Source organism: Trichocoleus sp. DQ-A2 (assembly GCF_039961915.1).
Lineage (GTDB): Bacteria > Cyanobacteriota > Cyanobacteriia > Cyanobacteriales > FACHB-T130 > FACHB-T130.
In genome coordinates this window covers 1-115,343 of sequence record NZ_JAMPKD010000007.1, presented here as the reverse complement: position 1 = coordinate 115,343, position 115,343 = coordinate 1, and the positions used below count along the sequence as shown (strand labels likewise).

Annotated in this window: 104 protein-coding genes, 2 tRNA genes and 2 pseudogenes (1 of these 108 running past the window's edge); 58 read left to right on the top strand and 50 right to left on the bottom strand. The window is 48.5% G+C overall.

Going from position 1 to position 115,343, the window contains the following annotated elements; genetic code table 11:
- Both NC997_RS08730 and NC997_RS08725 read right to left on the bottom strand, forming a co-directional pair.
- Positions 1 to 47: the 5' end (the start) of a two-component system response regulator gene (locus NC997_RS08730; RefSeq protein ID WP_190414701.1), read on the bottom strand. The gene continues 997 nt to the left of window position 1, outside the view; only the first 47 of its 1,044 coding nucleotides appear in the window; it begins with the start codon at positions 45 to 47; its stop codon lies beyond the left edge, outside the window.
- A 364-nt stretch (positions 48 to 411) separates the two neighbouring features.
- A complete protein-coding gene (locus tag NC997_RS08725) occupies positions 412 to 1,299 on the bottom strand; it encodes an MnmC family methyltransferase (RefSeq protein ID WP_190426987.1) in 888 nt (295 codons plus the stop codon).
- Positions 1,300 to 1,895: 596 nt separating this feature from the next.
- On the opposite strand from NC997_RS08725, the gene NC997_RS08720 reads away from it, so the two are divergent.
- The 4 genes from NC997_RS08720 to NC997_RS08705 all read left to right on the top strand — a co-directional run bounded on the left by NC997_RS08720 (position 1,896) and on the right by NC997_RS08705 (position 6,172).
- Positions 1,896 to 2,738 (top strand): sulfurtransferase, encoded by an 843-nt coding sequence (locus tag NC997_RS08720; protein WP_190527393.1) that lies wholly within the window; start codon positions 1,896 to 1,898, stop codon positions 2,736 to 2,738.
- 318 nt (positions 2,739 to 3,056) lie between these two features.
- Entirely contained in the window at positions 3,057 to 3,578 is a 522-nt protein-coding gene (locus NC997_RS08715; protein WP_190414139.1) for an NYN domain-containing protein, read from the top strand.
- 96 nt (positions 3,579 to 3,674) lie between these two features.
- Entirely contained in the window at positions 3,675 to 5,285 is a 1,611-nt protein-coding gene (locus tag NC997_RS08710) for a 2-isopropylmalate synthase (RefSeq protein WP_190426993.1), read from the top strand.
- Between the two features lie 92 nt (positions 5,286 to 5,377).
- A complete protein-coding gene (locus NC997_RS08705) occupies positions 5,378 to 6,172 on the top strand; it encodes a class I SAM-dependent methyltransferase (protein ID WP_190527390.1) in 795 nt (264 codons plus the stop codon).
- Positions 6,173 to 6,382: 210 nt separating this feature from the next.
- Here NC997_RS08705 and obgE read toward each other — a convergent pair whose 3' ends face one another.
- Together obgE and NC997_RS08695 are read right to left on the bottom strand one after the other, a co-directional pair.
- On the bottom strand, positions 6,383 to 7,402 hold the full coding sequence (obgE, locus tag NC997_RS08700) for a GTPase ObgE (RefSeq protein WP_190527387.1): 1,020 nt from the start codon (positions 7,400 to 7,402) through the stop codon (positions 6,383 to 6,385).
- Between the two features lie 107 nt (positions 7,403 to 7,509).
- On the bottom strand, positions 7,510 to 8,196 hold the full coding sequence (locus NC997_RS08695) for a Mo-dependent nitrogenase C-terminal domain-containing protein (protein ID WP_190426999.1): 687 nt from the start codon (positions 8,194 to 8,196) through the stop codon (positions 7,510 to 7,512).
- 116 nt (positions 8,197 to 8,312) lie between these two features.
- On the opposite strand from NC997_RS08695, the gene NC997_RS08690 reads away from it, so the two are divergent.
- Complete coding sequence (locus tag NC997_RS08690) at positions 8,313 to 8,681, top strand: EamA family transporter (RefSeq protein ID WP_190414128.1); 369 nt, start codon at positions 8,313 to 8,315, stop codon at positions 8,679 to 8,681.
- 107 nt (positions 8,682 to 8,788) lie between these two features.
- Here NC997_RS08690 and NC997_RS08685 read toward each other — a convergent pair whose 3' ends face one another.
- Positions 8,789 to 9,475, bottom strand: coding sequence for a ComF family protein (locus NC997_RS08685; protein WP_190527565.1), 687 nt, complete (start codon positions 9,473 to 9,475; stop codon positions 8,789 to 8,791).
- A gap of 178 nt (positions 9,476 to 9,653) precedes the next feature.
- Between NC997_RS08685 and NC997_RS08680 the strand changes: the two genes are divergently transcribed.
- From NC997_RS08680 to NC997_RS08665, 4 genes are all read left to right on the top strand, one after another.
- Positions 9,654 to 13,523: a PAS domain-containing protein gene (locus NC997_RS08680; RefSeq protein WP_190527385.1), complete on the top strand. Its 3,870-nt coding sequence runs from the start codon at positions 9,654 to 9,656 to the stop codon at positions 13,521 to 13,523.
- Between the two features lie 9 nt (positions 13,524 to 13,532).
- Entirely contained in the window at positions 13,533 to 18,929 is a 5,397-nt protein-coding gene (locus tag NC997_RS08675; protein WP_348257779.1) for a PAS domain S-box protein, read from the top strand.
- A 46-nt stretch (positions 18,930 to 18,975) separates the two neighbouring features.
- Positions 18,976 to 21,747, top strand: a complete 2,772-nt coding sequence (locus NC997_RS08670) for a putative PEP-binding protein (protein WP_190527384.1) — start codon at positions 18,976 to 18,978, stop codon at positions 21,745 to 21,747.
- 270 nt (positions 21,748 to 22,017) lie between these two features.
- A complete protein-coding gene (locus NC997_RS08665) occupies positions 22,018 to 22,275 on the top strand; it encodes a hypothetical protein (RefSeq protein WP_190414119.1) in 258 nt (85 codons plus the stop codon).
- On the opposite strand, the gene NC997_RS08660 is transcribed toward NC997_RS08665, so the two are convergent.
- Complete coding sequence (locus NC997_RS08660; RefSeq protein ID WP_190527382.1) at positions 22,272 to 23,444, bottom strand: hypothetical protein; 1,173 nt, start codon at positions 23,442 to 23,444, stop codon at positions 22,272 to 22,274. The genes NC997_RS08665 and NC997_RS08660 overlap by 4 nt on opposite strands.
- Before the next feature lie 351 nt (positions 23,445 to 23,795).
- Between NC997_RS08660 and NC997_RS08655 the strand changes: the two genes are divergently transcribed.
- Positions 23,796 to 24,602 (top strand): sugar phosphate nucleotidyltransferase, encoded by an 807-nt coding sequence (locus NC997_RS08655; protein WP_190527563.1) that lies wholly within the window; start codon positions 23,796 to 23,798, stop codon positions 24,600 to 24,602.
- A gap of 34 nt (positions 24,603 to 24,636) precedes the next feature.
- On the opposite strand, the gene NC997_RS08650 is transcribed toward NC997_RS08655, so the two are convergent.
- Together NC997_RS08650 and NC997_RS08645 are read right to left on the bottom strand one after the other, a co-directional pair.
- Complete coding sequence (locus NC997_RS08650; protein ID WP_190527380.1) at positions 24,637 to 25,308, bottom strand: DUF1361 domain-containing protein; 672 nt, start codon at positions 25,306 to 25,308, stop codon at positions 24,637 to 24,639.
- A gap of 30 nt (positions 25,309 to 25,338) precedes the next feature.
- Positions 25,339 to 27,660: an MASE1 domain-containing protein gene (locus NC997_RS08645; protein ID WP_190527378.1), complete on the bottom strand. Its 2,322-nt coding sequence runs from the start codon at positions 27,658 to 27,660 to the stop codon at positions 25,339 to 25,341.
- Between the two features lie 256 nt (positions 27,661 to 27,916).
- Here NC997_RS08645 and NC997_RS08640 point away from each other — a divergent pair, with 256 nt between their 5' ends.
- The gene (locus NC997_RS08640) at positions 27,917 to 29,284 is read left to right on the top strand and encodes a TldD/PmbA family protein (protein ID WP_190527376.1); all 1,368 of its coding nucleotides are present in this window, start codon (positions 27,917 to 27,919) and stop codon (positions 29,282 to 29,284) included.
- A 298-nt stretch (positions 29,285 to 29,582) separates the two neighbouring features.
- On the opposite strand, the gene NC997_RS08635 is transcribed toward NC997_RS08640, so the two are convergent.
- Positions 29,583 to 29,747, bottom strand: a complete 165-nt coding sequence (locus NC997_RS08635; protein ID WP_190427042.1) for a hypothetical protein — start codon at positions 29,745 to 29,747, stop codon at positions 29,583 to 29,585.
- Between the two features lie 270 nt (positions 29,748 to 30,017).
- On the opposite strand from NC997_RS08635, the gene NC997_RS08630 reads away from it, so the two are divergent.
- From NC997_RS08630 to dprA, 3 genes are all read left to right on the top strand, one after another.
- On the top strand, positions 30,018 to 30,821 hold the full coding sequence (locus tag NC997_RS08630; RefSeq protein WP_190527374.1) for an SAM-dependent chlorinase/fluorinase: 804 nt from the start codon (positions 30,018 to 30,020) through the stop codon (positions 30,819 to 30,821).
- A gap of 68 nt (positions 30,822 to 30,889) precedes the next feature.
- Complete coding sequence (locus tag NC997_RS08625) at positions 30,890 to 31,540, top strand: DUF2301 domain-containing membrane protein (RefSeq protein ID WP_190527371.1); 651 nt, start codon at positions 30,890 to 30,892, stop codon at positions 31,538 to 31,540.
- A 27-nt stretch (positions 31,541 to 31,567) separates the two neighbouring features.
- Positions 31,568 to 32,680, top strand: a complete 1,113-nt coding sequence (gene dprA, locus NC997_RS08620; RefSeq protein ID WP_190527369.1) for a DNA-processing protein DprA — start codon at positions 31,568 to 31,570, stop codon at positions 32,678 to 32,680.
- A 46-nt stretch (positions 32,681 to 32,726) separates the two neighbouring features.
- On the opposite strand, the gene NC997_RS08615 is transcribed toward dprA, so the two are convergent.
- Positions 32,727 to 34,748 (bottom strand): serine/threonine-protein kinase, encoded by a 2,022-nt coding sequence (locus NC997_RS08615; protein WP_190527367.1) that lies wholly within the window; start codon positions 34,746 to 34,748, stop codon positions 32,727 to 32,729.
- 71 nt (positions 34,749 to 34,819) lie between these two features.
- Here NC997_RS08615 and NC997_RS08610 point away from each other — a divergent pair, with 71 nt between their 5' ends.
- The 3 genes and pseudogenes from NC997_RS08610 to NC997_RS08600 all read left to right on the top strand — a co-directional run bounded on the left by NC997_RS08610 (position 34,820) and on the right by NC997_RS08600 (position 36,356).
- A complete protein-coding gene (locus NC997_RS08610; RefSeq protein WP_190527365.1) occupies positions 34,820 to 34,990 on the top strand; it encodes a hypothetical protein in 171 nt (56 codons plus the stop codon).
- A gap of 21 nt (positions 34,991 to 35,011) precedes the next feature.
- Positions 35,012 to 35,149, top strand: a pseudogene (locus NC997_RS08605) (endo-1,4-beta-xylanase); the annotation flags it as partial.
- Positions 35,150 to 35,183: 34 nt separating this feature from the next.
- Positions 35,184 to 36,356 carry a GNAT family N-acetyltransferase gene (locus tag NC997_RS08600; protein WP_190527361.1) on the top strand — a complete coding sequence of 391 codons (1,173 nt, stop codon included), beginning with the start codon at positions 35,184 to 35,186 and terminating at the stop codon, positions 36,354 to 36,356.
- Positions 36,357 to 36,404: 48 nt separating this feature from the next.
- Here the strand turns inward: NC997_RS08600 and NC997_RS08595 are convergent, their stop codons facing one another.
- The 7 genes from NC997_RS08595 to NC997_RS08565 all read right to left on the bottom strand — a co-directional run bounded on the left by NC997_RS08595 (position 36,405) and on the right by NC997_RS08565 (position 43,678).
- A complete protein-coding gene (locus tag NC997_RS08595) occupies positions 36,405 to 37,613 on the bottom strand; it encodes a tetratricopeptide repeat protein (protein ID WP_190527359.1) in 1,209 nt (402 codons plus the stop codon).
- A 266-nt stretch (positions 37,614 to 37,879) separates the two neighbouring features.
- Complete coding sequence (locus NC997_RS08590; protein WP_190527357.1) at positions 37,880 to 39,016, bottom strand: Gfo/Idh/MocA family oxidoreductase; 1,137 nt, start codon at positions 39,014 to 39,016, stop codon at positions 37,880 to 37,882.
- Positions 39,013 to 39,990: a glutathione synthase gene (gene gshB / locus NC997_RS08585; protein WP_190527560.1), complete on the bottom strand. Its 978-nt coding sequence runs from the start codon at positions 39,988 to 39,990 to the stop codon at positions 39,013 to 39,015. Before gshB ends, NC997_RS08590 begins: the two co-directional genes overlap by 4 nt.
- Positions 39,991 to 40,086: 96 nt before the next feature.
- Positions 40,087 to 40,350: a glutaredoxin 3 gene (grxC, locus tag NC997_RS08580; protein WP_190414096.1), complete on the bottom strand. Its 264-nt coding sequence runs from the start codon at positions 40,348 to 40,350 to the stop codon at positions 40,087 to 40,089.
- Positions 40,351 to 40,627: 277 nt separating this feature from the next.
- Positions 40,628 to 41,497, bottom strand: a complete 870-nt coding sequence (locus tag NC997_RS08575; RefSeq protein ID WP_190414094.1) for a 2OG-Fe(II) oxygenase — start codon at positions 41,495 to 41,497, stop codon at positions 40,628 to 40,630.
- 157 nt (positions 41,498 to 41,654) lie between these two features.
- The gene (locus NC997_RS08570) at positions 41,655 to 42,767 is read right to left on the bottom strand and encodes a PEP-CTERM sorting domain-containing protein (protein WP_190527354.1); all 1,113 of its coding nucleotides are present in this window, start codon (positions 42,765 to 42,767) and stop codon (positions 41,655 to 41,657) included.
- A 554-nt stretch (positions 42,768 to 43,321) separates the two neighbouring features.
- Positions 43,322 to 43,678 (bottom strand): hypothetical protein, encoded by a 357-nt coding sequence (locus tag NC997_RS08565; RefSeq protein WP_348257778.1) that lies wholly within the window; start codon positions 43,676 to 43,678, stop codon positions 43,322 to 43,324.
- Positions 43,679 to 43,990: 312 nt separating this feature from the next.
- Between NC997_RS08565 and NC997_RS08560 the strand changes: the two genes are divergently transcribed.
- From NC997_RS08560 to secA, 6 genes are all read left to right on the top strand, one after another.
- On the top strand, positions 43,991 to 44,155 hold the full coding sequence (locus tag NC997_RS08560) for a hypothetical protein (protein WP_348257777.1): 165 nt from the start codon (positions 43,991 to 43,993) through the stop codon (positions 44,153 to 44,155).
- A 616-nt stretch (positions 44,156 to 44,771) separates the two neighbouring features.
- A complete protein-coding gene (locus NC997_RS08555) occupies positions 44,772 to 45,674 on the top strand; it encodes an MBL fold metallo-hydrolase (protein WP_190414088.1) in 903 nt (300 codons plus the stop codon).
- A 64-nt stretch (positions 45,675 to 45,738) separates the two neighbouring features.
- A complete protein-coding gene (locus tag NC997_RS08550; protein WP_190527352.1) occupies positions 45,739 to 46,854 on the top strand; it encodes a bifunctional riboflavin kinase/FAD synthetase in 1,116 nt (371 codons plus the stop codon).
- A gap of 286 nt (positions 46,855 to 47,140) precedes the next feature.
- Positions 47,141 to 48,049, top strand: coding sequence for a MoxR family ATPase (locus NC997_RS08545; protein ID WP_190414084.1), 909 nt, complete (start codon positions 47,141 to 47,143; stop codon positions 48,047 to 48,049).
- 111 nt (positions 48,050 to 48,160) lie between these two features.
- Positions 48,161 to 48,781, top strand: coding sequence for a diheme cytochrome C (locus tag NC997_RS08540; RefSeq protein WP_190414083.1), 621 nt, complete (start codon positions 48,161 to 48,163; stop codon positions 48,779 to 48,781).
- A 246-nt stretch (positions 48,782 to 49,027) separates the two neighbouring features.
- A complete protein-coding gene (gene secA, locus NC997_RS08535) occupies positions 49,028 to 51,844 on the top strand; it encodes a preprotein translocase subunit SecA (RefSeq protein WP_190527350.1) in 2,817 nt (938 codons plus the stop codon).
- A gap of 45 nt (positions 51,845 to 51,889) precedes the next feature.
- Here the strand turns inward: secA and NC997_RS08530 are convergent, their stop codons facing one another.
- Together NC997_RS08530 and NC997_RS08525 are read right to left on the bottom strand one after the other, a co-directional pair.
- Positions 51,890 to 54,874: a GAF domain-containing protein gene (locus NC997_RS08530; protein ID WP_190527348.1), complete on the bottom strand. Its 2,985-nt coding sequence runs from the start codon at positions 54,872 to 54,874 to the stop codon at positions 51,890 to 51,892.
- 88 nt (positions 54,875 to 54,962) lie between these two features.
- Positions 54,963 to 55,094 carry a hypothetical protein gene (locus NC997_RS08525; protein WP_348257776.1) on the bottom strand — a complete coding sequence of 44 codons (132 nt, stop codon included), beginning with the start codon at positions 55,092 to 55,094 and terminating at the stop codon, positions 54,963 to 54,965.
- Between the two features lie 150 nt (positions 55,095 to 55,244).
- On the opposite strand from NC997_RS08525, the gene NC997_RS08520 reads away from it, so the two are divergent.
- Positions 55,245 to 56,414, top strand: a complete 1,170-nt coding sequence (locus tag NC997_RS08520; protein ID WP_190527346.1) for a quinone-dependent dihydroorotate dehydrogenase — start codon at positions 55,245 to 55,247, stop codon at positions 56,412 to 56,414.
- Between the two features lie 66 nt (positions 56,415 to 56,480).
- On the opposite strand, the gene NC997_RS08515 is transcribed toward NC997_RS08520, so the two are convergent.
- On the bottom strand, positions 56,481 to 57,668 hold the full coding sequence (locus tag NC997_RS08515) for a PAS domain S-box protein (protein WP_199292331.1): 1,188 nt from the start codon (positions 57,666 to 57,668) through the stop codon (positions 56,481 to 56,483).
- A gap of 1,225 nt (positions 57,669 to 58,893) precedes the next feature.
- Here NC997_RS08515 and NC997_RS08510 point away from each other — a divergent pair.
- The 5 genes from NC997_RS08510 (at position 58,894) to NC997_RS08490 (ending at position 61,689) form a co-directional block, all read left to right on the top strand.
- On the top strand, positions 58,894 to 59,091 hold the full coding sequence (locus NC997_RS08510) for a hypothetical protein (RefSeq protein WP_190527344.1): 198 nt from the start codon (positions 58,894 to 58,896) through the stop codon (positions 59,089 to 59,091).
- Between the two features lie 214 nt (positions 59,092 to 59,305).
- Complete coding sequence (locus NC997_RS08505) at positions 59,306 to 59,563, top strand: hypothetical protein (RefSeq protein WP_190527342.1); 258 nt, start codon at positions 59,306 to 59,308, stop codon at positions 59,561 to 59,563.
- Positions 59,564 to 59,915: 352 nt separating this feature from the next.
- The gene (locus tag NC997_RS08500; protein WP_190414070.1) at positions 59,916 to 60,173 is read left to right on the top strand and encodes a DUF1816 domain-containing protein; all 258 of its coding nucleotides are present in this window, start codon (positions 59,916 to 59,918) and stop codon (positions 60,171 to 60,173) included.
- Positions 60,174 to 60,611: 438 nt separating this feature from the next.
- Complete coding sequence (locus NC997_RS08495) at positions 60,612 to 60,830, top strand: hypothetical protein (protein ID WP_190430515.1); 219 nt, start codon at positions 60,612 to 60,614, stop codon at positions 60,828 to 60,830.
- 187 nt (positions 60,831 to 61,017) lie between these two features.
- Entirely contained in the window at positions 61,018 to 61,689 is a 672-nt protein-coding gene (locus tag NC997_RS08490; RefSeq protein ID WP_190430516.1) for an alternative oxidase, read from the top strand.
- Positions 61,690 to 61,716: 27 nt separating this feature from the next.
- Here NC997_RS08490 and NC997_RS08485 read toward each other — a convergent pair whose 3' ends face one another.
- Positions 61,717 to 62,718: a DNA polymerase III subunit delta' gene (locus tag NC997_RS08485; protein ID WP_190527340.1), complete on the bottom strand. Its 1,002-nt coding sequence runs from the start codon at positions 62,716 to 62,718 to the stop codon at positions 61,717 to 61,719.
- Positions 62,719 to 62,857: 139 nt separating this feature from the next.
- The gene (gene tmk / locus NC997_RS08480; RefSeq protein ID WP_190527338.1) at positions 62,858 to 63,520 is read right to left on the bottom strand and encodes a dTMP kinase; all 663 of its coding nucleotides are present in this window, start codon (positions 63,518 to 63,520) and stop codon (positions 62,858 to 62,860) included.
- Between the two features lie 66 nt (positions 63,521 to 63,586).
- On the opposite strand from tmk, the gene NC997_RS08475 reads away from it, so the two are divergent.
- The gene (locus NC997_RS08475) at positions 63,587 to 63,754 is read left to right on the top strand and encodes a hypothetical protein (protein ID WP_190527336.1); all 168 of its coding nucleotides are present in this window, start codon (positions 63,587 to 63,589) and stop codon (positions 63,752 to 63,754) included.
- Positions 63,755 to 63,813: 59 nt separating this feature from the next.
- Positions 63,814 to 64,161 (top strand): hypothetical protein, encoded by a 348-nt coding sequence (locus NC997_RS08470; RefSeq protein WP_190414060.1) that lies wholly within the window; start codon positions 63,814 to 63,816, stop codon positions 64,159 to 64,161.
- Positions 64,162 to 64,209: 48 nt separating this feature from the next.
- Here NC997_RS08470 and NC997_RS08465 read toward each other — a convergent pair whose 3' ends face one another.
- From NC997_RS08465 to NC997_RS08445, 5 genes are all read right to left on the bottom strand, one after another.
- Positions 64,210 to 64,632 (bottom strand): FHA domain-containing protein, encoded by a 423-nt coding sequence (locus tag NC997_RS08465; RefSeq protein ID WP_190414059.1) that lies wholly within the window; start codon positions 64,630 to 64,632, stop codon positions 64,210 to 64,212.
- A 385-nt stretch (positions 64,633 to 65,017) separates the two neighbouring features.
- Complete coding sequence (locus NC997_RS08460) at positions 65,018 to 67,468, bottom strand: heavy metal translocating P-type ATPase (RefSeq protein WP_190527334.1); 2,451 nt, start codon at positions 67,466 to 67,468, stop codon at positions 65,018 to 65,020.
- 473 nt (positions 67,469 to 67,941) lie between these two features.
- The gene (locus NC997_RS08455) at positions 67,942 to 68,418 is read right to left on the bottom strand and encodes a DUF2752 domain-containing protein (RefSeq protein WP_199292049.1); all 477 of its coding nucleotides are present in this window, start codon (positions 68,416 to 68,418) and stop codon (positions 67,942 to 67,944) included.
- A gap of 48 nt (positions 68,419 to 68,466) precedes the next feature.
- Positions 68,467 to 68,730, bottom strand: coding sequence for a TM2 domain-containing protein (locus NC997_RS08450; RefSeq protein ID WP_190527332.1), 264 nt, complete (start codon positions 68,728 to 68,730; stop codon positions 68,467 to 68,469).
- Between the two features lie 117 nt (positions 68,731 to 68,847).
- Complete coding sequence (locus tag NC997_RS08445) at positions 68,848 to 70,392, bottom strand: CPBP family glutamic-type intramembrane protease (protein ID WP_190527330.1); 1,545 nt, start codon at positions 70,390 to 70,392, stop codon at positions 68,848 to 68,850.
- 252 nt (positions 70,393 to 70,644) lie between these two features.
- Here NC997_RS08445 and NC997_RS08440 point away from each other — a divergent pair, with 252 nt between their 5' ends.
- Positions 70,645 to 71,988, top strand: coding sequence for a histidine phosphatase family protein (locus NC997_RS08440; RefSeq protein ID WP_190527558.1), 1,344 nt, complete (start codon positions 70,645 to 70,647; stop codon positions 71,986 to 71,988).
- A gap of 76 nt (positions 71,989 to 72,064) precedes the next feature.
- Complete coding sequence (locus NC997_RS08435) at positions 72,065 to 73,330, top strand: dihydroorotase (protein WP_190527556.1); 1,266 nt, start codon at positions 72,065 to 72,067, stop codon at positions 73,328 to 73,330.
- 96 nt (positions 73,331 to 73,426) lie between these two features.
- Here the strand turns inward: NC997_RS08435 and lepB are convergent, their stop codons facing one another.
- Entirely contained in the window at positions 73,427 to 74,020 is a 594-nt protein-coding gene (lepB, locus tag NC997_RS08430; protein ID WP_190414052.1) for a signal peptidase I, read from the bottom strand.
- Between the two features lie 258 nt (positions 74,021 to 74,278).
- Here lepB and NC997_RS08425 point away from each other — a divergent pair.
- A pseudogene (locus NC997_RS08425) lies at positions 74,279 to 75,516 on the top strand (amidohydrolase family protein).
- A gap of 91 nt (positions 75,517 to 75,607) precedes the next feature.
- Here NC997_RS08425 and tsaE read toward each other — a convergent pair.
- Together tsaE and NC997_RS08415 are read right to left on the bottom strand one after the other, a co-directional pair.
- Entirely contained in the window at positions 75,608 to 76,060 is a 453-nt protein-coding gene (gene tsaE / locus NC997_RS08420) for a tRNA (adenosine(37)-N6)-threonylcarbamoyltransferase complex ATPase subunit type 1 TsaE (RefSeq protein ID WP_190527554.1), read from the bottom strand.
- 153 nt (positions 76,061 to 76,213) lie between these two features.
- A complete protein-coding gene (locus NC997_RS08415) occupies positions 76,214 to 77,605 on the bottom strand; it encodes a gluconeogenesis factor YvcK family protein (protein WP_190527328.1) in 1,392 nt (463 codons plus the stop codon).
- Positions 77,606 to 77,982: 377 nt separating this feature from the next.
- Between NC997_RS08415 and ruvC the strand changes: the two genes are divergently transcribed.
- Both ruvC and NC997_RS08405 read left to right on the top strand, forming a co-directional pair.
- Complete coding sequence (gene ruvC / locus NC997_RS08410; protein ID WP_190527326.1) at positions 77,983 to 78,513, top strand: crossover junction endodeoxyribonuclease RuvC; 531 nt, start codon at positions 77,983 to 77,985, stop codon at positions 78,511 to 78,513.
- 291 nt (positions 78,514 to 78,804) lie between these two features.
- Positions 78,805 to 79,509 carry an SH3 domain-containing protein gene (locus tag NC997_RS08405; RefSeq protein WP_190527323.1) on the top strand — a complete coding sequence of 235 codons (705 nt, stop codon included), beginning with the start codon at positions 78,805 to 78,807 and terminating at the stop codon, positions 79,507 to 79,509.
- 216 nt (positions 79,510 to 79,725) lie between these two features.
- Here NC997_RS08405 and NC997_RS08400 read toward each other — a convergent pair whose 3' ends face one another.
- The 4 genes from NC997_RS08400 to mgtE form a co-directional block, all read right to left on the bottom strand.
- Positions 79,726 to 80,040 (bottom strand): hypothetical protein, encoded by a 315-nt coding sequence (locus tag NC997_RS08400; protein ID WP_190414044.1) that lies wholly within the window; start codon positions 80,038 to 80,040, stop codon positions 79,726 to 79,728.
- 167 nt (positions 80,041 to 80,207) lie between these two features.
- Entirely contained in the window at positions 80,208 to 80,702 is a 495-nt protein-coding gene (locus NC997_RS08395; protein ID WP_190414042.1) for a molybdenum cofactor biosynthesis protein MoaE, read from the bottom strand.
- A gap of 150 nt (positions 80,703 to 80,852) precedes the next feature.
- Complete coding sequence (locus NC997_RS08390) at positions 80,853 to 81,899, bottom strand: aspartate carbamoyltransferase catalytic subunit (protein ID WP_190414040.1); 1,047 nt, start codon at positions 81,897 to 81,899, stop codon at positions 80,853 to 80,855.
- Between the two features lie 48 nt (positions 81,900 to 81,947).
- Positions 81,948 to 83,297, bottom strand: a complete 1,350-nt coding sequence (mgtE, locus tag NC997_RS08385) for a magnesium transporter (protein WP_190414038.1) — start codon at positions 83,295 to 83,297, stop codon at positions 81,948 to 81,950.
- Positions 83,298 to 83,514: 217 nt separating this feature from the next.
- Between mgtE and NC997_RS08380 the strand changes: the two genes are divergently transcribed.
- Positions 83,515 to 84,087 carry a sporulation/spore germination protein gene (locus NC997_RS08380; protein WP_190414036.1) on the top strand — a complete coding sequence of 191 codons (573 nt, stop codon included), beginning with the start codon at positions 83,515 to 83,517 and terminating at the stop codon, positions 84,085 to 84,087.
- Positions 84,088 to 84,095: 8 nt separating this feature from the next.
- On the opposite strand, the gene NC997_RS08375 is transcribed toward NC997_RS08380, so the two are convergent.
- Positions 84,096 to 84,692, bottom strand: coding sequence for a DNA-3-methyladenine glycosylase (locus NC997_RS08375; RefSeq protein ID WP_190527321.1), 597 nt, complete (start codon positions 84,690 to 84,692; stop codon positions 84,096 to 84,098).
- A 289-nt stretch (positions 84,693 to 84,981) separates the two neighbouring features.
- On the opposite strand from NC997_RS08375, the gene NC997_RS08370 reads away from it, so the two are divergent.
- Complete coding sequence (locus NC997_RS08370; protein WP_347276102.1) at positions 84,982 to 86,643, top strand: MBL fold metallo-hydrolase; 1,662 nt, start codon at positions 84,982 to 84,984, stop codon at positions 86,641 to 86,643.
- A gap of 78 nt (positions 86,644 to 86,721) precedes the next feature.
- On the opposite strand, the gene NC997_RS08365 is transcribed toward NC997_RS08370, so the two are convergent.
- Together NC997_RS08365 and NC997_RS08360 are read right to left on the bottom strand one after the other, a co-directional pair.
- Complete coding sequence (locus tag NC997_RS08365) at positions 86,722 to 87,033, bottom strand: DUF6679 family protein (RefSeq protein ID WP_190414032.1); 312 nt, start codon at positions 87,031 to 87,033, stop codon at positions 86,722 to 86,724.
- Between the two features lie 727 nt (positions 87,034 to 87,760).
- Complete coding sequence (locus NC997_RS08360; RefSeq protein WP_190414030.1) at positions 87,761 to 88,003, bottom strand: hypothetical protein; 243 nt, start codon at positions 88,001 to 88,003, stop codon at positions 87,761 to 87,763.
- A gap of 350 nt (positions 88,004 to 88,353) precedes the next feature.
- Between NC997_RS08360 and NC997_RS08355 the strand changes: the two genes are divergently transcribed.
- The 4 genes from NC997_RS08355 to NC997_RS08340 all read left to right on the top strand — a co-directional run bounded on the left by NC997_RS08355 (position 88,354) and on the right by NC997_RS08340 (position 91,122).
- A complete protein-coding gene (locus NC997_RS08355; RefSeq protein WP_190438050.1) occupies positions 88,354 to 89,223 on the top strand; it encodes an aldose epimerase in 870 nt (289 codons plus the stop codon).
- Between the two features lie 83 nt (positions 89,224 to 89,306).
- Positions 89,307 to 89,378, top strand: a tRNA-Lys gene (locus NC997_RS08350).
- A gap of 360 nt (positions 89,379 to 89,738) precedes the next feature.
- On the top strand, positions 89,739 to 90,818 hold the full coding sequence (gene fba / locus NC997_RS08345; RefSeq protein ID WP_190414027.1) for a class II fructose-bisphosphate aldolase: 1,080 nt from the start codon (positions 89,739 to 89,741) through the stop codon (positions 90,816 to 90,818).
- Positions 90,819 to 90,996: 178 nt separating this feature from the next.
- A complete protein-coding gene (locus NC997_RS08340; RefSeq protein WP_277878300.1) occupies positions 90,997 to 91,122 on the top strand; it encodes a hypothetical protein in 126 nt (41 codons plus the stop codon).
- A gap of 211 nt (positions 91,123 to 91,333) precedes the next feature.
- On the opposite strand, the gene NC997_RS08335 is transcribed toward NC997_RS08340, so the two are convergent.
- Positions 91,334 to 92,146: a carbon-nitrogen hydrolase family protein gene (locus NC997_RS08335; protein WP_190414025.1), complete on the bottom strand. Its 813-nt coding sequence runs from the start codon at positions 92,144 to 92,146 to the stop codon at positions 91,334 to 91,336.
- A gap of 259 nt (positions 92,147 to 92,405) precedes the next feature.
- Between NC997_RS08335 and NC997_RS08330 the strand changes: the two genes are divergently transcribed.
- Together NC997_RS08330 and NC997_RS08325 are read left to right on the top strand one after the other, a co-directional pair.
- Positions 92,406 to 92,618: a hypothetical protein gene (locus NC997_RS08330; RefSeq protein ID WP_190527550.1), complete on the top strand. Its 213-nt coding sequence runs from the start codon at positions 92,406 to 92,408 to the stop codon at positions 92,616 to 92,618.
- Positions 92,619 to 92,979: 361 nt separating this feature from the next.
- Complete coding sequence (locus tag NC997_RS08325) at positions 92,980 to 93,573, top strand: MarC family protein (protein ID WP_190414150.1); 594 nt, start codon at positions 92,980 to 92,982, stop codon at positions 93,571 to 93,573.
- Between the two features lie 139 nt (positions 93,574 to 93,712).
- Here the strand turns inward: NC997_RS08325 and NC997_RS08320 are convergent, their stop codons facing one another.
- Together NC997_RS08320 and NC997_RS08315 are read right to left on the bottom strand one after the other, a co-directional pair.
- The gene (locus NC997_RS08320; RefSeq protein ID WP_190527548.1) at positions 93,713 to 96,532 is read right to left on the bottom strand and encodes a pentapeptide repeat-containing protein; all 2,820 of its coding nucleotides are present in this window, start codon (positions 96,530 to 96,532) and stop codon (positions 93,713 to 93,715) included.
- 7 nt (positions 96,533 to 96,539) lie between these two features.
- The gene (locus NC997_RS08315) at positions 96,540 to 96,731 is read right to left on the bottom strand and encodes a hypothetical protein (RefSeq protein WP_348257775.1); all 192 of its coding nucleotides are present in this window, start codon (positions 96,729 to 96,731) and stop codon (positions 96,540 to 96,542) included.
- Positions 96,732 to 96,851: 120 nt separating this feature from the next.
- On the opposite strand from NC997_RS08315, the gene rplU reads away from it, so the two are divergent.
- The 4 genes from rplU (at position 96,852) to NC997_RS08295 (ending at position 99,597) form a co-directional block, all read left to right on the top strand.
- Positions 96,852 to 97,295 (top strand): 50S ribosomal protein L21, encoded by a 444-nt coding sequence (gene rplU / locus NC997_RS08310; protein ID WP_190527319.1) that lies wholly within the window; start codon positions 96,852 to 96,854, stop codon positions 97,293 to 97,295.
- 51 nt (positions 97,296 to 97,346) lie between these two features.
- Complete coding sequence (gene rpmA, locus NC997_RS08305) at positions 97,347 to 97,652, top strand: 50S ribosomal protein L27 (protein WP_190527317.1); 306 nt, start codon at positions 97,347 to 97,349, stop codon at positions 97,650 to 97,652.
- Positions 97,653 to 97,888: 236 nt separating this feature from the next.
- A complete protein-coding gene (gene hemB / locus NC997_RS08300) occupies positions 97,889 to 98,866 on the top strand; it encodes a porphobilinogen synthase (RefSeq protein ID WP_190527315.1) in 978 nt (325 codons plus the stop codon).
- Positions 98,867 to 99,135: 269 nt separating this feature from the next.
- The gene (locus tag NC997_RS08295) at positions 99,136 to 99,597 is read left to right on the top strand and encodes a GNAT family N-acetyltransferase (protein WP_190527546.1); all 462 of its coding nucleotides are present in this window, start codon (positions 99,136 to 99,138) and stop codon (positions 99,595 to 99,597) included.
- On the opposite strand, the gene NC997_RS08290 is transcribed toward NC997_RS08295, so the two are convergent.
- The 4 genes from NC997_RS08290 to NC997_RS08275 form a co-directional block, all read right to left on the bottom strand.
- Positions 99,581 to 100,429 (bottom strand): sensor histidine kinase, encoded by an 849-nt coding sequence (locus NC997_RS08290; RefSeq protein ID WP_190527313.1) that lies wholly within the window; start codon positions 100,427 to 100,429, stop codon positions 99,581 to 99,583. The two genes, NC997_RS08295 and NC997_RS08290, sit on opposite strands and share 17 nt — an antisense overlap.
- 37 nt (positions 100,430 to 100,466) lie before the next feature.
- On the bottom strand, positions 100,467 to 101,054 hold the full coding sequence (locus tag NC997_RS08285) for an L-threonylcarbamoyladenylate synthase (RefSeq protein ID WP_190527311.1): 588 nt from the start codon (positions 101,052 to 101,054) through the stop codon (positions 100,467 to 100,469).
- A 42-nt stretch (positions 101,055 to 101,096) separates the two neighbouring features.
- Complete coding sequence (prmC, locus tag NC997_RS08280) at positions 101,097 to 101,999, bottom strand: peptide chain release factor N(5)-glutamine methyltransferase (protein WP_190527308.1); 903 nt, start codon at positions 101,997 to 101,999, stop codon at positions 101,097 to 101,099.
- Positions 102,000 to 102,105: 106 nt separating this feature from the next.
- Positions 102,106 to 102,879 carry a Tic22 family protein gene (locus NC997_RS08275; protein ID WP_190527306.1) on the bottom strand — a complete coding sequence of 258 codons (774 nt, stop codon included), beginning with the start codon at positions 102,877 to 102,879 and terminating at the stop codon, positions 102,106 to 102,108.
- A gap of 330 nt (positions 102,880 to 103,209) precedes the next feature.
- On the opposite strand from NC997_RS08275, the gene NC997_RS08270 reads away from it, so the two are divergent.
- On the top strand, positions 103,210 to 103,338 hold the full coding sequence (locus NC997_RS08270; protein WP_277878449.1) for a hypothetical protein: 129 nt from the start codon (positions 103,210 to 103,212) through the stop codon (positions 103,336 to 103,338).
- A 52-nt stretch (positions 103,339 to 103,390) separates the two neighbouring features.
- On the opposite strand, the gene NC997_RS08265 is transcribed toward NC997_RS08270, so the two are convergent.
- From NC997_RS08265 to NC997_RS08255, 3 genes are all read right to left on the bottom strand, one after another.
- Positions 103,391 to 103,464 (bottom strand) — tRNA-Pro (locus NC997_RS08265).
- 126 nt (positions 103,465 to 103,590) lie between these two features.
- Entirely contained in the window at positions 103,591 to 104,118 is a 528-nt protein-coding gene (locus NC997_RS08260; RefSeq protein WP_190414148.1) for a GNAT family N-acetyltransferase, read from the bottom strand.
- A 460-nt stretch (positions 104,119 to 104,578) separates the two neighbouring features.
- Positions 104,579 to 104,794 carry a hypothetical protein gene (locus NC997_RS08255; protein WP_190414002.1) on the bottom strand — a complete coding sequence of 72 codons (216 nt, stop codon included), beginning with the start codon at positions 104,792 to 104,794 and terminating at the stop codon, positions 104,579 to 104,581.
- A gap of 255 nt (positions 104,795 to 105,049) precedes the next feature.
- Here NC997_RS08255 and NC997_RS08250 point away from each other — a divergent pair, with 255 nt between their 5' ends.
- Complete coding sequence (locus tag NC997_RS08250) at positions 105,050 to 105,775, top strand: hypothetical protein (protein ID WP_190414000.1); 726 nt, start codon at positions 105,050 to 105,052, stop codon at positions 105,773 to 105,775.
- Here NC997_RS08250 and NC997_RS08245 read toward each other — a convergent pair.
- Positions 105,772 to 105,936, bottom strand: a complete 165-nt coding sequence (locus NC997_RS08245; RefSeq protein ID WP_190527304.1) for a hypothetical protein — start codon at positions 105,934 to 105,936, stop codon at positions 105,772 to 105,774. The two genes, NC997_RS08250 and NC997_RS08245, sit on opposite strands and share 4 nt — an antisense overlap.
- On the opposite strand from NC997_RS08245, the gene NC997_RS08240 reads away from it, so the two are divergent.
- Positions 105,930 to 106,898, top strand: coding sequence for an alpha/beta hydrolase (locus tag NC997_RS08240; RefSeq protein ID WP_190527302.1), 969 nt, complete (start codon positions 105,930 to 105,932; stop codon positions 106,896 to 106,898). The two genes, NC997_RS08245 and NC997_RS08240, sit on opposite strands and share 7 nt — an antisense overlap.
- A gap of 202 nt (positions 106,899 to 107,100) precedes the next feature.
- The gene (locus NC997_RS08235; protein ID WP_190413995.1) at positions 107,101 to 107,472 is read left to right on the top strand and encodes a hypothetical protein; all 372 of its coding nucleotides are present in this window, start codon (positions 107,101 to 107,103) and stop codon (positions 107,470 to 107,472) included.
- A 98-nt stretch (positions 107,473 to 107,570) separates the two neighbouring features.
- On the opposite strand, the gene tsaD is transcribed toward NC997_RS08235, so the two are convergent.
- Positions 107,571 to 108,623 carry a tRNA (adenosine(37)-N6)-threonylcarbamoyltransferase complex transferase subunit TsaD gene (gene tsaD, locus NC997_RS08230; protein WP_190527300.1) on the bottom strand — a complete coding sequence of 351 codons (1,053 nt, stop codon included), beginning with the start codon at positions 108,621 to 108,623 and terminating at the stop codon, positions 107,571 to 107,573.
- A gap of 102 nt (positions 108,624 to 108,725) precedes the next feature.
- Between tsaD and NC997_RS08225 the strand changes: the two genes are divergently transcribed.
- The 5 genes from NC997_RS08225 (at position 108,726) to NC997_RS08205 (ending at position 112,652) form a co-directional block, all read left to right on the top strand.
- Positions 108,726 to 109,223 (top strand): Photosystem I reaction center subunit III, encoded by a 498-nt coding sequence (locus NC997_RS08225; protein WP_190413990.1) that lies wholly within the window; start codon positions 108,726 to 108,728, stop codon positions 109,221 to 109,223.
- A gap of 36 nt (positions 109,224 to 109,259) precedes the next feature.
- The gene (locus tag NC997_RS08220) at positions 109,260 to 109,388 is read left to right on the top strand and encodes a photosystem I reaction center subunit IX (protein ID WP_190413988.1); all 129 of its coding nucleotides are present in this window, start codon (positions 109,260 to 109,262) and stop codon (positions 109,386 to 109,388) included.
- A gap of 114 nt (positions 109,389 to 109,502) precedes the next feature.
- On the top strand, positions 109,503 to 110,027 hold the full coding sequence (locus tag NC997_RS08215) for a photosystem I reaction center subunit XI (protein WP_190413986.1): 525 nt from the start codon (positions 109,503 to 109,505) through the stop codon (positions 110,025 to 110,027).
- 298 nt (positions 110,028 to 110,325) lie between these two features.
- Entirely contained in the window at positions 110,326 to 111,885 is a 1,560-nt protein-coding gene (gene purH / locus NC997_RS08210; RefSeq protein WP_190527298.1) for a bifunctional phosphoribosylaminoimidazolecarboxamide formyltransferase/IMP cyclohydrolase, read from the top strand.
- 62 nt (positions 111,886 to 111,947) lie between these two features.
- Positions 111,948 to 112,652: a hypothetical protein gene (locus NC997_RS08205; RefSeq protein WP_190676877.1), complete on the top strand. Its 705-nt coding sequence runs from the start codon at positions 111,948 to 111,950 to the stop codon at positions 112,650 to 112,652.
- A 57-nt stretch (positions 112,653 to 112,709) separates the two neighbouring features.
- Here the strand turns inward: NC997_RS08205 and NC997_RS08200 are convergent, their stop codons facing one another.
- Positions 112,710 to 114,638: a sugar phosphate nucleotidyltransferase gene (locus NC997_RS08200; RefSeq protein ID WP_190527295.1), complete on the bottom strand. Its 1,929-nt coding sequence runs from the start codon at positions 114,636 to 114,638 to the stop codon at positions 112,710 to 112,712.
- A 242-nt stretch (positions 114,639 to 114,880) separates the two neighbouring features.
- On the opposite strand from NC997_RS08200, the gene NC997_RS08195 reads away from it, so the two are divergent.
- Entirely contained in the window at positions 114,881 to 115,261 is a 381-nt protein-coding gene (locus tag NC997_RS08195; protein ID WP_190527293.1) for a hypothetical protein, read from the top strand.
- Positions 115,262 to 115,343 lie beyond the last annotated feature (82 nt).

Genomic DNA, 115,343 nt, shown 5'->3' with positions numbered 1-115,343 from the left:
GAAGACAACCTTGTTTGAGAAGAAGCAGCCGTTGATAAATTGAGCATGATTTATAACATAAATTTGTTTTTAGTATGAGCGAATAGCTTAACCGTGGAATCGGGTTTTTCACGGATATTAACAGCACTTAGCAGACATCTTGATTGCAGCTTCCGTCTTCAGGCATCAAGGCATCGATTTAATCTTCTGATAACCTACAAAATTCGGAGATTCTTTATCTGTCCGGGTTCGGTCAGGCAGTTCTTAAAAGTTAATAATCTTTCACTTGAGCGATTGCAAAGAATGCTACGATTATACACCGCCGTTTGAGACCTAGACCATTGCGGCGATCCCATTCAATCCCGATCGCGGACTGTAATAACCCGCACTGTTTGCAAGCAGAGGTTTGTTCTAAAGCACTTGCTTGTAGAGCTATTGAATTCTGAGCTGAGATTGAAATAACCAACGCTTTTTCCAATGAGAGGTTGGCTCTAAAGCACTGGCTTGTTGATCGATTTGACGACGCTGCAAAATCGCATCAGCAGGTTCGCACAGATGAGGGTCGCGGTAGGGAATGGCAGCTTTGGTGTGCAAATGCTCTTGTTCTTGTACTGAAAGCGCCGCTATATCTAGGTTTGTAAAACTAGCGACCGTTCCAGGCGATCGCCTTCCCACAGGGAATGTCGCACCAATTTGTAACCCAGCGGCGATTAAAGCAGCCCGCACCGCCGCCGCACAAGAATAAGTGGCAAGTCTCCCATCGGGTTTTAAGCACTTGGCAACCCAGCTTAAGAATTCCACCGTCCACAATTGCGGACATCGGGGGGGTGAAAAAGGATCGAGAAAAATCGCATCTGCCCGGAAGTTTGAGTGGTATATCTGCTGAATTGTGGCTCTGGCATCTCCCACGATTAGCTGAGCATTGAGGCGTTCGGTCTGAACTTTGCCAGAAGTGGCTAGCTGGTGGAAAATTTGAGCGTTTTCTGGATTCCAGTGGTTCAAAAGATGATGCGCGATCGCTGCTTTTGGTACCGATGCATCTAGTTCCAGCCCCACCCACTCCACTCGGCAATTTGGATTCACTTCCCAAATCGTTTCCAAAGCCGCCGCGGTGTTGTAGCCCAGACCATAACAAATATCCAACAAATGTAATGTTGGTTGCTGTGCTTTCTGCCTGAGTTGAGTGGGTTCGACAAACTTAAGTTCGGCTTCCTTCTTCGCACCCTGCTGACTATGAAAAGTTTCGCCAAACTCTTCTGAAAAGAAGGTGAATGAGCCATCAGCGGTGAGTTGAGGTGTGAAGATGCCCATGTCTTGCATTTTTTAGAGAGGAAGGCAGGTTAATAAAGCACTGCAAAAACTGCTTAAGCTCAGTTGAAACTAAATTTAATTTTTCCAGATGACGAGTGACTCTTAGGCAAACTGCACGACTTCGGCTACGCTTGCCCACTCCTGAACCCACTTTTTACATAATGCATCAATCACTTCAGCCTCTTTAATACGAGATAACATGAAGCCCTGATTACCAAGATGTTGCTCTATGGAAGCTCTAAAGTGAGAAACTTTCGGTCATTTATTCTTGAAAACCGCTCGTGAAATCTTTCTAATAAGCAAATCAAAAGTTTATCATACCGCTGATTAAATGCATTACCAACGGGTTGCAGTTTATTGGGTGAAACTGGTTTAGTTTTGGTCAAAATGTAACCTTTCCAGCTTAGCGATAATTTCGTGTCTTGCTATCTATTTTATTGGTTCTAATACTCAGCTAACTCTATAAATTGTAAGTGAGTCGCATGGATACTTGGAGTTGAATTCTAAACAGAAACGCGATAGCTTCTCCACTATTGCCGTGGCAACACAGATGCGATCGCTCCCTGAAGACTTGTACACTGTTTTGATTGCAAAGAGTCAAGTCAATGACCGATACCCCTTTTGTCGTTTCCGCCCAGTGGCTTTTTGAACACCTGAACCTTAGCGCAGCGGCTCCGGAGCTTTCGCAAGTTATCGTCGTGGACTGTCGCTTTTCCCTTGCCAATCCGGAATTGGGACACCAGCAGTATCTCACCAGTCACATTCCCGGTGCCTACTATCTGGATCTCAACAAAGACCTTTCTGCACCCGTCGGACAGCACGGGGGAAGGCATCCATTGCCCAATCCCGATGAATTAGCCAAGAAGTTAGCAGCCATTGGAGTAAATTTTCAGGAAACCTTGGTTGTTGCCTATGATGATTCCCGATTTGCCTTTGCTGCACGTCTCTGGTGGCTGTTGCGCTACCTAGGGCACGATCGCGTGGCTTTGTTAGATGGCGGCTTTTCGGGATGGCAGGCAGAGGAATATCCGGTTACAGACGTTCTTCCAACGCCACACAGAGGCAAGTTTGTGCCTCAGGTGCGACAAGACTGGGTAGTAGATATTGAAACCGTCAAAGCTAGAAAAGACTTGCCAGGAGTGGTATTGGTAGATTCGCGGGAAGGCGATCGCTTTTCTGGCGAACAAGAACCCATTGACCCAATTGCCGGTCATATCCCCGGAGCCGTAAACTATCCTTGGCAGGAAGTATCGAGTAGTCAATCTTACCTACGACCGATGACGGAACAACGCGCACGATGGGTAGGCTTAGAGCAAGCTGAGGAGGTTTTAGTCTACTGTGGTTCTGGCGTTACCGCCTGCGTAAATCTGTTGTCTTTAGAAATAGCGGGAGTTCATACGGGCAAGCTATATGCTGGTAGTTGGAGTGATTGGTGTTCTTACCTGTAAATACTATAAAGGCAGTGCTTAACTACTTGCCCTAACTATACGATAGTGTCCACTAGGACAGTAATAGAGTCCTCAACTAAGGTAGAGTTTAAAGAAGAAGTTATGTTTGACTTTATCGGTGCTGTTCCCCTTTTTCGACTTTAATCGCCGATTTTGCCCGAAAAACCTCCTGAATGCCAGCAGGTTTTGGGGAGATCCGGAAAGATAAAAAAGAATAGGGATTGCACTAAAGTACTTATGAATAAATATTCGTAACAAATTGCTAGAATAAATCATTCCACTAAAATTCTTTTCTACAAATTTTAGGTTTTAGTTTCTATGGCTTTCTTAATGAACCGTCTTTCTATTTTTGTAGACGGGAACAATATGTTCTACGCTCAACAAAAAAATGGTTGGTTTTTCGATCCTAGGCGAGTATTGGAATACTTTAGAAAGGAACAGCCCGATACAAATCTCATCAACGCCTTCTGGTACACCGGGCTAAAAGATCCACAGGATCAGCGAGGATTTCGAGACGCACTAATTAGTTTGGGATACACCGTCCGTACAAAAATTCTTAAAGAATATTACGATGATACTTCCGGTCGCTATTCGCAAAAGGCGAACTTAGATATTGAAATTGTTGTAGATATGTTTAATACAGTAGAACAGTACGATCGAGTAGTTTTATTCAGTGGAGATGGCGATTTTGAAAGAGCCATCGAACTGTTACGTTCTAAAAATACGCATATTACAGTAGTTTCCACAGAAGGAATGATAGCGAGAGAGCTAAGAAACGCTACAGATCGCTACATAGACCTGAATGAAATTCGGGAATTTATTGAAAAAACTGAATATTAGTCTTCAAACCTTAGTTTTTTTGGCTATAACTAATTAGCAAGAACTAATGACTAACGGCGAATGAATCAAAGTTGAAGGATGTGTTTTTTTTGACCTATGAACGTTGAACCTAGCCAAGACCGGATTATTATTTTCGATACGACCCTTCGAGATGGGGAACAGTGCCCCGGCGCAACTCTGAATGTAGACGAAAAGCTGAGTATCGCGCGACAATTGGCTCGTTTGGGCGTGGATGTGATTGAAGCGGGTTTCGCTTATGCTAGCCCAGGAGATTTCGAGGCAGTTCAGAAAATTGCCAAGACAGTCGGGACAGAAGATGGCCCAGTTATCTGTAGTTTGGCAAGAGCGATCAAAGCAGATATTGAAGCCGCGGCAGAAGCGCTAAAACCGGCGGTAAAAGGTAGGATTCACACCTTTATTTCAACATCTGATATTCACTTAGAATATCAGCTAAGAAAGACAAGGGCTGAAGTGTTAGCGATCGCAGAAGAAATGGTCGCCTACGCTAAATCCTTCATGGACGATGTAGAATTCTCCCCAATGGATGCCGCTCGCTCCGATCCAGAGTTCCTCTACCAAGTGCTAGAGCGGACAATTGCGGCGGGTGCCAAAACTGTCAATATTCCCGATACCGTTGGTTACATGACTCCCAGCGAGTTTGGTGACTTAATTAAGGGAATTAAAGAGAATGTGCCGAATATTGACCAAGCAATCATTTCCGTACACGGTCATAATGACTTAGGCTTGGCGGTGGCGAACTTCTTGGAAGCCGTGAAAAATGGCGCACGACAGCTAGAATGCACCATTAACGGCATTGGCGAAAGAGCCGGGAATGCTTCACTCGAAGAATTGGTGATGGCACTCCATGTCCGGCGTCAGTATTACAATCCATTTTTAGGACGCCCAGAGGAGTCAGAAGAACCCCTCACGAATATTGACACAAAGCAGATTTACAAAACATCTCGGTTAGTTTCTAACTTAACAGGGATGTTGGTGCAGCCGAATAAAGCAATTGTGGGCGCAAATGCTTTTGCACACGAGTCTGGCATTCACCAAGATGGGGTGCTGAAAAACAAGCTCACCTACGAAATTATGGATGCCCAATCTATCGGTTTAACCGATAATCAGATTGTACTGGGCAAACATTCCGGTCGCCATGCCTTCAGCGCTCGACTGAAAGAATTGGGATTTGAACTATCAGAAAGTGAGTTAAATAAAGCCTTTCTGAAGTTTAAAGACTTAGCGGATAAAAAGAAAGAAATCACCGATTGGGATTTGGAAGCGATCGCTAACGATGAAATCCAACAAGCCCCAGAACTTTTCCGCTTAGAATTGGTGCAAGTCTCTTGCGGCAGCAACTCTCAGCCCACCGCAACCGTTACACTTCGCACTCCCGCAGGCGAAGAACTCACCGACGCCGCCATCGGTACGGGACCCGTAGATGCCGTTTATAAAGCAATCAACCGCGTCGTCAACGTCCCCAACCAACTGATTGAATTTTCCGTTCAATCGGTAACGGCTGGAATTGACGCCATCGGAGAAGTTACGATTCGCCTACGGCACCAAGATCGAGTATTCTCCGGTCATGCTGCCAACACCGATATCATCGTCGCCTCCGCCCAAGCCTATGTCAACGCCCTGAATCGCTTGTATGTTGCCTTGGAAAAAGAAGAGACGCGATCGGCAGTAATCTCCCAAAAAGTATAAACCGCAAACAGCCATAGAGGTACGCAAAGTGAGAAAATCCTTTGCGTACCTTTGCGTTTACCTTTGCGAACCTTTGCGTTTAATTCTTAATTATGGATATTTTTGACAAAGAGAAAAAATTCCACGATCAATGGGCATCCACCATTGATGTAGATGGAATCAAAGTTAAAGATTATTTTGAAGCTTGTACTTCCCCTGAAAATCGTTTCATCCTCGGACGACTGGGAGATATCAGAGGCAAAAAGCTTCTCGATTTAGGGTGTGGTGCTGGGGAAAATAGCGTTTACTTTGCCAAAAAAGGGGCGCTGTGCGTGGCATCTGACTACTCTCCCGGCATGGTGGAAGTCGCCCTACAACTGGCAGAGAAAAACGGCGTCGAGATTGAGGGGCGAACCATGAATGCGATCGCGCTCGATTGCCCCGATAATAGTTTTGATATTGTCTACGCCTCGAATTTGTTGCACCATTTACCCAATCCGAAACTCGCCATTCGGGAAATGCACCGGGTGCTTAAACCGGGTGGAAAAGCTTGTTTTTGGGACCCTCTGAAACACAATCCAGTCATTAATGTGTACCGCCGGATTGCGACGAAAGTGCGGACTGAAGATGAAACGCCGCTGGATATTAATATTGTCAATTTTGTCAAATCCCAGTTTTCAGAAACGTCTTACGATACGTTTTGGTTGGCAACGCTGTGGATTTTTCTACGCTTCTATTTAATTGAAAAAATCGATCCGAATAAGGAACGTTACTGGAAGAAAATTATTATTGAACATGAAAGATTGGCACCCAATTATCAACGGTTAGAGAAGATGGATGGCGTTATGAAAAAGATTCCTTTAATGAAGCGTTTTGCCTGGAATCTTGCTGTAGTCGCAACGAAATAATTTGTATTTCTCAAGTAAGCGGAGGATGAGATTAATTACTGAAAATTGTTAGCTTGTTTTGAGAAAAAACTCACACTGGTTAGGTTTCTAACCTCAAACGAATCTAAGAATTCAGTAATTTGTAAGCGTTATTAGGACTAATCCCCAGCAAAAGTCACAAGTAAAAATTAAAAATGAAAGATAAATTCTTGCATTTTTAATTTTTAGTTATTAATGATTAATGGTGGCTAGTTCATCCAGTTGAGCGAGGGTCTGCCAAACTTCGTGCAACATTTGATCTAGTCCAATGCCAGCAACCCCTGAAATCAGGAATACGGGTGCATGACTTAACTGACGAAGCTGTTGCGCGATCGCTTCCACATCACGATCGGGATCGATCGCATCCACCTTGTTCAGCGCCACAATCTGCGGACGATTTGCTAGCCCCCGACCGTAAGAGTGCAGCTCCTGCTGTATCGTTTGATACGCAACAACGGGATCTTCGCTAGTCCCATCAATCAAGTGCAGCAGTAATCGGGTACGCTCGATATGACGCAAAAAGTCGTGTCCCAACCCGGCACCCATATGGGCACCCTCAATTAAACCTGGAATATCAGCAAATACGGTGCCGTCACCGCTGGGTTTGCGTACCACCCCCAGATTCGGCACCAACGTTGTAAAAGGATAATCTGCTACCTTCGGTCGTGCCGCTGAAATCGCCGAAATCAGCGTAGACTTACCGGCATTGGGTAAACCAATAATCCCCACCTCAGCTAAGAGCTTCAGTTCTAAACGCAGCTGCCGTTTTTCACCTGGCAATCCGTCTAAAGCATAATCCGGCGCTCGATTGCGGTTGCTCAAAAAGTGCTGATTTCCCAAACCCCCCTTGCCACCCTTCGCCACACAGAAAGTTTGCCCTGTCTCAACCAAATCGCTCAGCAACTCATCCGTTTCGGCATCATAAACCATCGTGCCACGGGGAACATGAATCACGCGATCGCGTCCCGCGGCACCCGTGCGATTATTGGGACCTCCGCGCGAACCGTCTTCAGCCTTGAAACGATGGGTATACTTGAAGTCCAGCAAGGTTTGCAAATTCTCAACCACCTCTAGAATCAGCGAACCACCGCGACCGCCATTCCCCCCGGATGGACCCCCAGCTGGCACATATTTTTCCCGTCGGAAAGCGACAATTCCATCGCCCCCTTTCCCCGCCTCCACTTCAACTTCTACCTGATCGATAAATTGCATAAATTTCCTTTGCTAATTGCTAATTGTTACTGATTGATCGTTTGCTCCGGGATGCCATGAACCATGAACCATGAATCATGAACCATTAGCCATTAGCCAGTCTTCCATTAACAATACGGTGACACATCTTCACCACAATCATCCGCCAAATAGGATAAAGCGCGAAAGCGCAAACCTACTAACTGTTCGTAGATGGGATTGAGCTTACACAGCGGTGGAATGTGGACAATTTTGTGACCAAATAGCTTGACATCGCGCTCAAACGGGCATTGGGCAGGAATCATTTTGCACAAGAATCTCGCCAATCGCGGATCGTGAATTTCTAACCCATCAAGCCATACCCGTACTGGGCGCAGCACATCCCGCTGCCGAATCCGAGCCGCTGCTCCTTTGTCCGAGTCAGCGGAAATCTCGCTTTCTGAGGTAGGAATCAGCGTTTGCCGCAGCAATGAAAGCGCTTTCGGCTGCTGTCCTAATGCCTCACAAAACTGGAATAGCAATTCATCCTCGCTGGAGGAATAAACGCCATCTGCGACTGCCACCATCACAGCGGTACGCAGGAAATCTTCTGCGCTTCTGGCATCTTGCTTAAAAGCCGCTGCTAATTCATCGGCAGTAATCGGTTCGAGCGATCCCAAATCCATTGTGGGCGCTACTTGGTTCTGAGTCAGCGATGAAATTAATTTCTGTTCTTCGGCGTCAAAATTGCCGTCTGCCCAAGCAACCATTAGCAAGCCGCGTATCCAAACCGCCATTTGCTCGCTGGTATAGGGAGACTGAAGTACGCTCGTCATAACACTCTGATTTGCTTGAATTTACGTTGCGATCCCTTTGAGTCGATTCTAGCTCTGGCTCAGCCTCGGATGGCTGTAAACTTAGAGACGGATCTCCTCACTTTATTGATATTTCTGTGAATTCACCAGAATTTGGGTTATTCCTGATTTCGATCCTAGCGAGCGTTGCAGGGCAATTTTTGCTCAAAGCTGGAGCTTTGAAGTTAGGCAGAGTCAATGCAGCTAATTGGATCGGTCATCTTTTCAGCATTCTCGGTACACCAGAACTTCTAGCGGGTCTGGCTTGCTATGGTTTAGGGGCTTTTGTTTATATTTTGCTACTGACGCGGGTGAATCTCAGCATCGCTGGCCCTGCGGTAAGTCTGACTTATGTATTCTCTGTGCTGCTGGGTTATTTTATTTTCCGAGAAGCGATTCCTTTGAGCCGCGTGGTGGGTTTGGGTCTGATTATCAGCGGCGTGGTGTTGGTGATTTGGAAAAATTAAATTTCGTGCATTACGCCCTGCGCCACTTTTTCTTAACCCCTATTGATTGGGCGAAAATACAGAAAGTTGCACACCGGGTGTCATTAGTAATTGCTAATTGGTTCGTATCAACCATCATCCTTCACCCTTTTAGGAGTAGCGACTGCAACCAAACCATAGACTTGAATTCCATGTTGTGCGAGCGTTTGAGCCGCAGATTGAGCGGTTGCTCCCGTGGTGTAAATGTCATCTAATAACAGGACTGGCGTAGATGGACGGCTACGAAGAAATTCTTTTCCAAGTGAGAAAGCGCCAGCTAAGTTTTTTTCTCGCTCGGTGCCAGATAAGCTAAACTGAGCCTCTGTCGCCCGTACCCGTTCCAAACCCAGAGATCGCATGGGGTAGCCGGTATAATCGCAAAAGCTTTGAGCCAGTAAATCTGCCTGATTGTAGCCTCGCTGACTCACTTTGGAGGGGTGCATGGGGATGGGCACTACGGTTAATTTGAGCTGAGCGGATACCGGAGAATTCAGCCATGCTTGAGCAAGCCAATGACCCAACGGACGAGCCAGTTGGGGATGGTTTTCATATTTTAGGGCAGCGATCGCTCTCTTCATTGCCCCTCCATATCCGCCCCAAGCAAACACGGGTAGTTGGCCTTGCCAAAATTGGTTAGGATTGGACATCTGACAGCGTTGCAGTTGCCGCTGACAGTCTTCGCAAAATTCTTGAGAAGTCGGGCGCTGGCAGAGTGGGCAGTTGGACTTCAGAAATAGATTTAGCAAACCTTTTACAGTCTGGCTCCACGCCCCCATCGTCAATACCTCATCCTTGGGGAAGATTTCTTTAAAATACAAATAGGTTTGTAAGCGATCGCGCAAGTAACGTCTAGCTTAATTTTTTACAAAATTAATGAATTTAACTTTAAGAATCAGAGTTTTTTTAAACTTTCACACCGAATTACACCAAAAAATTAGCTGAAGTTCCAGAATAATGCCTGACTCTAATCATGTCAGAAAAAAGTCGTCGAACACGAGCTTCGGGTCGCAGGTCATTGGCCCCATCCTAACAGTGGTGACGCTTGTCGCCATTGAGGTGCTGTCTCAGACAAAATTTGCCATCCCCAACCCAGGCCCGATTTCCCTCACCACGGTTGTTTATGCTACCTTCAGCGGCAGTTTTTGGGCTGGGTTGATTAGCGCAGCGATTTCGCTGGTGTATGCCCTTGGCTTCTTTTCCAACCCCGGACATTTGTTTGAGTACACAGACGAAAATGCCCGTCACTTGCTCGTACTAGCCTTCACCACACCAGCTCTGGTGTTGATGGTCGGGTTTCTAAAGCGCCGCGCAGAACAAGCTTTGAGGCTAGAGGCGACTAACGACATTCTGAATCAGCAACTGGGCGAACGCAAACAGGTCGAGGAAAAGCTGAGGAGGGCAAACGAGCGCTTTGAGCTGGCGGCTGCGGCAATTAATGGGATTATCTACGAATTGGATCTGACTCAGAACACGATAGAAAGGACACAGGGGCTGAGTGAGGTTCTAGGCTATCAAATTGAAGAAGCCCAAACAACTGTTCAGTGGTGGATGGAGCGGATTCATCCGGATGACCGACAGCGGGTACACGAGGAAATAAACAGCAAGATCGCCGCCAGTAGTAGTTTTACCGTCGAATATCGGATTCGCCACAAAAACGATCGGTATCTATATGTTTGGGATAGAGGGCTTATCGTGCGAGATGCTGATGGGCGTGCAGTGCGCGTAGTTGGCTGTACTTTAGACATCAGCGAAAGCCGAATTGCTCAAGACGAATGCGATCGCGCTCATTCGCAATTGGAAACCGAACGCGCCCTCCTAGAAGCGGTGCTGCGGCAGCTACCAGTCGGCGCGATTGTTGCGGAAGCTCCCTCCGGGAAGCTGATCCTCGGCAACGAGCAGGTGGATCGGATTTGGCGTCATCCTTTTCGGCAATCTAGGGATATTGAGGAGTACCGCGAGTACCAAGGCTTCCACGCCGACGGGCGACCTTATCAGCCGCAGGAATGGCCTTTGGCACGTTCCATCAGCACCGGCGAAGTCGTCATTGATGAAGAAATTCAATTTTTGCGGGGGGATGATACGCGGGGCACAATGCACGTCAGCTCCTCTCCGGTATGCGATCGCGCGGGCAAACTCGTCGCTGCTGTTGTCACCTTTTTCGACATCACCCAGCGCTCTTCAAACCAAGCTTTGTTAGCGACGCAAAACACGGTCTTGGAAATGATTGCCAAAGGTGCCGCCCTCCCCTCCGTACTGGATGTTCTCGCCCGGTTGATCGAACAACAGTCGGATGGCGCTCTGTGTTCCATTCTGCTGATGAACAAAGAAAAGCAAAAACTCTATCGCGGTGCAGCACCCAGCATTCCAAACAGCTACTTTCAAGCAGTCCCTGACGGGATTCCCATCGGTGCTGTAGCTTGCAGTTGCGGTACGGCGGTTTATCGGCGCGAACCAGTAGTTGTGTCGGATATTGCCAACGATTTCCTGTGGGCAGAATACAAAGATTTGCCCTTGTCTCATGGATTCCAAGCGTGTTGGTCAGTCCCGATTTTTGCCACGAATGGAGATATCTTAGGCACTTTTGCGATGTATTACCGCAAGCCGCAACAGCCTAGTTTGCACGACCAGAAACTGGTTGAGATATCGACCAATCTGGCAGGCATCGCCATTGAGCGTCACTGCACCGAAGAGGCAAAGCGGCAAAGCGAAGCCCGATTTCGGCGTCTGGTGGAATCCAATATCATCGGGGTCGTCTTCGCCGACTTTAACGGCAATGTCACCGATACCAACGACGCCTTTTTGAATCTGCTTGGCTACACCCGCCAAGAGCTGCAAACGGGCAAAGTGCGTTGGGATATCATGACCCCGGAGGAATTCGACGATTTGGATCGGCACAAAAACCAAGAAATGCTGAACTCCGGCACGTGTACGCCTTGGGAAAAAGAATACGTTCGTAAAGATGGCAGCCGCGTTCCAGTTCTCGTCGGGTTGGCTCGGTTGGAAGAATCTCCCGATAGTTGCGTTGCTTTTGTCCTCGACCGCACCCAACGCAAGCGTGCAGAGGAAGCACTCAAAGAAAGTGAAAAGCGGTTCCGTCAGCTGGCAGAAAACATCGATGAAGTGTTCTGGATTCGTTCGGACGCTCCGAAACAGTTACTCTATGTCAGTCCCGCCTATGAAAAAATCTGGGGTCGCACGACCGTAAGCCTTTACGAAGACCCTTCATCCTGGGTGAATTCCATCCATCCAGAAGATCGAGAGCGGGTAATCGCTGCGGCGAAAAAGCAGAGCTACGAAAAGTACGATCAAGAGTATCGGATTGCCCGACCCGACGGCGAGGAGCGCTGGATACGCGATCGCGCTTTTCCGATCCAAAACGACCGGGGAGAAGTTTACCGCATTGTCGGCATTGCCGAGGACATCACTCGTGCCAAGAAGTTAGAGGCGACCCTGCGGCAACAGGCAGAAGAATTAGAGAAAGCTAGCCGGATCAAAGACGAATTTTTGGCAATCGTCTCCCACGAACTGCGGACGCCCTTAAACGCGATGCTGGGTTGGGCGACGATGCTCCGGACGCGGAAACTCAATGAAACCACCACCGCGCGGGCGCTAGAGACGATTGAGCGCAACGCCAAATCACAGGTAAAACTGATTGAGGATTTATTAGATGTCTCGCGCCTAATTCGCGGGCAAATCCGCCTGAATATTCGTCCAGTTGACCTGATATCGGTAATTGAGTCATCCATCAATACCGTCTTACCTTCCTGCGAAGCCAAAGCGATCGCTCTAGAATCAATGCTCGCTCCTGATATTGGCGTTGTGATGGGTGATGCAGAACGCTTGCAGCAAATCGTCTGGAATCTGCTTTCCAATGCCATTAAGTTCACACCGGAAGGCGGACGAGTCACGGTAAAGTTGTCAACGGTCAAGGGGAATGAGTCATCGGGAATCGGGAATGGCAACCCATCGAACCCATTCCCCATTCCCAACCACGCCCAAATTGAAATCAGCGACACCGGATTGGGCATCAGTCCTGACTTTCTGCCCTACGTCTTCGAGCGCTTTCGGCAAGCGGATAGTACAACGACGCGATCGCAAGCGGGTTTGGGGCTAGGGTTAGCCATCGTCCGCCAACTGGTGGAACTGCATGGCGGCACCGTTGAGGTGACGAGTCCAGGAGAAGGACTCGGAGCGACCTTTACAGTGCGGTTGCCCCTCTTAGAAAGGACACAGGTAGGACTAAAAACTTCAGGACTGTTAGCGCAGCGGCAGGAAGTGCAGATTGACCTAGAACAAGCAAATGAGAAAACCCAAAATTACTCTTACTCCTCAACCCTCAACCCTCAGCCCTCAGCCCTCAGCCCTCTTCCCTCCTCTTCTCTCAGTCCTCAGTCCTCAGCCCTCAGTCCTCTTCCCTCCTCTTCCCTCACTCCTCCTGTCCTGAACATTCTGAGTGGAGTGCGGATACTGGTCGTAGATGATGAAGCAGACGCACGAGAATTTCTTTCCACAGCCTTGGAACAGTATGGAGGAAAGATACTTGCTGTGGCATCCGTTCTCGATGCCTTAGAAGCACTCGAACAGTTTCAGCCGGATGTCCTTGTCAGCGACATCGGAATGCCCTTGGAGGATGGCTATTCGCTAATTGCCAAAGTCAGGAACCATTCGGCAGAACGAGTGAGGCGGCTGCCAGCACTCACACTCACCGCCTATGCCAGTAAGGCAGATACCGAGCGAGCGAGCGCTGCGGGTTTCGATGGACACATCGCTAAGCCAGTTGAGCCATCCCTGTTAGCAGAAGCGATCGCTAAGCTTATTCGCTAGACGCACTGCTTGCTCAATTGGCTGAAAGAACGAGAGCGGCGCGATCCCCAAAGTCGGGATTTAACCCTCAAAATAGTATCAGGAGGGGAAAAGCAATCTATGCATATCATACCTTGGGCCGCTCTCGGCTACGGGCTAGTAGTATCTATTTGTACTTTGCTGGGTCTGTGGCTAGGGCCGGAATTATTAAACAATCTTTTTGCAGCGAATGGTTTTATCCCACATGGACATTGCTATTTGTGGAAACCAGGGTTGGTGTCACTTCATGTTGCCACCGATACGTTAATCGGACTAGCGTATGTTTCGATTTCAGTGACGCTAGTTTATTTAGTCCACAAAGCGCGTCGAGATATTCCTTTTCATTCAGTATTTATCGCCTTTGGATTTTTCATTATTGCCTGCGGTGCCACGCATTTTATAGAAGTGTGGACACTATGGATGCCCGTTTATTGGCTATCCGGAACGATTAAATTAATTACAGCGATCGCTTCAGTGACGACAGCCTTGGTAATCCCGCCATTAGTTCCTCAAGTCCTGACGCTGATTGCCTCTGCAAAAACCTCTGAAGATCGTAAACTCCAACTAGAAACGGCAAACGTTGAGTTAGAGACGCTTTACCAAAAACTTAAGGAACTCGACCAATTAAAAACCCAATTTTTTGCCAACGTTAGCCACGACTTGCGGACACCACTTGCCTTGATCTTGGGGCCAACGGAGAAACTGCTCTCCGAGCCGAATCTGACCAACCCAGAACAACGTCACGACCTAGAATTGGTGGATCGTAACGCCCGTACCCTGCTCAAACGAGTCAACGATTTGCTGGATGTCTCCAAGCTGGAGGCAGGCAAAATGGAAGTGAACTACGCACTCAGCGACGTGGCTGAGCTGGTGCGGCTGATTGCTGCCAACTTTGAAACCATTGCAGAAGACCGTCAGATATCCTTCGTTGTCGAAACTCCTTCATCTCTTAGGGCGAGTGTCGATCCAGATAAGTGGCAGCGCATCTGCTTCAATCTACTTTCCAACGCCTTCAAATTCACCCCGATGGGGGGTAGTATCCGCTGCATCCTTGCGGAAGTCAGTCCTCAGGAGCAGGGGCACAGAGGCACAGAGGAGCAAGTCTTCGCCCTGGACTCCCTGTCGTCTTCATCCTTCACCCTCACCATTGAAGATACTGGCCCAGGCGTGCCACCAGAACTCCGGGAAGCCATTTTTGAGCCGTATCGCCAAGAGGAATTCGTTACTCAGCAAGGATTTGGCGGTACTGGTCTGGGGCTAGCCATTGTCAAGGAGTTCGTTGAATTGCACGGCGGCTCCATAGAAGTTAACCAGGCTCCAAAAGGCGGGGCAGTTTTCACGACCTGGATGCCGCAAGCAGCACCCTCAGACGTTCTAAGTACCAATACAGAAGGGTTGCTAGTACCCGATGGGAATCGCGATTTTCATCTGGATGGGGAGACGATTGCGATCGCGCAACCAGCTGCTACAGACTCCGACAAGCTGACTTCGACAAATCTTCAAATCGATTCGACGCGATCGCCCCAGGCGAAAACATCCACAAATTACAAGGAAATTGCCCTTTCTGTAATGGCAGAACTGGGGCATCAACCCAACGATTTGGAATCGGCATTAAATTACCAGTCATCAGAAATTTTCCCATCAGAACAGTCCGCGCAAAATCCTCAAGGTGAAATTTCTAATTCTCAATCCCCACTCGTGCTGGTAGTTGAAGACAATCCGGAAATGAATCGCTTCATCGTCGAGAGTTTAGCGCCAGAGAATCGGGTCGTAAGTGCCCGGAATGGGCAGGAAGGATTGGACAAAGCGATCGCCCTGCATCCTGACTTAATCCTCACCGATATGATGATGCCTCAAATGAACGGCGACCAGCTAGTGCGGGAAGTCAGAGCCATCAAGGAACTCGATACGATCCCGATTGTTCTGCTGACGGCGAAAGCAGACGACGAGCTACGGGTGCAGATGTTACGAGAAGGGGTACAAGATTACCTGATGAAGCCCTTTCATATCGAGGAACTCCGAGCGCGGGTGGGCAATGCGATCGCTATGAAACGCACCCGTGAGATTCTTCAGCAGGAGTTACAAACTCTGGATATAGACCTCGCCACCTTAGCCAAAGAACTCACCTCCCGCCAGCGCGAATTGCAGGCTTCCCATCAAAATTTAGAAATTCGGGTTCGGGAAAGAACTGCCGAACTCGCAACAGCGAATGAATTACTTCAAGAACAAATCGCCCTGGCTCAACAAGCCGAACAAGAGCTGCGGAAGAGCGAACAACGCTTCCGCAGCTACTTTGAACTTCCTTTAGTCGGGATCGCCATTAGTTCGCCAGACAAAGGTTGGCTAGACGCCAACGATAAATTGTGCGACATCTTTGGCTATTCCCGGCAAGAACTCACGCAAATGACTTGGGATCAATTAACTCATCCCGATGATTTGCCAGCCGATGTAGAGCAATTCCAGCGGATTTTAGCAGGCGAAATTGAAGCCTACTCAATGGACAAGCGGTTTATCCGCAAAGATGGTCAAACGATCCACGCCAGCATCTCGACTCGCTGCGTGCGCCGTACTGACGGCTCAATTGATTACTTCGTGGCTCTCGTTCAGGACATCACCGAACGGTACCAAGCACTTCAAGCACTCAAATGGGAAAGATCCATCCTTCGCAGCTTCTTCGATAGCGCTTCTTTGATGATGGGAATTGTCGAATTGGTGGAAGATGACATCCGGCATATTTCTGATAACTCCACCTCAGCAAAGTTCTTTGGGCTAACTCCCGAAGCGATGCAAAATCGACTGAGTAGCAGTTTGGGAGTCCCGCCGCAATACCTGCGATTGTGGATTCATCAATATCGGTTGGCTCAACGCACCCAGACAACCATCCGCTTTGAATACCCTCACGAGACTGACTTAGGTAAGAAGTGGCTGTCTGCTAGCGTCTGTCCCATCGAGGGAGCTTCCAGTTTGCATCCGAAATTTGCGTATGTGATTGAAGACATCACCAACCGCAAGAAATCTGAGAAAGAACGGCTCCAGCTCGTCCGCGAACAGGAAGCGCGTGCCCAAGCTGAAGAGGCACAACAGCGTTATCTCTCCCTAGCAGAGGCGATTCCACAGATGGTGTGGACGGCACAGCCAGATGGGTCAGTGGATTACTACAACCAACGCTGGTTTGACTACACGGGAACAACGCTGGAGCAAGCCCAAGGCTGGGGATGGCAGCCTATACTCCATCCAGACGATTTGCAGGCATCGGTAGACGGCTGGAACAATGCCATTGATACGGGTGAGACTTACGAAGCGGAATGCCGCTTTAAGAGAGCGTCGGACGGAGTTTACCGCTGGCATCTGGTTCGGGCGTTGCCGCTACGCGATCGCCATCAATGGGTCGTCAAGTGGTTCGGGACTTGCACCGACATTGACGATCGCAAGCGCGCGGAACAGTCACGGCAATTCCTCTCCGAAGCTGGCGTCGTGCTGGCTGACTCGCTGGATTATCAAGCTACGTTAGAACGCCTCGTACATCTGGCGGTGCCGCACCTTGCCGACTGGTGCGCCGTCCATACAGTTGAGCCGGATGGCACGATTCGCCAACGAGCGGTTGCCCATGCAGACGCCTCAAAGGTTGAGCTGGCATGGGAGGTAGAGCGTCGTTATCCCTTCGATCCCAAGGTGCCCCGTGGTTTGGCGAAAGTGTTGCATACAGGTGAGGCAAAACTCGCTCCAGAGGTTTCCGATGAATTGCTCGTCGCGATCGCCCGCGATCCGGAACACTTGGAAATCCTCCGCAAGGCAGATTTCAAATCTTATATGTGCCTACCATTAATTGCCCGTGGAAGAATCTTGGGAGCGATCGCCTTTATTACTGCCGAATCGGGTCGTCACTACAATCAGGCGGATCTCTCCTTGGCTTCTGAACTAGCTCACCGCGCTGCCTTGGCGGTAGACAATGCGCGACTTTACCACGAAGCTCAAGAAGCCAATCGCATGAAAGACCAGTTCCTGGCGATTGTCTCCCACGAACTGCGAACTCCGATCAACGCCGTCCTGGGTTGGGCACAGCTGCTCCGCAGCCGCAAGTTTGATGAAAACCGGACGGCGCAGGCGTTGGAAACTATCGAGCGCAATGCCAAGGCACAGACGCAGCTGATTGAGTCGCTTTTGGATGTCTCGCGCATGATCCGGGGGAACTTGCCCCTCAGTCTCCTCCCAGTTGACCTAGTGCCGGTGATTCAAACTTCCATTAATTCTGTACTGGCAACAGCTCAGACACGGGAAATTCAAGTAGAGACAGTGCTAGACCCTTCTTGCGGACGTGTCCAAGGCGATCCCGTCCGATTGCAGCAGGTGATGTCAAATCTACTCTCGAATGCCCTCAAGTTCACACCGAACGGCGGACAAGTGACGGTGCGAATGTCAATCGTTATTGGGAATAGGTCATCGGTAATGGCTAATGCGGAAGAATCTCACCAATTACCAGTTACCAATTACCAATTACCAATTACTCACTATGCCCAAATCCAAATCAGCGACACCGGAGTGGGTATTACTCCTGACTTTTTGCCCCATGTCTTTGACTTGTTCCGTCAGGCTGATAGTACAACCACGCGATCGCATGGAGGTCTAGGGCTAGGACTCGCGATTGTCCGCTATCTTGTAGAAATGCATGGCGGCACTGTCAGCGCCCACAGTCCAGGCGAAGGACTCGGAGCCACTTTTACAGTGCGCCTACCTCTTTTAGAGAGTACGCAAGTAGGGCTGAAAACTTCAGGACTGTTAGCGCACCAGCACGAAGTGCCGACTGAGGTAGAAAACACAAATCAAGAAAGAAAAAATTCCTCTTCCCCTTCCCCTTCCCTCAATCCTCAATCCTCAATCCTCAATCCTCAATCCTCATCCCCTTCCCCTTCCCTCAATCCTCAGTCCTCAGTCCTCAGCCCTCAGTCCTCTTCCTCTTCCTCTTCCTCTTCCCTCAATCCTCATGCTCTCAGCGGATTGCGCCTTCTGTTAGTGGAAGATGATGCCGATATCCGCGAAGTCGTTGTCACCACTCTAGAGGAGGCAGGAGCAAGTGTGAGAGCCGTGGCATCAGTGCCAGAAGCCATAAAGGCACTGGATCGAGAGTTGCCAGACCTGGTGATTAGCGATATCGGAATGCCGTTAGAGGACGGCTATGGGCTGATTCGCCAACTGCGGAATCGAGAAGCCGAACGCGGAGGCAAAATTCCCGCGATCGCGCTGACCGCCTACACCACTGAGGAAGATCGGCTGCAAACTCTTGCCGCTGGCTATCAGCGCCATCTTTCTAAGCCGGTGGAAACCGCCCAGTTGGTAGCAGTCGTGGCGAATCTTTGGAAATCTGCGGGTCAAATTCAGAATGATGAATAAATAATTAAGTTATGATGCATTGTTCCCTATTTACCCTTTCACCTGAGTGGAAAAACTCCACTGGCTCGACCAAATTCAACCCTTCGACCGCACCCTGGTAGGCGACAAAGCTTTTTACTTGAGCCGACTCATACAGCGTGGCTATCCGGTCGTGCCCGGTTTTGTCGTTCCGGCAACCGCAGCCCGTCAATTTCTCGAAAGCATTCAATGGTCGGCACCGCTTGGCTTAGACCTGCCCTATTCTTCGCTACATCTGGATGTAGATAATCCCCGCCAACTACAGAGCGTTGCTCAAACGATTCGGCAGGAAATTACAGCCGCTACGCTACCGTCGTCTTGGATGTCGGAGATAGAATCGGCACAAGCGCATTGGCAAACGAAGGTGCTGATTTTGCGCCCCTCTTTGGCTTTAGATCCGGCGTCTAAAGTTCAGGCAACCGGGGTGCTTTTACCAGAGTCTGGGCTTTTAGAATCCCACGTTTGTCTGGCGACGCCAGAGAGCTTGGCGATGGGTTTGAAGCTGGCTTGGGCAGAGCTGTTTCGTGCCAGAAGTTTGTTTTATTGGCACTGTTGGGGTATTCAGACTGCTCAGCTGAACTTGGCGATTTTAGTGCAACCCGTCTTAGATGCGATCGCTTCCGGGACTCTTCAAGCAACTCCAGAGTGCTGGGAAATTCAGTCAACTTGGGGGCTAGGCAAGGCGCTAGTCTTGGGAGAAGTGATTCCAGATTTCTACCAGGTGCAACCAGAAACGGGGGAAGTGCAAACTCGATATCTGGGCAGTAAAACCCGTGCTTATCGTCTTGAGAACTTTAGGGACGCCCAAACCGACACAAACAGCACGGAGAATTTCGCAAGCGCCCACCCTTCTCGATTAAGGGTAGATAATTGTCTAGAAGCGTATCTGCTCAACGAAGAGCAACAAAAATATTACGCCCTGGAAGAAAAACACTTAGATGTTCTCATTCAACTGGCGAAGCAACTGAGGACTGAACTCGGACCAACTTTTACTTTGGAGTGGACGCTCTCTCCAGGAAAAGAAAATGAAGGCAACCAGTTGTCTCTCACACAAGTCATCGTTGGGCACTCAGCAATGAGCTTGAAGGAGTCCAAAATTAAAGTAGGAGCGGTTAAGGAATCCTTACAGCACTCAATAGAGATCGGTCATTCCTCCTTGATGCTCGCTCCTTTATCCTTCTTTTCACCCCAGACTCAGCACCGCCTACAGGAAGGGAAAGTGCCTACAGTGCCAGAACCAGACCTAAAGCCTTTGATCGAAGGGCTGGGAGCGTCAGCAGGACGAACCATTGCGATCGCTCATGTATTAACCGATTCCAATCATCTCCACTTCCCGGATACCGATGGCGATGAAAACTCCCCTGTTAATGGGAAAATTTTAGTCGTCAAAAGCATTACTCCCGATCGGCTGGTACTGCTAAAACAGGCTGTCGCTGTGGTTGCCGAACAGGGTGCGATGACTTGTCACGCTGCCATTATTGCCAGGGAATTAGGCATCCCAGCGGTTGTGGGTGCTGTCGGTGCCACCCGGCTGATTCAAACCGGCGACGCCGTGCTAGTAGATGGTGACAAGGGAGCAGTTTATCGCGTTGAGGCTCAAGCAGGCGATCGGGAGAAAATTCTTCCGCACTCCTCTCTCTCCACCCCACACTCTGCACCCTTCACCCCGCACTCTGGACTCCCCACTCCACACGCTGCACTTTCCACCCCGCACTCTGGACTCCCCACTCCACACGCTGCACTTTCCACTCCTCGTCCCTCAGCCCTCAGCCCTCAGCCCTCAGCCCTCAGCCCTCAGCCCTCAGTCCTCAGCCCTCAGTCCTCAGCCCCCAGTCCTCAGCCCTCAGCCCTCAGTCCTCAGTCCTCAGTCCTGAGTCCTCAGCCCTCAGTCCTCGCCACTCAACTGCTGGTCAACCTCAGCCAACCCAGCAGTATCAAACGCGCGGCTCAGATGCCGGTGGATGGAGTAGGATTATTGCGCTCTGAGCTGATGCTGCTGGAAGTTTTGCAGGGACAACATCCTCAACGATGGCTCCAGCAGCAGCGTGAAGACGAGTTGAGGGAAATTCTTGCCCAACAACTGTGCCAGTTTGCCGAGGCATTTGCGCCTCGCCCGGTATTTTATCGCTCTCTAGATTTGCGATCGCATGAATTTCAATACTTAGTTGGTGGTTCTTTGGGGCACCCGGAAGCCAATCCGATGCTAGGGATGAGGGGAACATTCAGCTATGTTTCCAATCCCGCCTTATTCGATGTAGAACTGGCAGCTTTAGTACGGGTGCAGCAATTGGGATATACCAATGTCCGCTTGCTGTTGCCTTTTGTCCGCACGGTGGAAGAGTTTTCCTTCTGTCGCCGCCGCGTTGAACAAGCCGGACTCAGCCAATCGCCTCAATTCCAACTCTGGATCGTCGCTGAAGTGCCGTCGGTTCTATTTTTGCTACCTGATTACGTGAAAGCGGGCGTCCAGGGAATCTCGATTGGCACTAACGATCTCACCCAGCTGCTGCTGGGAGTTGACCGAGACCAAGCGCAGATGGCGGCGGCGTTTGATGAGCGTCATCCAGCAGTCACGCAAGCGATCGCGCAACTCATCCAAATGGCAAAACAGGCAGGAATTCCCTGCTGCATCTGCGGTCAAGCACCGGCTCAATATCCAGAGTTGATCGATCGGCTTGTGCAGTGGGGCATTCCCTCAATTTCTGTGGAACTAGATGCCGTTGAGCGAACCTATAACGCGATCGCTCGTGCCGAACAACGCCTTCTCTTAGCAGCCGCCCGTCGTCAGTTGAATCAATAAGTAGCGATCGGCAAAAATCTGGTAGAGACGGTTTCAAATCCACACCCACTTTTTGCCCTTTGTCTTAAGTCATCCTATTTTCAAGGGTTGTCTTTCAAGGGGTGTCTGCCAACCGATTTTTCTAATAATTCCCTTCCGAGAAAGTTTAATAGATACTACTTAAGGCTGTTGCGCTTTTGCTTCTAATCGTGAACAACTAAAGAGTATACCTATCATAGAATTCGTGTGGTTTCACCTTGGCGAAATCCACTCCTGCTGGAAGAGTACACAATGAGCCGCGTCGTTGTCTGTTTTTACAGTGGCAGATGGATTCCAATTATGTTTTGTCCCTTGGTAGAAGCGATCGCGTTTCACCAGAATGCACTAAAAGAGGGAAAGGAAATTTTTATTTTTCCCCCTAATTGCGATCCAAACGATTTCTTGAGTGACCTAACTTATATTCAACCCCCCGTCCTTGGGGAAGCGGGGGGGTTGACAAACTTAGCAATTTTGAAACCCTACGATCGCTCGCAGTCAATCGCTGATTAATAGCGGAAAATTGCTGCTACCGGAGCCTCATCCGGTACTTTTTCCGGCTCCACTGCATAGACTTTACCACCGTTCAAAATTGTATGAGTAGCGGCAAAATCCAACATATCTTCGTCGTCCGCTTGTGGTTCAGGGTGTAAATCTACGGTCATGGTTTCAGGGTCAAAGTGACCCCAGCGCTGCTCGCCGACCGCCACAAACAAAGAATCAACCCGGTGATAATAAGCAGATTGGATGATTTCTTTGATATCGTGGGATACTTTACTCGTATCGTTTCCAGCCAGTTCTTTGTATACCTCTACAACCCCCTCAATATTCTCTTGTAACAGAGGCTCCACAATCGGTAAAGCGAGTTCGTGCAATTCTTCTGGCTTGAATATTTCAGGATTTCCAGTAATCCCTTGCTCTACCAAATGTTGATAAGTATTCGCCTCTTTGTAAATCGGGAAAAGATACTCAACTCCCGCTAACACTAAAGGCCCTTTCTTATTCCGGAAGAAGTCGTGCAATGCACCATCAATCTGATGGAAAAATTGCAGGAGATCCTTCTTGATATCATCCTGATCCGGGCTTCCCTGCCCGTGGAAACTACCGGGTTGCTGAAAAGTATTGTTGGTTCCCCCTTTTGATGTGGCAATCCGGATCTGACCGTCCTTGGAAGTCGCGTCATATTGGAGAGCTTCATCCTTGCTTTTCGGCAAGTTTTCAATATGCACCTCTTTGACCGTAGTGCGCGTTGCCTGAAGCAGCCGGACATCCTTTTGGCTAAGGGCTAGGATGTAGAACCGTCCATCGTTGTTGACGATAGGCAACAGCGGCTTAATATGAAAGCGATCGCTAACGATTACCAATTCTTCAACATCAACGGGAAGCTGGTAGTAACGAAAGACTTCGGGAGAGATAAAAATTGCCACCCCCTCGCCTTGGTTTTCTTCCCAAAACTCAAGGCTATCAATCGCATTCGCTTGCTCAAGCCATGTCATCGCCTCATTGTGGTCAATCCCCATTTCCTCCAAGCGTTGCTCAGCCTCACGCATGAGATTCTTGAAGCGAATCGGATTTTGTCGAATCTCTGGCCCTGCCTTTTCCATCGGCATATAAATCGAGATACAGGGACTAGCGGAATTTTCTATCAAACTTTTTAATTCATCAGTAGACAATAACGGCATCTGATTGGACTCCTTTCAAAAATATTCAGAAAGGACGACAAAAATTGGCAATCTCTAAAGAAAGATATGGCGGAAAAGGCCATACAGGAAATCCGCCCTTCTAGGGAAATAATTATGGTTGCGGCTGCGGGAAATTCTTAAATGCAAAACCCAACCTAAATTCATTTCAGACTAAGACAGGTGCGATGCCATCTTTCTTTTGATAGGAACTTTGGCTCACACCTGACCAAAATCCCAGCAAAATCCCAGCAAGTCTTTATCTGTCAAAAAGATTCAGGGAGAATAATAAGATTGAGGGTTTCCCTGTTCCATTCCACCGCAATCGGCATTTTTATGATTGATAGCGATCGCATTCACCAGCGGGAAGTCATTGGACTGCTACCAGCAGGAGGGCAAGCAACGCGAATCGCCCCCTTACCGATGAGCAAAGAGCTGTACCCGATTGGATTTCGTCCGGTAGATAGCGGCAGTGGCACCTTACGCCCCAAAGTCGTGAGTCATTACCTACTGGAGAAGATGCGATTAGCTGGGATTAAGAAGGCATACGCCGTGCTACGCCCAGGAAAATGGGATATTCCGGCTTATTTTGGGGACGGCACCCTGCTAGACATGAACCTCGGCTATCTGATGCTGGGGTTGCCTTATGGCGTTCCTTATACCTTGGATCAAGCCTATCCCTTCGTGCAAGACGCGGTGGTAGCACTGGGCTTTCCCGACATCCTTTTTCAGCCTGAAGACGCCTTTGTGCGGTTGCTGGCACGGCTTGCGGCTGGGAATGCCGATGCAGTTTTGGGATTATTTCCGAACGATCAACCTCATAAAGCCGGGATGGTTGATTTTGATGCCCAAGGACGAGTCCACTTCGTGGTCGAAAAACCACCGATTAGCGATTTAAAGTATATGTGGGCGATCGCGGTTTGGACGCCAGCTTTTACCCAGTTTATGCACGAGTATCTCGCTGCAATCCAAGCTGGGCAAGTGCCACAGGCGAAAGAGTTACCGATTAGCGATGTGGTTCAGGCGGCGATTGACAGCGGCTTGCGGGTGGAAGCCGAAACGTTTCCGGATGGAACCTACCTGGATATCGGCACCCCTGCGGATCTTGTGAAAGCAGTTCGTCAATTTGCGGCTGATGAGATTGATATCCAAATTGATTGATTCTCTCTCGGCTTAGCTTGAAAGAAGCAAAGGCTTAAGCTGTCGGGGAGTCCGTATGATTTTGATTGGATGGCGGCTGGATACCTTTTAACCGCCTTCGCAAAATTATCCCCAAAGTCACCTGCTTCATCAGCCAGTACAAGCCAGAAATGATGACAAAGGTGACAACCATAACCACCACAGGCCATTTGCCCACTAAGTCATCCAGTACGCTAGTAAATACGGCATCCGGTTGAGTAACAAAATCCCAACTGTTGAAGCGTAGGAATCGCCCTAAATAAATGCCAATGGCGCTAAGACCATGCAAAGTTAGCTCCATCCAAAGAATGTATTTACTACGTTCGTGGCGATGTAAATAGTAACCTAGATTAATTAAAGATATAACGTAAGCTTCAAAGCCAGCCAGGATAACTAACAAATACTGGGGGATGAGAACTAGCGTAATCATCCACACCGAGTAGTTGGCGCGAATATCATGAATCAAGTGAATGATATCTGTCAACAAATAGGGCGCATTCGGCAAAAACGCGATAAAAACTAAGACTCCCGCCCACCAGATCGGCGAGCGCTTTTGCCTGCTGCGAAATAGCCAAATACTCAAAAGCAGAGGTACAAACGCCAAAAACAGATTCCACGTCATCCAGTCCAGATTGCGGGACAAAATCCGCAATATATTGGAAGTCCAGCGAACCAGCTCAAATTTCATACGCGCTGTCTGATTGTTGAATCAGCAGTTTTAGTTCACATTTTCATTGAAGCTACCAGTATAACCACTGGTTTCGCGATGACCACTCTGCCGCAGGGGGATGACGATCTGGAATGTTGCCCCTAATCCTGGCTGCGATAGACAGATGAGCTGTCCCCGATGATTTTCTACCACAATTTGATAGCAAGTCGATAAACCTAAGCCGGTGCCTTTGCCGACTTGTTTGGTGGTAAAAAATGGTTCAAAAATATGGTTTTTGACTTCCGGAGTCATGCCGATGCCATTGTCGGAAATTTCAATCTGCACCTGAGTGGGTGACAAAATTTGGGTGGTGAGGGCGATCGCAAACGGCTGAGGTGAAAATCCTGAAAGGGTAATTTCATCCTTGACCTTTTCTTCCTCTTTCATTCTTTCTTCTAAGGCATCAATGGCATTACTAAGCAGGTTGAGAAACACCTGATTGAGTTGTTTCGGATAGCACTCCACGAGGGGTAAGTCACCGTAATTTTTAACCACTTCGATGCCTGGATGTCCCGGACGCGCTTTCAGGCGACGCTGTAAAATCAGCAACGTACTATCGATGCCTTCATGAATATCCACCGGCTTCATATCGGCTTCATCCAGACGGGAGAAGCTGCGTAAGGATATCACAATCTGACGGATACGTTCTGCACCCGTTTTCATGGACTCTAGAAGATTCGGTAAATCCTCAATCACAAAGTCCAGTTCAACCGTTTCGCTATACGCTTGAATCGCCGGGGGTAGGGTGGGATAATTTTGCTGGTAAAGGTTCAGGATGTCGAGGAGGTCTTGAATATAAGCAGTAATATGGCTAATATTGCCAGTAATAAAGTTAATGGGGTTATTAATTTCATGAGCAATTCCTGCTACTAATTGCCCCAAGCTCGACATTTTTTCAGCTTGAATTAATTGTTGTTGGGCTAGTTTGAGCGAGGTGAGCGATCGCGCGAGTTCATTATTCTTTTCTTCTAACTCCAGAGTTCTTTCGGTTACTTTCCGATCGAGATTGTGGGCAAGTTCGAGTAATTGAGCTTCCGATTGCAGCAGTGCTTGCTCGATTCTTTTTTGTTCTGTAACGTCTTGAATCGTGCCGATGAGTCGAGCGGCTTTCCCTCCTTGCTCCTGAATAATTTTGCCAGTGCCGTGGACAATGCGCTCAGAACGATCGGATAAAACAACTCCAAAGTCAGTGCTGAAGGCTTGCTTGAAATACGATGCGGCGTCTATCAATTCTCTGACCCGTTCTCGGTCATCTGGGTGAACGGATGTCAGGAATCGTTCCATACTTGGCTCAAATTCTGCTGGTGAAAAACCCAAGATGCGATAAAGTTCATCCGACCATCGCAGTTGTTGTTTAACCAAGTCTAAATCCCAGTTACCGAGATGGGCGATCCGTTGGGCGTTGGCGAGACTGGCTTCGCTAGCGCGTAGTGACGCTTCAGCTGAGGCGCGTTCCGCAACCGCCGCCCCCAAAACCAAAGCAGTGACTGCGATAACGCCCATGAAGGCTTGTAAAAATTGCAAAGCTTGGTCGGTATTAATGGCAACTGCCGCAAACGGCCCATCCCCCAAGGCGGTGCCCCAGATAGCAATGCAGGAGACAAGTAGAGTTGCCAGTACAGCGCCTTGCTGATTAAATCGGAGGGCTGCCCAAGCGACCAAAGGGAAGGGCAAGTAGGCAAGGGGATAGTGAGCGATCGCTGTAGCAGTTTTGGCGAAGAAAACTGACTGGGTGACGGTTGCAAGCAAAGTCAGCAAAAGCATCGCCTCGATGATTCGCTCTCGTCTTGTGTCTAAGCGAGGAAGGACACTCCAAGTCAAGATCGCCGGGACTAACACTAAAACTGCCATGCCATCTCCTAACCACCACGTCCACCACGTCGTCGCATAGTCGCTCCAAGGGATAAGATTTGCCCAGCAAAGAGTCGTCAAACCCAGAGTGGAAGCGACTAGAGTAGACAGCATCACAGACAAGCCGAGAAAACCGAAAACATCTCGCAGGCGATCCAGAGAGGGGCGCAAACGAATCGAACGAAGCAACGTGACCCCGACTAGAGCCTGCAAGGTGGTAGCCAAGCTGCCAGCAATGGCAACAGATAGGGGTACGTGCAGAACTACTTTGGCAAATAAAAATTCACCTAGCACGACTCCAGGCCAAAGCTTTCGCCCCCCGATAAACAGCACGCCTTGGGTAATCCCCGCCGGAGGCCAAACCGGCGTTACGTACTTATTCAACACCGGAAGCGCCAGTGATAGTTTTGCTGCACCAATGTAGATGGCAGTCAGTATGGCGACGCTGGCTAAGTATCGCCAAAGCCGAGTTTGGGACATAATACGGCGGTTTAGGGGTTCAAAATGCGAGATGTTTTCTCCTTGCAACCATAATCCGCTGAGCTAGATGTTGCAAAGGTAAATATAGACAAATTTTTAACTGAAGGGAGAAATCCGATAATTAATCTGATTTCACCTTCGGTTTAGTACAAATTAAGCAATAATCCAGTGCCAATCGATTTAAGCAGCCTGCCCTAACAATCGCCTAGAATCCCTATCAGGGGCTAAATAAAAGGATTAAAAAGTGGAAACTTCTATGCAAGATCGGTTGCAGGCAGAGATCGCTCCTTATCGCACAGCGGTAGATTATCTAGAAATTCGCTTAGAACAAAGTGAGTCTACCTCTATCTCCTTTCGCGGTCATCAGCTGGATGCCGTAGATCGTAACTTTACCCTGGCTGGGGGCATTCGCGCTTGCCACAAGGGCGGCTGGAGTTTTGTCACTTTCAATGGTTTAGCCGAGTTGAAAGACCGGATTGAAGAAGCGGTTGCTCAAGCGCATCTGGTCGGAAAAGAAACGACGATGCTAGCGCCAGTGGAACCCATTCAAGATTATGTGGCGGTGGAAATCGGGCGCGATCCACGTGGGGTTTCTCTGGCAGAAAAGCGGCGGTTATTGGAGGGATATAACCAACTGCTGCTAGATTTTGACCCCCGAATTCAAACGACAATGGTGAATTTGCGCGATCGCTTCGGCATCACCTATTTTGCCAATTCTCTCGGCACCTGTATTGCCCAAGAACGGTTGGATGTGTCGGGTCGGTTTGGGGCGATCGCTCGTGATGAAGGTTCTGCCCCTCGCCAAGGCTTTGAATCTGTGCATTCCCGCACCGACTATAACATTCTCGAAGGAATTGAAGACCAGGTACTGGGAGCCGCCAAACGTGCTGTCGGTCAGTTGGAAGCAAAATCAGTGAAAGGAGGACAATATACGGTCGTTCTCGACCCATACCTTGCGGGTGTCTTCATTCACGAAGCCTTCGGACATCTTTCAGAAGCAGATTTTGTCTACGAAAACCCCCGGATGCAGGAATTGCTAACTCTAGGCAAACCCTTAGCCATCAAGCAACTGAATGTGGTTGATGATGCCACGATGCCCGATTTACCTGGTTCTCTCAAGTATGACGATGAAGGCGTCCCGGCCCAGCGCAAATATTTAATTAAAGACGGCATCCTCACCCAGCGCTTGCATAACCGCGAAACTGCTGGCAAGCTGCACGAAGCTCCCACCGGCAACGCTAGGGCACTCAACGCGACTTATCCTCCGTTGGTGCGGATGACCAATACCGGCATTGAAGCAGGGGAACACTCCTTCGATGACATGATTGGGGATATCGAGGAAGGCGTCTATGCGGTGCGGATGCTTGGCGGACAAACCAACGGCGAGATGTTTACCTTTGCCGCTGCTGAAGGCTATATGATTCGCAATGGCAAGATAGCTGAAAGAGTGACTGATGTCAGTCTGACTGGCAATGTCTTCCAAACGCTTAAAGATATTGAGGCGATTGGGAACGACTCCATCTATATTAATGGCGGGTGCGGGAAAGGCGGACAAATGCCGCTACCCGTGAGTGTGGGGGGTCCCCATCTGCGAATTAAAAATGTCGTGGTGGGCGGTCGCTAGGAGGAACCGGGAAGCTATGAAGAATTCTCTCCCTTTCTCCAATGACCCATTACCGTATAGCAATTCTAAATGATTCGTGAACGCGAGATCCCCGACTTCTTAGGGAAGTCGGGGATCTGAATCGATAGACGCTCTAATCAAAAAGGGGATGCCGTTTACTAGCGGCATCCCCTTTTGTTTTATTTAATTAACGTGCATAGCATGGCATTTGTGGCGGTTTTGCCCCAGTATACTTGCACGGAAACAGCAGACTCCGAAGGCTCGGTATTTGAGACTGAGAGTATTGCTTAATTCAGGTTTAGTGGAAGTAGTTGGCTTCCGCTTCCAACTGGCGAATCAAAGCTTCGTCACCTTTGGCTCTGGCAATTTCTAGACGATGCTGCAAGCTTTTTTGAATATTTTCGCGGTGAGCCGCAGCCGCATTTTTCTGGTTATCTTGGCGTCTTCCGTTCATAATGGACATTTTTTTTAAGCGACTTGAGGTATCTGCTACTTATCTAATATAACCTAAATACCCAAAAAATGGTAGTTTTTGTTACAGAATATTCATAGTTTGTTAGCTAGCGTTAAGGGTTGAGGCTGTGGAACGAATTAGGGTCTGGGAGCGATCGCCCTTGCTGAAGGTAAGCTAGACTCTGAAAACGTTCAAAAAAGACGTTCAAACCATCGCGCGTTCTGGCCGCATCAACAGCATCGCACCCGCGCTTGGCACAAAGAATCCTTCTTAACAAAGATGTATGACAACCGGATCGTTACTCTGACGAGCGATTTTGGCTTAAGTGATGTTTATGTAGGGGTGATGAAAGGCGCGATCGCCCAAATCAACCCGACGCTGACGGTGGTGGATCTCACTCATGAGATTCCCCCTCAGAATCTTACAGCCGCAAGATTTTGTTTAATGAATGCCTACCCTTATTTCCCAAAAGGGACAGTGCATATTGCTGTTGTCGATCCGGGAGTGGGGAGTAGCCGCAGAGCGATCGCAGTTAAACTTGCAGATGGTTTCCTGGTGGGACCCGATAACGGGCTATTTAGTGGCATTCTGAGTAATAGTGGGGTTTTTCCGTCCTTACCAGAAATTGCCGCCGTCGAACTCACGAACCCCGACTATTGGCGCGCAAGCGAAGCCAGTTCAACGTTTCACGGTCGAGATATCTTTGCCCCCGTAGGTGCCCATCTTGCCAGCGGCGTCCCTCTAGAACAACTGGGAGACGCTATCGATTTAGCCAGCTTAGTTCAACTGCCCATCCCTGAATGCACCCAGACAGAGGCGGGTATCACGGGTTGCATTCAGTATATCGATCGCTTTGGCAACTTAATTACAAATATTCCAGGTACCTTCGTCCAAGGAAAAATTTGGTCTGTGGTTGTGGGATTTAGGCTACCCAGTTGCCAGACTTATAGCGACAGTCCAACCGGAGAAGCGATCGCTTTAATTGGCAGTCACGGTTGGGTCGAAATTGCCGTCAATGGAGGCAATGCTCAGTCGCAACTGCAACTAGACTGGGGAGATGAGGTGCTTCTTCATCTGGATTAATTCAATTCCTAATCGGGATTTATACATCCGCATCGCTGATATTGTATAGCAATTTTCGGATAGGTTTTATGACTCAGTTAAATGCGTCAGATTCGGCAGTTTATCAAGGTCAGTTTGGAGAATTTACGATAACCGAGAGCGATCGCACTGGAGTGATCGTTTACCGTAGCGGCTTAATGGTAGCGGCTTTAAGCTTTGCTTTAGGTAGCTTTCTGGTGCTAAAGACAAACATGGGATTGTCACTCCTGACCCCACTGTACGCTTGTTTTTGTTTGGCATTGGGCGTCAGTTTATTTACAATCCATATTTACCTAGAACCGCTACACAGGCTCCTTCAAGCTTTTTGGGCAATTGGTGTTTTATCAGCGACAGTGTTGGCGCTGCAAAGTAGCGAACCTCTTGCCCTATATGTCTACAATCACCCAATAACCCTTTTTGGAGTCGGCTTCACCTTTGCAGCATTAACGGGGATTTACTTCAAAGAAGCCTTTTGCTTCAACCGTCTGGAAACTAAAGTTCTCACGCCTTTGCTGCCAATGTTACTGTTGGGACACCTGACGGGTGTATTGCCAGTGTCAGTAGAACGGGGATTATTGGCAGTTTGGGCAATTCTATTTGTCATCTTTGCCTTGCGTAAGGTTGTCCAAGAAATTCCACCGGATATTGGTGATAAGTCAGTGTTTGTCTATCTCAAACAACAGCATTCGGCGAAGGCTTGAGGAAAGCGATTAAACGCCCTATATCTTATGGAAGAACGTGCCTTCTGGCTAGCATGGTCGCAAATCCCTGGAATTGGCCCTATTTTGCTCAGGCGCTTGCACCAGCATTTTGGCACGCTCAGTGAAGCCTGGAAAGCCAATCCAGCCGCCTTGAGGGAGGTGGAGGGGTTTGGGCGTCAAACGGTTGAGGGGGTGATAGAGAAGCGATCGCGCCTGCATCCCCAACAATTTTTAGAAGAACACTTGGTAAAAAATCCCTGTTTCTGGACGCCAGCAGATGCTGATTATCCCCGCTTACTTCTAGAGACGCCTACCCCACCGCCAGTGCTGTATTATCGCGGCAAAGTGCAACTCAAAGAAAATCATGGCATTACGCCAACGATTGGCATTGTCGGTACTCGCCAACCCTCTGAATATGGCAGACGCTGGACTGGCAAAATCACTGCTGCATTGACGAAAAGCGGCTTCACGGTTGTTTCCGGCATGGCAGATGGCATTGATACGGAAGCGCATCGCGTTTGTATAGAAGCTGGGGGACGGACGCTGGCAGTTTTTGGTACTGGCGTGGATGTTGTCTATCCTTGGCGCAACAAGTCCCTATACGAACAAATATGCGATCGCGGGTTAGCGCTGAGTGAGTATCCGGCTGGCACCCAACCGAAGCGCGAACACTTTCCCCCCCGCAATCGGATTATCGCCGGGTTGAGTCGTGCGGTGCTGGTAATGGAAGCGCCTACGAGATCCGGTTCATTAATTACTGCTGATTATGCCAATGAATTCTGTCGAGATGTCTATGCTTTGCCTGCAAGGTTGGACGATCGGCAGTCGCTGGGGTGCTTAAAATTAATTAGTAAGGGAGCGACACCTTTTCTGGATGAAAATCATTTATTAGAGATGCTGGGAGCGATTCCAAAACTCGATCCAGTGCAACAGCTAGACTTATTTAATCAGCCTCCCATACCAGACTTAGAACCAGAACTCAAACAAATTTGGCAAGCCATTTCTTCAGAACCGACGGCTTTTGATTTAATTGTGCAGCAAACGGGTAAGCCAGCTAACTCAGTCTCCAGTGCGCTGTTGCAGTTAGAACTTATGGGGTTAGTGTCGCAATTGCCGGGGATGAGGTATCAGCAATCTTAAGCGCGATCGCTACCCTTACCATTCCCAAATCGAATGTCTTAAATTGCTACTGCACTCGCCAAATTTTGATACTAAAGTCCTGACTTCCACTCGCCAGCGTCCGTCCATCGCGGCTGAAAGCCAGGGAAACAACGTTGTTAAAATGTCCTTTAAGAGTGTAGAGTTCCCTGCCAGTGTTTGGATTCCACAATTTAATCGTATCGTCCATACCACCACTGGCAAGGGTTTGCATATCTGGGCTGAATCTGACAGCATAAACCGCTTTTAAATGTCCATGCAACGTGCGAATTTCCTGCCCATTATTCAAATTCCACAATTTAACCGTATTATCCCAACTGCCACTCGCTAGCATCTGTCCATCTGGGCTAAAGGCAACCGAATTAACATAGTTGGAATGCCCATGCAACGTGCGAATTTCCTGCCCATTATTCAAATTCCACAATTTAACCGTATTATCCCAACTGCCACTCGCTAGCATCTGTCCATCTGGGCTAAAAGCAATAGAAACAACCCAGTTAGAATGCCCACTTAAATTGTGAATTTCCTGACCTGTTTTTAAATCCCATAATTTAATCGTATTATCTAAACTGCTACTCGCTAAAATCTCTCCATTGGGACTGAATACGACAGAAACAACCTGGCTCGAATGCCCGATTAACGTGCGAACTTTATCTGCTTTTTTAAGGTTCCACAATCTAATCGTGTTGTCCCAACTGCCACTAGCCAGAATTTGTCCATCTGGACTGATGGCAACAGCACCCACTGACTTTGAATGCCCCTTCAAAGTGTAAATTTCCTGGCCCGTGTTCAGATTCCACAATTTAATCGTGTTGTCTAAACTCCCACTAGCCAGCATCTCTCCATTTGGACTGATGGTGACAGAAGCAACCGACTTTGAATGTCCCTTTAAAGTGTTCGCTAAAGCAAATTTTTTTCTAAAAATTGGTTGATTCGGACTTAACGTTAGATTACTAATTGAAAAATTATTTAGATTGGCGTGTTTAAAATAACTATATCCAAATAACAATAATATTAATGTGGTACTACCTGCTAAAACTTGATTTAAAAATTTGTTTCTAACCAGTGTAACCGCTGAAGACGTAATTTTAAAAGGGTTATTACTTCTAGGCGGCGCTACAGATATTTTAGGCGTTAAATTTTGCGGACTCCGCATCAAATCATGAATAACCTCGTCTACCGAATGGTAGCGGCAATCAACATTTTTTTGCAATAGCTTATCTAATATATTAACCAAATTACTACTAATTGAATATTTTATGTATTTCCGCCACTGACAAACCCAATCGTAGCCATAATCAAGAAATAATAAGTGGGGATTGACATTACTTAGCAAATGAAAACAAGTTACACCTAGACTAAATAAATCGCTAGCTGGATAAACTTCACCCCCTTGCATTTGTTCGTAGGAAGTATATCCGAAAGAACCAATTTTTGTACCTCGTTGAGTTGCCTTTATTGCTGTTAACTGCTTAGCTGCACCAAAATCAATCAGTACTAGCTCCCGCTTTCCTCCCCTTGTTAAGCGGCAACGCATAATATTTTCGGGTTTGATATCTCTGTGAATTACATTTTTGTCATGAACGAATTTGAGAACAGGTAAAATATCCAGTAACATCTCTCGAATTTGTTTTTCACTGAAAGCACCTTGTTGTTCCAACTCCTGCAATAAATCCTGCCCATCGATAAACTGCTGCACTAAATATAAATAATTTCCTTCTTCAAAATAGCCATAGAGCGTAGGAATCTGCGGATGATGTCCCATCTCTTGCAGACGCTTTGCCTCTTGTTTAAACAGTTGAATAGACTTGTTGAGTGCCGCAGTTCCCTGCACTTGGGGTCTAAATTGCTTGACAACGCAGGGTTCATTCATCCTATCTATGTCTTCTGCCAGATAAGTTCTACCAAATCCTCCCTCATTGGAAATAAGCTGGATAATGCGATAGTGTCCTCTCAGCAACGGCATGAGTTTTGCCCCGCAACTTCGGCAAAACTTTGTCGTATCAGGATTTAGAGGATTCTGACAATCAGGGTTGAGGCAACAGCTCATAGGTAGAAGATGCAACATCTGGTTGAGTCTATGATAAATGTGCCCCTCAATTTTCTCTGTAGAATTCAAGCATGAAACGCCAATTTTTATTAGCTTTAATGCTTGTGACGGCTACAGTTTTGATGCTTTTTCTTGGGCACGGTGCGATTACGAAACCAGCAAACACGGCGACTATTTCACTGCGATCGCTAGCAGGCACACGAGAAATAGGCATTGGTATGGCGGTGGCGATGCAACCCTGATGTCACGATTCTACCTATCGGGAGGTGGTGGCGCGTGAGTTCAATCCCATCGTGGCAGAGAATAGGATGAAGTTTCAGGCAGTTCATCCAGAACGCGATGTCCTCCAAGGACGACCTTCGGTTCGCTTCGATTTCACAGACGCAGATGACTATGGCTGATCGTAAAAAATTAATCAGCAATTAGCAGCCTAATATGACAACTAACTTTGAATTCGGCACGATTTCTAACCCTGAAGAAGCTAAACAGCTTGGGCAAATATTAACCCAGTGTTTCAATTCACCGCCAGATAGCTGGCAGATGTATTTGAATCGGATTGGTTTGGAGAACTTCCGCGTCATCCGCCAAGGAGGGCAGGCGGCTGGGGGCTTAGGCATTTTCAACATGGGTCAGTGGTTCGGAGGTTCTCGCGTACCTATCGCCGGAATTGCCGCCGTGGGCATTGCGCCAGAGCATCGAGGCACAGGGGTAGCAGCGGCGCTGATGACTAATATTGTTAAGGAGTGTCACGCCAAGGGAATTCCCCTATCGACGCTCTACGCCTCTACCAGCGCCCTTTATCGGAAAGTGGGTTACGAACAAGCTGGGAACTATTGTCGTTTGACGGTGCCGACAGATACGATTTTGCTAAAAGATCGCACATTGCCGATGCAGCGCGTGGAAGCGACTCACCACGAATTTCACGAACTCTACCGTCAACGAGCGATCGCTTCCAGTGGCAACTTGGATCGCCACCAAGCCATTTGGCAAGGCATTGTCGAGTCCCCAGAAGACGTGATTTACGCCTACCGGATTGGCTTTGAAGACAAAGCAGAAGGTTACATCATTTTCAGCCAAAAGAGGGGCGACACAAGCTATCACCTTGAAGTCAGAGACATGGTGGCATTAACACCAGCAGCAGCACGTCGTTTGTGGACTTTCTTTGCCGATCACCGTTCTCTTGCAGACAAGGTGATTTGGCAAGGTCAGGCAGGAGACCCGCTTTTGTCTTTACTCACAGAACAAACTTACAAAATTGCCCATTTAGAACGATGGTTGGTGCGAGTCGTTGATGTGCCAAAAGCACTATCAATGCGCGGCTATCCGATTGGGTTAGAAGCCGAATTGCATCTTGAAATTCAAGATAATGTATTGCCCGATAACAATGGAAAATTTGTTTTGGCAGTTTCCGGCGGACGCGGTGAAGTGACAAGAGGCGGACGCGGTGAATTACGGTTAGATGTGCGAGGCTTATCACCTTTATTCACAGGGTTACTGACAGCTCATCAGTTACAAACGATTGGAAAAATTGAAGGGGATGCCGATTCTTTATTGACCGCCATGCTGCTCTTTGCCAGTCCCGAACCGTGGATGCCAGATCATTTTTAGCGGCTCATTAGTTAGCAGCAAGGTAGGCAATGGCTATTATCCTACTAGCTACAATTCACCAATCATTTTTTTGAACCGCTCATGTTGCCAAATTCGATAAAAACTTGATTCATTTTTGGCATAGGTTTTAAATGTATTGGGATCGAGATTAATTGCCTGTTCTAGAGCATCAAGCGCTAAAGAAGCTTTGCCTTGTAGGGCACAGAAGCAAGCTTTGTTATACCAAGCATAAGGGTAGTGAGGATTGATTTCGATGGCTCTGTCACAACAGGCGATCGCTTCTTCGTATCGTTGCAATGCAGCGAGTGCCCCACTCCAGTCAGTCCAGATAGCGGGGTTATCTGGTTTGAGGACAATTGCTTGCTCGTAGGAAGCGATCGCTTCTTTATACCGTTGTAGGCTTCCTAACGCCCAGGCTCGGTGATGCCACGCTTCCCAAAAATCGTGTTTTAGTTTAATGGCTTTGTCATAGGAAGCGATCGCTTCTTCGTACTGTTGAGATTTAAGTAGCTGATTGCCTTTTTCGTAACAAGCATGATGCGGACTCATTACTCTGCGAATTAGTAAAAAAACACCAATTGCTGCTACTAATAAAATGCCAGAATCTGCGTTGAAAGATGCGTATCCCTTCCATACCAATTCCATTGGAACACCAAGCAGTGCCCCAATTGTAAAAGCTGATTTCCAAAAAAGCAGATTTAACGGTTTTACGAATGAGAGCAGAATGAAGAGGGCAATAATTCCATATTTGCTCAGCTTTCTCAGTTTAATTTGAGTTTGATTCGGCAACCACGGCTCGATAATGCCATAACCATCCAGCGGCGGAATTGGCAGAAAGTTGAACTGAATAACGGAAATTTGTAGAATAATTAGGAATGCTAAAGCTGGTCCAATCCAGTGTTCGCTGAATGGCGTCACCCAACCCAGCCAAAAGGGAATCGTGAGCAATAAAGTCACGATTACACTAGCGATGGGACCCGCTGCGGAGACAGCACTTTTCCACCAACGATTGCGTAATTGGCTTTGATTGATGTAAACTGCGGCACCCGGTAAGGCAATCCCACCGATGAGAAGAAAGACGACGGGCAGAACCAAACTCAAAGTTGGATCGGTATATTTGAGGGGATTCAGGGTCAAATACCCCTTATCTTTAACTGAGGTATCCCCGCCCCAATAAGCAACTACCGCATGACCAAACTCGTGTATACAAACAGACACGATCCAGCCAAGACAGACGAAAACTGCGACAGGTAACATTGCTGCCCACCCTGAGGAAAAGCGGTTGAAAAGATGTTTTAATCTAACTCAGTCGCGAGGCAAATGGCAAAGTTGCAACGCGATCCGGTTCGGGTTAAATACGTTTAGATAAATCAGTATTTGAAAGAAGATCCCCCAACCCGCTGATAAATTGGGGGCGATGAGAAAAAAATCTCCTTTTTCAGGAGGCGAAGGGGGTGCAAATAGGTTGCCTCAAAACGTTAACTTAACTGTATTTGAAGCTTAATCTCCTACGTTGACTGTCGCTATGAGCGACTGGCCAGGAAAGTGTCCAAACTTGGCACATCCACCCAGCAACCCGTCTGATGGGATTCATGGGCTAAATCCATTAACAGCTGGGAATAAACTCCCTCTCGCAGCGATGGCGCGATCGCTTTCCCGGCGTCAATTGCTTGCACCCAGTTGTCTACAACTCGGATAAAGGGTGCCAGACGCCCATCCGTATAGGTTTGGGGAAACGCCAGCCGATGCGGAATTTCTACTTCAGCGAGCGGTTTACCCGCAGGTGCCGCCCAGAGGCGAAAACCATGTACGTAATCTTTCTGATTTTCACTGCCTAAGACTAACGTACCGCGATCGCCATAGACTTCGATCCCGTGCGTCCGGGATGCATAAACCACCGAACTGATACACAGTTGGCAAGGCGTCCCATCCGCCAGTTCCAGCATCAGCATACACGTATCATCCGCATCCACCGGCTTCATTTCACCCGTGTTCGAGTCTGGACGAACAGAGATTCCTGTAATCAGCTGGGCACACAGTCGCCGCACGGGTGCAAACAACCAGCGAATGTAATCAAAAGCGTGAGAACCGACGGCTCCCAATGCTCCTCCTCCCTGGTCTTTCCGAGAATACCAGTTCCACGGGCGCGTGGCATCGGCACGACTCGACACCAGCCAATCAATCTTGATCAGGCGCTGTTGCCCCACATACCCTTCTGCTAAAAGTTCCGCAAATCGCTGCCATGCGGGGACAAAGCGAAATTCAAAATCGAGGGTAGCGATCGCGCCCTTTTCTCTCGCCCACTGATACAACTGACGTGCCTCAGTCGCTGACAGGGCTGTGGGTTTTTCTAATAATAGATGCTTCCCAGCTTGCAACACCGTCTTCGCCATTTCATAGTGCAAAAAGGGCGGCGTTGAAATACTGACAGCGGCGACATCTGGCAAAGCGACGATTTTTTCTAGGGTGTCGCAAGCATGGGGGATATTCTGGGCAGAAGCGATCGCTCTCGCTTTATCCAAATCCCGGTTGTAAACGGCAACCACCTGAGTACGCGGATGTGCCTTGAATCCTGGGATGTGGATTTTCTGACCAAATCCAGTCCCTACCACTGCCACGCCAATCGGATTCGATGCTTGGGCTGAATTGCTGAATGTCATGCAGGGTTTTCCGAGCTAAACTTTTCCACCCATTCAATCACTTGATAGCCGAGACGGGTGCCATCAAGTCGATCAATTTCCCGGATGCCAGTAGGACTGGTGACATTCACTTCCGTGAGGTAGCCGCCAATCACATCAATCCCAACAAAAATTAAACCATCCCGTTGCAGTGTAGGAGCCAGTTGGGCGCAGATTTCGCGCTCTCGTTGGGTAATTTCCGTCTGAGCGACTCTACCCCCGACTGCCATATTGCCGCGAAATTCCTTCCCTGTAGGAATGCGATTCACGGCTCCAATCGGTTCGCCATTGAGCAGGATAATTCGCTTGTCTCCCTCCTTAGCGGCAGGTAAGTAAGTTTGCACCATCACCGGAACTCGTGCCTGAAGGGTACTGAGTTCTATCAGGGAATTAAAGTTGCGATCGCTCGGATCTAAAAATAAAATCCCTTCCCCTGCCTTATTTCCTAACGGCTTCAGGATTGCTGCCCCTTTGGCCTCTAAAAACTGCCGGATCACCTGCTTATCCGCACTGACAATCGTTTCCGGAATCGCCTCCTTAAACTGGAGTGCGTACATCTTCTCATTTGCCGCCCGCAACCCATTGGGGGCGTTGATGACCAAGGTTTTCGCTGGATCGATATAGTCCAGAATGTAGGTGGCGTAGAGGTAAGGAACGGTCACTGGCGGATCTGTTCGCATGAAAACCGCGTCCATTGCCTCCAGCGGTTGCAAGACGCGATCGCCTACAGAAAACCACCGCGACTCCGCCACCCAGCGTCCTTCCACCAGCTGCACCGGCGTCAGTTGCACCGGCTCCAGCAACGCCCAAGCCTTGCCATCCCCCACACTCAATAAATTCGCCTGAGTAATCCAAACTTCGTGTCCCAGTGCTTGTGCTGCTTCCATCAGCGCCACACTGGTATCGTGACCGGGATCTAGGCGTTCGATGGGGTCAATAATAAAAGCAAGTTTCATGTTAGCTATCAGCTTTTTGTCTTTTGTCCATTGTCCGCTGTTCGCTGCCCGTTGTTCGCTGTCCGTTGTCCGCAAACAGCCACTCAGGACAAATGACTATGCTGATTGCAGGAGTGGATCGAGCTTACCTTGAGCTTCTAGCGCATAGGTATCATCGCACCCCCCAATATGCCGATCGTTGATAAAAACTTGAGGTACGGAACGCCGCCCACTTGAACGTTTTGCCATCTCCGCCCGTGCCGCCTCATCCCCATCAATGCAGTATTCGATATAATCAACCCCTTTTTTATCGAGCAAAGCCTTGGCACGGATGCAGAAGGGGCAGCTGCTCCAGGTATAAATTTCCACTTTAGGAGCCATCTTGTCCTCAAATATTAAGTAATTTTTCTTGATCTTAGTCTAGTCAAACCCATCTATATTTTGTTTTCCGAGTAAAGTTTACTGAAAATCTTGGCTTGCTTAGTTAGCACGTCCCGTACCGGAAGTCCCGCTCCATCCTAAAAAGCTCCCCGCTTAATCAAAGCGGAGAGCTTCTTGTGGAAGTTTCCCAAAAATCAATCCTTAAGGGAAAATAGCCATTGAATATTGCTTAGCGCTGAAGCTAGAGAAAGAAAATCTAGCTGAAGGCGCAAAAATATCAACGTCGAACCCATCCGTTAATCGTAAAGCGACTATCTGCGAAGGCTTTTGAGGGACATTGCACAGGTAATACTTCATGCATATAACGACTGAGAAAAAGCACAATGCTATTATTACGAGGCTCAACTGTTTTAAAGGAATCAGCCTTCACGTAAAAGTTATTTTCAATCTTGCTGTCATAAATTAGTAGCTCTCCACCAGAGAAAGCTTTGGGTTCTCGGTAAAAGTAGTAAACATAGGTTAATTCTCTGGTAGCAGTATCAGGACTACCATTATCATTGTGAACTTTGTAGTAATTTCCATCATTGTGAGAGGTTAATTGTGACTCAATTTGAGATACAGGAAATGATGGAATCCCTAATTTACTAAATATATCCGGTAAAATTGCTCGCAGGCGATTGACTATCCGTTCTGAAAACTCAGGGAAAGAGTAGAGAGCCATAGACCGACGATAATCAGTCGCATCGGTTGAAATGCTGGTAGGTACAAAGGCTGGCTCTTTTTTAAACACATAGTCGAGTAGTTGTTTGTGTTCCTCTTGAGTCAGAAAATTGTCAATTTGCACGTAGGGAGAAGCTAAAACATCCGTTGGTTGAGGTTTAAGTTCCTCTTGCATCACAAAAACAGAGGGTTCAGTAACTACACCAACCAGATGTTCGCTTGGAAAACACAGAGAAGCGCGACCCTCATCAATCGGAATCTGGAACAACCCATAAAAACCATCTTCTTGCTTATAAGAGCGAGCCACAACAGTTTTTAACAGATTTTCTAGCATAGGGGCGTCTGACTTTAGAAAGACAGTGTATTGATGTCCCCCTGCCAAGAGAAGTTTGACTTTTATCTCTTTGACTTCAACAGATGTTTCCATAAGTTTTCCTACTTTCACATACCTATCGCATTGAGATTTTTGGCTTGAAGTAAATTCACCCTGAGCAAAAGCTTCTCACCGTATCGTAAGTGAGAAGCTCTTTTTGAAATATGTATCTCTACAGAAGGTAAAACAGTCGCTTAACTAGCTCTTAACGCTACTGTGCGTTTGTCTTCCGTCTTTTGCCAAACCGCATGGCTGCAAAACTTGTCAGCATGAGTGCGCCCACTGTACTGGGTTCGGGTACTGGTCTAGGGTTACTCTTAGTGCCGCCGCCGGTGCCGTTAGAGCCGGAACCGTAGTCAATCCCCGTACCGCCATTGCTGTAATCGACGCCAGTGGTGCCACCTGGTGTTGGTGCTGGGGCTGGAGCTGGAGCTGGGGCCGGAGCTGGAGCAGGTGCCGGAGCTGGAGCTGGGGCCGGAGCTGGAGCAGGTGCTGGAGCTGGTGCCGGAGCTGGGGCCGGAGCTGGAGCAGGTGCTGGGGCCGGAGCTGGAGCAGGTGCTGGGGCTGGTGCCGGAGCTGGGGCCGGAGCTGGAGCAGGTGCCGGGGCTGGTGCCGGAGCTGGCGCGGGTGCTGGCGCGGGTGCTGGCGCGGGTGCTGGCGCGGGTGCTGGCGCGGGTGCTGGCGCGGGTGCTGGCGCGGGTGCTGGTGCTGGCGCGGGTGCTGGGGGAGCGGTTGCGATTAGTTTGCTGCTTCCCTCACGACTATTTCCGGTGCCTACGCTCATCACGCGCACTCCGAAGTCCTGACCATAAAACTGAGCAAGGGTTAAAGCTGTTGTGGCATGGGACAGGGTAAAAACGGCCGTTTGAAAGTCGTCCTTACCGCCCTTCAAACCTGTGTCACCAATTTCTATACCAAATTCAAATGAGTGATTGCCTCCATCGCCATTCAAATTAGCTTGACCAACAGTGCTAAGGTTGCCGCTGGTGTTATAGGCAGTCGTGGTTATTAATTCGTTTTTACCTGTTTGGTTCTGACCAACTACGCTCAGACCGCTTAGGAGCGAGTTATCAAGAATGTTGAAGAAGACTCCACGTAGGTCGGCAAACGATACCTTCGTGTCAACACCAATTGTAAACTGAACTTTGCCTGCGCCTGCTGCGGTGTCATCCAAAGTAAAGTTGACCTTCGCCGCAGAACCTGTGAAGGGAGAGGCGCTAAAAGTCATAGAGGCAGCATGGGCTGGGGAAAATGCAGAAGATGCGATCGCAACACCAGCAGCCACGAAGGAATAACTAAATAGAGTTGGGATTGTCCTTTTCATTGTAATTAAAACCTTTACCAATTTAAGAGTGAACTGAAGTTGCGTTATGGAATCTGCGATCTTTGCACTACAGTGCAAGGTTGTATATCACAGGATGTTTAAACATCAATGAAATGCCTTGAACCTGTAGATTTCCCCTGATTTTTCTGAAAACTAATTATGTTTCCTTTGCTGTTACATCTACTGTAGAGAGTATTTTTTTGCTTGTCTATCGATTTTTTAAAACTTCTTCGTATCTTTATTTAAACTCAATCTTTGAGTAAATTTTTGCTGAAGCCGGAGCATTTCGCTAGGCACTTACCTATAAGAGGTACTACGCTTTAAACTGATAACCTTAACCTGAAACCTTTGCCGGCCAATCATTTTAGCCTGTAATTGCAGAATTCAAGGTTTTGCAATTACCGCAAAAAATCGAGCTTCAATATTAAGTGTTCCACATTTATAGGGGTAACGTCTTCAGCAGAACTACGCACTTATTTAGGTAATACAAATCCTAAAAAAGCCTTTATAAGTATTTACCGAATTAAAATACGAGGTTGAATATTTTAGGCAGGTTACTTTATCGCCAAAATTATAAGTAAATGCTTTTTGGCACTGATATCAATACGGATTGATTTAGCTAGTCGCGAAATCAATCCTGCTTGCTTTGAGTATTTACCGAAGGTAAGCAGCCTTCTCAAGGGTAAGTATGCGAAGCCCTGAAGTGGTATTACTGCTATACAGAGATTCGGTTTAGCTAAAATAAACAACGCTTCAAGCAAGTTCTGAGACCACTTCACCTGAATGTCGCCACAGGTAAATTGCTGAAAGCCCTTGCTGACAAGACTTGTGCTATCCAAAACCTGAAATCCAAAATCTAAAGTGGGATGAGACAGCGCAGTTATAGCGGTTCTCGCTGGTATTCCCTGCAAGGCTGATGTTCGGACAAATATATTGTTCGCCTCTCCAGCGTGTACTCAACGGAGAAGGGCTATTGTCTTGCTATCGACTTGAGCAATCTTGTTAAAGGCAATCGTAGTAGCAAGCTAGGTGCCCCTCGGACTAGGCAAGCAATAAATACAATGATTCAGAGCTTACAAGACCTGGCAGAGGCTGGTAGCGGGTAGATATCTTTCCTTGCCGAATGCGGATGCGTATACCAGGCTCACGAAGGCTGTTGAGGAACCAGACCTTCTAGGCGCACGCTAGATAATCAGTGACACCAGAAGTGGAAGAGGTGACTGATGAAAGCACCTGAGTACCAGAGTGCCCTTTACAAAAAGCGCTTTTTTGATGGCTTTATATTTTGCTCTGATTCTGATTCTGATATAGATGAGCTGCATTCCCAAAGAACGCCCTCAATCGCCCTCAATCCATATGTCGGCAACGAGTTCAGGAGAGCGTTGTGATTCTCAATCAACTCTTACTAAAAAAGTTTCACTCAACTAAGCGGCAGGCAATCTAGACTCAGACTTGGTAAGATCGATATAGAGAGGGAGAGATAATCTGCTCCTCTTAGGAAATTTTGCTCTCCAGGTGTGCAACTTCATCTGTCTACACAAGGCAAGTTTTATCCTCTAGCGACTTGTTTATATTTTGAAGGTGAGCTAGATCACAGATTACTGTTGCACAAGTGCCAGACGTTTTTACGACTAAACTGCTAAGCTTTTTAAATTAATCCAAAAGCTAGCGTCCTCCTAGTTTGGATGCGTGTCCTACCAGAGGCAATAGCGTAACTTAAAAAGTTTCCGTAAAAAACGCTTGCAAAAGCGGCATCTGTAATTATGCCAGGGAGCAGTTTTGAGTCATACTCAAATAGAAGAATAGGGTCTTCTGCCGGATCACTCTCTACGTCAGCCGCTGAATTGTTGAGCCTGGTTGAGCAACCAAGGCTTTTTGAGATTGGCTGGACTTTCCTCAAGCAAGCACGGTCCCAATCTCGTGCAGGCTTCTGGCATCAAACTATATGAACAATCAGTAAAACCTTTTTGATGACCCGCGATCGGAATCCTACAGGCAACACCCATGTCTAGCATGCAAAACCTATTCACAATTCACTTTTGGGGAGTAAGAGGAAGTATCGCCTGTCCGGGGCCGGAGACAGTCCGGTATGGCGGCAATACGCCTTGTGTTGAGATGAGAGTGGGTGGTGAACGCCTGATTTTCGATGGCGGCACTGGCCTACGAGTATTAGGGCAATCCCTGCTATCTCAAATGCCGGTGGAAGCTTATATGTTCTTCACCCACTCCCACTGGGACCACATTCAAGGGTTTCCTTTCTTTGTTCCTGCTTTTATTAAGGGGAATCGGTTTCATATTCATGGAACGGTTGCTCCGAACGGTTCGACGATTGAGCAGCGCCTGCGCGACCAAATGCTCCACCCAAATTTTCCCGTGCCTTTACAAATCATGGGAGCCGATTTGAAATTCTACGATTTGCCAATCGGGCAAAAGGTACAAATTGGAGAAATTACAGTCGAAAATGCCCTGTTAAACCATCCTGGGGAAGCTGTGGGATACCGCGTCAACTGGCGGGGTTGCGCTGCCGCCTACGTGACCGATACAGAACACTCCCCGACTCGCATGGATGAAAAAGTTTTGTGGCTGGCTCGGAATGCAGATGTCCTGATTTATGATGCTACCTACACGGATGAGGAATACGACTCACCCAAATCTTCTAAAGTAGGTTGGGGACATTCGACCTGGCAGGAAGCCGTGAAAGTAGCTCGTGCCGCGAATGTGAAAAAACTGGTAATTTTCCACCACGATCCGCTGCACAATGATGATTTTCTCGATCGGGTTGGCGAACAGGTGGCGCAAGAGTTTCCCGAAGCGATAATGGCGCGGGAAGGCTTGTCAATTCAGCTAGTGCCACAGAATCATCTGCCAAATGCGATCGCTGTCCAAGAAGCGGGCGTTTCTGCCTAAATTGGTCATTGGCTAATCCTTAATGACTAATGACGAACGACTAAATTATGTAAAAATGTAAAGCGTGTGGGTAACTTCTTCTCCTGACACTGCTCTAAAACCAACCGCTGTTGCCTTGGGAAACTTTGACGGTGTGCATCGCGGGCATCAACAGGTCGTCAAACCAATTTTGAAGGCTTCTGACGTTCCAGGTGTACCAACGCTTCCTCCATCGTCCCTGCATCGGCGGTTAGAATACCATTGGCAAAGCCAAAGTGAGGACACGGGACGGTCGCCTGAGACGAAAATTCTCAGTTCCAACGAACATCCCATCGCTACAGTGGTGACGTTTAATCCGCATCCGCGAGAGTTTTTTACAGGTCAACGCCGAGGACTGCTAACACCCCGACCCGAAAAAGTCCGACAACTAGAGGCATTGGGTGTGGAACAGCTGGTGCTGTTGCCTTTTGACAGGGAACTGGCTGCTTTGAGTCCGCAGCAGTTTGTAGAAAAGATTTTGGTGGGACAACTCAGAGCGCAAAGTGTGAGTGTCGGAGAGGATTTTCGCTTTGGGTGCCAAAGAGCGGGTACGGGGGCGGACTTAAAAGCGATCGCGCACTCTTATGGCATCAATGTTATCTTAGTGCCGTTGCAAACCTGTGAGGGCGAACGGATTAGCAGTTCAGTCATCCGTCAGGCGCTCCAAGAAGGAGACTTAGAGCAGGCAAACCGGCTACTAGGGCGTCCTTACACTCTCACTGGATTAGTCGTGAAAGGACAACAACTAGGCAGAACCATCGGATTTCCTACCGCCAACCTACAACTTCCTTCAGAAAAGTTTTTACCCCGACAGGGCGTTTATTGTGTCAGAGTTTATAGCGAAACCGAGGATGGTTCGGAAGCCACCGGGCAAACAGAAACAGGGAATGGGGAAGCCAAAGTAGCGGCGGATGGTTGTTCCTTGCCAATAGAGGGCATCGGCGTGATGAATATTGGCAATCGCCCCACGGTAGACGGTACCACCTCCACCGTAGAAGTTCACCTGTTAGATTGGGTCGGAGATTTATATGGAAAGACCTTAACTGTGAGCTTGGAACAGTTTTTGCGCCCCGAACAAAAATTTGCTTCCCTGGACGCGCTTAAGACGCAAATACAGGTAGACTGCGAGGCAGCAAGAGCCTTATTTAGGACTGAGGACTGAGGACTGAGGACTGAGGACTGAGGACTGAGGACTGAGGACTGAGGAGTCGAAGAGTGAGGAGCCAAAGAGTGAGGGTTGAGGACTGAGGACTGCAATAGAGTGAGGTGAGATACAAATACAGGCAGACTGCGAGGCAGCAAGAGCCTTTTTAAGCGTGAATGGCTAAGCGGTCTCATTCGTCCATACTCAATCGTCATCAGTCATTGTCACTGTTGGCAGACAACAGACAACAGACGACGGACAATGGACGAATTCACTACTGACGAATGACGAAAAAATAACGACTATGAGACAACGTATTGAGCAGCTGACGCAAAATCTGGGTCGCACAGTTGTCGGCAAAGCAGATGCCATTCGCTTAGTGCTAGTAGCCCTCCTTTCCGGTGGTCACGCCCTGTTGGAAGATGTCCCTGGCGTTGGTAAAACCCTGTTGGCTAAATCGCTGGCACGCTCGATTGACGGAAAGTTTCAACGCATTCAATGTACTCCGGATCTTTTGCCCACTGATATCACCGGCACGAATATCTGGAATCCCGCCGGACGCGAGTTTGAATTTCTGCCGGGACCCGTGTTTGCCAACGTGCTGCTGGCAGACGAAATTAACCGTGCCACCCCCCGCACCCAATCTGCTTTATTAGAAGTGATGGAAGAGCGACAAGTCACCGTTGATGGGGTTTCTCGCACCGTACCCAATCCGTTTTTTGCGATCGCAACTCAGAATCCAATTGAGTATCAGGGGACGTTTCCCTTGCCAGAAGCCCAAATGGATCGCTTCACGGTTTCCTTAACTTTGGGCTATCCCAGCGAGCAAGAAGAACTCCAAATGCTGCAACGGCTCGCTGAAGGCGTTAGGGTAGAAGATTTACAGCCCTGTATTTCCCTGGAAGACGTGCTGGAGTTAAGGCGTCTGTGTGGCGGCGTGAAGGTAGAGGCGTCTTTGCAACAGTACATTCTCGACTTGGTGCGGGCGACGAGGGAAGATGAAGAAATTACGCTCGGTGCCAGTCCTCGCGGTACCGTTGCCTTGCAGCGAAGTACCCAAGCACTGGCTTTTTTGGAAGGGCGGGATTATGCTATTCCCGATGATGTGAAGTTCCTGGCACCTCACGTCCTTTCCCATCGTCTCATTCCATCGGGCGGTCGCCGTGCTAAGACGATTGTGGAGCGTCTGCTGCGCTCGATTCCGATTCCATAGACTTTTGTCCCTTGTCAGTTGTCTTTTGGTAGTAGGTAGTAGGTAGCAGGTAGTCGGTGTAACTCACAAACCACAACCCACGACCCATTACCCATTACCCAAGCATCCGTTATGCCAAAGCTTGTCCGGTCAAAAACCCGCTCCCGCTCTTTCCCTGGGCGAGAAGCCGCGCCTAAGGGCATCCGCAAGCGATCGCTTTTTACTTTGTTTTTGCTGCTCTTAGTCTGGAGCATCATCCTGGGATGGGGAATGGCAATGGCGATGGACGTTCAGAGCAAAGTCCCCATTGCCCAAATGTCCCCAACCACTGCCAACACAGCGACAGAAATAATGGGTACCGTCGATCCGGTTATCAGTCGCCTCGAATTGGGACAGCAACTTTACGTGGATAACTGTTCCACCTGTCACATTGCCGTCCCCCCAGCCGTTCTGCCGATGGAAACCTGGAAAAATCTGCTGCAAGAAACGCACCAACATTACGGGACGCAGTTGCCGCGCATCATCACTCCCTCACTTTTACTGATTTGGGATTACGTGAGGACTTACTCTCGTCCCCAACTAGAAAAAGAAACCGTGCCCTATCGGGTTACAGAATCTCGCTATTTAAAAGCACTTCATCCTCGCGTCGAACTGCCCCAGCCCGTAAAACTCTCTAGTTGCGTCACCTGTCACCCTGGCGCTAATCAATACAACTTCCGGGATCTGACTGCTGAATGGGAAAATTCACCCTAAAGTTAGACGGGATGCCCGTACCATCTCAGCCTAAGTGGAAATGATACGATGATTGATAAATGCCGAAGGTCCTTGGAGGCATAAAACCGCTAGGCAGAAAGATGAATCAAGTAGGACTTCTCCGCTGACTTCTGACTTCTGACTCCTAAGTTCATCCTTCATCCTTCATCCTGCGAAGAAAGCACCGCTATACGCGACAGCGAATCGCTAACATCCTTCATCCTTCTAAAGTTTCCTTTTGCTGCTATGTTTAAAAAATTACTGGGCGATCCTAACGCACGCAAGCTCAAAAAATACCAACCTTATGTTGTAGATATCAACCTCTTGGAAGAAGACATCCAAGCGCTGTCCGACGAACAACTGACGGGCAAAACCGCAGAATTTAAACAGCGACTGGAGAAAACTAAGACAGCGCGGGAACGCCAAGAACTGTTGGATGAGTTGCTCCCAGAAGCTTTTGCAGTCGTGCGGGAAGCAGGGCGGAGAGTTTTGGGAATGCGCCACTTTGACGTGCAGATGCTCGGTGGGATTGTTCTGCACAAAGGTCAAATCGCCGAAATGAAAACTGGGGAAGGAAAAACCCTGGTATCAACCCTACCGGCTTACCTCAACGCCCTGACTGGCAAGGGAGTCCACGTAGTCACGGTCAACGACTACCTAGCGAGGCGCGATGCCGAGTGGATGGGTCAGGTGCATCGGTTCTTGGGCTTGAGCGTAGGGCTGATTCAATCGGGAATGGGGCCAAGCGAACGCCAGAAAAATTACGCCTGCGATATTACTTACGCCACGAACAGCGAACTGGGTTTTGATTACCTGCGCGACAACATGGCAACTTCGATGGCGGATGTGGTACAGCGTCCACCGAACTATTGCATCATCGACGAAGTTGACTCGGTGTTGATTGACGAGGCGCGGACGCCGTTGATTATTTCCGGGCAAGTCGAGCGTCCAACTGAGAAGTACATGAAGGCGGCAGCGATCGCTTCGGCGCTGGAAAAGGAAGTTGAGAGCGACGGGAATAAGCAAGGGCATTACGAGGTAGATGAAAAAGCTCGTAACGTTCTGATGACGGATGAAGGGTTTGCCAGAGCAGAACAGTTGCTGGAAGTCAAGGATTTGTATGACCCCAACGATCCTTGGGCGCACTATATCTTTAATGCGATTAAGGCAAAAGAGCTGTTTAAAAAAGATGTGAACTATATCGTCCGCGACGGGGAAGTCGTGATTGTGGATGAGTTTACGGGGCGGGTACTCCCCGGTCGTCGCTGGAGTGACGGACTCCACCAAGCAATTGAGGCGAAAGAGCGGGTAGAAATTCAGAATGAAACGCAAACGCTCGCGACGATTACCTATCAAAATTTCTTCTTGCTGTATGAAAAGCTCGGCGGGATGACCGGAACGGCAAAGACAGAAGAAGCCGAATTTGAAAAAATCTACAAACTGGAAGTTACGCAAATTCCCACTAATAGACCGAGCGGGCGGGGAGATATGCCCGATGTGGTCTACAAGGTAGAGGCAGGGAAGTGGCGGGCGATCGCTGAAGAGTGTGCGGAAATGCACAAAGTTGGGCGACCCGTCCTTGTGGGAACAACCAGCGTAGAAAAATCAGAACTCCTATCAACTCTGTTGAGCGAGCGAGAAGTGCCGCACAACCTGCTGAATGCCAAACCGGAAAATGTAGAGCGAGAGTCGGAAATTGTCGCTCAAGCCGGTCGCAAAGGGAAAGTGACGATTGCGACGAACATGGCGGGTCGCGGAACCGACATCATTTTGGGCGGGAATGCGGACTATATGGCACGCCTGAAGCTGCGAGAATACTTGATGCCCAAGATTGTGCAGCCGGAAGAAGAAGATAGTTTTGCCTTAAGCCAGGTTGCGGGAGCGCCAGGACGTGCCCCCGCGCAGGGGTTTACTCCCGGTAAGAAGGTGAAAAGCTGGAAGGTTAGCCCACAAATTTTCCCGACTCAGTTATCCAAGGATACGGAACAAAAGCTGAAAAGTGCGGTAGATTTTGCCGTACAGCAATATGGAGAGCGGAGCCTGCCAGAGTTGGAGGCAGAGGATAAGCTAGCCGTTGCCTCAGAAAAAGCACCGACGGATGACGCGGTCATCCAAAGGCTGCGGGAGGTTTACAACTTAATTCACAAAGAGTACGAACAATTTACCAGCGCCGAACACGAAGAAGTGATCCAGTTGGGCGGTTTGCACGTTATCGGCACAGAACGCCACGAGTCGCGCCGGATTGATAACCAGTTGCGGGGTCGCGCCGGACGGCAAGGAGACCCAGGCTCGACGAAGTTTTTCTTGAGTTTGGAAGACAACCTGTTGCGGATTTTTGGTGGCGATCGCGTGGCAGGATTGATGGATCGATTGCGGGTAGAGGAGGATATGCCCATTGAATCCGGGATGCTAACCCGGAGTCTGGAAGGGGCGCAGAAAAAAGTCGAAACCTACTACTACGACATCCGGAAGCAGGTATTTGAGTACGACGAGGTGATGAACAACCAGCGTCGCGCTATCTATGCCGAACGCCGCCGCGTCTTGGAAGGGCTGGATTTGAAAGAACAGGTGATTCAGTATGCCGAGCGGACAATGGATGACATTGTGGAGGCTTACGTCAATCCAGAATTACCTTCGGAAGAATGGGATTTAAACAGCCTTGTCGCCAAGGTGAAGGAATTTGTCAATCTGTTGGCAGATTTGGAGCCGTCCCATCTAGAAGACATGAGCGTTGGGGAAATCAAAACTTTCTTGCAAGAAGAAGTGCGAAAAGCCTACGACCTCAAAGAATCGACTGTCGATCAAATTCAGCCTGGTTTGATGCGCCAAGCCGAGCGCTTTTTTATCTTGCAGCAAATTGATACCCTTTGGCGGGAACACCTACAAGCAATGGACGCCTTGCGCGAGTCGGTAGGTTTGCGCGGCTACGGTCAAAAAGACCCGCTGATTGAGTACAAGCAGGAAGGATATGAGATGTTTCTGGACATGATGACGGATATCCGCCGGAATGTGGTTTATTCGTTGTTCCAGTTCCAGCCGCAGGTTCAGCCGCAAGCGGTGTAAAAGAATTAAAAATTAAAAATTGGGCATTCAATTTTTAATTTTTAATTAGACCATTGGTAGTAACAACCGAGTTAAGTAGCGGTGTCCTTCCATCTGGTAAAACTGGAGATCGCCGCCAAAAGAGCGCACGAAGCGTTGGCAAATCTTCAAGGTTGGTTCGAGATGGAAACCCGCTCCTACGGGTGTTGTCAAATCAAAACTTTCCGAATCGGTCATTAACAATTCCACGAGGGAAGCGCTGTCCTCTTGGGGAATTTTGACTTCAGCCTTGAGATGAATCCGGCTGTTTGCGGTTGCCTTACGAGCTGCGATCGCTAACAGTTCGGAGAGGACGCATTCCAGCTTAAGCAGGTCGCTATATACGTGAAGGTTGCTACCCACTCCTCCGATGGATACTTGAATCTGGCGCTGATGGTAGAGAGGTTGAACGAACCAGAGCGATCGCTTCAACACATTCACTAACGGCACCTTTGTCAGTCGGCGCTTCAGCTGCCACTGCTCCTCCTCCACGAGCGGGGCGAACTCCCCAAGGATATTCCCTAGTTCGCGGATGAGTTGTGAGGAATGCATACGCGCTAAAGATTTATCTGGAGGATGCCCTTTAGAAGGTACAGAACTGTCTGCACGATTGGTTTGTTCTCCCAGCGGGATGTCTGATAATCCCCCCCCTACAAGTTGATTCAGGCGGTTAAGGCGATCGGCGGCAGAGGAATGCAAGCTTGCCATACAACGATGTTTATACCAGTTCAGCTGTTCTAGGTTTCTGACTTGCCCATAGAGAGCGGCGTTTTCCAAGGTGTACTGGCGAATCCGAGCGAACTGTCCTATCAAGGTTTCCACAACCGGAAGTAAGTGTTCGGGCCACTGACGCTGGGGGCTGTCTGCCAGCACAACCAGACCACCGGAAGGATGAAGGGGAGTTGTTTCCTCCTTCGTCCTTCCGCCTTCATCCTGGGGGAGAGCCATGACCAGCAAGCAGCCGATACTGGCGCTGCTCAGCCATTGCCGGGATCTACCGGGGATTTGCGTGCCCCGCTTTTCTAGAAGACCCTCAGTCGTTAGAGCTTCCTGAATCAATGCATCGTTGAGTGGAACCGAAAGGTCGGGGGGAAGGGCAAACCGCGAGTTTGCCATCACCGCCGCCGCTACCTTGGCGTTTTCAATCCGAGAATCTTTCCGAGTGCCTCCCCAAGTAAGCAAGAGCGCTAGAGGAGATTGCAGCATCTCAGAGAGGAATTCCACCCAAGCCCGATCGAACCCGGCTGGGTCTGGCGGTGCCGATAAGAGAATCTTCAAGCCAGCCTGGAAGAAGGATTGGGCTGACTCTGAGAGTTGGGTGGAGGTTCTCATCTCCAAGGTGCGGACTGCCAAACTTAATTGTTGGCTGACGATGCCTAGTAATTGGCGCTCGGTTTGGTTCCAAGTTCGGGGAGTGTTATGACCAATGACAACAAGGGGTAAGTTCTCTTTCGGGTCTGGGTCAAGCTCAGAGGTGTCGCGACTGGACATCCGGCAGACTAAAAGCGATCGCACGCCTAAACCCGCCAAGCTTTCCCGCCAGCGACCCAGTCGCGGGTCTTGTTCCCAATCTTCAATCGCCACGGCTTCAGGACTTTCCTCGATTAGCTGCCGGTCAGCACCTGTAACAGCGCTGAGGGAAGTTGTTAGGGGTCTTCTATTCAGTGGCTGGCGCTGGTAAACAACCGAATAATTTTCAGCTTTCTGTTTTGAGTTTTCAGTTGAACCTGGAGTAATCGGGAATGAGTCTTGTTCCCCATTCCCGAACCATGACCCATGACCACTTCTGGGTTGTTGCAGTACCAAAAAACGTTCTGCCCCCAGCCGCTTCAAGAGCAGCTGGGCACACTCATCTAAGGCTTTCTCAGCGTTTGTGTTGTCGGCGAGAATACGGGCACACTCTGCCACCAGTTGGGCATCCTGTTGGGTACGCTCAAGCGTTCCTTCTATCTCCTCACTTCCTGCCCCTAGGGAAATCAACTGAGCAGCCGCACGAATGTAGTTTTTTTCCGCTTCTTCCCAAATGCGAGCTTCATTGCCTTCCACTGCCAGAAAGCCCACCAGTTCCTGCTTTACCCGAATCGGTGCAGCCAAAAGGGAGCGTGCCCGCAACCTGGAGAGCAAGCGCCCGGTTACTTCGGCTTTTAGGGGGCTTCTACCCGCGCCAATGGCAATCAGCCGATTTTCATTCAGAGCTAGATAAAATTCGCTGACTTCTTGGACGGTAAGACCAGCAGCAGCACTGGCGGCTGAGGAAGCGAGTCCCTTAGATGTCTGGCGGTTGCCAACTCGGTGCCAAAAGTAGCGTCGCTCCGGGGAATACCAGTAGACGCTGGTGCGAGTTGGTCCAATAAATTGCTGCGTCATGGCTACCACAGCCTCTAGGCGTTGATCCATCGCAGGCATCCGCGCCATCTGGTCTAGCACCTGAAATAGCGGCTGGTCGGGGCGCTTGGTCGAGGAGTGCTGCCAGTCAAGTTCAATCTGGTACAGGGCAGCAGCTAATCCCCCAAACAGCATTGACATCTGGGCTTTTTCTCCCGGTCGAGGAGTGGCACCCCACAAGGACGATCCTAGTAGCACGACACCAAAACAACGGTCTTTGCAGCGCAAAGGATAAAAAAACGCACCCTGAATTCCAAATTGTTGAGCTGCTCGACGCCATTCTCCAGCCCGCACTTCTTCGCTGAGATTTGGGACGCCTAAGGAGCGCTGCTGGATGACTACCTGCTCCAGAAGGTCGCCGGGACTTAGAGTAAACTTACTTTTAAGAAATTTTGTGTCGCCGGTGGGAGTGACGCCGCCTTTGCCAAATAAACGGTGATCTAAGCGATCGTAGAGGCCAATCCAAATCAGGCGATAGTCAAACTCGGAGGCGAGATAATTCAGGGTGGTTTCGATGAGAACGTCAACATTCTCCTCTTCCCGCATGGTCTGAAGGACGCGCCCCAAGGCAACAAGTTGGTTTTCGTAGTCCGCTGGACTTTGGTCTGGAGTGTGGTGTTGATCCATGTTATTCAACCGCGACCCGACTCATTGCGATCGCTTGTCGCTTGTCAGATTTCTCACTTGAAAGTAGGACTGTTAGCGTAGCGGCGCTCTACTCGCGGATTGCCCGAACAAACCAGAGCGTCTCAAAAGGAAATATTTTCAGCTTATTCGTTGTGAAACTTTGCTCATCGGTGAGTGTCTTAAAACTCGGAAGTCGGGCGTGCGGGAAAGAGACTTTCATGTTTTTGGTATGAACTTTGTTCGTGGGTGTCTCTTGCAAAGCTTGTAATATCTAGAATGCCCTTACTTGAGGATAGTCGGTTGTCAATTATTAGTTATTTTTGTTTTCTTTTTTACCAATGACTAATGATTAACGACGAATGATTAAATTATGGATATCTATCAACTCGCAATTCGTCCGGCATTATTTTCCGGATTGAAAGCCGATCCAGAATGGCTGCATCAACAAACGCTCCATCTGTTCAGCGCTCTTGCCGGTTCGCCTTCTCATCCCCCCAAAAGCTGGATTGTTGCACAATTACAGCAATCTTACGCCAAGAGAGATGTTCGCTTAGAACAAACTTTGTGGAAGCTAAAGTTCCCCAATCCAGTGGGTCTAGCCGCTGGATTTGATAAGGATGGCGTCGCGGCTGGGATTTGGCCCAGTCTCGGCTTCGGCTTTGCGGAACTCGGCACCGTAACCTTACACGCGCAACCGGGAAATCCCCGTCCTCGCTTGTTTCGCTTGCCGATGGACAAAGCCGCCCTCAACCGGATGGGATTTAATAACCAAGGGGCCGCGGCAATGGCGCAAAGGTTGGAAAGCTGGAGTGGAAAGTTAAAAGCTGAAAATTCCAACCTTCAACCTTCAACCTTCAACATTCCCCTAGGAATTAATCTAGGTAAATCTAAGATAACGCCACTAGAGGCTGCGGCTGCTGACTATCTGGGTAGTTTTCGCCTTTTGAAGGATTTGGGAGATTACTTTGTCGTTAACGTTAGCTCACCCAATACACCAGGATTGCGAAGTCTCCAGTCCTCGGATCAGCTGAGTCTGATTCTAGATGCCCTGCAACAGGAAAATCAAGGACAAAAACCTCTACTGGTAAAGATTGCCCCAGATTTGGAGTGGGAAGCGATCGCTTCTGTGATTGAACTTGCTAAAAATTACCAACTGGCTGGGATCATCGCCACTAACACCACTATCCGGCGCGATCATCTAAAAACCCAGATACTTTCCCCAACTGGTAAACCCGTGAGTGAAGAAGCCGGTGGCATCAGCGGTGCCCCTTTAAGAGAACGTTCTACCGAAGTCATTCGCTTTATCTTCACGCAAACGCAAGGTCAACTGCCCATTATCGGCGTCGGCGGCATCTTCACTGCCCAAGATGCCTGGGAGAAAATCGCGGCGGGTGCTAGCCTGATCCAGGTTTACACTGGCTGGATTTATGAAGGTCCTTGGATGGTACGCCGCATTCTGGAGGGTCTGTTGCAAAAATTGCAGGAACACAGCTTAGCGTCCCTCTCTGACGCCGTTGGCATAGACAGTCTTCAGACTTGATTTCAAGCTACCCACTGTCACTTGTTAATCAACCAACAACTGATAACTCACCCCTAACCGCTTACTCTAGAAGCTCCCTTCTTTGAGGATAATGTGGTACTTGGAGTCAAAGGAAATCTTTCCTTCTTGCTGTAACTTCCCTAACAAACGGGTAATTGTCACTCTGGTGACGCAGCAGGCATTGGCAAGGTCTTGATGGGTGAGACGAACGCTCAAACGAGTTCCCTGCGGCACAGGTTCGCCAACTTCCTGTTTCAGCAGCAACAATAGATTCTGCAAGCGGTCTTGCAATCGTCGCTGACCAGAAATCGCCAAAAGCGATTCTGTCTGCCGCAACCGCAAATTAATTTTCGGTAAAATAGTCTGGGCAAGATGAGGGGAGGCTGTTATCTCTGAGAGGGAAATGTTAACTATCTGCACGTCCGAGACGGCAGTTGCTTGATAGGTTGACAGGGCGGTTAAACAAGAGCCAAAAGGCATCGAAGGACCGACTAACCCTACCAGCACCTCTTCACAATTGTCACTCATCGTACTCAGCTTCACCAAACCCCGACACACTAACCACAGGTTTTGAGGGTCGAGGGGAATGATTTCTCCTTTGGAGTAAGCCTGTACAGGGCGATCTTGCTTGAGGTCGTAGTTATTTTTTTCTAGCGCCTTCTCTACCCGCTTGCGCTCAGTGATATCGCGAATCAGCCAACGCAATGTGACGGCTTTGCCTTCCCCATTATTATGAGTAGTGGCGACTGTTATCCCCGCGTCAAAAATCTCACCTTTACGGGGCTGTAGGCGTACTGTCCACTCATATACTCGTTGCTGCTCATGCAGCCGAGTCAGTTCGTTACGAAAGATTCGACGTTCTTCTTGAGGAATGAAGATGACAAACGGTTTGCCCACTAAAAACTCTGGCGACACGTTGAGCAGTTTAGCAGCAGCGCGGTTGGCTTCTCGGATTGTCCCTTCTGCATCCGTCACCAGGTAGCCTTGCGGTGCTAACTCGAACAGATCCTGGTAGCGGTGGCGTTCGGCTTCCAACGCCTGTCGTGCGGCTACAAGTTCCTCATTCTGCTGGCGTAGTTCCTCTAGCGCCACTTGTAGCGTTTCCGAGGCGATGCCCAACTCCTTGAAGGCGACTGGCAGTAGCTCTGGCTCTTTAGGCGGAGCGATGGTTGCCCCTTTGTACAGCTCAGCTAATCGCCAGTTAATTTGCTGAATTTGTTGGGCAAATAAGTTCACATTTATTTCATTTTTCATAGTTTTACCTTCACTAAGGGCATGATTGAGAACTTCTTACCCTCTATCAAGTTCACTGCTTTTTTCCTTTTAACATTCCTTTCTCTAATTGCGCCCTTCCAAAAGAGGCAATCCTTGCTCCCCCTATTTATCTATTTATTAAATGAATAAATTAAATATGCAAATAGCGGCAAAAAGTAAATTTTATTTAACTAATGTATATTCAAGCTTATTTTTTGAGATTATGGAAATAATTAGGGTTTTCTAACTAAATATTTAGCGATTGGAAAATCTTTGATGTACAACACCCTGTAGTGCGGAACCGAGCGCAATGTGAGTAAAGCACAAGGGAGATTCTATCACTCTCTGCATACGCTTTGCGATCGCTTCACAAAGTTGCTTTGCACTAAGCACCGCTTCGTTAACGAACGCAATCAAGAGTTCAGTTACGCGGGGTATGAAAAGACAAGTTTTGAAAGAACCTAATTAAAATTGCTTGTGATTTTTAATACAATTATTCACTGAGTTTACATCAATCTATTTCTTCAGATAGATGCAGGCGAAGAGGACAAAAGTTAAGCCTTAGATAATCGTTATCCTGCCGCAAGAAGCTGCAACGGGATATACTGACAGACAACACCAAGCCCCTAGAAAGCAACTGATAGGGGCTTTTTATATTCAGAATTGCAAATAGATTTAAGGTTCGCTGATCCCTCTAGTGTAAGCGAAAAATCAGGTTGAATGAGAATAATTTCGTTTATTTATTAGCGATACAATTTTAGCTAAACAGTTACAAACTCTGCTAGAAATACTGAAACCGTTATGTATGCGATCGCGTAGCAGCGTCTTCTGGAAGTTCTCTGAGCTGTAATCTGTCGCAAACACAAATAAAAACCTCCTGAGAAACTGCAATAGAAGGTTTTTTTGGATGCGCGATCGCCTAATAATTTCCCAGTCGGTTCATTCTATCTTAGAAGTGCAAGGCAATTCTCGCGATCGCCGTTTAAAACTCTTATATTTTATAAAACAGATGTCTCAAAGCTGTAGCTCTTACGCTTGTTTTGACAACTTTACTGTTCTATCCACGATACCGCTATCTTTCCTAAACATAGGTTTTGTGCTTCCAATCACAGGTAAATTTAACATTCAACCCAGCCCTGTGGTAGAAGTTTGGTAAAACAGTAACGGGTAAAGTTCCAAAGGTGCATTCTTACGGAGTTGGGCAAACTGCCCTAGCAGTTTTTGTATGCAAAAACAAGAAGTTTCCCTATCTGTGTCATCGCCCCATTGCGTTTTGAAAAACTTCCAGGCTTCCTCATCATTAGCCACAGAGGAAGATACCAATCAACGCCAGCGATTAACCTTCCCCACCCAGATTACAGTTCGCTTTGTGTTTGGCAGCTTCCCACCTTACCTCGCCACTGTCGCGTTCGCGAAATATTAGTATTTCCTAGACTACTAAAACTAGGGGTATAAATAACAGTAGACTTTATAAAGCTAAAATCTTAAAGAATGCTCTAAAAAGCAAGATTTTTTGTAGATGATGGGAATAAGTAATGGTTTTTTATTACCGATTTATAAATAATTGAGTGCAGGCAAGTAATCTTTAATTAGCCTACCTGTTGATTAACTATAAAATTAATTCAGAGCGTTGTACCATGCCAGAGAATCTCAATAAATTAAGCTTTCTCAACCCCCAGAGTCGTTATTGGGGTCGTTTCACTCCAGAGGAGCTAGCTTTTAATGCGAATTTACAGGAATTTGCACAAAAAATTTCTTATATATCTGCGTTGCAAACCGGAGGTAAGATTTCTTCCGAACAGGCATACAAGGATATTAAGTCTCTGTGGAAGCAGTTAAAGACAAGTAAAAAAGAACTAGGCGTGGGAGCAAATATCCCAAAAACAGAAAGCTAGTGATGGTCAACAGTTACGCTGCTAATGTCAGGGTTTATTGATTATTCAGCAATATCTTGAACTTTAAGGTTGTATTGCATACACTTGTGCCAAGTTGCATCCGTTAAACTAGAATTCAAGAACAAATTTTGTGTTTGATATTCTTTGAGGTTTTCTAAAAGATATAAAATATCAATTTGGCGATCGCATCTGAGTACAGTAACGCAGTTGTATGAAAGCAGAATCGTACAACTATGAGCCGACTGCCAGGTTATCCTATCGAGCTGGGCAGAACTGTCATTCAGTTCAAACGAGAATTTCAATGCCTCTGTCTAGTTTGTCTAATCCCTAATTCTCTTAGTTATCACTTCCTATGGCACTGCTCAAAACAATCAAAGAGGTCTTGACAGGATTTGCACAAGGTCTCCGGATGTCTTGGTGGGTGGAAATTGCCACTACTGAGCCTCGCTGTATCTACTATTTTGGTCCCTTTCACAACTCCGCTGAAGCAGCAACTGCGTGCCCTGGCTATATTGAAGATATCCAAAGTGAAAAAGCTGGCGGGATCGAAGTCACCATCAAACGCTGCAAGCCAAGCGTGTTGACGATGTGTGAGGAAGAAGTCAACTAAGAAAACTGTCCGAAATCTACCATTCAGTGGTTGGTATATAAGATCACCAAGAGATTTAACGTAATGCCCACTCCTCCGGTAGAAGTTCAGGGAAGGGGTAGGCATTAACTTGGTTAATAAGGACAACAAATGAATGGCAATCTCCCTCTGGGAGTTTCTACACGGTACTACACGGTCAGGGAAACAGCGATTATCCTCCGGAAACGCTAAGTCGGATGGCGAACTGACAAGTCAGCGCTAGGCTAACGCCTCGCTTCGCTAACGCTATCGCGCTTTTGTTAACCCTTCCTTGTCGAACCCTCTGCTTAGTAAACTCCCAGCTTCCCTTTTAAGGGACTGTTTGTAAATTACACTTGGTGGCGCTATTGCCTGAGCTTTTGTAACTTAGCGTCCCTATTAGTTTATATTTATAAACACTATTGAGGAGACAAAAAGATTATGACTCAACCTCAGTTCCATGATGAATTGACCCTTTCGGAAACAGCAGAACAATTTGGAAAAAAAGCTCTAAAGTTAGGTCTTATCCCTAGTTTTGTCGTCCGCTACTTTCCAGATAGCAGCCAATTCTATATTCCTAACGAAACCGAATCTGAACCGCTCACCCCAGAAGAGGCATATCTGCGTCTGAGAAAATTAGTGGAACAATCTGGTCAATAAGTGTTGTCCGCACAGTAGATGTCCGGCAGTCTCAGTAGGTGAGTATTAGGTAAGTATAAAAATTCAATATCAGCTAGCCCCCTGAACTACATCAATAGGGTTACTTGGTTTGTCAATTATTTTACATTTATTTATACTTAATCCATGAGTTTATAATTATTAGTCGTTTTAAAAGCAGACTAGGAGAATGATTCGTTTACTCGTTAGTTTCTTAGAATTTATTTTAAAAACTTTTTACCAAGAGCGATGGTATGCAAGATTTTATGTCTTGGAAACGATCGCTCGCGTTCCTTGTTTTGCTTATTTATCGGTTCTTCATCTCTATGAAAGTCTCGGCGCGTGGCCTTATGCTGATTGGATCAAGGTTCACTTTGCTGAGTCCTGGAATGAGTTGCATCATCTCCGCATCATCGAAGCATTGGGTGGGGGGAAATCGTGGAGCGATCGCATGATTGCTCGGATTGGCGTCCTGGCTTACTACTGGATTCTAGTCTTTGTATACATGATTGCTCCCAGATCGGCTTACTACTTTAATCAGTTAGTCGAAGAAGGTGCTTACCACACCTACGATAAATTTCTAACAGATCATGAGGCTGAACTCAAAACTCAGCCAGCTCCACAGATAGCAATTGATTACTACCACGAGGGCGATCTTTACATGTTTGATGATTTTCAAATCTCTCATACACCAAGGGAGCGTCGCCCAAAAATTGAGAATCTTTACGATGTGTTCGTTGCCATCCGCAATGACGAAAAAGAACACATCACAACCATGATTGCCTGCCAGCAACCAGACGCAAAAGAAAAAATTAAAAGCCCCCATTCCCCTGAATTTAAGCCCTCATCTGAAGAGAGTTAAGGCAATTTTTTCCTCTCAAATGGTGGCTTAAATCATTTCTAATAGCGTTACTTCCCAGACAAGTCGCGGTTGAGCATAACTCAGGAGAGATTGGCGGGCTTTTTCGAGTTGCTGGAGGGGCAATTTATGAATTACACCGTTCAAGAATTGCTGCCAGTAAGTGTGCTGTAGATAATCAACTAACCACAGTTGGGCTTCTGTATCGAGAGTTTTATCAATCCGTTTGGCGAGTTCAAGGGCGTCACGAAACGATTTTGGCAGATGGATAACGTCCTGAAGTAAGTCTTGGGGAATCGTTTGGAGTTGCTCCCAGGAAGCGATCGCATTTCCCGGACTGCCTTGCGCGATCGCTAACACCGTCGGATGCTCCAAAATCTCTTCGTGACCCGTCTTCCGCAACACCTGCTCCATTGCCGCCGAGTCTAAACCATAGAAAGGAATGTGCTGACAGCGCGATACCAGCGTCGGTAACAACGACGACGGCGTTGGTGCGATTAAAACCAGCGTTGCTCGTCCCGGTTCTTCCAGGGTTTTGAGTAAGGCATTTGCAGCCGCTTCTGCCATTGTTTCTGCTTGTTCCAGCACAACGAGCGATCGCGGTGCCTCCAGCGCCGAACGTCCCAGAAATTGGGTAATTTCCCGAATTTGCTCCAGCCGGATTTGCGGCGGAGCCTTGCGCTTGACACCCGCTTCGGCGGCTTCGGCGGCAGATAATCGTTGACCCTGATGCAGATAGGTCGGTTGCACCCAAAATAAGTCTGGATGATTGCCCTGACGCAAGCGGTTTTTGATAGACGCAATACTCCCCTTGCTTCCTTCCTTAATCACAGGAGATTCGGAGGCATCTGGCTCAGTTGCGGGTAGGTTGGCACAGAACAAAAGGTCTACAAAGCACTGAGCCGCCATGCTGCGTCCGATGCCTTCGGGACCCGCAAATAGATAGGCAGGAGCAATCCGATTTTGAGCCACTGCCTGAGTTAGTAACTCAACCGCTCGGTTTTGTCCGACAAGTTCCGCAAAAAAATCCATTTAACCGCAAAGAAAGGCAAAACTCAAAAAATTTGCAAGCAGTACCATTTACCCTGGAGACGCGATATATGGCGTCTGGAACCAACCCTCAAAAATTGTCTTGATAGTTTAATCCCCACTGCCAGGGAATTATAGATTTTTAATTTTCTAGAGACCATTCCCGAAACCGTTGAGTCAAGATAGCCTGAATTTTCCCTTGGACTTCTGCCTCAGTGCCACTGCCATCCACCCGCACAATCCGCTGGGGATGGGCTGCTGCTAAGGCTCTAAACCCCTGCTGTACCCGTTGGTGGAACGCCAATTCTGCTTGCTCCATTCGGTCGGCGGCTCCCCTGGCTTTAGCGCGTGCTAGACCTATTTCAACGTCAACATCTAGCCACAGGGTGAGGTCGCTTTCCAGTCCGTCTGTCGCCATTTGGCATATCTTCTTGATTAAAGATAGGCTAAGACCTCGACCATAGCCTTGATAGGCGATAGTTGAATCGGTGTAGCGATCGCACAAAATAATTCCTCCCGCCGCCAGGGTTGGTTTTAGCACTTCTTCAACGTGCTGCGAGCGGTCTGCTGCATACAACAATAGTTCTGTCCGGTCTTGAATGGGGTGATTCAGAGTCCCTTCGAGCAACAAGCGGCGCAAAGCTTTACCCAATTCTGTACCCCCTGGCTCTCTGGTGATCGCCACCTGCGAGAAAATCGGAGATTCTGCCTTCATCCTTTCCAGAAGCCAATCGCGCGATCGCTGCATCTGAGTTGTTTTACCGCTTCCTTCCACTCCCTCAAACACAATCAGCTTGCCCTGCATTCCCCAATCCTTATCATCACAGCCCTTTTTTCTTGCTCAAGATCGGGATGTGGCTCACCAGAACCGATGAATCCACTACCCACTCATCCTTCATTCTTCCAAAGTATCAGTCAACCCCACCCCGTGCTTTTGGTAACTTCCCTACTTAGTTCTTCCGGAGGAGCGACTGGTATGCTGGAAGCTGATAAAGGCTGGGTGATGGCTCTAGCCTTAGAAGCAAGCATTCCTTTCTGACCCGAAACGAAGGTTCGGTATGATAAGAGGGTCGAGGGATATGACGTCGGGGATTTTTTATGGCTCGTTATACTTGTTCATTTATCGTTGCAGTTCCCCTTGAGCGTCTCCAGCAGGTGCTCATAGAAGTTTTGGAGTCCTGTAATTTCGATATTATCTACAACACTGGAGACTACTTGATGGCTCGCGAGATACCGGGTCACGTCTCTTTTGCCAAGCTGGTGACGGTGGAAGTGCTCATCGATAAATCGACCGCTACCGACCGAGAAGTGCGGATGAATTTTGTAGTGAAAAACGAAGAGTTGCCCCTGCAAGTGGACAACCACTGCCACCAGATGTTCTATCAGGTGCATCAGGCGATCGCGGAAAATCGCCATTGGCAACTAGTTGAAAGCGTCGCCGGATAGACAAGCTCCCCCCTGGGAAGTTCTCAGGCGAGATTTTCATGCAGAAAATTAAGGTTCTTCCCCATCGCCAACCATATTGGGACTAATCAGGGTAATGTCCCACTCATCTGGAGGTCCCGTGGGAATGGATTCTCGCTTCAGGTGGAAGTAGCGTGCCCGCACTTGCGGCCCAAACACAATCTCATCTTCATCTTCGAGATCGTGAGCTTGGAGTTTTCGACCATTGATCAACAGACCATTGGCGCTGGGCTTGCCTTTGTCGCCATCGACAATTCGATAATAGTAAGAGCCATCCGCACGCAATTTTTGCACTAAAGTTGCGTGCCGACGCGATACAAATTGGGAGTACAACCGAATATCACACTTCTGGTCTCTGCCAATGCAATATTCGGGCTTTTCTAAGGGGAACTCCTTACGTCCCTGATCATCTTCAATAATCAATATATGGTTCAGATGCAGTTTTACAGCCATTGAAAAATTATTTAGAGAGAGGGCGGTTGGTTTGTGAAAAACAGTTACTTAGACTAACAGTGGCACCATTCTCAACCGGCGGGATAAGCGCCTGTGCCTGCACCCTGAATATCAACACTCGACCGAGCATTATCTTGAGGAAAACAAGAGGCGCTTTGGCGGAGGTTGGCAGGACTCCAGCGTAACACCCTCGCCTTCCCTGAAGCCAGTGTCGTCAGCTTGGAGCAGGCTTGATGTGTTTGGAGGGTTATAATCTATAATCTCCTCTATCATATTGTGGCACACCGGGTTAGCGGTCAATTGTTCGTTGGCAGTTGTGGAAAAGCGGGTTTAATTAAGATATTTGAAAGACACCAACCCGACTGATAAACCCACCTGGACTCAATTAGTTGTCAGTAGAGAGAGATTTACGGAGTAAAAGCGAGTTCGTAACAACACTGACAGAACTAAAAGCCATTAATGCTCCAGCAGCGGATGGGCTGAGAACCAGCCCAAAAGTGGGTAGCAGCACACCCGCAGCGACGGGCAAGGAGATGGTGTTGTAGGCAAACGCCCAAAAAAGATTTTGGCGGATTTTGTTGAAAGTCGCACGAGAAAGCTGGATTGACTTGACAACATCCAGAAGGCGATCGCGCATCAGAACAATTTGAGCAGTTTCGATGGCGACATCGGTTCCCCCTTGGAGGGAAATGCCAACATCTGCTTGTGCCAAAGCGGGGGCATCGTTAATGCCATCGCCAACCATTGCGACGTGCTGACCCTGAGTTTGTAGCTGGGCAATCGCGGCGGCTTTGGCGTCTGGACGGACATCTGCTAAGACATCCGAGTCTGGATTAAGTTCCAACTGAGACGCGATCGCTCTAGCCGCTTCCAGCCGATCTCCAGTCAGCAGCATCACCCGCAATCCCATTTGTCGCAAGCGAGACACCGTTGCTTTCGCATCTGGTCGGAGGGTATCGGTGACGCCAATTAACCCCGCTACTTGACCGTCAGCGGCGACATAAACCACTGTTTTACCCGCCGATGCCAGTTGTTGAGCCTGGTTTTGTTCGGAATTGTTGAGGGAAATTCCTTGCTGAGTCAACCAGTCTGCATTCCCTAGTAAAACCCGCACGCCTTCGACCAAAGCCGATACCCCTAGTCCCGGTTCCGTATAAAACTCATGGGCGAGAGGGAGGCTTAACTCTTGGCGGTGCGCTTCTTCCCCGATTGCTTCTGCGAGGGGATGGGTTGTGCCACTTTCTGCCGCCGCCGCCAGTTGGAGGAGGCTTTCTGGGAGGAAGTTCCCCACCGGCAAGTAATCAGTAACGACGGGATGACCCGTGGTAAGAGTGCCTGTCTTATCAAATACCACGATATCCAGGTGGTGTACCCGTTCCAGCACGTCGCCGCCTTTGATCAACAGCCCTCTTTCTGCCCCCAGACCCGTTCCCACCAAAATTGCCGTGGGGGTCGCTAAGCCTAAAGCACAGGGGCAAGCGATGACAGAGACAGAAATTGCAAGCTTTAAACTAAGTAACAAAGCTGAGTGCTGTAGAGGTGGGGGTTCCCTGTCTATGCCGCTGGCATGGTGCATGACTGAGTGCATCGCTGAGTGGCTCTCTATCCCTACTGCGCTCAACATCGTGACATCAGGCCAAAGTTGAGAGCCGATGAAGTACCAAAATAAAAACGTGAAGGTTGCTGCTGCCAGAACGCCGTAGGTGAAGTACCCCGCCACCGTATCCGCCAATAGCTGCACGGGAGCTTTCCGGATTTGGGCTTCTTCGACCAGGGCGACAATTTGTGCCAGAGTCGTATCCTTGCCGGTGCGAGTTGCCTTGATCGCGATCGCTCCCGACTGATTCAGCGTCCCAGCTGCCACCGAGTCTCCCGCTTGCTTCATGACCGGAACTGGCTCGCCAGTCAGCATTGACTCATTCACCGTTGTCTGACCCGCCACCACTTCTGCATCGACCGGGATTTGTTCTCCCGGCAAAACCCGCAACCATTCACCTACTCGGACTTGTTCAACGGGGATTTCAATGCCCCCGAAGTCGTTCCCCTTGGCTCTGGGCGTAGCGCCAGCATCTGTGGGATTAGCAATTAAACGAGCGACTTTTGGCTGGAGCGCCAGCAATGCCTGAAAGGCTGCGGCGGCACGACCTCTTGCCCGTTGCTCCAAGGTACGCCCAAGCAGGATAAAGCCTAACAGCATGACCGGCTCATCAAAAAAACATTCCCAACCCAGCTGAGGGAATAGCAACGCCACGCAGCTAGCCGTGTAAGCTGTAAGCGTTCCTAGCGCCACCAGGGTGTTCATATTAGGGGCATTTCGCCGCAAGCCCCGCCACCCATCGACTAATATCTGGCGTCCGGGAAAGAGTAACGCTGCCGTCGCCAAGCCCCAATGAAACCAAATGTTGGTCAGGGGTGAAAAATAAGCGGGAAAAGAGATGAAGTGTTGATTGAGATGACCAATTCCGGACAGCAAAATCAGAACGCCCGCAATGACTAGTTGCCTTAACTGCTGGCGATTTTCCAAGGCGTGCCGTTCTGCTGGACTCAGAGCCTCTTTTGCTTTTTCGCCTGCGTTGGTGGCGAGGCGAGGCTGGGTCGGAAATCCAGCTTCTGTCACCTGTTCGGCTAACGCAACTGGGTCAATCGCACCCGCTTCGCACTCTACGACAGCGACTTCTGTCACCAGATTAACGCGGGCAGAAACGACGCCTGGATGCTGGGTTAGCTGTTTTTCTACCGCTTTCACGCAGCCTGCACATTTCATGCCTGTGACATCCAGGGCGATCGTCTCTAGCGGCGATGCAGGGGTAGCGGCTACGGTTTGGGGGGATTGCATAGAGAATCTTGGGACTTTCCACGACACCTCAACGCCAGACTGTTCTAGCGTCTCTATTTTGAGGTTAGGCGAAAGTCCGGGCGATCGCGCAAAAATTCTTAATCTTTTTTAAGTTAGTTACCCGCGAACGGTCAACGGCTACTCCAGCGAAGATACATCACGTAGACCAGTGCTAGAGCCTGCATTGGCATGAGCGCGGCATAGCCCCTAAAGAAGAAGTTAATCTCTAAGCTAGACATTACACTGAAATATCCCATACCTAACAAAGCTAGGAACATGGGTAAAATCAGTTTTTTGGGTTTGCGTATTAGCATATTAAGTCAGGAGAAAGATTTACAGAAGAACTTAATTTAAACATGAATAAAATATCGCTCTATCTGTTAAATTTATCGTTGCAAAAACGACAAAATACAAACAAGCGATCGCAAATAATTTGACCTAAAAACCAAAATTTTTACACAAGCATGAATTCCTCAAAAAAATAGCTGACCCAAGGGTGAATGAACCAAGGCAAGATATAGTTCTCCAGACTTTGATAAATAATACAAGCGCAACGCATGGTAGCTTAAAATTAGAAGTAGGCTCAGCACCTGTAGCTTTCGGGTCCTAAGCATTTGAACATACAAGACGGCGATTTTACGTCCCGCGATTAGTTCAAGTGTAATATGAACTGTTGCAATCAAAAAGGCAGCGAATAAAACCGGGCCAAACAGGTGTTCTGCTAAGGCGCAGCTCCAATCTCCTCGCACAATTGCCATGAAAGACCGAGTCATCCCACAGGTAGGACAAGGAATCCCCGTAAAGTGGCGAATTGGGCAAACTAGGAACGTTACTTTATATCCTTGGTTATAAAAGTAGGTTCCCACTAGAGGTGCTGAACATATTCCTAATATCAACCAGCGAATCCGTCGAGCATTGCTAGACAGATTAGAGCGAGATAATTTAGACATGGCTCAAGTTAAGCTAGCGTCTACCCAAGCGCTCTCGCAGGGGTCGATCTAAAACCAACCTTTCTTGCTAACAAGGTAAGTGCTGACGAATTCTTCGTCAGATTTTGTCAAATAAGTTATTCCCTCGATCGAACCAATAATTCCCATAATTGGCGAACCGATTCCACAGGTAAGCAGGCTAACCAGCAACATGATGATGCCTTCTGTGTTATAGCCAAGAACAAACTTATGGATACCTAAAGCCCCGATAAGAATCCCGCAGACTCCAGCGGCGATTTTTTTGCTGGCATCAGTAGAGTTTCCATCCCTCATTTGTTTGTGCGAACCCTTGAAAAATTTGCTTTCCGCTTTTAGTGTTCCCAGTTGGGTAACACATCTATCACAAGACGGAAAGCATTGATTCTTCTTAACAATGACTGGAAGGAAACATCACGCAGATCCACTACCCAAGAGGAAAAGACTCAGCAAAGTGCCACCATTCCAGAGAGAGTGGAGGAGTATCGGTGCAAGGAGGTTGCGCGATCGCGTATACACCACTCCCAAAACCATCCCCAAAGTCGCCAGGGGCAAGATTTCTGAGAGATTCAGGTGAACAATCGCAAAAAACAAGCTACTGAGCGCGATCGCTCCCCAAACAGGCATATAACGGGTGAGAGATGGCAATAGAAAACCGCGAAACAAGAACTCCTCAAACAACGGTGCCGCCACCGCCGCCGTCAAGAAAAAGATCGCCAGCGCCACACTATCTTGCCCCTCTAGAGCAATCGGTAAAATCGGATTGCTGCCCCCTTGTCCCTGCCACAGCTTTTGGTTAATCAGCGACACCACAATCACTAGAGGCAGCGCGACTAAATATCCGCCCAATCCCCAAAGAATCCAGTTTCCCCGCCAATTGAATCGAAACCAACCTTCTGGCAACGGTAAAAAAGAGCGGATAGATAAATACAGAACCAGCAGACACTCAAACGCCAATGTTGCGTAACTCACCAGAACAAAAGCAGCTTGTGTCCGAGTATCAAAGCTGGCTCGGTTTAGGGGCAGTAAGCTAAAAAAGAGCGGCAGCAGAAATTGACCGATAAAGAAAAAGCCTACGACGAACACCTGCCAAATAATTTCGGCATTCCAAGGAGTTGTCCAGGGGACATCGGCATTTTGAGCGAGGATGGCTTCTTTTCCCTTAATTACCACTCCCGCTAGCAGAACAATCAGCAATCCTAATCCCACCAATACTCCCACTAGCGGGATTGCTCCGACAATCGCTAATTTGACAATTGCAGCTTCAGCGCGCTCCTGTTCTTGTGCCTGGAGTGCCGCCAGTTCCTCCTGACGTTCCTGTACTTGGTAGAGTTTCGTCAAAGCGCGATCGCGGAACCAGCCGTCTAAATGCTCTTGAATTTGCGGCTGGGCATCCAACATCAGGCTGGGTGGCTCGCTCCAAAGTCCCACCAAAATCGCCGCTGGCTTAGTCTGTAACTCGCTCGCCGCTTCCTGTTTAGACCGATTAATTAATTCCGTCCAAGTTTTAATCGCCGCGTCTGTTTGTCCTTGTTGAGCTTGTAAAATTCCCAACCGCAAGTCAAGCTCAGCAATCAGCTTTTTTACCTTGTTGATTGACGCTGGTAATTGCGGCTGCGATCTGGCTGCATCGGGATTCAAATCAGCTTCCGATTTGAGCTTTTCGAGCTGTCCTTGCAGCTTTTCCAGAGTGGCTCGATCCTCCGAACGCGCCTCCTCATACTGCTTTTGGGCAGTTCTTAAAGGGTCTTCACCTAAAAGAGCGTTCCGGGCGTTTGTCAAATTGGCATCACCAGCTTTGTCGCCCTGCCACTCACTCGCTTGGAGTAACAAATTCGTTTGGTACAGTTCCAGGCGACCTTGAATCTGAGGCTGATTCCAGCTATCCAGTAATGAGTGGGTAATCAGAAACAAAGCCAAAATTGTCAGCAATCCCAAAAGCAACCGCTTAATTGTCATGAAAACTCCTGTAGGCTCTTAGTGTCACGGCACCTATGAGGAATATCTTAGATGCGTGTCCGGGACAGGTTAAAATTCTCCTGAACCTTTTTGCTCTTGATGATGGGCGTAGATTTCCCGCCTAGAGCATTAGGGGAACTTTACCTTACCAAACTGAGGCAGAGCCGACCTAATTCTTCTCTAGCTGAGCCAGCGAATAAGAATATGTAGGCTGCTGTCTTTGCAGTGCTAGTTTCCACGGAGGATATCACCCTGAATACTCGAGTCATTCTCGTGCGTCATGGTCAGAGCAGCTATAACAGTGAGCGTAGAATTCAGGGCCGCTGTGATGAATCAATTTTGACGGAAAAAGGTCGCGCGACTGCCCGTCAACTTGGCGCTACTCTGAGTAACTTGAAAATTGATGCGATTTACAGTAGCCCCCTGCAACGGGCGAAAGCAACCGCAGAGATCGTTCAATCCAGTTTGGCGACGCCGGCCCCCTTAACAGCGTCAGATAACTTGATGGAAATCGATTTACCCCTTTGGCAGAAAATGCTTTCCGTGGAAGTGCAGGAGAAATTTCCTGAAGATTACCAATGTTGGCATGAGCGTCCCCAGGAATTTCGGATGAGCGTCCCGACGCCAGAGGGACTAAAAGAACACTTCCCAGTCTTAGCCATCTACGAGCAAGCGCGGCAATTCTGGCAGGAAACTTTATCCCGCCATGCGGGAGAGACGATTCTCATTGTGGGGCATAACGGCATCAACCGGGCTTTGCTCAGTACGGCAATTGGAATATCGCCACAGCGCTACCATTCGATTCAACAGTCGAATTGCGGCATCAGCGTGCTAAATTTTGCCGCTGGTTGGGGCAAACCGGCGCAATTAGAGTCGATGAATCTCACTGCCCATGTGGGAGAAGTGCTGCCAAAGCCGCGTCCGGGTCATCGCGGACTCCGTTTGTTGCTGGTACGCCACGGGGAAACCGACTGGAATCGCCAGAAACGCTTTCAAGGGCAAATTGATGTGCCCCTCAACGATAACGGTCGAGAACAAGCCCGGAAGGCGGCGGAGTTTCTCAAAGATGTGCCGATTGACTTTGCCGTAACTAGCCCGATGCTGCGTCCCAAGGAAACAGCCGAGATTATTCTGAAATATCACCCCAACGTCCAGATTGAACTACAGGCACCTTTGGCAGAAATTGGTCACGGGCTGTGGGAAGGGAAATTTGAAGAAGAAATCGAGCTGTCGTATCCGGGGATGCTGCAACAGTGGCGAGAGTTTCCGCAGACAGTGCAGATGCCAGAAGGAGAAAACTTGCAACAAGTTTGGGATAGAGCGATCGCAGCTTGGCAAGACATGGTCGCGTCTTACTCTGGAGATCGACCGAAAACAGGTTTGGTGGTCGCTCACGACGCCACGAACAAAGTCTTACTCTGCTACCTTTTGGGTTTAAATCCAGAAAATTTCTGGAGCATTAAGCAGGGGAACGGGGCAGTGACGGTTATCGACTATCTTCAAGGGCCAGAAAGTACGCCGGTGCTGCAAGCGATGAATGTCACAACTCACTTAGGTGGGGGCGTTCTCGATCAAACGGCTGCCGGTGCATTGTAGAGTGATGAGTTATGAATTTTGAGTTTTGAATGAAGAAGCTTTTTATCTCAAAACTCAAAACTCAAAACTCGAAACGATTATGAATGAACTGCTCCAACAAGTACGGGTCATCGACCCAGTTTCTGGAACCGACCAGATTGCCGATATTCTGATTGCTGACGGTTATATCCAAGCAGTCGAAACTGAAATTTCTGACTTGTCCGCTGACACAACCGTGCGGGATTGTCGTGGATTCGTCGTAGGGCCAGGGTTAGTAGATTTATACAGCCACTCTGGTGAGCCTGGGTTTGAAGAGCGGGAATCCTTAGCCTCGCTCGTTGATGCGGCATCTGCCGGGGGCTTTACCCGGCTGGCAATCTTGCCAGATACCCTACCCGTTCTCGACAATCTAGGGGGTTTAGCCTACCTTCAACAAGCCAAAATCCAACATCCAAAATCCAAAATTGAATTTTGGGGGGCGCTGACGCTCGGTATCCAAGGGCAGCAGATGACATCTCTGGCTGAACTGGCGGCGGCTGGGGTGGTAGGCTTTGCAGACGGTCAGCCAGTGCAGAATCTAGCGCTGCTGCGACGCCTGTTGGAATATCTCCAGCCGTTAGGAAAACCTGTGGCGTTGTGGCCTTGCGATCGCGCTTTGAGCGGCAATGGGGTAATGAGAGAAGGCTCGGCGTCGATTCGCTTTGGGTTGCCAGGAAACCCAGCGATCGCAGAAACATCGGCGCTGGCTGCTTTGCTGGAAGTGGTGGAAGCTACTCGCACCCCTGTCCATATCATGCGCGTTTCCACTGCTCGCAGCGTTGAGCTAATTGCGAATGCCAAGGCGCGGAATTTACCAATCGCCGCGAGTACTACCTGGATGCATTTATTGCACAATACGGAGGCGGTAAGCAGTTACGACTCGAACTTGCGACTAGAACCCCCTCTCGGCAATTCTTCAGACCAAGCGGCGCTGATTCAGGGGATACAGAGTGGGGTGTTAGACGCGATCGCGATTGACCATACTCCCTACACCTACGAAGAGAAAACGGTCGCCTTTTCCGAAGCACCCGCGGGCGCAATTGGTCTAGAGTTGGCTTTATCGCTTCTGTGGCACACCTTTGTTGCGACTGGCGACTGGTCAGCTTTAGAACTGTGGCGGGTTTTAAGTACCCATCCGGCGGAGTGTTTGCAGCAAAAACCGCCAGCGATCGCGCCCGGTCAACCGGCTGAACTGGTCTTATTTGATCCCCAGTTAAGCTGGACAGCGGACAGACAAACCCTAAAATCCCGCTCAGAGAATACCCCTTGGCTAGGGCGATCGCTGACGGGTCGGGTTTTACAAACTTGGGTAATGGGTAATTAGTCAGTCAAACCGAAGAAATATCTAACTGTAGGGGCAGGTTGAACCAGGGGTTTAGTGACGCACAAATATCTTGGTGAAACTCGCCCCTACTCCCTACTATTCCTTGGTATAAGCTGGAGCGCTATCCACTTCTCCGGCACGTTGCAGGGGCCAAAAGCGCACCACAGCACGACCAATAATTTTTTCGCGGGGGACAAAACCCCAATAGTGGCTGTCGTAACTGTTGTTGCGATTATCACCCAGTACCAGGTAGGAGTTTTCTGGTACCGTCACCGGCCCATAGGTATACTGTGGCTGTTCTTCAATATATTTTTCTGACAGGGGTTTCCCGTTGACATACACCCGTCCCCCTTTCACCTCTATCTTTTCCCCAGGTAAACCAATCACGCGCTTAATAAAAGCATCGTGAAAGTTTTGCTTTTCTAGCGCTTCGGTCGGCGCAAACACCACAATATCGCCCCGCTGCGGAGATCGGAAGTTGTAACTAACCTTGTCTATAATCAGACGGTCATTGATTTGTAGTGTAGGCAGCATTGAACCCGAAGGAATGTAGCGTGCTTCCGCCACAAAAGAGCGAATTCCAAAGGCCAGAATGGCACTCAAGCCAATCGTTTTTATTCCCTCTATGAAAGGATTTTCGGCTTTTGGTTGGGGGTTGAGGTCAGGTTGTTGATTCTGCACGTCAGTCATAAACGGTTAATCACTCAAGCAAATGAATGAAATTGATTCCCTAGGTAATTATTTATTTTAAGGAAGACGGATGATTAGCTATACATATTGTGTACAAATTTTGTCTAAATATATCCGGCTAATATTACAGATATTTAGCTTCTGTCGTTTACCCGGTTGCTGGATGGTCAGTTTAGAAAAGTGCCATCTTACGACAAAGCGCGATCGCACCATACAATTGTCGCTCACACTTAACTACTGCATCAACAACTGATTACCATGTTTTCTGTCCCCTCTCTGTTGATTCGCAATGCTCGAATTCTCCCGCCTACGGGTGAATTTTTGGTTGGGGAGGTGCAAACCTTGGGTCGGGAAATTGTCCGGGTTGCACTAAAATCCTAGCATCTGGAAATCCTAGCATCTGATAGTCTACTAGTGGATAAAGAGATAGACGTTCAAGGTCTGACTTTGTTGCCGGGAGTCATCGATCCGCAGGTACACTTCCGAGAACCGGGACTCGAACACAAAAAAATTTGTTCGCGGCGAGTTGTGCTTGTGCTAAAGGCGGGGTAACGTCATTTCTGGAAATGCCCAATACTCGCCCTCTGACAACTACCCAGGCGGCTCTCGATGATAAGTTGCGACGAGGTGCCCAGAAGTGCTTAGTGCTTAGTTAATTATGGCTTTTTTATTGGGGCAACCGGAGAAAATCTGCCGGATCTTCTAGAGGCGCATCCACCTGTGGAATCAAAATTTTTATGGGGTCGATGCACGGTCAATTACTGGTGGATCGAGATACGGTATTGGAGTCTATTTTTGCAAAAGGAAATCGCTTAATTGCCGTTCACGCAGAAGACCAAGCTCGGATAAACCAGCGACGACAAGAATTTGCTGGAATTCACGATCCAGCCATTCACTCTCAAATTCAGGATAATCAAGCCGCTCTTTGAGCTACCGAATTGGCGCTCTATTTATCTAAAAAGTATCAGCGACGCTTGCATATTTTACATCTGTCCACAGCCCAAGAAGCCGATTTATTACGTCAAGATAAACCGAGCTGAGTGAAAGCAGAAGTGACGCCGCAACACTTGCTGCTGAACACCAGTGCTTATGAGAAAATTGGCACTCTGGCGCAGATGAATCCGCCATTGCGATCGCCCCACGACAACGAAGTTCTTTGGCAAGCGCTACTCGATGCTGACTTCAGCCATGCAGGGACGCTGTAGTGTTTCCCAAGTTGCCAACTGGATGTCTGCGGCTGTCGCTAAGGCGTATCAGATTCCCAAAAAAGGTGCGATCGCTCCCGGTTATGATGCCGATTTAGTTCTGGTAGATTTGGACAATTATCGTCCAGTATTGCGCGAAGAATTGCTAACCAAATGCGGCTGGAGTCCCTTTGAAGGCTGGATTTTGACGGGATAGCCTATTCATTCACCATTGCTGGCGGTCAGGTTGTTTATGAGCGCGGGAAGCTAAATCTAGAAGTGCGGGGCGAAGCCTTGACATTTAACGAATAATTAAACGCTCTCGGTACGCCAAGGTAAGCGCAAAGGTACGCAAAGGAAAGACGCGATAAATCAGTGTCTAAACGAGAGCGAACCTTTGTGTTTAAAATTTTATTGACTTAAAATCAAACCCATCCGCTGGAATTAGGTTGGCTTGGCGACCATTATTCGCACAGTAGGTTAGATGGACGCTTAAAAAGCTGGGCGGCTGATATGGCAACCGTTCTGCCCACTCTATCGCCACAATTCCCAGGGGCACCTCGAATCCTTCCCAGTAGGTTTCTAAATTCAACGCTTCGACTTCTTCTGGCTGCAAGCGGTATAAATCCAGGTGATACAGGGGGAGGCGTCCTTGTGCGTACTCGTTAATCAGAGTGAAGGTGGGACTCACAATCGCCTCGGTAATGCCCAAACCCTCGCCAATGCCTTGCACCAGCGTGGTTTTGCCAGCGCCCAAGTCGCCTTCTAATAAAAGTACACTACCGGCGGAGAGGGATTGACCGAGTGCAATCCCAAGCGATCGCGTCGCCGCCGCATCGGCAAGAGAAATGACAATTGACTCCAAATTACTCAAAACTCAAAATTTAAAACGCTTAAAAGTACACTACCAGCGGGGAGGGATTGACTGAGAGCAATCCTAAGCGATCGCGTCGCCCCGGCATCGGCAAGAGAAATGACAATTGACTCCAAATTACTCAAAACTCAAAACTCAAAACTCTACTGCCTGGGCGCGACTATACCACCTCAGCAACACCCGTGCCAGCCGCTCAGGATTGTGGCGTACATAACCCGTCTCTGGGTCTTCATCCATTACGTTGGTTAAAACGATGCGACGCCCCAGCAGCCCGATGGCTTCTCGATCTAGAAAAACCGGATGGGAGCTGTCTTGAGCATAGCGAATCAGGGCATTCGCACTGGGAACTTTCCGCTGCACCAAGACGGCGTTAAATAGCGGTCGTCCGCAGGCGGCGTCAATGGCGCGAATGTGGTCTGCAACCGTGTAACCTTGGGTTTCTCCCGGTTGGGTCATGATGTTACAGACGTAGATGCGGGGAACCTGCTTTTGGGCGATCGCTTCGGCAATCTCTGGCACCAATAAATTGGGAATCACGCTTGTATAAAGGCTTCCAGGGCCGATGATAATGTAATCGGCTTCCTCAATTGCCTGTAAAGCTTTAGGCAAAGCGGGGGGGTTGCTAGGAATGCAACCAATTTTCTTAATCTGACCATTGGCTTCTGTAATGCTCGATTCCCCCTCAATGGTGCGTCCATCCTCTAACTCAGCCCAGAGACGAACATCGCACAACGTTGCCGGTAGCACCCGCCCTCGCACAGCTAAAACTTGAGAACTGGCAGCGATCGCTTGCTCCAAATCTCCGGTAATATCGCTCATTGCCGTCAGGAATAGGTTGCCAAAACTATGACCGTTCAGACCATCCCCAGCCTTAAAGCGATATTGAAACAATTCGGTCAATAACTTTTCTTGGTCTGCCAATGCCGCGATACAGTTGCGAATGTCTCCCGGCGGTAGGACGCCAATTTCTCGCCGCAGACGACCAGAGGAGCCGCCATCATCTGCAACCGTTACAATCGCCGTAATGTGGGCGCTGTATTCCTTCAATCCTCTGAGCAAAGTAGAAAGCCCAGTGCCACCGCCGATTGCCACGATTTTTGGTCCCCGGTTGAGTTTGCGATGCGCCAACAGCACATCAATCAGTTCTTCATCCTGGGAAGGCTTCAGTACCTCGGTAATCGCTCCCATCGAGCGGGTTTGTCCTAAAAAAATAAAAAATAAACCCAAGCCAATCGCGATTGGACCGGAAACATAATTGGGAATAATCGTGGTAATCGCTTCCAGAATGTTCCCAATGAACTGAATCAATAAGAAAATTGGGGTCAGTTTCACCCAAATCGCCAAACCTAGGCTGGTTAGCAGCACGCCTCCCACACTGATCAGCAACCAGCGTTTTACTAATAATCCGGGCGCTAACCACTTAAACCAGCTATTGACTCGTTGGGGCGTCCTAGGCTTAAAACTCCAGACCATATGCGAATCTTGTTTGAGCGTGCGTAAGGCTTGTTTGAAAATAACGTTTGACATTGCGGATTCCTAGGGGACACAAAGGCAAGACTCGACTTTAACGTTGCTTGGCGAATCCACTCAAGTAGGCGCGATTGATGAATCGTCTCTACGGATTGATTGGACTGGCACGGGGAAGGCAGAAGTTGCTACCCACTGAGCAACACTAAGGCTGTGCCCATCAGAATACATTTTCACTAAGCCACTCAGATGTGACATACGAAACTAAGAAACAGAAGAGGGGATTTTTCAACTCAGCTTATGATAGGTTGCGATGGTTTGCTGCTTGGATCAGGAATCAAGATGTTACGACTCAGTGATTAGACCCGCTTGTTGCTTCTAAGCGTTCAATTAACCGATTGCAGTTCCCCTTGAGTGAATCCCCAAAGCTAGGCTAGATGGAAAAGCGTATTTTAGGATTAGACCCCGGACTTGCCAGATTAGGATTTGGGACAATTGTCTGCCAAAAGGTAGATTATGCCGCAGCGGCAGGTGGAGATCGCGCGAAGCGCCAAATAGAAACTGCGTCTGAGGTGGTAAGTTTACTAGATTTTGGCGTGATTCAGACCTCGGCAAAGACGGAGATGGGGGAGCGACTCCGCACGATTTACGACGATTTGCACACGCTGATGGAGCAGTGTCAACCCCATCTGGTGGCAATCGAGAAATTGTTTTTTTATCGGATGGGAAACACGATTGTGGTGGCTCAAGCACGGGGGGTGCTGATGTTGGTGTTGGCACAGCACGGGGTTCCGTTTGTTGAGTTTACGCCTGCCCAAATTAAACAAGCGCTGACTGGCATGGGAAATGCGGATAAGTCCGAAGTGCAGCAAGCCGTGGCGCGGGAGTTAAATTTGGGCTACATTCCCAAGCCGGATGATGCCGCCGATGCCCTTGCTGTAGCGTTAACGGCGTGGTTTCAGGAGTAAAGGCGATCGCTTTCTAGAGACTGAGTGCGGTGAAGCCCAAAGAGCGATCGCTCTTACTCTTGACATTTCTGCCTTCTTTCCGATGATTTGGATTAATCTTTACTTGTATGCTATTTGACGAGGAGACTTCTAAAAGATTAACGATTCTGATGTTCGGTAGCGTCAAAGCTGAATAAAGATGCTGGGCAACTGAAGCCGAGCCATCTTCAAAAACTTGGTTCTACCGTCAATCGGTTTTTCTTTGCTGAAGTCTCTAACAAAAACTTTTTGGTGAGATGAGGAGTTGACCGTATGAAAAAGATGAGTCGCTGGGGCAAGCCTATCGCTCTCTTTAGTTTAGGCTTGAGCGTCGTGGGAACTCTGAATTTTCCCACTCCTGCCATTAGCACAACCACAACTGCTAACACGATTGCACAATCAGAACAGAACTCAGTTCAACCTGGGGGCAGCTTTGAAATAGCGCAAAGTCTGGTAGGACAATGCCGCGCTACGAAAGCGCGGATTTTTGTCTATACGCAGCGATCGCTCTCCAGCCAAACGATTAGAACGCTCGCTGCTGGCGAACAAGTTACCCTTGCAGACAATGGCAGCGCTGGTTTTATCGCCATCAGTGCCCCTGTAACTGGGTATGTCCAAGCAAGAGACCTCACAACCTGCTCTGGAGTTAACCCTACCCCTAGACCGACTCCTAGCCCTACCCCAACTCCAAACCCAACTCCCAGCCCGAATCCCACCCCGACGCCCACAACCAGCCTGTGCCGCGTCATTACCTACAAGGGCGCTGAAGGGATGGCTGTCCGTACTGCACCCGGAAAAAACGGTACTAGAGTTGGCGGAGTTAAGTTGGGAGATAGAGTCACCCTCAGAACCAGTCCTCCACCGTTCACCTTCGACGCCGAACGCCGTGCTTGGGTTCAGATTACAGCCCCTGTTGCCGGATGGATTTCTTACGGGTTTCCCAGTTCAAACTCGACCAATCTCGGCACTTGTCGCTAGGCTTCATCGTCTATTAAGCTAAAGCCATAAAAGCAAAATCACCCCATTTGAATTGCCAAAATTCGGAAATGGGGTGATTTTCTATTAAGCGTGAATTCAATTTTACGATTCAGTTTTAATGAGGGAATCAACCTCGATTAATTGAGCATTAAACAATTAGCTATTGGCTCACAGGGAAGTCTGATAGTAATTTTAGGGATTCAGACAAAATTTATACTACTCTACTTGCCGAACTGACATCCGGTGCAGCGGCAGAGTCAGGACAGAAGTAAAGGTCAACAAGTAAGAAAAAGCAGCCGTTAACTTCAAACTCATCAACAAAATCTCCCACTCAGGGTGGCTAAACTTCAGGATACCTACAACAACGCAGTAAACTATCCAGTAAGTAAAGCTCATTGTCAATAGCATTTCCTCCGTTTCTTCAAGCTCATCCACCTGAGTTTGTTTGTCAACGGATAGTAAGAAAAGTCCAGCAATACTACCCACAAAAGAAACAAAAAGTAAATATTCGTGCCAGTTCAGATTTGGCATTAGCCTATCCCCTTTATCCCCAAATTATGAATTGGGGATCAGTCTAAAGGATAATTTTCCTGGGATAAAGCAATAGTTACAAACTGCAATCTAAAGCCCTTGAAAGTTTAAAGTTTTGTAAAAAGTATCGGTCAAGGGCATTCTTTTCTGAACCAGCAGAAGGCGACTTAACACCCCTCTGGCTGGGTTTCACAGGCACCGATACTCACCCAACTGCTAGAACCATCTGCCCAATGTTCCTTTTTCCAGATGGGGGCATTGTGCTTTAGGGTATCAATTGCATATTGGCAGGCTTCAAAAGCTTCTGAGCGGTGAGGACACCCAACCGCAACCAACACGCTGATTTCGCCAATCTGCAAGCGTCCGATGCGATGGTGAATCACTACTCGATTGACATCCTGCCAGGTTTGGCGGATATTGGCAGCAATTTGACTAAATATGTGCAAAGCCATCGGTTCGTAGGCTTGATACTCCAAAGCAACCACCGGCTTCCCATCAGTTTGATTGCGTACCATTCCACTCATGACTACCACGGCTCCGTTGGCAGGATCGTCCGCTAGTGAGTAGACTTCCTCCATTGATAAGGGAGCGAAGCTAATCGTAAAACTATCTTTCGCGGAGGGTTGATTGGGAAGGTTTAGGAGAGTGGTGACGCCATTCATCACGTTGAAATCCTGAGAAAGGAACTGGATCTATTTTGATCGATCCAGCACCCGCATTACCCTAAGCGATCGCTCCTTGCACTTGTTGTTCCAGATTGTGTTGTTCCAGATTGTGTCGATCTACCCCAAGATTTTGCAGAACCCTGGCTGCTAAACCTTGCCACCGCCCATCAGATATAAGAGCGCCATACGGACAGCCACGCCGCTAGTCACTTGCTGAGAGATTAAGCTGAACTGGGGGTCGTCCATCAAGTCAGAGCTAATTTCTACGCCTCGGTTGACGGGTCCTGGATGCAGTACCTTAACGTCAGCTTTGCAGAGTTTCAGGCGATCGCGTGTTATCCCATACCGCTGATGGTACTCTCGCAAACTGGGCAGCAAATGCTGCGTCATCCGTTCCTTTTGCAGCCGCAACGTCATCACAAAATCAGCATCTTGTAAAGCGGGTTCCAAATCCCAGTGGAGAAAAAGCTTGCGGTTGGGAATGGGGGATTGGTCGTGGGTGCTTGGTAACGGGCGATCGGCTCCCTGGCTCCCCTCCTCAGTGCCATAGGCGGCAAACAACTGAGGGAGAAGCGTGGGGGGTCCTGCTAAGTGAACCTCCGCACCCGTTGCCGTTAAACTCCAGATATTCGACCGGGCAACCCGCGAGTGGAGAATGTCGCCGACAATGGCAATTTTTTTATCTTTGAGCAGTTCAAGTCGCGGGTGATCTGGGTCTAACAGGGTACAGATGGTGAAAAGATCCAGCAATGCTTGGGATGGGTGTTCGTGCTGACCATCCCCGGCATTGAGGACGCCCACCTTTGAACCTAAGCGATCCATCTCGGCAGCGATCGCTTGCGGCACCCCCGCCTCCCGATGACGAACCACCATCATGTCCGCACCCATCGCTAAATAGGTTTTCGCCGTATCTAAAATGGTCTCTCCTTTCGTTAGAGAAGACGTTGCCGCGGCAAAGTTCAGCGTATCGGCAGAGAGACGCTTTGCTGCTAGTTCAAAACTGCTGCGGGTGCGGGTAGAGGATTCAAAAAATAGATTGGCTACCACCTGACCTTGTAACGTAGGCACTTTCTTCGTGCGTCGCGACAGTACCTCTCGGAAACTGGCGGCAGTTTGCAACACAGTATCGTATTCAATTGGGGTGAAATCAGCTAAGGAAAGAACGTGGTGACGAGTCCAGGTAGTGGTAGCCATTAGGTGTGGTCAGTAGCAACGAACAACGAACAGAAGACAACTGACTGCTCATCTAGATACTACATTCAAAGCCGCTGAGATTAGCGTCAGGAAAGTCAAGAACCCCAATGCATCTAGCGTCGTAGTCAGCAGCGGACCGCTAATGAGTGCTGGATCTAAGTTCAACCGTTTAATACCCATTGGCAGCAAAGTCCCTAGGGTGGCAGCCATCAAGACATTGATAGCCATCACCAGTCCTGCAACCAACCCCACCCATCGCTCATTGACAGGAGACCAAATCAAAGAAAGGGCACCCAAGGCAAAACCCAGTGACAAGGCTGTACCCAAGCCAGCGAGAATTTCCTTACGGAGAAGTTTCAGCGTATCCTGTGGTGTTATTTCACCTACACCTAGTCCGCGTACAGTCACCGATAAGACCTGAAAGCCGACATTGCCACTACTATTGGCTAAAATTGGCATGATGATTGCCAAAACGGGCACTGATGAAATCGTTCCCTGAAAAGGCGCGATCGCATTGGCGGCTCCGACATAGAGAATAATATTCCCTAACAGCCAAGGCAGACGCTTACGAAGCGTCACCAAAGGAGGCGACAAGGCGGCTTCATCACCGCCACTGACTCCCGCCAGTTTCTGAATGTCTTGTGTGGCTTCCTCTTCTAGAATGTCTACCACGTCATCAATGGTGACAATCCCCACTAACCTATCTTCGCGGTCAACGACTGGCACGGCGATCAAGTCATAGCGCTTCATTAGTTGCGCGACTTCTTCTTGGGGCGTTTCTGTGTAAGTTTTGACAACGCGATCGCTCGCAATATCCCCAATCAGGGCATTGGGAAGCGAAAACAACAGTTGCCGCAACGATACAACCCGAACGAGCTTGCGGTTGTCGTCGGTGACGTAGGCGTAGTAAATTGTTTCCTTATCTTCGTCACTGACACGGATTTTGCTCAAGGCTTCTCCGACCGTTAAGCCTTCGCGCAGCCGTACATATTCCGTCGTCATTACCCGACCCGCCGTGCCTTCGGGATAGCCCAAAATCCTGGCAGTTGCCTGCCGTTCTTCAAGGCTGAGTTGCTGCAACAGCCGCTTCACAATGCCTGCGGGTAGCTCGTCAAACAGTTCTGCCCGGTCATCCGGTCGCATTGCCTCTACAATCTGACACACCTGGTTATCGTGCAGCGAACCAATTAGTTCTTCTTGCACTTCCGGAGGCAGATATTCAAAGACATCAATGGCTTGAGCTTTATTAAGCAAGCGAAACGCGATCGCTCGCTTGGATGGGGGCAGTTCGACAATGTAATCCCCTACATCAACCGCCGGTAAGCGATTTAGCTCAGACTTAAGCTGATTTAAGTCAGCAATATCCGACAGTGCAACACGTCCTTCCTGAGTGAGCATAGAAACCTCCTAGTCTCCCCCCGCGCTGGGAGAGACTGACCCGCCCAGGCGCTAGAGGAGCTTACTACTGTCACCTAATGGACTTCGGTCCATAAATTCCGCAGAAATCTACACTGATATTGCTCAGCAGTATCAGTAAAACTATGCTATCCCCTCAAGGTGCCATTTACCATTGGGGGCTATCAAAAAACCTATCTAAAGACAGATTTCAAAAGCGATGAGGCGTACAAAAAATTATTGGGTTCCTCTATTAACTGGAGCGATTGTCGCCAGTCTGAGTAGTTGCGCTTCTTTACCGACAAACAGCGAAAGAGACAAAGCTGGCTTACCTCCCGCTCATGCTATTGAAGCCAGCAAAACTACGACGAAAGCGTCAGATGCCAGCCAATTGTTGACGGGTGCGATTAGCCAAGCAACAACAACCGCTCCCTCAAAAAACAATGTCACCGTCACCATCTATCAACCCGATACTCAGTGTGAAGCGCTAGTACCGGAAAAAGTAGACGTTTCAGCGGTTGAAAGCGTCCAAGCAGCGGTAGGCAAAGTTCTGGAGGAGCGGGACACCGCCGACTTTAATTTAGCTGGGTATCGTGTCATCGTAAATCCCAGCAATCGAGTTGCTACGGTTGATTTGCGAATTGCACCCGGTTCCCAGCGGAAATTTGTCTCCCTTTCGAGCTGCGAACAATTTGCTTTGTTCGGTAGCCTCAGAAAAACCCTCACTGCGAATTCTCAATGGAAGATCAAAGATGTCCGCTTCACAGAGCAGGGCGAAGACATCTCCCTTTAAAGTTTCGATTAAAGTTTGGAGACAGCAGCACAACCGCGTAGATACCACCGCCACGGCAAATCGATTCCCTGTGATAAACCAATCCGAGTTGTTTGGACAAGTTCCGGCATAAATTGTGACTGACGATGCTCTAGCCACAGGGGTTGACCGGGTTGTAAAACTTGTGCATTTAATATGCTGTCAATTTGTAAGGCGCGGCAGAGTTTACCTGGCCCAGCGGCGATTCGATGGGGTTTCGAGCGATCGCTCTCTTTGATCCAGGGCGGTATAGACTCTAGTTGCAAAGCCCGAATCAAAACAGCACTGGGAATGCTGTCCTGGTCTGTGACCACGTTCAGGCAGTAGTAAATTCCGTAAATTAAATAAACATAAGTTCTCCCGGCTGGCCCGAACATTACCCAGTTGCGCTCGGTTCGTCGCCGATAGGCATGGCAAGCCGGATCTTCAGGGCCATAGGCTTCCGTTTCCACGATTAGCCCTCGGATGATTTCTCCATCAGGCATCTGTCGCACCAACGTGCAGCCCACCAAATCAGGTGCAACTTCAGTGGATGGGCGATCTAGCCAACAAACTTCTACAATTTGGGTATTTTTAATCAGATTCATCGTTAAATATACTTAAGATATACCAAACCACCCCGTTCAACTCATAAAAACTCATGGATGTCAAGCTAGTTTTAGCAGCCTTAACACTTGTTTTTACCGTATCGTGCCTATTTTTTGGCACTAAAAATGGATTTTACGATTCAGACAACTATCACGGAAACGGTTCTGCTCATTAAGATCGCTGTTAGCCAGTCAATTTTGGATTTTAGAGTTTGCGGAGGTCGGAGTTTCTAAGCCTCCGATGATTTTGGATTGAATCTAAAATCCAAAATCTAAAATTGAAAATCGAATGATGAGTCAACCCCCCCCGGTATCCTCTCACGGCTATGACGAACTAGCCTATTTTCCCTATGGCGTCGGTCATGGCGACGAAGGCATCTGCTTGCTGGTACGGATGGGGCCACACCGCATTCTCCTAGACTGTGGTTTGGCGGACATTTCCTCGCTCAAAGGTGAGGGAATTCCTCCAGCAGATTTAGTGCTGTGCAGCCACGCCCATCCGGATCACGCTAGGGGATTGCTGGCGCTGCATGAAAGCTTCCCTCAGTTGCCAGTCTATGCAAGTGAATTGACAACCCAGCTGCTGCCACTGAATTGGCCTGAGATAGATCCGCAGAATCTCCCGCAATTGTGTCAGGCATTGCCGATGCGATCGCCTGTCGAATTCAAAGAGGGATTGAGTGCGGAATTATTCCCAGCCGGACATTTACCAGGCGCATCTGCAATCTTGCTGACCTACACGAGTCGCCACCGCTCTTACACCCTACTTTACACAGGTGACTTTTTCCTTTCAAACTCGCGGCTGGTGGAGGGGTTGCCGCTAGAAGCATTGCGAGGCTTAGAGCCAGATGTGCTAATTGTGGAAGGCAGTTACGGCACAGCGCGTCATCCCCACCGGCGGAACCAAGAAAATCAGCTGGCAGAGCGAATTAATCAAGAGATCGCTCAAGCGAATTCTGTGTTGATGCCCGTGCCCACTTTGGGACTGGGGCAAGAACTCTTGATGCTCTTGCGGAGTCACCACTTATTCACGGGTCGCAACCTCGATATCTGGGTAGATGGTAACGTGGCAGCTGGCTGCGATGCCTATTTGGATATTCTCACCAACCTCCCAGCCTCTGTGCAAAATTTTGCCCGTCATCAATCCCTATTTTGGGATGAACGGGTGCGTCCCAGAGTGCGTCGGTTGCTTCCAGAACAACGTCCCTCTGTCGGTCAGTCTCCATGCATTATCCTGACTGAGGAAAACCACGATCTTAGAGAATACTGTCAACCAGGCACCGGGCCGTGGGTGTTATTACTGCCCCAGCAACCCAGGTTCTCCCAAGAGCCTAGTTACTCATCGTTGACGATACAAAACTATTTGCTTGCCCAGCATTCTGATGGGCTGGGAACCACCCAACTGATTCACAATATCCGTCCTCAGCACGTAATTTTTGTTCATGCCTCTCCCACCTACCTGGCTGATTTGACCGGGTTGGAGGAGTTGCACAACCGTTACCACTTGCATTCTCCACCGGCTGGGACGCTGGTAGAACTCCCGATTGGCGAGACGTTTGTGCAACCGGCAGCACCCGAAACCAGTTACGAAGGGGAGCTGACGGAACTGGGAACGGTCGTTACCATCACCCTACCGGAGGCGATCGCTGCCGATCCCCGTTGGCAACACTTTGCTGATACTGGTTTAGTGGAAGCCCGATGGCAGGGTGAGGAACTGGTATTGCGCGGATTATCCCAACGAGAACTTTTAAGCCAAAGCAGCGACGCCAGAGTCCCCATGAATGTTGAGTGCTGCGGCAACTGCCTACACCAACGGGGGCAGCGCTGTTGGAATCAGGACTCGCCCCTGTATGGATTTAAGGTGACACCTGAAGGATACTGTCCAGTTTTTGAACCGGCGCATCCGCCTCCAACCCCTTCAGATGACGACCTAGAAAGCCTCGAAGATTGAAAAAGATAAGAAATCAAATCAAAAATTAAAAATGAAGCATCCCCCATTTCTAATTTTTGATTTTGCATTTTTAATTCCTCAGTCTGGATTCGAGTCGGGGAAACGCGGACGAATTTGTTCGGCTTCCGGACAATCGTCAGAGACAAGTGGTTCAGCATTGCCTCTGGGCACTGAAGCCAGCTTTTGTGTCACAGCACCAATGCTTTCGAGGCGAACCATTTCTTCCCAAGAACAAGCTTCATCTTCTTCTTCGGTTTCATAGCGGAGCGTGACTAAATCTCCTTCAATGTCAACGATGCGAGCGCGTTCGATCCAGCGTTGTTGGTCCCGCAAGAAAATACAGACCTCACGACCATCGCAACAGAGTTGATAAATCTTGCGGTGTAGCATGGGTTGCTTCTCCTGAGCAGATAAGTTGTGCAATTCTTCATGGAGCCTGCATACCTTTTTTTAGGTATCCAGCCTCTCTCAAACGTAATCGGGGTTGAATCCTGCCATTCTCCCAGGCTCCTGTCCTTATCTTTACCTATTTTTCCCAAAAGCCTGGAATGTGGGATTTGGGTTGGGTTTCTTAGGGGCGCAAGGCTTTGCATCCCTAAAGCCTGGGAATGCCGATTTTGGATAGGCAAGGAAGCCTCTTGGTCAGCCCCATGCCAATTTTTGGAAAGATGTGGAAATCGAGGGTAGGGACAAGGGTTCAAAGTGAGCGTTCTAGATGATATTGCCGATTTAATTTCAAAGTTTAGCTTGAATCCTGCGGCATTTAAGATAGGGATTGTAGGATACTCCCTCTGGTAGAATGCGCGCACTCCAATCCTCATTCAGGGTTTTTACCACTAAGGGAAACTTGAATCAAGGCAGCTACGAGTATCAATGAGTCTTTTGAGATGAGTAATGGGAAGGCAACTGGTGACAAAAAGCCTTGACTGGCAACCAGTCCAACCTTGTAGCAGTCAATTCAGTCATCCTAACTCTCGCTTTGTTTAGGAAGCGCACCTAGCTGAGATTGGTAGTTCTTATTAATCATTCTAATAATTCTTGGCCCAGGTCGGCAGCGAATAAATAAAAATTCTACTGATATCAAAGTTTTTCTATCGTTTTGGCAGCCGTGCCGCGATCACGATGCCTTGTAGTTATCAAAGAACGGTTTCAGGGCTTGTATCCGAGGCGATATCAGCGCTACGCTCTGCCGTGCTTCTCTTTGAATCTTACCGGCATTCAATGCCTGGTGTAAGGTGTCAAGAGCTTCTAAATCCGCCGATTGGTAGCCTTTCATCACTAACACTTGGCGAATCAGACCTTCAGAAGCGACGCTGAGGCAACCTGTTTGGAAAGCTGACTTTACAAGTGTGCGAATCATGGCGACCTGTTTATCCTTGATTTGCTGAGATATCTATCTTTGAGTATGAAATACTTTCCAAGATTAGGAATTGATGGTAATCCGCCATTTTTTGTGATTTTAGACCGTATTTTTAGGTGATCGAGGTCACAAATGGCAAAACCAAGCGGATGCTTGACAAAAGAAGAGTTTACTGCGGTTGCTTCTCTACTGAGCAAGCTGTCGATTTAATCCTATAGATAGATTGACCGTATAAAACAGCTTAGTGCAGCGACTGTTAAGGATGTGTAAAGTAGATATGGGAATTTCAAGAAATGTTTGTTAAAGTTTGAGACAATCAGCAAATCCTCCATAGAAACGGAAAAAGACGGGTGTACGCGATCGCCACTAAGCAGCAGCTCTACAAAACCTACATCCTCTCAGACCAAGCCGCTCAGTCCCATCTAGAGGTCGTTCCAGAGCGAGGCGGTATCGTTACTAGCCTACGCATCCAAGGACAAGAAATCCTCTACCTAGATGCAGAGCGGTTTGCCAATCCAGACTTGAGCGTTAGAGGTGGGATTCCGATTCTGTTTCCCATCTGCGGCAACTTACCCGAAAGTCAATACACCTATCAAGGTCAGCCCTACACCCTCAAGCAACACGGCTTTGCCCGCGATATGCCTTGGGAAGTCACCGACCAAGTGACTCAAGACCTAGTGAGCCTTACCCTTGTCCTTAACAGCAACGACCAGACACGTGCCGTTTACCCGTTTGACTTTCAACTCGCCTTCACTTACCGTCTGTTGGGTAACACGTTAGAGATTCGGCAGCGCTACACCAATCACTCAGCCGAGCCGATGCCCTTCTCCACGGGTCTGCATCCTTACTTCTGGACACCCGAAAAAACCGGAATCAAGTTTGGAATTCCCGCCGCCGAATACCAAGATCAGCGCACCCGCCAAACCCATCCCTTCACGGGTGCCTTTGACTTTAACCAAGATGAAATTGATGTCGCCTTTAAGCAGTTGAGCGGTCAAGAAGCCACTGCCTCCGACGCCAGCCGACAGTTGCAGCTCACCCTTAGTTGGGACAACCCTTATTCCACCTTTGTCTTCTGGACGGTCAAAGGCAAAGACTTTTACTGCATGGAGCCTTGGAGTGCCCCTCGCAATGCTCTGAATACCGGAGAGCAGCTACTGCGTCTAGAACCGGGAGGCAGTTTGGAGACATCAGTTCGTTTGACCGTAACTTTTTTATAAAAAAGTTTTTTTTCAAAACCCCTTTCCTAATTCCAGTAATCTGTGTTACCGTTGTAAACGTTGTCTAAACAACTGAAGTTTTCGGGTCGCTAACTCAACGGTAGAGTACTCGGCTTTTAACCGAATAGTTCCGGGTTCGAATCCCGGGCGACCCATAAAAAAATACTCAAAAAAATACCTAAAGAAAATTAAGGCGAGAAGCGCTCTGGCAAACGATTAGTTTTCTCATTTCCTAGCTGGAACCAGGAGAATCTACGTTATTGAGAGTACAGCCTTCTAGAGAAAGCATTCCCAGACATAAATTGGAAACGAGAGCAAAACCAAAACCCTGTTAGAAAGCCTAATGCTCTTGCTAAACCTCCACCATCAGGCAATCTTATAAATGCAGTATTGGCTGCTTATCTCGGAATTATCAAGATAATTCCCTAGAGACTGGTAAACTATCTTAAGATTATTGTAATAATTTCGCTGTCCAGAACAAAGTAACTGACGACGAGTCAATAGGAGGACTATTTATGGCGCTCGTACCCATGCGGCTGATGTTGGATCACGCAGCTGAGAATGATTATGGAATCCCAGCTTATAACGTTAACAACATGGAGCAGATCCAGGCCATCATGCAGGCTGCTCATGAGGCAAATAGCCCCGTGATTCTGCAAGCTTCTCGTGGCGCTCGGAACTATGCAGGAGAATATTTCCTACGCCATCTGATTCTGGCGGCAGTTGAAACTTACCCTCATCTCCCAATTGCCATGCACCAGGATCATGGTAATGCCCCAAGCACTTGCTACTCTGCCATGCGCCACGGTTTCACCAGCGTCATGATGGATGGCTCGTTAGAGGCAGATGCTAAGACTCCAGCCAGCTTCGAGTACAACGTGGAAGTCACCCGCAAGGTGGTGGAAGTCGCTCACTCAATTGGCGTCAGCGTAGAAGGCGAACTGGGTTGCTTGGGTTCTCTAGAAACAGGCATGGGTGATAAGGAAGACGGTCACGGTGCCGAAGGAGTTCTCTCTCACGACCAGCTGTTGACCGACCCAGACGAAGCCGTTGCCTTCGTAGAACAAACCGGCGTGGATGCTTTGGCAGTTGCGATTGGCACCAGCCACGGCGCTTACAAGTTTACCCGCAAGCCGACTGGCGAAATTCTGGCTATCAGCCGGATTGAAGAAATTCACAGCCGTCTGCCGAACACCCACCTCGTGATGCACGGTTCCTCCTCTGTGCCCGAAGATTTACTTGCCCTGATTAACCAATACGGCGGTACAATCCCGGAAACCTACGGCGTACCCGTTGAAGAAATTCAAAAAGGCATTAAGAGCGGTGTCCGTAAGGTGAATATTGACACGGATAACCGTCTGGCGATTACCGCTGCGGTGCGCGAAGCCTTGGCTAGCAATACTAAGGAATTTGACCCCCGCCACTTCCTCAAGCCTTCCATCAAGTATATGCAGAAGGTTTGTAGCGATCGCTATCATCAGTTCGGTGCTGCTGGTCAAGGTACCAAGATTAAGCAGATGACTTTGGATGAGTTTGCTGCTAAGTATGCCAAAGGCGAGTTGAATGCTGTTACCAAGAAGACTGTAACTGTCTAAGAAAAGTTTAGGTTTTGGATAAATCTAGTATCTAAAATTTGAAATTTTTCTTGTCGGGTGGCTTCCAAGCCACCCGTTTTTTTGTGTGTAAGAAGAGTTTTTTGGCAAACTTTCAGGAACAGGGAATAGCTGCTTTGTATAAATGCATAGCGTTGCTTTTTAAGAGTTTGTCAATCTTATGGCTAACAATAAATTTAAGCCTTCTCCCGATTTAGGTAAGCCCGCCAGACGGGATGGTAGTGCCCCTAAAGTCACTGGCAATCCAAAGAGTACTCCTCCCAAGCGCAAGAATACTGGTAAGTAAGGTGCCCGATGCGGCTTGTTTGCCGTTCGGTAATACCAGCGGTTGGCGCAATGTCTAACAAGAGGGCTTCTTTTATACATTTCTGGATTTTAGATTTGGGATTTTTGATTAGAAAACCAAAGCTAAAACAAGATTGAAAGATTTAGAATCTTTCAATCTGAAAAATGGTATTAGTTTGCGCCATTGCCGGTCTATTTTTTTCCCAAAAGGCTCAGATAAAAACCCGATGTTGCAGGGAGGGCATTTGGCGGCGGATTTGTTCTAGGCGAGAGGGGTTAATTTCTGCGATCGCGACTCCCGGCGTATCTCCGGCATCCGCTAAAATAACGCCCCAAGGGTCAATAATCATCGCGTGTCCGTGAGTGTGACGCAGGGCGTAATGCTGCCCAGTCTGAGCCGGTGCTATCACATAGCAGGTGTTTTCGATAGCTCTGGCTTGTAGTAAGATTTGCCAGTGATCTTTGCCAGTGTAGGCGGTGAAGGCAGCGGGAACAAATAGAATGTCGGCTCCCATCTGCGCCAAGTGCCGATACAGTTCCGGGAATCGGACATCGTAGCACACCGAAAGTCCCAAGGAACCCAAATGCTTGGAGGGATAAACGGGTGGTAGGCGCATCCCAGCCATGACGGTGCTAGATTCTCGATAGGTATTGCCGTCGGGCAAATTGACATCAAATAAATGTACTTTTTGGTAGCAGGCGAGTTCTTCCCCTGAAGGATCGATGAGCAAAGCGGTGTTGTAGACTTTGTTGGTGTCAACGGGAACGGGAAACCCGCCACCCAAGATGGTGACTTGGAAGCGCTGAGCCATTGTTCGGAGGAATTTTTCGCTCTGGGTAGCGATCGCCTCCGATTGGGCTATCTTCTGCTTTTCTTCTCCTAAAAATGAGAAGTTTTCTGGCAAGCCTACTAACTCAGCACCCTGACGCACAGCAAGCTCGATGAGTTCTTCTGCCTGAACCAGATTTTTTTCCACATCTGGCAGGCTTGTCATTTGTATGGCGGCGGCGAGATAGGGCTTCATTATCACTCTCGTAATTTCATCTAAATCAGTCTAAATGCTGGTGAAGCTGAGAACATCAGAATATATATTATTCCTTTGTTGTGTGTCTAGGCATTGATGAAGGGTTGGTTCGAGCAATCCTGTGGATTATACCGAAGGTACTTATTTAGAGAGATATTTACTCAGCTAAGTAGGAATGCGGACACAAATCATCCGGATGCGCGTCTTCAGTGACAAAGATGCTGTTTTGAAATCATCGTGTGTTCTGGTAGCAATGGCAATGAGTCGGATTAATAAAATTGTGCAACAAGCTTTGGTAACGGGCTATCTAACGGTTGAAGCCGAAGAGCAGCTACGTCAGCTTTTAAAAACCAAGTATGACTTTGATGACTTTATGGCTTTCATTACCTTACAAAAAGAGGCGATGGAAGGTCGGGTTCGTCAAGAGTCTCGTGAATTGCTGCATTCTCGGCGTGTTTCTGCCTTAGTTTAAACGGGGGCGCTCACTTATTTTGCATTAGCACAGCGCCACGCGGACGCGCTATCGCAACACTTGCGCGTTTGTCACCGCAGCTTAAAGAAAGTATTCACTGGATCTAGGCACTTTAGGAAGAGGGAAAAACCGGGCGCTCGCTTTCTCAGATGAGGTTAAGCGATCGCTCTCTCACTGTATTGAGGTTTAAATTATAACAATGAATATTATTGGTTGACACTACGACAACTCTATGAATGAGTTGGAGTCCTCGGCTGGGACGAGGCATCTGACTCGTTTGAGATCAACCTTCGGAATGGCGAAACAGCAAGGCATCCACGTTACGGTTAGAGGAAATATTTTCTAAGGGTCAACTGTGGAGCTGGATATCTCTGTTCTGGTTAAAACTTTTGTAGCTGTGTTTGTCTTGGCAGATGCGTTGGGCAATGCACCGATCTTTTTAGTCCTGACGAAGGGCATGGAACCGGAGCAAAGAGACAATGTGGTGAATCGGGCAAGTATTGTAGCGACAGGGGTGCTGCTGATATTCGCTTTTGGGGGTAAAGCAGTTCTAAATTACTTAGAAATCAGTATGGGGTCTTTGCGGGTTGCTGGGGGACTGCTTTTACTCTTAGTTGCCCTACAAATGCTACGTGGAGAACTAGATACACCGATTGTCGAGCAGCAGCGCGATATCGCGATTACTCCGATGGCATTGCCTCTGTTAGCTGGGCCAGGAACGCTAACGACGGTGATGCTGTTGATGTCTGAATCTCCAAATGCTCATCTCAGCGTGGTGGTCGGGATTGTCTCTGCGATGCTGGTGACATGGTTGATTGTGCGTCTGGCAAACCGGATTGACCACTTGCTCGGTGCCGAAGGTGCAGTGATTATTACTCAACTTTTAGGCTTTCTGTTAGCAGCGCTGGCAATCGAAATCGGCAGTGCTGGAATTCGGGAACTGTTTCTAACTTAAGATGCGATCGCGTTTTTTACGAACCGCGAAGACGCAAAGAACGCGAAGGAAGAGGGGAAGAGAGGGCGATCGCGTTCGGTGAGATGAGATAGGCGATCGCATCGCTTTTCCACCATGAAAAATAAGGGTGATGATAACTTTACTCCAACCCTAGCCGTTGCTTTAAAGCTTCTGGCACATTCTCGGCTGTTTCCAAATTCTGAACATTCTCCCATTTTGTATATTTATCCCAAGAAATATCGTCGAGGTCTGCGCCGATGAGGTCTGCACGGCTGAGGTTTGTGCCGTTGAGGTCTGCTTCGTTGAGGTGTGCGTCGCCGAGGTTTGCACCGCTGAGGTTTGCACCGCTAAGGTATGCGCCGTTGAGGTATGCGCCGCTGAGGTCTGCGCCGCTGAGGTCTGCGCCGCTGAGGTCTGCGTCGATGAGGTCTGCGCCGTTGAGGTTTGCGCGGCTGAGGTTTGCACCGCTGAGGTCTGCGCCATTGAGGTTTGCGTCGCGGAGATATGCGCCGTTGAGGTTTGCGCGGCTGAGGAATTTACTAACTGTCCCTAAAAATCCTCCAATACCAATACATTGGCTGTAACCAATAATGCGAAGCAGTCGATATACATCAAAACCATCAGTATCTTTTTCGCCGCAAGGGTAGAAAGTAATTTTGTCTTTTAAGTCGTCTTTTAACTGAGCATAACGGTTCAGCTCTAGCAGCAAAATCATTACATTCAGTCCTGCATAAATATCCACCTGTCGCAGTCCCAGCCGCTCATTTTCTGGCGCTTGCTCCCTCATTTGCAACATCTTCTTCTGCGGCAGATTTTCTGGAGTGGCATCAAGAAATTCGCCATCGCACCAGCGCAGATAAAAATTCTCCAATCGTTTAAATAATTTTACGGGCTGAAACTCCGTACTGGCAGCTAATAAAGCCATCAAGTATTCCACAATTTCTGGTGTCAGTTCGCCGTAGCCAAATAAATCGTAGATATCTCGATCCATTTGATCGGTGGAGATATAAAACTCCTGCCGTTTAATTCCCGGTCGCGTCAAGTCTTCTATACTTTCTTTGAGTCGTTCCGCACACAAAAATTCCCCAAAACTTTTGTGGGCAAACTCCACATAACCGTCTTTGTCACCCGCCGCCGCCTGTAGATAAAAAGCCGCCAACGCATTTTTTAGCGCATCCTCGCCGTGTCTTTCTCTGGCTTGTTGAATCAACTCAATCGCGCTCTCATCGTCCTTCAACCGTGACTCGATTGTTTTTACTGCGGCACATTCCCCGCCCGACTGCACGACGCACAACCCCGCCTCTGCCAAAATGCGTCGCAGTCCTGCCGTTTCCTGTCCGGTTAGCTTTCGATTCAGCCATTCTTTACGTTGTTCCGTCAGTACCCACTCCAAAGATTGCTCGTAAATCAGAATTTTTGCCCCGACACCGCTGGCACCCTCAAACATCTCTACCGTCAACTTGCCATCCCGGTGCATCGCAGCCAATAGATAAAGCAATAGCGGCTCTTTTGCTAATTCCCGCACTCTATCTGGACAGCGTGCATCTTGCAAAAACTCCTGAAATGCTGAGCTTTTATTTTTACCAACTTGAGTTTCCCATTTAGTAAACCACTGCTGCTGGAGTTCGTCATCCATTGGCAGCAGCTCCACTCGTTCCAGGTTGGGAGGCATTCTTCCTTCAATACCTTGTAGTGCCAAAGGCCTGCCTGTAATCAGAACCCGATGTCCTTTTTCAGAATTTCGCTTGCAGCTACCTTGAAAATCCTCTACTTGCCAGAGAAAATCCTTTAATTCCTGGCTGGTTCCTCTCTCCATCACTAATTCATCAAATCCATCCAGCAGAAACAAAAATCGGGTATCTCTATCGGTTAACCAACCATCATCGGTTGCGGCGAAATTACAACCGACTGCTGCTTGCAAAGTTTTTTCAAAACTCTTTTCAAATGTCCTAATATCCCGCAACCGAATCAAAATTGGTGTCCAAACTGGATGCAAATGCTGCCACACCCAGTCGGCAAACATCCGACAAAAAACACTTTTTCCTCTTCCCGGCCCCCCTTGGATAAACATCACCTTGTCTTGTTTCTGGACATCTGCTAGCATTGCCTTTGCCCAGCTTTCGATCTCAATTGGTTCTGCATCCTGATCAATCTCTCCCTTCTTCGGATTCACTGGTTGTACCTTCAACGGCACGTAAATATCCTTGAAAGTGAAGATCTCACGAAATACTGGATCTAGGGGCTTAGTAGCAATTTGCTCTTCCAAATAAGTATTGAGACTGTAGTATTTGTCCGACTCTTGCCGCTTTCCAGATAAATACAATTCTGCCCGTTGTCTGACAGAATCCTCAGCATCTTCTAAGGCTTTTTTCAGGTGTTGATGAGTCTTCCAAGCTACCCAACTTGTTAAAATCTCAGCTTCCTGCTTATTTATTCCTCCTTGTTGCAGTTGGTTCGACAATACCTGATTTAAAACTTGGGCTAATTCCGATTCGTGGAAGCAGGTGAGAACATTTCTAGCGAGATGCTCATCTAATTGAAATTCTTCCAGTTTTGCGCTTTGCTGTTGGGCGATATTTGTGGGAGGCGTTGCACTTGCTGGCTGTAGATTGGCTGGTTGTAAATTGACTTGCTGTAATAAGTCATTACTTTGCACCAATTCATTAAAGCTTTCTAGATAAGCGAGGGGAGATGCGATCGCTACCCATTCTTCTAAGGATGGCTCTTGATTCGTCTTGTTCCGGTACAGCCTCATGCCTTGTATCGCTAGTTTCGCCCCAGATAGTCCGGCTACAACAATTCCAGCAGGGCTTGCAGTTGCAGAGAACAAACCTAAAGCCAGTGCGAATTCCAGCGCAAATTTAGTAATCTCTGTCCCAGTCTCAGCGACATCTCCGGGTTTCCCTAGTTCCCCGATATCAGTCTTTAAAAACTGCCAAATCTGTTTGAGGTTCGTCATGCGATCGCTACTCTCCGTGCTGATGAATCGAAGATAACTCAACGATTAAGCATCTGCCCTCAGTTGGATATCTCCCATATTTTCTGGAGAAAGAGCGATCGCTTACTTGACACAGTTCCAGGTAATCATGGATGATGAAAGATTGTCTGTCTATTCCTGCTCGGATCAGGTTGAGACATTCCAAAAGCTGGTTGGTCATTGGTCAAGAAGTCATGAGTCATGGGTCAATAGCAGCGAATCTAAAGACTGAATCTAAAGACGAAAGACAACTGACAATCACCTATTCAGCTACCTGTACGGCAACCCCTAGGACTATCCCATGAGTTACGCAATTATTGAAACTGGCGGCAAACAGCTAAGAGTCGAACCAGGTCGCTTTTACGACATCGAACTGCTTCCCTCGGAACCAGACACCCAAGTTACCATTGATAAGGTTTTGTTCGTTCAGAACGATGGCGATGTAACCATCGGTCAACCTTTCATCGAAGGGGCGACGGTAGAATGCACGGTGATGCGACACCGGCGCGGCAAGAAGGTCATCGTCTACAAGATGAAGCCCAAAAAGAAAACCCGCCGCAAGAAAGGACATCGCCAGGAAATCACCCAGCTGATGATTAACTCCATCAGCATCAATGGCTCAGTGGTGGCTTCCGAACAACAGGCTTCCCAAACCCCCGGCGCAGATGAGTCAGAAGAAGCTCAAGAAGCTGTGGCAACAGTGGTTGTTGATGAGACAGATACCGAGAGCGCTGCGACCGAGTAAACCGCTGAGACTACAGCAAAATAGTAAGTAGTAAGGACAAGTGAGGAAATTATGGCTCATAAGAAAGGTACGGGTAGTACTCGCAACGGTCGTGATTCTAATGCTCAACGTTTAGGCGTCAAGCGTTTCGGCGGTCAGACCGTCAGAGCAGGTAGTATTTTGGTGCGTCAGCGGGGAACTTCGTTTCATCCTGGCAATAATGTCGGTGTGGGCAGAGACTATACCTTGTTTGCCCTCATTGATGGCATCGTCACCTTTGAACGGAAGGACAGAAGCCGCAAGAAGGTAAGCGTTTACGCGGTGCCAGCGGCGGCGGAAGCATCCCCTGAGAATGCACCCGTAGCGGCTCAGGTATGAGTATCCAGACTTAGTAGTTGGATAGATTAAGAAAGGAGGGGCAATTTATAAATTGCCCCTCCTTTTATTCGGCATTTTTTTATCAGCGATCGCGCTGGTTGGTCAAAATAAACGTAATATGTGATTCTGAGTGCCAGCGAAAAATTTCATCTCAATATTTTGCTTGGCTCAATGTGACAAATTGTTACTTTTTTAGACCGCTTTAGTTACTAACAACTATTCACTACACTAACGCCATGTTTCCCATTCATCGCCCTCGCCGCCTTCGTACCTCAACCCAGCTGCGCCGGATGGTGCGTGAAACGGTTCTTGCCACGAGTGACTTAATCTACCCTCTGTTTGCTGTACCGGGAGAGGGCATTGCTAAGGAAGTGAAATCGATGCCAGGAGTCTACCAGCTGTCGGTAGACAAAATTGTGGAAGAGGCAAAAGAAGTCTATGACCTCGGCATTCCCGCAATCATTCTTTTTGGCATTCCCGCAGATAAGGATGTAGATGCTACGGGTGCGTGGCACGATTGCGGGATTGTCCAAAAAGCTTCCACAGCAGTGAAAGAAGCCGTGCCGGATTTAGTGGTCATTGCCGATACTTGCTTGTGCGAATATACCAGTCACGGTCACTGTGGTTATTTGGAAGTGGGCGATTTGACGGGACGGGTGTTGAATGACCCGACGCTGGAATTGCTCAAGAAAACAGCAGTGTCTCAAGCCAAGGCTGGCGCTGATATTATCGCTCCGTCTGGGATGATGGACGGTTTTGTGCAGGCGATTCGGGAAGGATTGGATGCAGCGGGATTTCAAGATACACCGATTCTTTCTTACGCTGCCAAATATGCTTCGGCTTATTATGGCCCTTTCCGCGATGCGGCTGATTCAACACCGCAGTTTGGCGATCGCAGAACTTACCAGATGGACCCCGGCAATGCCCGCGAAGCCCTCAAAGAAATCGAACTCGATATTGCAGAAGGGGCGGATATGCTGATGGTGAAACCGGCACTCGCCTATATGGACATCATTTGGCGGGTGAAAGAAGCCAGCAACGTGCCGGTAGCCGCCTATAATGTCTCCGGCGAATACGCGATGGTGAAAGCGGCTGCCCTCAATGGCTGGATTGACGAACAGCGAGTCGTGATGGAAACTTTAACCAGCTTCAAGCGGGCTGGAGCTGATTTGATTCTCACCTACCACGCCAAAGATGCCGCCCGTTGGTTGTAGGAAGTCAGGGTGAAGGATGAAAAAACAACAGATTCGCCTAGAACTAGGCATTTTCATCCTTCACATTTCATCCAGCATTCTTAGTTAGCTACTTATGTTCAAAAGGAATCCGTCTGGCGGTACAGATTTAGGGTTGGATATGAGTAAGCTAAACGGTAGATTTCGCTAAAAAAGCGGCAAATTACAGAAATTCGGTGCAATTGAACACCAATCCCCAGCGGGTTGATGAGTAGAATGAGCCAGTACGAGACTCTAAATTATTGATGACGATGGATTGCAGTCATATTCAATTTTGTGACCGTAAATCACAAATCGACTTTCAACAACTGCAAGAGCTGTTTCACTTAGCTGCCTTCTGGGCACAGAACCGGCAAATTGAAGATTTAAAAGTTGCGATCGCCAATAGCGAACCTGTGATTAGCGTCTGGGACGAAAACAAGCTGATTGGATTTGCCAGAGCGACTTCCGATGGCGTTTACCGTGCCACTATCTGGGATGTGGTCGTACATCCGGCATACCAAGGCGCAGGACTCGGACGCAAGTTGGTGGAAACAGTCTTGAGCCATCCTCGTGTCAGTCGGGTAGAGCGGGTCTACCTGATGACGACTTATCAACAGGGCTTTTACACGCGCATCGGTTTTGAATGTAGCAACCCCAGTACGACGATGGTGCTGTATAACAACCAGCCCCTAACCGAGCCTCTGCCTACCCAGGTTATGTCGTCTCAATAGGCACTAGGGGAAGAGAAAACTGAAGCCGGGTAAGATTCTCTCCGCCTGAAGGATCAGCGGCGTCTGCTGGTTGCGCTGCCACTACTTCCAGGCGTCCCTGCATCACTTCGATGAGGGTTTGAGCAATCAGTAAGTTCATCCCCTCGGATAGCTGTGGCATTTGTCGGGGTGCTCCTTTGTTGGGTGCCCCTACCAGCTCCTGTGTCTTTTGCTCTTTGAGCAAATCGACTGGCTCGCTCCAGACGCTGACGGGGCACTCGGCATCAATCCAGATGTGGATGTACCTGTACCCAGATGCTGGTGAGGGGGGCACCCAAACCCGAATGTTGCCTTCGTCCATGCGAGCGATCGCGGTATCGACCAGATTTAGCAGCACCTGCTGCAATCGTCGCGGATCTGCCAGAACGTAAATCTCTCGATCGGGTGGCGATACCTCAAGGCGGATACTCCGATTCGCTGCTTGCAGGTGAGTCAAGTTGTAGACTTCCTCTAGAACCTTGGCAAGCTCGACGGGTTGAATCTCTATCCGACTGGTGCCGTGTTGAGTTTTGGCAACGGCGATAATTTCGTCTATGAGCTGCATCAGCTTCAGCGCGGAGGCGTGAGCCTGAGCAATAAACTCTCGTTCTTCTTCTGGGTTGTCACACAAATCGGACAAAATCAACTGATGCAAGCCAATCAAACTGTTGAGGGGCGATCGCAATTCATGAGAAGTCCGCGCCAAAAACCCAGCTTTAAACTGGCTCATTTCTGTTGCCATGTGGTACGCCATCTGGGTTTGCTTGAGTTCCTCCAGGATGGCTGTCACGTCCGGATTCGCGTCTTGGGACATAAATATAATTACCAGTTTTGCTGATTAGCTGAGTCGATTAAACTACCAATTTAACCGCTCCTTGCCGCAAGATTTCCCAGCCGCTGCCCGTCCATTTGGCGACGGTGGAAGGAACGCCAGCCGTCGGTGTTGTTTCCTCCTCCGAGGAGAATAGCGTCAGGACATCGGGAAACTGCGCTGCGATTTCTGCCATCGTTTCCAAAGGTGGCTCCCCCGAACGGTTAGCGCTGGTGGTTGCTAAGGGGCCAGTTTGCGACAAAATTGAGAGCGCGACGCCAGAATTCGGCACTCGCAACCCAATCGTAGTCGGGTCAGATGGATTCATCGCTTTAGGAACGCACGCTGAGGCTGGCAACACTAAAGTCAAAGCACCAGGCCAGTATTGGTCAGCAACTTGTTGCCAAATCTGCCATTCAGATGGACTTCCCTTGACAAAATCCCACAAATCTAAAGCGTTTGCGCCCATTAAAATCAGCGGTTTATCTTGCCGCCGCTGCTTTGCTGCAAAAATTAACTCTGACCGATCCGGCTGCACTGCCAGTGCTGGTACAGTATCGGTGGGAAAGCTAACCAAACTCCCAGAACGAGCGCCTTCTATCAAGGCTGCCATTGAAACTTGTGTCATTTTTTTAGAGTTTTGAGTTTTGAATAAATCCCCTCAAATTCATCACTCATCGGGTTTCCGATAGGCTAAGGCAAAGCGTTCAATCCCAGCTAAATCGGCGTGAATTTGAATTTTGCAGTAACTGCCTCGATCTTGCAACAGTTGAGCAACTGCATCGGCTTGTCCCGCCATCATCTCAATTAGCCAAATACCGCCCGGTCGCAGATAGTCTGGCGCTATTTCTACCAAGTGGCGGATGCAATCTAAGCCATCTGTGCCACCGTCGAGGGCGAGGTGGGGTTCGTGTTTCGCCACTTCCGGTTGCAGGGAAGGCAGCAAATGACTGGGAATATAAGGTGGGTTTGATACCATGCCGCTGAGCTGACGTTTTAGGGCGGACAACGGCTGCCACCAAGAACCTTGGTAAAACTGAATGCGAGCCGCTAAACCCAGTTGCTGGGCATTCTGTTGAGCGATCGCTAGAGCAGCCGGACTATAATCAACCGCGTGGAGAGTGGCAGATGGAAAGGCATCTGCGAGTCCGAGAGCGATCGCGCCACTGCCAGTTCCTAAATCTGCCCAATGTCCTTGCTGTAAGGGCGGGGAGGCTCCACTCTGAGCAGCAGCGGCAACCGCCAAATCAATCAGATACTCTGTTTCCGGTCGCGGAATCAATACTGCTGGTGAAACAAACAGAGAAAAATGACGCCAGGGAGCAACACCAGCCAGGTACTGAACTGGCAACCGCTCATCCAGACGCCGTTGCCACATCTGGGTTAACTCCGGCAACGGCATCGGTAATTTTATCTGGGTTTTGTCTTTGAAAGACTCCAACCGCAGCGCCAACCGATCTAGAGCGGCGACTTCTCGCAGCAACCAGTCTACTTCTGTTGGGTCAACGTCCGCGGATTTGGCAGCATCCCGCGCCCAGTTGCGCCACTTCCAAAGTTCTATACCTGAAACCATACCCAAGCAAAACACCAGAATCAAGGAAAAAAGATAAAAGATAAAGTATGAAGTTTATCCTTCATACTTTATCTTTTATCTTTGATTCTTTTGTCTATTTACCGCTTTAGCGACGTTGTTGCTGAGAATTCGCGGGGGCAGGACCACGCGATCGCACAAAGTCCACTGACGCTTTGGGTGGAACCAGTACAATGTTGTTCAGCTGCTGATTATTGCTGGTGCGTAAAGTTTCAATTACACCCTCCAGATTCACCACCTGAATTTCCACTGTAGATGCCAGACCTGGCTGTTGCTGTTTGAATCGATCCAGCATACTCTGTAATTCTTCTTTGCTAAAGAAGAAAGGAATGATGGGTTTATTGTCTCGTTGTAAGGTCAAATACCCCTTATCCTTTCCGCCTCTTGCCACAAACAAAGGAACCCCATCAAAATTTTGCACGGGTTTGCCGCTTTGACTCAGGATGGCTTTTGCTGAATCTACCTGCTGCTGGGTGGGTACGAAAGCAAAATCCAGACCATCTGGCTTGGCTGCATTCGCTTGATCCAGTTTGTAAACGTCTCCCAGCGATACGGGTACCACCTTCACCGTACTTGCTAGTTGAGCATTTTGCTTCTTCAACCGTTCGATAAATGTTTGAGCATCTTGCTGGCTGATAAAAACACCTGCCACTGCGGTCTTCTTTTGCCCCTCATTCACTGAAGCAACTAATGGAGAACCTTGAGGATCGGTGATCGTAAACACGGGCACAGCTTGCAACTTTTCTAGAATCTGTTGTTCTGGCAATGCCAGCGCCCGCAGCGTTTCTAAACCGGGCAGCGCTCCCAGTACAACACTTCCCACTAAACCCAGTGTTGCGCTCAATCGAACTAATGATCTCATCACAATTCCCTCAAAATTTTTCGTTGAATACCCCGCCTTACCAATAATAGAGTCGAGACAAGGCGATAATGTTTCTTCGCTCTAGCAGTACCCGAATGAACGGGTCAAAGTTTATTGCCAACTAAACTTTATCGATTCTACTGTTTTGTTGCGACTGTCATTTTTGAACTGTTTAACTCCCCATGTCCTAATTCTTGGCACCAAGGGTCAATTTGATGCCTGAACTCGCTATTTATTCATTCTCAATGCTGCATACTCGGAAATGGAATTCCCAAATTACTGAAGGAATGAATGGCGAATTGTAACCCTCTATGACTATGTAAGATTAGGATGAGTTCCACGCAATCGTCAGCCAACTTATCTCCCAATTTACCAGGGAAAAATCTGCATGAATCACCTCCCGAAGTCCTCAAAGGAATTTCAGCAGGGTGTCAGACAGCAACACCTGAAAATTATTGAGATTCCCTCTAACCTTGGCAGGTTTGGGGCTAACTCTTTTTACTACTAAAAATCGGGATGACAGGATTTGAACCTGCGGCATCCTGCTCCCAAAGCAGGCGCGCTACCAAGCTGCGCTACATCCCGGTGAAATTCAGCGATGGGCTATCAGCCGATCGGGTCTTGGGTGTTTAACTCCCCTGACACGCCGTGCCAGCGACCTCTGGTTATTATAGCTTATTTAGCCGATATTTGGAGTAAAGAATTCACAAACTAATCTGGATACCAAAACATCCCTTTAATTCCTTCCGGGTCGGCAATAAAATTCAGTCCCCGGTAAAAATCCACCACCTGGGGGTCAGCGAACAGAGTAATGTTGCTAATGTCTTCACTGCGTAGCTTCTTGATCGCGTACTTCATCAACGCCTTCCCCAGTCCTTTGCCTTGAAAATCTGGGTGAACTACCACATCCCAAATGGTGGCATTGAAGGCATGATCGGAAGTGGCGCGGGAAAAGCCTACCAGCCTTCGCTGGGTTCCTCGCACTTCCCACATCGAAACGACTAAAAAACTATGTTCGATTGCTTTCTTGACCTTGCGTAGCGGACGCCGGGACCACCCGACCGCATCGCAGAGTTCTTCGAGTTCATAAAGGTCAATGTCGCGTTCGGTGCTGAAAAATATCCGAGAGCCGCTGCCCGTGCGATCGCCTGTACCTTCTACAACATCCCCCTCCCCCAGCGTCGGCTTCGACGCAGTGCTACCATCAGAACCGCTAAACAAGCTTTTCCAAAAACCCATGCAGGTGTGGTTAAGGTATTTACATTCTCCAGTTCCCAGCAGTCTGGGGAATTCCCAACCGTGCTTCGCACCGCGTGTGCTAACACGCGATCTGAGACTTCCTAATCGAAGAGACCAGCTCCAACACTTTCAGGTTTCCCTGCAAGTACCAAATATCTAATCTCTACAGGATTTACTTCCGGTGTCCGGTTGCGAGAAACGAAGCAATCTGAGGAACGAATCAATCTCATGCAATCAATTGACGCGGGGGAGTCACGTACACTCTTGGAGAGTGATACAGTCTCAGTATCTCCATCCCTCTTATTTCAACGAATCTAGCCCAAACATCACGAAAAAAATGATAACACAATTGCGCTACCTTTTAAACCATTACACGCACTCCCCGATCTGGAGCGGGTGCGGCATTGTGTGGTTTAGGGCGCATTCGGCAATACTGGCAATACATTAGTTAGACTGAATTCTACGGGTTAATACTCCGCAGCTCCACAGCAATCCCGATTTCCTTGAATTGTCGGTCGGGAGAAGCTACCGTCTCGCCAAGCCATCGTGCAGCTAGGCACAAGTTTTTGGCTGATGACTGGAGACAAGAGCAACAGAAGAACTGAGAAACAGAGGCAGCTTTTGACTGGTTACTTCCTGGATGCCACATCGCGTTGGCACAGGTGAGCAAAAACAAAGAAAATCATGTACGGGCAGCTAGTCATGATACGACGAATGTTGAGTTATTTCACTAAGGGGCAAGGGAGAACTTGCACCGGTTATCTTTATTTGCACCAATCTACTCAACTCCACCGGGAGTTGGTATCGAGTGGATAATTTTTTTAGGAAAATTTGTGAGAGATTAACCATAAGAGAAGGTTCTTTGGCGAAGGGCACTTGGCTCTATCTCCCAAAATGCTTTTAACCTGGCAAGCGAGTCTTAGCCCTATATATGGCCACGGGTTTGAAATCATCCACACTAGAACTTCTGAAGCGCTTTAATCGGGCGTTTCCTCAGTTCTACGAGCAGTTTGTCAGCAGTGAGATTCAGCTACAAAACTTGAGGCTTGCCTATCGGCTCTATAAAACCACCAGAGCGGTTATTGAGCTGAAACCCGAAGGCAATAAAAGTGCCCTACATTTTGCTTACCGCAACCAATCTTTTCTGCTAAGTGATATTTTTGGGGTTCTGGCTGCATACGGGCTGACCATTCACAGTCTCAGTCTATATGGTCAAATCGCTCCTCCGATGCTAGTTTTCATCAAACTGGTGGTGTCTCGTGGCAGCAAAGCACTGACAGACAAAACCTCGGAAAATGTCTGTCGCGCCATTCGGGAAGCTTTGGCTGGGCGCTTTGAAGTAGAAGAGATGCTGGCAGTGGAATTTAATCTGGATGCCGGTTTGGAGCAGGTAGAAACGGAATTTTATGTAGACCCTGTTTTCCATCTTCCGGCGCTGTTAATTGAGGCGGATAACCAACCGGGTCTGTTTTATAAGGTGATGTACGCTATCTGGCAAGAGGATTTGCTGGTGGTCAATGCCAATTTGCTAGTCTGGCGAGGACGCACCCGCTTGATTCTTTACTTGTTGGGACCGAACGAAAGTGTGATTCCGGAATATTTAGGTCAAAAAATTGCTGAAAGCGTGCGTCAGCGATTGCTAGGGCGCAGATTTTAATGTTTAGCCATTCGTCTTTTGTCCAATAGTCCTACTTTACGCTTCTCGAAGCGATCGCGCCTACAAGCAGACGTTTCGTAAGGCAGGGGTAGCCCATGACCAATAACAATGACTTCTTCACCAATCTGGTAGAACTTCGGGATAGGATCAAAATATGGCAACTATCGAAATCCTGGGAGTTCGGCACACCTACGATTTGACGCCTCCCATTGCATCATCTACCCCTGTTTTGGTCTTTATCCACGGCTGGCTCCTCAGCCGTCGGTACTGGCAACCCCTGATTGAGCAGATAGCACCAGATTATCAGTGTTTGTCTTACGACTTGCGGGGGTTTGGTGATTCTCAGCCTCTAGATAATTATGGGTTCACCCGTCAAGAAATGTCGGTGCAGAGTCGGCAAGTCGTCCGCGAGAGTCAGCAAGAGGAGAACTTTCTTCGCTCTTCAGAGCCTCTTACGTTGAGCCTCTCGAATTACACTCCCGCTGCTTATGCCAAAGAAGTCGGTATTTTGTTGCAGAAGCTGAATATCTCTAGTGCTTGGCTGATTGGCCATTCGTTGGGTGGCAGCATTGCCCTTTGGGCGGCAGACCAGCAACCTGATTCTGTTAAGGGGGTCATCTGCATTAATGCTGGAGGTGGCATTTATCTGAAGGAGGCTTTCGAGCGATTTCGGGCTGCGGGTCAGCAGCTTCTGAAACGGCGTCCCCATTGGCTGTGCTATGTACCGGGGATTGATTTGCCTTTTACGCGGGCGCAAGTGGCGCGTCCAATTGCTCGGTGCTGGGGACGACAGCGACTGATTGATTTTATTACGGCTCATCCGGAAGCGGCGCTGGGGACTTTACTGGATTCGACGACGGAAGCGGAGGTCAATCGCTTGCCGCAGGTGGTGTCACGGCTAAAACAGCCGGTTTATTTTATTGCTGGTGCTAAAGATAGGGTAATGGAACCGAAGTATGTGCGCCACTTAGCAAGCTTTCACCCGTTATTTCAGGGTTGTGGTGAGAACGTGATGGAAATTCCGGACTGCGGACATCTATCGATGGTGGAGCAGCCAGAGGCAGTTGCTACCGAAATTCGCAGAATTATAGCTAATTGTCCGGATTCTAGCAACTTCGCTTAAGGTAGATGTTTTGTTTACACCATAAATCTTTAAATTTTATTAAGATTAAAGGGGTGCCTGCTAAAAAACGATATGGATTTTCGCTGCTTAGATTTTGACTGCGATCGCGATGAGCGATCCCAGAAGAGTAGTAATTAGTCTGAGTGGCAAGGGAACAATCAACTGATGAATCTAAGGCTTTCCTGATACTTTTGCTGAAATTATGATCGATCCAAAACAGACTATTCAAATTTCTTCGGAGTTGACTGACGAACATCTGCTGGCTATCTGCGAGGCAGCCGATGTAATTGCTTGCGAGTGTCCTAGTTATTTGGTTCGGCTTTTAAATGATGTCAGAGAGTTTCGCCGTTACACAAATGAGTGTATTGAGCGCTTTCCCTCGGATGCAGAGACTCATCATTGGCTCAGCAGTCGGGCGAATCAGGTAGAAATGCTGCTGTCTTTAACGATTTATGAGCTTTTGCAGAAAGAAAATCTTTTAGATGAGAATAATCAGCTGAATTTGCAGCAGCTTTCAGACAGAAACCGGGCGATCGCGCTATCCAAAGTATTGCATCCTTACTCATCAAAATGATCGAGAGAATCGACTGATTTAAGGTCTGTTTAGAAATTGCGCGATCGCTTTGTCTGAAAAATATTGCATCCTCGCGCCTCAAAACTGGATGCAAACTTCTACTGTGAAGTTTGGTAAAGCTGCATAACATCAGTAATTGGCAGCCGGGACTGAACGCCCAAAGTCAATCGGGAAGTATGACCCCGATTCAAATGATCGGCGGCAGCACAGGCAATCATGGCGGCGTTGTCAGTGCAGAATTTTAGCGGGGGGAACAGCACCCGCAGGTTTCGCTGTGCAGTAGCGACTTGCAGGTGTTTTCTCAGCCCACTGTTGGCGGCGACACCGCCACCGATGGCAATGGTATCAAGACCGTAGTCGAGGGCGCAGGCGATCGCCCTTCGCGTCAGACTTCGCGCTACGCTTTCTTGGAAACTTGCCGCAATGTCATTCACGGGCAGCGACGGAGACGCTTCCTGCTGCAACTTTTGCACCAGTCTCAGCACAGCTGTTTTTAAGCCACTAAAACTAGAGTCATAGGGATGATAGCCGCCCCCTGGCACCCCGACATTCCCTTCCGGCAAAGGATAGGCTTGGGGATTCCCCGCTTGGGCGAGTTGGTCAATCACCGGCCCACCCGGATAACCCAGATTTAACAACCGCGCCACCTTATCGAAGGCTTCACCAGCGGCATCATCGCGGGTTTCTCCCAGTGTCTCGTACACACCACAATCTTTCACATAAATCAAGCTGGTGTGTCCGCCCGAAACCAGCAGACATAAAAAAGGCGGCTGTAAAGAAGGTTCGCTCAAATAAGTAGCGTATATGTGGCCTTCCAGATGATGGACTCCGACAAACGGTTTCCGATGGACAATCGCAAGAGTTTTGGCAGCCGTCAGCCCCACCAACAATGCCCCCACCAAACCAGGGGCGCAGGTTGCCGCAATACCATCAATTGACGCCCACTCCATCTGCGCTTCTTGGAGTGCTTTGTCTAAACAATTGTTAATTATTTCGACGTGTTGACGCGAAGCAATTTCTGGCACAACCCCGCCATACTGCCGATGAACAGGGATTTGTGAGGCGACGATGCTACTGCAAATTTGACGATTCTTTACGATCGCTACCGCCGTTTCGTCACAACTTGTTTCAATCGCTAATACTGTTGACATTCACTGGTACTTTAATATATCGATACATGATTGCTTCCGTACAAACAATGACCTTGTTTTGTACATAAAAGTTTTCGTTTTGTAACAAAAGGAAACAATCCCATGAAACGATTGTTGGCTTTGATTTTTGCCCTTTGTATTTGGTTTAGCGTTGCCCCAACGGCATCGGCTGATAACGTATCAGGTCTGGTGCCATGCAGCCAGTCCAAGGCTTTTCAGCAACGTGCTGCAACCGCCCGCAATACCAACTTCGACCCCGATTCAGGGCGCAAGCGTTTTGAACGTTATTCTCAGGCAATGTGTGGCCCAGAGGGTTTACCCCACTTGGTTGTAGATGGTCGCCTGGATCGTGCCGGTGACTTTATCATTCCCAGCATTCTGTTCCTGTATATTGCGGGTTGGATTGGTTGGGTTGGTCGTGCCTATATTCAATCGGTGAAAAAAGAGGCAAACCCAGAGTATAAAGAAATCCAACTGGATGTTCCCCGGGCTGTTGGTTTTATGCTAAGTGGCTTCACTTGGCCTTTGGCAGCAGTCAAAGAATTGCTCACGGGTGAATTGACTGCAAAAGAAGATGAGATTCCTGTCTCAATTCGCTAGTTACGTTGAATTATTGACTGTTTTGGAGAATGATTCATGCAGTATTTCCTCAAGTATCTTTCCCTAGCTCCGGTTCTGGCTATTGTGTGGCTATCCCTTCAGGCTAGTCTCTTGGCTGTCTTTATCTACATTTTCCCCGACCTGCTTTTCCATCCAATGCCGTAAAAATCGCAGGATTTTCAAGACTGGATAAAAAATGCTGTATCAAACGATAGAAGCATCTCCAGTTTTAACCCAACGATAATTAGTGGCACTAGCTCATCAAAAGGTGAAGAAATTATGCAAGTGCAAGCAATAAGCGACTCGAAAGATCGTCGTAACGACCCCAGAAATCGGGAAGTTGTCCATGAAGCTGGCGATCCGCAAATTGGCAATTTAGCAACGCCGATTAATTCTTCCGGTTTCACAGAGGCTTACATCAATAACTTGCCAGCCTATCGCAAAGGGCTGTCACCCGGACGCCGAGCATTAGAAATTGGTATGGCTCATGGTTATTGGTTGATTGGTCCCTTCGCCAAACTGGGTCCTCTGCGCGATACAGATGTCGCGAACCTGGCAGGTTTGCTGTCAACGGTTGGCTTGATTATCATTTTGACGATTGGGCTATCCCTCTACGCTTCTAGCAATCCCCCCAACCCCACTAAAACGATTACCACGCCCCGTCCTCCAGACGCCCTCAATAGTCAGGAAGGCTGGAACGAGTTTGCGAGTAATTTTCTGATTGGTGGAGTTGGTGGTGCGGGAATCGCCTACCTGCTGATTTCCAATTTGGAACTGCTTCAAGGTCTGTTCAAAATTGGGTAGTAGCAGTAGCGATCGCTAGCTTGGAAACACCTGTTATACAAGTCTTCTAGCGTTCGGTACGAGTGGCTTACCACTGCGCGTCCACCCATCTGTTTAACCAGAAATGCGTGGCGTCGTGGCTGAGGCAAACCACTGACCAACCGTTTTCTTGCCACCAGGCAAGCGGTTATCTGAAACTCCTCACTTCGCTTTGAATCAAGAACCCTGCCCATGCCGTGAGGGCAGGGTTCTCTGTTTGTGCATGAGGGCGATCGCATTTATCCTGAGTAAGGTTGGAAAAAGAGGGACTTTAGAAGTTATGGCGCGTCTAGCACTGCTGAGTGTATCTGATAAAACTGGGCTAATCGACTTTGCCCGTCAGTTGGTTGAAAAATTTGAGTTTGATTTAATCAGCAGTGGTGGAACGGCTAAAGCCCTTAAAGATGCTGGGCTACCCGTGACGAAAGTTTCCGATTACACGGGTTCTCCGGAGATTTTGGGGGGGCGAGTCAAAACGCTGCATCCCCGAATTCATGGCGGGATTTTGGCGCGTCGGGATGTGCCCCAAGATTTGGCAGATTTGGAGGCGAACCAAATTCGCCCGATTGATTTGGTGGTGGTCAATCTTTATCCTTTTGAGCAGACGATTGCGAAAGCAGAAGTCACATTGCCGGAAGCGATTGAGCAGATTGACATTGGTGGCCCTGCGATGATACGGGCTTCTGCAAAAAACTTCCAACATCTAACAGTTTTGTCTAACCCGGCTCAGTATGATTCCTACTTGCAGGAATTGCAGCAACAGGGCGGGGACGTGTCCTTTGAGTTCCGTCTGGCTAGGGCACGAGAGGCTTTTGAGCATACGGCGGGGTATGACAGGGCGATCGCGACCTATCTCACCCATCAATCCCCTGTAGAGGCAGAGGCGCATACATCGCCCCTACCCACCCAATTTGACCTTTCTGGACAACAGTTGCAATCTCTACGATATGGGGAAAATCCCCATCAACCTGCCGCATGGTATCAAACTGGGGCAGGTGCCTCTGGATGGGCAGCGGCGACTAAACTCCAGGGAAAGGAACTGAGTTATAACAACTTAGTGGATTTGGAAGCAGCGCGGCGGATTATTGCCGAGTTTCCTGATACCCCAGCCGCGACGATTATCAAACACAATAATCCCTGCGGCGTAGGTTTGGGCAATAGCTTGTCTGAGGCTTATGAAAAAGCTTTTAACGCTGATTCGGTTTCGGCTTTCGGGGGGATTGTGGCGCTAAATCAGCCGATTGACGCCTCCACAGCGACAGCACTAACCAAAACATTTTTAGAATGCGTCGTAGCACCGGGATGCGAACCAGAGGCGCAGGAAATTTTGGCGGCTAAGTCTAAGGTGCGGGTTTTGACTTTGCCAGACTTGGCGGCTGGGCCGGAAAATACAGTTAAAGTGATCGCCGGTGGTTTTCTCGTCCAAGCTTCAGATGACGTGGTGGAAAACGCCAGCCAGTGGCAAGTTGTCACCGAGAAGCAACCAACGCCAGAACAACTTGAAGAATTACTATTCGCCTGGAAGGTCTGTAAACACGTTAAATCTAACGCGATTGTTGTAACGCGCGATCGCACTACTTTAGGTGTGGGTGCTGGACAAATGAATCGCGTTGGTTCGGTCAAAATTGCTTTAGAACAAGCTGGGGAAAAGTCCCTAGGTGCCACGCTTGCCAGCGATGGTTTCTTCCCCTTCGACGACTCGGTGCGGACAGCAGCAGCAGCGGGAATTGTAGCGATTGTTCAGCCGGGAGGCAGCCTGCGCGATCAAGATTCGATTAGGGCTGCTAATGAGCTTGGTTTAGTGATGGTGTTAACAGGTATCCGTCATTTCTTGCATTAAGCAGTCAGATGGAGAGCATCTGAGTTGTGTAAATTCACCTATTGCTTGCGGCTTTTCAAGTGATGCCATTCGTTGCTCTTAGCGGTCAGGTTGCTTTAATACCAGTGATTGAGTTCGCGCCAAGCGACTATTGTCATAGCGAACGGAGTCTTCCTCTCGGTAGGGTAGTAGAAAATCCTCATGCTTGGTATCGATACTGGAAGGAGAGCCTTGCCGATTCGGAACTCGAAAGTATAGAACCGATTCGTCCTGGTTCTTGGCTGGTGCCAATTTCTCAATTAGTTGAGCCATTTGTCCTAAGACATCTGGTGGAAACATATTTCGAGAAGCTAGAGATTGCCACTTCGAGTCCGGATCTAGAGTGCATCGGTTCCTTTTCTGGAGGCTATGTCCTGTGTTGCAACGACGATATCGTCATAGAGCCGACCTGCTGTAGTGGTTTAGAGGACATAGCAGCGTGGGAAGGGGCAATGACCTATCGTGGAGAGCAGTGGGATGAGCTGTGGATTGGTCATCCTTGGGTTTCTGTTCGGTTTGCTTCGGGGAATCTGTGCATTAGCGGATACCACGAAACGTCTAGCTCAAAGCTCCCAAACTCCGCTACCCGATACACAGTCAAACCTTCCGTACTTGAGGTTGCTATAAGAGCAGCTAAGGCAGAAGTAGAACTGTTTAGACAGCGTTTACTCTCAGTAGTACAGAAGTTGACGCCAGCAGCACTAGCCTCAGAGATAGTCTGTAATCTAACGGGAGCGAGGAGCGGCTGATAAGCGATCGCGATCGCCGGGGTTCAGATGCTTTATCGCGATCGCTCACCCTTTTAACTACTTCCCTGCATTTCTAAAATCAATCATTGTCTGGCGATAGGGATCTGGCAATCCGGTGTCATAACACTTACCGTTGACAATATATCCGGTCATTCCCTCTTGCTGTTGCAATTGATCGAGACAGGATGTTAACTGAAATTCGCCTTTTTCGTCCCGGAAGTTGTTTTGAATATTATTTTCGAGAAATTCAAATATTTTCGGTGTGAGTACATATAAACCGAATATACATAAGAATTGATCTTCTGCCATTCCCTCTACACGAAGATGCTGGCGTGCATACTCAACCGTAGGCTTTTCTGCAAGTTGTGTTACTGAAAGGATTGAGTTTGAGTCCTGCCAAATTCCTGTAACACAGCCAGATTTATAAAGACTTTCTTCTGGAAGTGTCGTTAAACTAACAACACTTTGATTAACTTGTTTGTAAGCATCTAAAAGTTGACCTGCACATGAAGTTTCAGTGTCCGATGAGTAAACATGATCGCCCAGCATCAGCAGAAATGGCTCATCTTTCACCCATTCTTTGGCACAGAATACAGCATAACCATAGCCTTCTGGTTTGTCTTGATTCAAAAATGTAATTTTGCTGCCTAAATCTTGTAGATACTGGCTATATTCCTGATTTTGCGGCGATAATTTCTTGAAAAGTTCGCCTGGAGGTGGAGCCTTAAAGAACTCCTCAAAAAGTGCGCGATCGCCTGGTTGCACTACAATCCCGATTTCTTCTATACCAGCGCTGATGGCTTCTTCCACAATTGCTAGAATTACCGGCTTGGCACGACCCTCTCGATCGATAATCGGGAAAAATTCCTTTTTCACCGCCTTGGTAGCTGGAAATAAACGAGTTCCGAAACCTCCGGCTGGAATGATAGCTTTGCGAACTTTGCGTGCATGAAGTGTTAGCTTTAAACCTTGCATTTGAGGAAAATCCCGTTCAATAATTTCAATGACTTTTTGCTGGCTTTCTTCGTCTTTAACGATAAATTGTGCTGTACCATCCCCTTGCGAACCAACACCTTTCCCTCCCCAAATGTAGGGCTGAATGGGTTCATAATCAAGGATTTTATGCAGGATGGGAGCTGTTAATTGCTCAGGACAGACGGGAATTAGATGCTTATCAAATTCGGTTTGTGCCTTCTTCATCAAGATACCAATTTTTTCAGCATCTCCTTTTTGCAAGGCGTTAACTGCTTCTTGAGTAATTTGAGAACTGATGGAGCCAAGATATTTTTGGACATTCTCTTGGGATTCGTTACAGGCGAAAGGATAACACTGATTCAAGTTACTGAGTATTTCCTGGGTATTTTTTCCAGCACCGAGATCCACGATTACAAAGAATAGATTTTTGGGCACTTTTAGTTCGACGACATCCGAGCGATCGCCATCAAAAACCATCAGGATCGGGCGATCGCCATAAGCACACGCTTGATCCATCCGTCCGCAGCGAGAAGGCGTGGTAATCTCCCCCTGATAAGCCAACTCCATTTCGTCTCGGAGGGTCATCTTTAAGTCATACACGCGATTGAAAGCACGAGCTACGAGGACGCACAGCGCAGCACTGGAGGAAAGACCTTTCTTAACTGGCAAATCTGTCAGATAATTGTCGATTTCCAGTCCGTCCACTCGGTAACGAGCCACAAATTGGTAGGCAACGCCAGCGGCATAACTAAAGAAATCACCTTTTTCAGCTTCGGCAAGCAAAACCTCGGCGTCCATCGGCAGAGTCAGCGTTTTCCGGGTGCCGTCACTCAGGGAAGCGTGAAAAATCAGATGAGTAGGATGAGGCTTAACCTCGGCATAAAGCCCCTGATTAGTCCCGACGATCAGCGTATAGCCTTTTTCTAAATTCGGATTGATGCGGCGATAGTCTCCCGCCCAATCGCTGTGTTCGCCAAACAGACACAGGCGACCTGGAACAAAAATTTTCATAAATTTCATGCTGCTATCTTCGCACCCTCTAGTAATAAACTACTCTGGGTGGTGAGCAAGCGTTGAAGCGATCGCTCTTTTTATCTACGCGATTTATCTACCGCGATGATTCGGCTTTTTGCACCCCGTTGGGTATCGGTACCAGTCAATACATCGCATCGACTGGTTAAAATTGCTCTGAAGCTAGGGAGAAAGCCCAAAGATAGTTTCTTCAATTTTTCAACATCGAAGAGGAAACGTTTATGCAATCGGCTCCACAGCAGCCTAACGTCCAGGATGTAAAAGTTCAGCTTCTCCTAACGGGAGGGCATGAGTACACCATTTATCTCAAGTCAGATTCACCCGTACTTCACAGTCTGCTGAAGACAATTGTGGCTCAATCCCAAAAGCAGGAAGCGGTATTTTCTTGTTTGTTTCAGATTCCCATTAATGAGGGTCATGCGGCTCTGTCTTTTTCGAGCGATCGCTTGGTTGGCATCGTTACGGAACCGCCCCTGTACGTGCAACAAAACTTGCCGCCAATAGAAGAGCCACCACCTCAATCTGTAGATTTTTTACCAAATATTTTACCTTCTGAATATGTGCAAATTGATAAGTGCTTATGTAAAATAAATTACACATAATAAAAAGTAGAATAAGCTAAAACAAAAGTCAAGAAAACAAGAGACTTATGAGATTTATTAGAGATTTAAGCCGAGAAACTCA

Coding starts and splice junctions, on each gene's coding strand:
- NC997_RS08725 (WP_190426987.1), bottom strand. CDS start 1,299: ATGCAAGACATGGGCATCTTCACACCTCAACTCACCGCTGATGGCTCA.
- NC997_RS08720 (WP_190527393.1), top strand. CDS start 1,896: ATGACCGATACCCCTTTTGTCGTTTCCGCCCAGTGGCTTTTTGAACAC.
- NC997_RS08715 (WP_190414139.1), top strand. CDS start 3,057: ATGGCTTTCTTAATGAACCGTCTTTCTATTTTTGTAGACGGGAACAAT.
- NC997_RS08710 (WP_190426993.1), top strand. CDS start 3,675: ATGAACGTTGAACCTAGCCAAGACCGGATTATTATTTTCGATACGACC.
- NC997_RS08705 (WP_190527390.1), top strand. CDS start 5,378: ATGGATATTTTTGACAAAGAGAAAAAATTCCACGATCAATGGGCATCC.
- obgE (WP_190527387.1), bottom strand. CDS start 7,402: ATGCAATTTATCGATCAGGTAGAAGTTGAAGTGGAGGCGGGGAAAGGG.
- NC997_RS08695 (WP_190426999.1), bottom strand. CDS start 8,196: ATGACGAGCGTACTTCAGTCTCCCTATACCAGCGAGCAAATGGCGGTT.
- NC997_RS08685 (WP_190527565.1), bottom strand. CDS start 9,475: ATGGGGGCGTGGAGCCAGACTGTAAAAGGTTTGCTAAATCTATTTCTG.
- NC997_RS08680 (WP_190527385.1), top strand. CDS start 9,654: ATGCCTGACTCTAATCATGTCAGAAAAAAGTCGTCGAACACGAGCTTC.
- NC997_RS08665 (WP_190414119.1), top strand. CDS start 22,018: ATGAGCCGCGTCGTTGTCTGTTTTTACAGTGGCAGATGGATTCCAATT.
- NC997_RS08660 (WP_190527382.1), bottom strand. CDS start 23,444: ATGCCGTTATTGTCTACTGATGAATTAAAAAGTTTGATAGAAAATTCC.
- NC997_RS08650 (WP_190527380.1), bottom strand. CDS start 25,308: ATGAAATTTGAGCTGGTTCGCTGGACTTCCAATATATTGCGGATTTTG.
- NC997_RS08645 (WP_190527378.1), bottom strand. CDS start 27,660: ATGTCCCAAACTCGGCTTTGGCGATACTTAGCCAGCGTCGCCATACTG.
- NC997_RS08640 (WP_190527376.1), top strand. CDS start 27,917: ATGCAAGATCGGTTGCAGGCAGAGATCGCTCCTTATCGCACAGCGGTA.
- NC997_RS08635 (WP_190427042.1), bottom strand. CDS start 29,747: ATGTCCATTATGAACGGAAGACGCCAAGATAACCAGAAAAATGCGGCT.
- NC997_RS08630 (WP_190527374.1), top strand. CDS start 30,018: ATGTATGACAACCGGATCGTTACTCTGACGAGCGATTTTGGCTTAAGT.
- NC997_RS08625 (WP_190527371.1), top strand. CDS start 30,890: ATGACTCAGTTAAATGCGTCAGATTCGGCAGTTTATCAAGGTCAGTTT.
- dprA (WP_190527369.1), top strand. CDS start 31,568: ATGGAAGAACGTGCCTTCTGGCTAGCATGGTCGCAAATCCCTGGAATT.
- NC997_RS08615 (WP_190527367.1), bottom strand. CDS start 34,748: ATGAGCTGTTGCCTCAACCCTGATTGTCAGAATCCTCTAAATCCTGAT.
- NC997_RS08610 (WP_190527365.1), top strand. CDS start 34,820: ATGAAACGCCAATTTTTATTAGCTTTAATGCTTGTGACGGCTACAGTT.
- NC997_RS08600 (WP_190527361.1), top strand. CDS start 35,184: ATGACAACTAACTTTGAATTCGGCACGATTTCTAACCCTGAAGAAGCT.
- NC997_RS08595 (WP_190527359.1), bottom strand. CDS start 37,613: ATGTTACCTGTCGCAGTTTTCGTCTGTCTTGGCTGGATCGTGTCTGTT.
- NC997_RS08590 (WP_190527357.1), bottom strand. CDS start 39,016: ATGACATTCAGCAATTCAGCCCAAGCATCGAATCCGATTGGCGTGGCA.
- gshB (WP_190527560.1), bottom strand. CDS start 39,990: ATGAAACTTGCTTTTATTATTGACCCCATCGAACGCCTAGATCCCGGT.
- grxC (WP_190414096.1), bottom strand. CDS start 40,350: ATGGCTCCTAAAGTGGAAATTTATACCTGGAGCAGCTGCCCCTTCTGC.
- NC997_RS08575 (WP_190414094.1), bottom strand. CDS start 41,497: ATGGAAACATCTGTTGAAGTCAAAGAGATAAAAGTCAAACTTCTCTTG.
- NC997_RS08570 (WP_190527354.1), bottom strand. CDS start 42,767: ATGAAAAGGACAATCCCAACTCTATTTAGTTATTCCTTCGTGGCTGCT.
- NC997_RS08560 (WP_348257777.1), top strand. CDS start 43,991: ATGAAAGCACCTGAGTACCAGAGTGCCCTTTACAAAAAGCGCTTTTTT.
- NC997_RS08555 (WP_190414088.1), top strand. CDS start 44,772: ATGTCTAGCATGCAAAACCTATTCACAATTCACTTTTGGGGAGTAAGA.
- NC997_RS08545 (WP_190414084.1), top strand. CDS start 47,141: ATGAGACAACGTATTGAGCAGCTGACGCAAAATCTGGGTCGCACAGTT.
- NC997_RS08540 (WP_190414083.1), top strand. CDS start 48,161: ATGCCAAAGCTTGTCCGGTCAAAAACCCGCTCCCGCTCTTTCCCTGGG.
- secA (WP_190527350.1), top strand. CDS start 49,028: ATGTTTAAAAAATTACTGGGCGATCCTAACGCACGCAAGCTCAAAAAA.
- NC997_RS08530 (WP_190527348.1), bottom strand. CDS start 54,874: ATGGATCAACACCACACTCCAGACCAAAGTCCAGCGGACTACGAAAAC.
- NC997_RS08525 (WP_348257776.1), bottom strand. CDS start 55,094: ATGAAAGTCTCTTTCCCGCACGCCCGACTTCCGAGTTTTAAGACACTC.
- NC997_RS08520 (WP_190527346.1), top strand. CDS start 55,245: ATGGATATCTATCAACTCGCAATTCGTCCGGCATTATTTTCCGGATTG.
- NC997_RS08515 (WP_199292331.1), bottom strand. CDS start 57,668: ATGAAAAATGAAATAAATGTGAACTTATTTGCCCAACAAATTCAGCAA.
- NC997_RS08510 (WP_190527344.1), top strand. CDS start 58,894: ATGCAAAAACAAGAAGTTTCCCTATCTGTGTCATCGCCCCATTGCGTT.
- NC997_RS08505 (WP_190527342.1), top strand. CDS start 59,306: ATGCCAGAGAATCTCAATAAATTAAGCTTTCTCAACCCCCAGAGTCGT.
- NC997_RS08500 (WP_190414070.1), top strand. CDS start 59,916: ATGGCACTGCTCAAAACAATCAAAGAGGTCTTGACAGGATTTGCACAA.
- NC997_RS08495 (WP_190430515.1), top strand. CDS start 60,612: ATGACTCAACCTCAGTTCCATGATGAATTGACCCTTTCGGAAACAGCA.
- NC997_RS08490 (WP_190430516.1), top strand. CDS start 61,018: ATGATTCGTTTACTCGTTAGTTTCTTAGAATTTATTTTAAAAACTTTT.
- NC997_RS08485 (WP_190527340.1), bottom strand. CDS start 62,718: ATGGATTTTTTTGCGGAACTTGTCGGACAAAACCGAGCGGTTGAGTTA.
- tmk (WP_190527338.1), bottom strand. CDS start 63,520: ATGCAGGGCAAGCTGATTGTGTTTGAGGGAGTGGAAGGAAGCGGTAAA.
- NC997_RS08475 (WP_190527336.1), top strand. CDS start 63,587: ATGAATCCACTACCCACTCATCCTTCATTCTTCCAAAGTATCAGTCAA.
- NC997_RS08470 (WP_190414060.1), top strand. CDS start 63,814: ATGGCTCGTTATACTTGTTCATTTATCGTTGCAGTTCCCCTTGAGCGT.
- NC997_RS08465 (WP_190414059.1), bottom strand. CDS start 64,632: ATGGCTGTAAAACTGCATCTGAACCATATATTGATTATTGAAGATGAT.
- NC997_RS08460 (WP_190527334.1), bottom strand. CDS start 67,468: ATGCAATCCCCCCAAACCGTAGCCGCTACCCCTGCATCGCCGCTAGAG.
- NC997_RS08455 (WP_199292049.1), bottom strand. CDS start 68,418: ATGTCTAAATTATCTCGCTCTAATCTGTCTAGCAATGCTCGACGGATT.
- NC997_RS08450 (WP_190527332.1), bottom strand. CDS start 68,730: ATGAGGGATGGAAACTCTACTGATGCCAGCAAAAAAATCGCCGCTGGA.
- NC997_RS08445 (WP_190527330.1), bottom strand. CDS start 70,392: ATGACAATTAAGCGGTTGCTTTTGGGATTGCTGACAATTTTGGCTTTG.
- lepB (WP_190414052.1), bottom strand. CDS start 74,020: ATGACTGACGTGCAGAATCAACAACCTGACCTCAACCCCCAACCAAAA.
- NC997_RS08415 (WP_190527328.1), bottom strand. CDS start 77,605: ATGTCAAACGTTATTTTCAAACAAGCCTTACGCACGCTCAAACAAGAT.
- ruvC (WP_190527326.1), top strand. CDS start 77,983: ATGGAAAAGCGTATTTTAGGATTAGACCCCGGACTTGCCAGATTAGGA.
- NC997_RS08405 (WP_190527323.1), top strand. CDS start 78,805: ATGAAAAAGATGAGTCGCTGGGGCAAGCCTATCGCTCTCTTTAGTTTA.
- NC997_RS08400 (WP_190414044.1), bottom strand. CDS start 80,040: ATGCCAAATCTGAACTGGCACGAATATTTACTTTTTGTTTCTTTTGTG.
- NC997_RS08395 (WP_190414042.1), bottom strand. CDS start 80,702: ATGAATGGCGTCACCACTCTCCTAAACCTTCCCAATCAACCCTCCGCG.
- NC997_RS08390 (WP_190414040.1), bottom strand. CDS start 81,899: ATGGCTACCACTACCTGGACTCGTCACCACGTTCTTTCCTTAGCTGAT.
- mgtE (WP_190414038.1), bottom strand. CDS start 83,297: ATGCTCACTCAGGAAGGACGTGTTGCACTGTCGGATATTGCTGACTTA.
- NC997_RS08380 (WP_190414036.1), top strand. CDS start 83,515: ATGAGGCGTACAAAAAATTATTGGGTTCCTCTATTAACTGGAGCGATT.
- NC997_RS08375 (WP_190527321.1), bottom strand. CDS start 84,692: ATGAATCTGATTAAAAATACCCAAATTGTAGAAGTTTGTTGGCTAGAT.
- NC997_RS08370 (WP_347276102.1), top strand. CDS start 84,982: ATGATGAGTCAACCCCCCCCGGTATCCTCTCACGGCTATGACGAACTA.
- NC997_RS08365 (WP_190414032.1), bottom strand. CDS start 87,033: ATGCTACACCGCAAGATTTATCAACTCTGTTGCGATGGTCGTGAGGTC.
- NC997_RS08360 (WP_190414030.1), bottom strand. CDS start 88,003: ATGATTCGCACACTTGTAAAGTCAGCTTTCCAAACAGGTTGCCTCAGC.
- fba (WP_190414027.1), top strand. CDS start 89,739: ATGGCGCTCGTACCCATGCGGCTGATGTTGGATCACGCAGCTGAGAAT.
- NC997_RS08340 (WP_277878300.1), top strand. CDS start 90,997: ATGGCTAACAATAAATTTAAGCCTTCTCCCGATTTAGGTAAGCCCGCC.
- NC997_RS08335 (WP_190414025.1), bottom strand. CDS start 92,146: ATGAAGCCCTATCTCGCCGCCGCCATACAAATGACAAGCCTGCCAGAT.
- NC997_RS08330 (WP_190527550.1), top strand. CDS start 92,406: ATGAGTCGGATTAATAAAATTGTGCAACAAGCTTTGGTAACGGGCTAT.
- NC997_RS08320 (WP_190527548.1), bottom strand. CDS start 96,532: ATGACGAACCTCAAACAGATTTGGCAGTTTTTAAAGACTGATATCGGG.
- NC997_RS08315 (WP_348257775.1), bottom strand. CDS start 96,731: ATGACCAACCAGCTTTTGGAATGTCTCAACCTGATCCGAGCAGGAATA.
- rplU (WP_190527319.1), top strand. CDS start 96,852: ATGAGTTACGCAATTATTGAAACTGGCGGCAAACAGCTAAGAGTCGAA.
- rpmA (WP_190527317.1), top strand. CDS start 97,347: ATGGCTCATAAGAAAGGTACGGGTAGTACTCGCAACGGTCGTGATTCT.
- hemB (WP_190527315.1), top strand. CDS start 97,889: ATGTTTCCCATTCATCGCCCTCGCCGCCTTCGTACCTCAACCCAGCTG.
- NC997_RS08295 (WP_190527546.1), top strand. CDS start 99,136: ATGGATTGCAGTCATATTCAATTTTGTGACCGTAAATCACAAATCGAC.
- NC997_RS08290 (WP_190527313.1), bottom strand. CDS start 100,429: ATGTCCCAAGACGCGAATCCGGACGTGACAGCCATCCTGGAGGAACTC.
- NC997_RS08285 (WP_190527311.1), bottom strand. CDS start 101,054: ATGACACAAGTTTCAATGGCAGCCTTGATAGAAGGCGCTCGTTCTGGG.
- prmC (WP_190527308.1), bottom strand. CDS start 101,999: ATGGTTTCAGGTATAGAACTTTGGAAGTGGCGCAACTGGGCGCGGGAT.
- NC997_RS08275 (WP_190527306.1), bottom strand. CDS start 102,879: ATGAGATCATTAGTTCGATTGAGCGCAACACTGGGTTTAGTGGGAAGT.
- NC997_RS08270 (WP_277878449.1), top strand. CDS start 103,210: ATGAGTTCCACGCAATCGTCAGCCAACTTATCTCCCAATTTACCAGGG.
- NC997_RS08260 (WP_190414148.1), bottom strand. CDS start 104,118: ATGGGTTTTTGGAAAAGCTTGTTTAGCGGTTCTGATGGTAGCACTGCG.
- NC997_RS08250 (WP_190414000.1), top strand. CDS start 105,050: ATGGCCACGGGTTTGAAATCATCCACACTAGAACTTCTGAAGCGCTTT.
- NC997_RS08240 (WP_190527302.1), top strand. CDS start 105,930: ATGGCAACTATCGAAATCCTGGGAGTTCGGCACACCTACGATTTGACG.
- NC997_RS08235 (WP_190413995.1), top strand. CDS start 107,101: ATGATCGATCCAAAACAGACTATTCAAATTTCTTCGGAGTTGACTGAC.
- tsaD (WP_190527300.1), bottom strand. CDS start 108,623: ATGTCAACAGTATTAGCGATTGAAACAAGTTGTGACGAAACGGCGGTA.
- NC997_RS08225 (WP_190413990.1), top strand. CDS start 108,726: ATGAAACGATTGTTGGCTTTGATTTTTGCCCTTTGTATTTGGTTTAGC.
- NC997_RS08220 (WP_190413988.1), top strand. CDS start 109,260: ATGCAGTATTTCCTCAAGTATCTTTCCCTAGCTCCGGTTCTGGCTATT.
- NC997_RS08215 (WP_190413986.1), top strand. CDS start 109,503: ATGCAAGTGCAAGCAATAAGCGACTCGAAAGATCGTCGTAACGACCCC.
- purH (WP_190527298.1), top strand. CDS start 110,326: ATGGCGCGTCTAGCACTGCTGAGTGTATCTGATAAAACTGGGCTAATC.
- NC997_RS08205 (WP_190676877.1), top strand. CDS start 111,948: ATGCCATTCGTTGCTCTTAGCGGTCAGGTTGCTTTAATACCAGTGATT.
- NC997_RS08200 (WP_190527295.1), bottom strand. CDS start 114,638: ATGAAAATTTTTGTTCCAGGTCGCCTGTGTCTGTTTGGCGAACACAGC.
- NC997_RS08195 (WP_190527293.1), top strand. CDS start 114,881: ATGCAATCGGCTCCACAGCAGCCTAACGTCCAGGATGTAAAAGTTCAG.